This is a genomic window from Streptomyces sp. NBC_00440, from assembly GCF_036014215.1.
Lineage (GTDB): Bacteria > Actinomycetota > Actinomycetes > Streptomycetales > Streptomycetaceae > Streptomyces.
On record NZ_CP107922.1, the window covers coordinates 1 to 115343 of the forward strand.

General features: G+C 68.4%; 92 protein-coding genes, 10 pseudogenes and 1 CRISPR repeat array (1 of these 103 running past the window's edge). Of the genes and pseudogenes, 42 read left to right on the forward strand and 60 right to left on the reverse strand.

Annotated elements, in window-relative coordinates; all coding sequences use genetic code 11:
* The first annotated feature begins 493 nt into the window (after positions 1–493).
* The 3 genes from OHB13_RS37375 (at position 494) to OHB13_RS37385 (ending at position 4253) form a co-directional block, all read left to right on the forward strand.
* Positions 494–1120, forward strand: coding sequence for a hypothetical protein (locus OHB13_RS37375; RefSeq protein ID WP_328374568.1), 627 nt, complete (start codon positions 494–496; stop codon positions 1118–1120).
* 36 nt (positions 1121–1156) lie between these two features.
* Complete coding sequence (locus OHB13_RS37380) at positions 1157–3829, forward strand: DEAD/DEAH box helicase (RefSeq protein ID WP_328380498.1); 2673 nt, start codon at positions 1157–1159, stop codon at positions 3827–3829.
* Positions 3830–3992: 163 nt separating this feature from the next.
* Positions 3993–4253 carry a hypothetical protein gene (locus tag OHB13_RS37385; protein ID WP_328335988.1) on the forward strand — a complete coding sequence of 87 codons (261 nt, stop codon included), beginning with the start codon at positions 3993–3995 and terminating at the stop codon, positions 4251–4253.
* A 614-nt stretch (positions 4254–4867) separates the two neighbouring features.
* Here the strand turns inward: OHB13_RS37385 and OHB13_RS37390 are convergent.
* From OHB13_RS37390 to OHB13_RS37410, 5 genes are all read right to left on the reverse strand, one after another.
* On the reverse strand, positions 4868–6223 hold the full coding sequence (locus OHB13_RS37390; protein WP_328380499.1) for an MFS transporter: 1356 nt from the start codon (positions 6221–6223) through the stop codon (positions 4868–4870).
* Positions 6224–6324: 101 nt separating this feature from the next.
* Complete coding sequence (locus tag OHB13_RS37395) at positions 6325–7509, reverse strand: enolase C-terminal domain-like protein (RefSeq protein WP_328380500.1); 1185 nt, start codon at positions 7507–7509, stop codon at positions 6325–6327.
* Between the two features lie 91 nt (positions 7510–7600).
* The gene (locus tag OHB13_RS37400; protein WP_328380501.1) at positions 7601–9103 is read right to left on the reverse strand and encodes an aldehyde dehydrogenase family protein; all 1503 of its coding nucleotides are present in this window, start codon (positions 9101–9103) and stop codon (positions 7601–7603) included.
* A complete protein-coding gene (locus tag OHB13_RS37405) occupies positions 9100–10005 on the reverse strand; it encodes a dihydrodipicolinate synthase family protein (RefSeq protein ID WP_328380502.1) in 906 nt (301 codons plus the stop codon). The genes OHB13_RS37400 and OHB13_RS37405 overlap by 4 nt, the downstream gene beginning before the upstream one ends.
* 93 nt (positions 10006–10098) lie before the next feature.
* Positions 10099–10827, reverse strand: coding sequence for a GntR family transcriptional regulator (locus OHB13_RS37410; protein ID WP_328380503.1), 729 nt, complete (start codon positions 10825–10827; stop codon positions 10099–10101).
* A gap of 98 nt (positions 10828–10925) precedes the next feature.
* Here OHB13_RS37410 and OHB13_RS37415 point away from each other — a divergent pair.
* The 6 genes and pseudogenes from OHB13_RS37415 to OHB13_RS37440 form a co-directional block, all read left to right on the forward strand.
* Positions 10926–11271, forward strand: a pseudogene (locus OHB13_RS37415) (ATP-binding protein); the annotation flags it as partial.
* 61 nt (positions 11272–11332) lie between these two features.
* A complete protein-coding gene (locus OHB13_RS37420) occupies positions 11333–11746 on the forward strand; it encodes a hypothetical protein (RefSeq protein WP_328380504.1) in 414 nt (137 codons plus the stop codon).
* Between the two features lie 136 nt (positions 11747–11882).
* Entirely contained in the window at positions 11883–12959 is a 1077-nt protein-coding gene (locus OHB13_RS37425; RefSeq protein ID WP_405914480.1) for a helicase associated domain-containing protein, read from the forward strand.
* A gap of 289 nt (positions 12960–13248) precedes the next feature.
* Complete coding sequence (locus OHB13_RS37430; RefSeq protein WP_328380505.1) at positions 13249–13425, forward strand: hypothetical protein; 177 nt, start codon at positions 13249–13251, stop codon at positions 13423–13425.
* A gap of 79 nt (positions 13426–13504) precedes the next feature.
* A pseudogene (locus OHB13_RS37435) lies at positions 13505–14478 on the forward strand (IS5 family transposase).
* 359 nt (positions 14479–14837) lie between these two features.
* The gene (locus OHB13_RS37440) at positions 14838–15068 is read left to right on the forward strand and encodes a hypothetical protein (RefSeq protein ID WP_328380506.1); all 231 of its coding nucleotides are present in this window, start codon (positions 14838–14840) and stop codon (positions 15066–15068) included.
* 29 nt (positions 15069–15097) lie between these two features.
* Here OHB13_RS37440 and OHB13_RS37445 read toward each other — a convergent pair.
* From OHB13_RS37445 to kdsA, 8 genes and pseudogenes are all read right to left on the reverse strand, one after another.
* Positions 15098–15460: pseudogene (locus OHB13_RS37445) on the reverse strand (IS982 family transposase); the annotation flags it as partial.
* A 484-nt stretch (positions 15461–15944) separates the two neighbouring features.
* Positions 15945–17009 carry a terpene synthase family protein gene (locus tag OHB13_RS37455; RefSeq protein WP_328380507.1) on the reverse strand — a complete coding sequence of 355 codons (1065 nt, stop codon included), beginning with the start codon at positions 17007–17009 and terminating at the stop codon, positions 15945–15947.
* A 144-nt stretch (positions 17010–17153) separates the two neighbouring features.
* Positions 17154–17774, reverse strand: a complete 621-nt coding sequence (locus OHB13_RS37460; protein WP_328380508.1) for a hypothetical protein — start codon at positions 17772–17774, stop codon at positions 17154–17156.
* Positions 17775–17865: 91 nt separating this feature from the next.
* Entirely contained in the window at positions 17866–19284 is a 1419-nt protein-coding gene (locus OHB13_RS37465; RefSeq protein WP_328380509.1) for a cytochrome P450, read from the reverse strand.
* A 200-nt stretch (positions 19285–19484) separates the two neighbouring features.
* Positions 19485–20543, reverse strand: coding sequence for a galactose-1-phosphate uridylyltransferase (galT, locus tag OHB13_RS37470; protein ID WP_328380510.1), 1059 nt, complete (start codon positions 20541–20543; stop codon positions 19485–19487).
* A 1023-nt stretch (positions 20544–21566) separates the two neighbouring features.
* Positions 21567–22310, reverse strand: coding sequence for a 3-deoxy-manno-octulosonate cytidylyltransferase (gene kdsB, locus OHB13_RS37475; protein ID WP_328380511.1), 744 nt, complete (start codon positions 22308–22310; stop codon positions 21567–21569).
* Positions 22307–22936 carry an SIS domain-containing protein gene (locus OHB13_RS37480; RefSeq protein WP_328380512.1) on the reverse strand — a complete coding sequence of 210 codons (630 nt, stop codon included), beginning with the start codon at positions 22934–22936 and terminating at the stop codon, positions 22307–22309. Before OHB13_RS37480 ends, kdsB begins: the two co-directional genes overlap by 4 nt.
* Complete coding sequence (kdsA, locus tag OHB13_RS37485) at positions 22936–23742, reverse strand: 3-deoxy-8-phosphooctulonate synthase (RefSeq protein ID WP_328380782.1); 807 nt, start codon at positions 23740–23742, stop codon at positions 22936–22938. Before kdsA ends, OHB13_RS37480 begins: the two co-directional genes overlap by 1 nt.
* 747 nt (positions 23743–24489) lie before the next feature.
* Between kdsA and OHB13_RS37490 the strand changes: the two genes are divergently transcribed.
* Together OHB13_RS37490 and OHB13_RS37495 are read left to right on the forward strand one after the other, a co-directional pair.
* Complete coding sequence (locus OHB13_RS37490; RefSeq protein WP_328380784.1) at positions 24490–24717, forward strand: PTS sugar transporter; 228 nt, start codon at positions 24490–24492, stop codon at positions 24715–24717.
* Positions 24718–24812: 95 nt separating this feature from the next.
* Positions 24813–25538, forward strand: a complete 726-nt coding sequence (locus tag OHB13_RS37495) for a terpene synthase family protein (RefSeq protein ID WP_443063013.1) — start codon at positions 24813–24815, stop codon at positions 25536–25538.
* A gap of 265 nt (positions 25539–25803) precedes the next feature.
* Here OHB13_RS37495 and OHB13_RS37500 read toward each other — a convergent pair whose 3' ends face one another.
* From OHB13_RS37500 to OHB13_RS37510, 3 genes are all read right to left on the reverse strand, one after another.
* Positions 25804–26058, reverse strand: a complete 255-nt coding sequence (locus OHB13_RS37500) for a hypothetical protein (RefSeq protein WP_328380513.1) — start codon at positions 26056–26058, stop codon at positions 25804–25806.
* A gap of 50 nt (positions 26059–26108) precedes the next feature.
* Positions 26109–26621 (reverse strand): transposase, encoded by a 513-nt coding sequence (locus OHB13_RS37505; RefSeq protein WP_328380786.1) that lies wholly within the window; start codon positions 26619–26621, stop codon positions 26109–26111.
* Between the two features lie 454 nt (positions 26622–27075).
* Positions 27076–27198: a hypothetical protein gene (locus OHB13_RS37510; RefSeq protein WP_328380514.1), complete on the reverse strand. Its 123-nt coding sequence runs from the start codon at positions 27196–27198 to the stop codon at positions 27076–27078.
* 579 nt (positions 27199–27777) lie between these two features.
* Between OHB13_RS37510 and OHB13_RS37515 the strand changes: the two genes are divergently transcribed.
* A complete protein-coding gene (locus OHB13_RS37515; protein WP_328380515.1) occupies positions 27778–27936 on the forward strand; it encodes a hypothetical protein in 159 nt (52 codons plus the stop codon).
* On the opposite strand, the gene OHB13_RS37520 is transcribed toward OHB13_RS37515, so the two are convergent.
* Together OHB13_RS37520 and OHB13_RS37525 are read right to left on the reverse strand one after the other, a co-directional pair.
* Positions 27933–28367 (reverse strand): hypothetical protein, encoded by a 435-nt coding sequence (locus tag OHB13_RS37520; protein ID WP_328380516.1) that lies wholly within the window; start codon positions 28365–28367, stop codon positions 27933–27935. The genes OHB13_RS37515 and OHB13_RS37520 overlap by 4 nt on opposite strands.
* Before the next feature lie 2 nt (positions 28368–28369).
* Positions 28370–29221, reverse strand: coding sequence for a hypothetical protein (locus tag OHB13_RS37525; protein ID WP_328380517.1), 852 nt, complete (start codon positions 29219–29221; stop codon positions 28370–28372).
* A 452-nt stretch (positions 29222–29673) separates the two neighbouring features.
* Positions 29674–30372: a CRISPR direct-repeat array (repeat unit 29 nt; unit sequence GGGACCGTCCCTGCGCGTGCGGGCTGCAC).
* Between the two features lie 371 nt (positions 30373–30743).
* On the opposite strand from OHB13_RS37525, the gene OHB13_RS37530 reads away from it, so the two are divergent.
* The gene (locus tag OHB13_RS37530; RefSeq protein WP_328380518.1) at positions 30744–32174 is read left to right on the forward strand and encodes an RNA-guided endonuclease InsQ/TnpB family protein; all 1431 of its coding nucleotides are present in this window, start codon (positions 30744–30746) and stop codon (positions 32172–32174) included.
* 268 nt (positions 32175–32442) lie between these two features.
* Positions 32443–32784, forward strand: coding sequence for a hypothetical protein (locus tag OHB13_RS37535; RefSeq protein ID WP_328380519.1), 342 nt, complete (start codon positions 32443–32445; stop codon positions 32782–32784).
* Between the two features lie 65 nt (positions 32785–32849).
* Here the strand turns inward: OHB13_RS37535 and OHB13_RS37540 are convergent.
* Positions 32850–33098 (reverse strand): annotated as a pseudogene (locus OHB13_RS37540) (hypothetical protein); the annotation flags it as partial.
* A gap of 337 nt (positions 33099–33435) precedes the next feature.
* Between OHB13_RS37540 and OHB13_RS37545 the strand changes: the two are divergent.
* Entirely contained in the window at positions 33436–33711 is a 276-nt protein-coding gene (locus tag OHB13_RS37545) for a hypothetical protein (protein ID WP_328380520.1), read from the forward strand.
* Positions 33712–33846: 135 nt separating this feature from the next.
* Here the strand turns inward: OHB13_RS37545 and OHB13_RS37550 are convergent, their stop codons facing one another.
* From OHB13_RS37550 to OHB13_RS37570, 5 genes are all read right to left on the reverse strand, one after another.
* Positions 33847–34818: a DUF6207 family protein gene (locus OHB13_RS37550; RefSeq protein ID WP_328380521.1), complete on the reverse strand. Its 972-nt coding sequence runs from the start codon at positions 34816–34818 to the stop codon at positions 33847–33849.
* Between the two features lie 10 nt (positions 34819–34828).
* Positions 34829–35722, reverse strand: coding sequence for a helix-turn-helix domain-containing protein (locus OHB13_RS37555; RefSeq protein ID WP_328380522.1), 894 nt, complete (start codon positions 35720–35722; stop codon positions 34829–34831).
* Positions 35719–35946 (reverse strand): hypothetical protein, encoded by a 228-nt coding sequence (locus tag OHB13_RS37560; RefSeq protein ID WP_328380523.1) that lies wholly within the window; start codon positions 35944–35946, stop codon positions 35719–35721. The genes OHB13_RS37555 and OHB13_RS37560 overlap by 4 nt, the downstream gene beginning before the upstream one ends.
* Positions 35947–37148: 1202 nt before the next feature.
* Positions 37149–37421, reverse strand: a complete 273-nt coding sequence (locus tag OHB13_RS37565) for a hypothetical protein (RefSeq protein ID WP_328380524.1) — start codon at positions 37419–37421, stop codon at positions 37149–37151.
* A gap of 117 nt (positions 37422–37538) precedes the next feature.
* On the reverse strand, positions 37539–38318 hold the full coding sequence (locus OHB13_RS37570; RefSeq protein ID WP_328380525.1) for a helix-turn-helix transcriptional regulator: 780 nt from the start codon (positions 38316–38318) through the stop codon (positions 37539–37541).
* Positions 38319–39184: 866 nt separating this feature from the next.
* On the opposite strand from OHB13_RS37570, the gene OHB13_RS37575 reads away from it, so the two are divergent.
* Positions 39185–39490 (forward strand): hypothetical protein, encoded by a 306-nt coding sequence (locus OHB13_RS37575; RefSeq protein ID WP_328380526.1) that lies wholly within the window; start codon positions 39185–39187, stop codon positions 39488–39490.
* Here OHB13_RS37575 and OHB13_RS37580 read toward each other — a convergent pair.
* Positions 39487–40235, reverse strand: a pseudogene (locus OHB13_RS37580) (IS5 family transposase). The gene OHB13_RS37575 and the pseudogene OHB13_RS37580 sit on opposite strands and share 4 nt — an antisense overlap.
* Before the next feature lie 114 nt (positions 40236–40349).
* Here OHB13_RS37580 and OHB13_RS37585 point away from each other — a divergent pair.
* The gene (locus tag OHB13_RS37585; RefSeq protein ID WP_328380527.1) at positions 40350–40604 is read left to right on the forward strand and encodes a DUF6332 family protein; all 255 of its coding nucleotides are present in this window, start codon (positions 40350–40352) and stop codon (positions 40602–40604) included.
* A gap of 694 nt (positions 40605–41298) precedes the next feature.
* Here the strand turns inward: OHB13_RS37585 and OHB13_RS37590 are convergent.
* Entirely contained in the window at positions 41299–42012 is a 714-nt protein-coding gene (locus tag OHB13_RS37590; RefSeq protein ID WP_328380528.1) for a class I SAM-dependent methyltransferase, read from the reverse strand.
* A 374-nt stretch (positions 42013–42386) separates the two neighbouring features.
* On the opposite strand from OHB13_RS37590, the gene OHB13_RS37595 reads away from it, so the two are divergent.
* From OHB13_RS37595 to OHB13_RS37605, 3 genes are all read left to right on the forward strand, one after another.
* Positions 42387–42821, forward strand: a complete 435-nt coding sequence (locus tag OHB13_RS37595) for a hypothetical protein (protein WP_328380529.1) — start codon at positions 42387–42389, stop codon at positions 42819–42821.
* Positions 42822–42870: 49 nt separating this feature from the next.
* Entirely contained in the window at positions 42871–43860 is a 990-nt protein-coding gene (locus tag OHB13_RS37600; protein ID WP_328380530.1) for a beta-ketoacyl-ACP synthase 3, read from the forward strand.
* A 97-nt stretch (positions 43861–43957) separates the two neighbouring features.
* Positions 43958–44668 (forward strand): thioesterase II family protein, encoded by a 711-nt coding sequence (locus OHB13_RS37605; RefSeq protein WP_328380531.1) that lies wholly within the window; start codon positions 43958–43960, stop codon positions 44666–44668.
* A gap of 36 nt (positions 44669–44704) precedes the next feature.
* On the opposite strand, the gene OHB13_RS37610 is transcribed toward OHB13_RS37605, so the two are convergent.
* Both OHB13_RS37610 and OHB13_RS37615 read right to left on the reverse strand, forming a co-directional pair.
* Positions 44705–45352 (reverse strand): response regulator transcription factor, encoded by a 648-nt coding sequence (locus tag OHB13_RS37610; protein ID WP_328380532.1) that lies wholly within the window; start codon positions 45350–45352, stop codon positions 44705–44707.
* Positions 45340–46512, reverse strand: a complete 1173-nt coding sequence (locus OHB13_RS37615; RefSeq protein WP_328380533.1) for a sensor histidine kinase — start codon at positions 46510–46512, stop codon at positions 45340–45342. Before OHB13_RS37615 ends, OHB13_RS37610 begins: the two co-directional genes overlap by 13 nt.
* Positions 46513–46714: 202 nt before the next feature.
* Here OHB13_RS37615 and OHB13_RS37620 point away from each other — a divergent pair, with 202 nt between their 5' ends.
* Positions 46715–47485, forward strand: a complete 771-nt coding sequence (locus OHB13_RS37620) for an FkbM family methyltransferase (RefSeq protein ID WP_328380534.1) — start codon at positions 46715–46717, stop codon at positions 47483–47485.
* A gap of 26 nt (positions 47486–47511) precedes the next feature.
* On the opposite strand, the gene OHB13_RS37625 is transcribed toward OHB13_RS37620, so the two are convergent.
* From OHB13_RS37625 to OHB13_RS37660, 8 genes and pseudogenes are all read right to left on the reverse strand, one after another.
* Complete coding sequence (locus OHB13_RS37625) at positions 47512–49467, reverse strand: AfsR/SARP family transcriptional regulator (protein WP_328380535.1); 1956 nt, start codon at positions 49465–49467, stop codon at positions 47512–47514.
* A gap of 452 nt (positions 49468–49919) precedes the next feature.
* Positions 49920–50636, reverse strand: coding sequence for a 4'-phosphopantetheinyl transferase family protein (locus tag OHB13_RS37630; RefSeq protein WP_328380536.1), 717 nt, complete (start codon positions 50634–50636; stop codon positions 49920–49922).
* A gap of 198 nt (positions 50637–50834) precedes the next feature.
* Positions 50835–52025, reverse strand: a complete 1191-nt coding sequence (locus tag OHB13_RS37635; RefSeq protein ID WP_328380537.1) for a M20/M25/M40 family metallo-hydrolase — start codon at positions 52023–52025, stop codon at positions 50835–50837.
* An 11-nt stretch (positions 52026–52036) separates the two neighbouring features.
* Positions 52037–53380: an MFS transporter gene (locus OHB13_RS37640; RefSeq protein WP_328380538.1), complete on the reverse strand. Its 1344-nt coding sequence runs from the start codon at positions 53378–53380 to the stop codon at positions 52037–52039.
* Entirely contained in the window at positions 53377–64134 is a 10758-nt protein-coding gene (locus OHB13_RS37645) for a non-ribosomal peptide synthetase (protein ID WP_328380539.1), read from the reverse strand. The genes OHB13_RS37640 and OHB13_RS37645 overlap by 4 nt, the downstream gene beginning before the upstream one ends.
* A gap of 13 nt (positions 64135–64147) precedes the next feature.
* Positions 64148–67288, reverse strand: coding sequence for a non-ribosomal peptide synthetase (locus OHB13_RS37650; RefSeq protein ID WP_328380540.1), 3141 nt, complete (start codon positions 67286–67288; stop codon positions 64148–64150).
* Positions 67285–71919, reverse strand: a complete 4635-nt coding sequence (locus OHB13_RS37655) for a non-ribosomal peptide synthetase (protein ID WP_328380541.1) — start codon at positions 71917–71919, stop codon at positions 67285–67287. Before OHB13_RS37655 ends, OHB13_RS37650 begins: the two co-directional genes overlap by 4 nt.
* 237 nt (positions 71920–72156) lie before the next feature.
* A pseudogene (locus OHB13_RS37660) lies at positions 72157–72984 on the reverse strand (transposase).
* 54 nt (positions 72985–73038) lie between these two features.
* Here OHB13_RS37660 and OHB13_RS37665 point away from each other — a divergent pair.
* The 6 genes from OHB13_RS37665 to OHB13_RS37690 are packed head-to-tail and all read left to right on the forward strand — an operon-like array spanning position 73039 to position 80844.
* Entirely contained in the window at positions 73039–73848 is an 810-nt protein-coding gene (locus OHB13_RS37665; RefSeq protein ID WP_328380542.1) for a thioesterase II family protein, read from the forward strand.
* Positions 73841–75223, forward strand: a complete 1383-nt coding sequence (locus tag OHB13_RS37670) for a condensation domain-containing protein (protein WP_328380543.1) — start codon at positions 73841–73843, stop codon at positions 75221–75223. The genes OHB13_RS37665 and OHB13_RS37670 overlap by 8 nt, the downstream gene beginning before the upstream one ends.
* A 38-nt stretch (positions 75224–75261) precedes the next feature.
* Positions 75262–77040 (forward strand): fatty acyl-AMP ligase, encoded by a 1779-nt coding sequence (locus tag OHB13_RS37675; protein ID WP_328380544.1) that lies wholly within the window; start codon positions 75262–75264, stop codon positions 77038–77040.
* Positions 77037–78812, forward strand: coding sequence for an acyl-CoA dehydrogenase family protein (locus tag OHB13_RS37680; protein WP_328380545.1), 1776 nt, complete (start codon positions 77037–77039; stop codon positions 78810–78812). The genes OHB13_RS37675 and OHB13_RS37680 overlap by 4 nt, the downstream gene beginning before the upstream one ends.
* Positions 78809–80506 (forward strand): acyl-CoA dehydrogenase, encoded by a 1698-nt coding sequence (locus OHB13_RS37685; RefSeq protein WP_328380546.1) that lies wholly within the window; start codon positions 78809–78811, stop codon positions 80504–80506. The genes OHB13_RS37680 and OHB13_RS37685 overlap by 4 nt, the downstream gene beginning before the upstream one ends.
* 59 nt (positions 80507–80565) lie before the next feature.
* Positions 80566–80844, forward strand: coding sequence for an acyl carrier protein (locus tag OHB13_RS37690; protein ID WP_328380547.1), 279 nt, complete (start codon positions 80566–80568; stop codon positions 80842–80844).
* A gap of 61 nt (positions 80845–80905) precedes the next feature.
* On the opposite strand, the gene OHB13_RS37695 is transcribed toward OHB13_RS37690, so the two are convergent.
* The 4 genes from OHB13_RS37695 to OHB13_RS37710 all read right to left on the reverse strand — a co-directional run bounded on the left by OHB13_RS37695 (position 80906) and on the right by OHB13_RS37710 (position 84367).
* Positions 80906–81511 carry a TIGR00730 family Rossman fold protein gene (locus OHB13_RS37695; RefSeq protein ID WP_328380548.1) on the reverse strand — a complete coding sequence of 202 codons (606 nt, stop codon included), beginning with the start codon at positions 81509–81511 and terminating at the stop codon, positions 80906–80908.
* A 101-nt stretch (positions 81512–81612) separates the two neighbouring features.
* On the reverse strand, positions 81613–83130 hold the full coding sequence (locus OHB13_RS37700; RefSeq protein WP_328380549.1) for an AMP-binding protein: 1518 nt from the start codon (positions 83128–83130) through the stop codon (positions 81613–81615).
* Positions 83127–83381, reverse strand: a complete 255-nt coding sequence (locus OHB13_RS37705; RefSeq protein ID WP_328380550.1) for a phosphopantetheine-binding protein — start codon at positions 83379–83381, stop codon at positions 83127–83129. Before OHB13_RS37705 ends, OHB13_RS37700 begins: the two co-directional genes overlap by 4 nt.
* Before the next feature lie 41 nt (positions 83382–83422).
* Positions 83423–84367 carry a TauD/TfdA family dioxygenase gene (locus tag OHB13_RS37710; RefSeq protein ID WP_328380551.1) on the reverse strand — a complete coding sequence of 315 codons (945 nt, stop codon included), beginning with the start codon at positions 84365–84367 and terminating at the stop codon, positions 83423–83425.
* Positions 84368–84576: 209 nt separating this feature from the next.
* Between OHB13_RS37710 and OHB13_RS37715 the strand changes: the two genes are divergently transcribed.
* Both OHB13_RS37715 and OHB13_RS37720 read left to right on the forward strand, forming a co-directional pair.
* Positions 84577–84795 carry an MbtH family protein gene (locus OHB13_RS37715; protein ID WP_328380552.1) on the forward strand — a complete coding sequence of 73 codons (219 nt, stop codon included), beginning with the start codon at positions 84577–84579 and terminating at the stop codon, positions 84793–84795.
* A 23-nt stretch (positions 84796–84818) separates the two neighbouring features.
* On the forward strand, positions 84819–86096 hold the full coding sequence (locus OHB13_RS37720) for a cytochrome P450 (protein ID WP_328380553.1): 1278 nt from the start codon (positions 84819–84821) through the stop codon (positions 86094–86096).
* A gap of 67 nt (positions 86097–86163) precedes the next feature.
* On the opposite strand, the gene OHB13_RS37725 is transcribed toward OHB13_RS37720, so the two are convergent.
* On the reverse strand, positions 86164–86664 hold the full coding sequence (locus OHB13_RS37725) for a hypothetical protein (RefSeq protein WP_328380554.1): 501 nt from the start codon (positions 86662–86664) through the stop codon (positions 86164–86166).
* A 201-nt stretch (positions 86665–86865) separates the two neighbouring features.
* Here OHB13_RS37725 and OHB13_RS37730 point away from each other — a divergent pair, with 201 nt between their 5' ends.
* Both OHB13_RS37730 and OHB13_RS38870 read left to right on the forward strand, forming a co-directional pair.
* Entirely contained in the window at positions 86866–87675 is an 810-nt protein-coding gene (locus OHB13_RS37730) for a hypothetical protein (protein WP_328380555.1), read from the forward strand.
* Positions 87676–87720: 45 nt separating this feature from the next.
* Positions 87721–88182, forward strand: a complete 462-nt coding sequence (locus OHB13_RS38870) for a transposase (RefSeq protein ID WP_405914464.1) — start codon at positions 87721–87723, stop codon at positions 88180–88182.
* On the opposite strand, the gene OHB13_RS37735 is transcribed toward OHB13_RS38870, so the two are convergent.
* Positions 88132–89298 carry an amidohydrolase family protein gene (locus tag OHB13_RS37735; protein WP_328380556.1) on the reverse strand — a complete coding sequence of 389 codons (1167 nt, stop codon included), beginning with the start codon at positions 89296–89298 and terminating at the stop codon, positions 88132–88134. The two genes, OHB13_RS38870 and OHB13_RS37735, sit on opposite strands and share 51 nt — an antisense overlap.
* Before the next feature lie 332 nt (positions 89299–89630).
* Between OHB13_RS37735 and OHB13_RS37740 the strand changes: the two genes are divergently transcribed.
* Positions 89631–90116, forward strand: a complete 486-nt coding sequence (locus tag OHB13_RS37740; RefSeq protein ID WP_328380557.1) for a hypothetical protein — start codon at positions 89631–89633, stop codon at positions 90114–90116.
* A gap of 124 nt (positions 90117–90240) precedes the next feature.
* The gene (locus tag OHB13_RS37745; protein ID WP_328380558.1) at positions 90241–91305 is read left to right on the forward strand and encodes a DUF6545 domain-containing protein; all 1065 of its coding nucleotides are present in this window, start codon (positions 90241–90243) and stop codon (positions 91303–91305) included.
* Between the two features lie 292 nt (positions 91306–91597).
* On the opposite strand, the gene OHB13_RS37750 is transcribed toward OHB13_RS37745, so the two are convergent.
* A complete protein-coding gene (locus OHB13_RS37750; protein ID WP_328380559.1) occupies positions 91598–92239 on the reverse strand; it encodes a recombinase family protein in 642 nt (213 codons plus the stop codon).
* Positions 92240–92266: 27 nt separating this feature from the next.
* A pseudogene (locus tag OHB13_RS37755) lies at positions 92267–92398 on the reverse strand (IS256 family transposase); the annotation flags it as partial.
* Positions 92399–92715: 317 nt separating this feature from the next.
* Between OHB13_RS37755 and OHB13_RS37760 the strand changes: the two are divergent.
* Positions 92716–92967 (forward strand): transposase, encoded by a 252-nt coding sequence (locus OHB13_RS37760; protein ID WP_328380560.1) that lies wholly within the window; start codon positions 92716–92718, stop codon positions 92965–92967.
* 46 nt (positions 92968–93013) lie between these two features.
* Here the strand turns inward: OHB13_RS37760 and OHB13_RS37765 are convergent, their stop codons facing one another.
* Complete coding sequence (locus OHB13_RS37765) at positions 93014–93634, reverse strand: DUF721 domain-containing protein (RefSeq protein ID WP_328380561.1); 621 nt, start codon at positions 93632–93634, stop codon at positions 93014–93016.
* A 2354-nt stretch (positions 93635–95988) separates the two neighbouring features.
* On the opposite strand from OHB13_RS37765, the pseudogene OHB13_RS38875 reads away from it, so the two are divergent.
* Positions 95989–96168: pseudogene (locus OHB13_RS38875) on the forward strand (helix-turn-helix domain-containing protein); the annotation flags it as partial.
* A 258-nt stretch (positions 96169–96426) separates the two neighbouring features.
* Positions 96427–96630, forward strand: coding sequence for a hypothetical protein (locus OHB13_RS37770; protein ID WP_328380562.1), 204 nt, complete (start codon positions 96427–96429; stop codon positions 96628–96630).
* Between the two features lie 233 nt (positions 96631–96863).
* On the opposite strand, the gene OHB13_RS37775 is transcribed toward OHB13_RS37770, so the two are convergent.
* The 4 genes from OHB13_RS37775 to OHB13_RS37790 form a co-directional block, all read right to left on the reverse strand.
* On the reverse strand, positions 96864–97244 hold the full coding sequence (locus OHB13_RS37775) for a DUF6009 family protein (RefSeq protein ID WP_328335925.1): 381 nt from the start codon (positions 97242–97244) through the stop codon (positions 96864–96866).
* 126 nt (positions 97245–97370) lie between these two features.
* On the reverse strand, positions 97371–98921 hold the full coding sequence (locus tag OHB13_RS37780) for a DNA primase family protein (protein WP_328380563.1): 1551 nt from the start codon (positions 98919–98921) through the stop codon (positions 97371–97373).
* On the reverse strand, positions 98918–99961 hold the full coding sequence (locus OHB13_RS37785) for a bifunctional DNA primase/polymerase (protein WP_328380788.1): 1044 nt from the start codon (positions 99959–99961) through the stop codon (positions 98918–98920). Before OHB13_RS37785 ends, OHB13_RS37780 begins: the two co-directional genes overlap by 4 nt.
* 986 nt (positions 99962–100947) lie before the next feature.
* Positions 100948–101490 carry a flavoprotein gene (locus OHB13_RS37790; RefSeq protein ID WP_328380564.1) on the reverse strand — a complete coding sequence of 181 codons (543 nt, stop codon included), beginning with the start codon at positions 101488–101490 and terminating at the stop codon, positions 100948–100950.
* A 119-nt stretch (positions 101491–101609) separates the two neighbouring features.
* Here OHB13_RS37790 and OHB13_RS37795 point away from each other — a divergent pair.
* Positions 101610–102795 (forward strand): annotated as a pseudogene (locus OHB13_RS37795) (helix-turn-helix domain-containing protein).
* Between the two features lie 809 nt (positions 102796–103604).
* Positions 103605–103811, forward strand: coding sequence for a hypothetical protein (locus OHB13_RS37800; RefSeq protein ID WP_328380565.1), 207 nt, complete (start codon positions 103605–103607; stop codon positions 103809–103811).
* A 671-nt stretch (positions 103812–104482) separates the two neighbouring features.
* On the opposite strand, the gene OHB13_RS37805 is transcribed toward OHB13_RS37800, so the two are convergent.
* The 4 genes from OHB13_RS37805 to OHB13_RS37820 all read right to left on the reverse strand — a co-directional run bounded on the left by OHB13_RS37805 (position 104483) and on the right by OHB13_RS37820 (position 107968).
* Positions 104483–105325 carry an SDR family oxidoreductase gene (locus OHB13_RS37805; RefSeq protein ID WP_328380566.1) on the reverse strand — a complete coding sequence of 281 codons (843 nt, stop codon included), beginning with the start codon at positions 105323–105325 and terminating at the stop codon, positions 104483–104485.
* A gap of 54 nt (positions 105326–105379) precedes the next feature.
* Entirely contained in the window at positions 105380–105841 is a 462-nt protein-coding gene (locus OHB13_RS37810) for a GNAT family N-acetyltransferase (RefSeq protein WP_328380567.1), read from the reverse strand.
* Between the two features lie 12 nt (positions 105842–105853).
* Positions 105854–107176, reverse strand: coding sequence for a UDP-glucose dehydrogenase family protein (locus OHB13_RS37815; RefSeq protein ID WP_328380568.1), 1323 nt, complete (start codon positions 107174–107176; stop codon positions 105854–105856).
* 162 nt (positions 107177–107338) lie between these two features.
* Positions 107339–107968, reverse strand: coding sequence for an aminotransferase class III-fold pyridoxal phosphate-dependent enzyme (locus tag OHB13_RS37820; protein WP_328380569.1), 630 nt, complete (start codon positions 107966–107968; stop codon positions 107339–107341).
* Between OHB13_RS37820 and OHB13_RS37825 the strand changes: the two genes are divergently transcribed.
* On the forward strand, positions 107927–108490 hold the full coding sequence (locus tag OHB13_RS37825; RefSeq protein ID WP_328380802.1) for a hypothetical protein: 564 nt from the start codon (positions 107927–107929) through the stop codon (positions 108488–108490). The two genes, OHB13_RS37820 and OHB13_RS37825, sit on opposite strands and share 42 nt — an antisense overlap.
* Position 108491: 1 nt before the next feature.
* Here OHB13_RS37825 and OHB13_RS37830 read toward each other — a convergent pair whose 3' ends face one another.
* Positions 108492–108824 (reverse strand): hypothetical protein, encoded by a 333-nt coding sequence (locus OHB13_RS37830; protein ID WP_328380570.1) that lies wholly within the window; start codon positions 108822–108824, stop codon positions 108492–108494.
* A 238-nt stretch (positions 108825–109062) separates the two neighbouring features.
* Here OHB13_RS37830 and OHB13_RS37835 point away from each other — a divergent pair, with 238 nt between their 5' ends.
* Together OHB13_RS37835 and OHB13_RS37840 are read left to right on the forward strand one after the other, a co-directional pair.
* Positions 109063–109875, forward strand: coding sequence for a MerR family transcriptional regulator (locus OHB13_RS37835; RefSeq protein WP_328380571.1), 813 nt, complete (start codon positions 109063–109065; stop codon positions 109873–109875).
* A gap of 22 nt (positions 109876–109897) precedes the next feature.
* On the forward strand, positions 109898–110827 hold the full coding sequence (locus OHB13_RS37840; protein ID WP_328380572.1) for a hypothetical protein: 930 nt from the start codon (positions 109898–109900) through the stop codon (positions 110825–110827).
* A gap of 142 nt (positions 110828–110969) precedes the next feature.
* Here the strand turns inward: OHB13_RS37840 and OHB13_RS37845 are convergent, their stop codons facing one another.
* From OHB13_RS37845 to OHB13_RS37860, 4 genes are all read right to left on the reverse strand, one after another.
* Positions 110970–111626: an ATP-dependent DNA ligase gene (locus OHB13_RS37845; RefSeq protein WP_328380790.1), complete on the reverse strand. Its 657-nt coding sequence runs from the start codon at positions 111624–111626 to the stop codon at positions 110970–110972.
* A 73-nt stretch (positions 111627–111699) separates the two neighbouring features.
* Positions 111700–112029: a hypothetical protein gene (locus OHB13_RS37850; protein ID WP_328380573.1), complete on the reverse strand. Its 330-nt coding sequence runs from the start codon at positions 112027–112029 to the stop codon at positions 111700–111702.
* Positions 112030–112079: 50 nt separating this feature from the next.
* On the reverse strand, positions 112080–112373 hold the full coding sequence (locus OHB13_RS37855; protein ID WP_328380574.1) for a hypothetical protein: 294 nt from the start codon (positions 112371–112373) through the stop codon (positions 112080–112082).
* 970 nt (positions 112374–113343) lie between these two features.
* A complete protein-coding gene (locus OHB13_RS37860) occupies positions 113344–113805 on the reverse strand; it encodes a MarR family winged helix-turn-helix transcriptional regulator (RefSeq protein ID WP_328380575.1) in 462 nt (153 codons plus the stop codon).
* Positions 113806–113866: 61 nt separating this feature from the next.
* Between OHB13_RS37860 and OHB13_RS37865 the strand changes: the two genes are divergently transcribed.
* On the forward strand, positions 113867–114778 hold the full coding sequence (locus OHB13_RS37865) for an LLM class flavin-dependent oxidoreductase (RefSeq protein ID WP_328380576.1): 912 nt from the start codon (positions 113867–113869) through the stop codon (positions 114776–114778).
* A 294-nt stretch (positions 114779–115072) separates the two neighbouring features.
* Here the strand turns inward: OHB13_RS37865 and OHB13_RS38880 are convergent.
* Positions 115073–115303 (reverse strand): annotated as a pseudogene (locus OHB13_RS38880) (zinc ribbon domain-containing protein); the annotation flags it as partial.
* Between the two features lie 15 nt (positions 115304–115318).
* Positions 115319–115343: the end of a transposase gene (locus OHB13_RS37870; protein WP_328380577.1), read on the reverse strand. 353 nt of this gene lie beyond the right edge of the window; the window shows 25 of its 378 coding nt (coding positions 354–378); its start codon lies off the right edge, out of view; its stop codon occupies positions 115319–115321.

Here is a 115343-nt window from a genome sequence, read left to right on the forward strand (position 1 = left end):
CACATCGCTGCGCGATGTGCAAGCGAACACCCGGGCTGCGCCTGGTGTTGCGCTCACGCTCCGCGTGAGCGCCAACGAGTGGCTGCGCCACTCGTGCAACCATCCCGCTGCGCGGGATGGTTGACGGCCCGTCCGCTGCGCTCCCGAGCCTCCTTGGGCTGCGCCCAAGTGGCCAGGTTTCCGCTGCGCTCCAACCTGGCCAAGCGGGTCCGCTGCGCTCCCCCGCCCAACGGCCCCTCCGGCTTCGCCTCCAGGGCCTCAAGGCCCGCTGACGCGGGCCGGGCTGGCTGCAAGGAGGAGGGGTCGCTCGTTCGTGTGGGTTCTAGTGTATCGCTGCATCAAATTGATGCAGCATGTACCGTTGGCGAAAATATAGGACACCCAACAGTCGCCCAGAGACCCCTTAATATTCGAGAGGAACGGCCCGTCGATGACTGGTCACAGCGAATCTATCGGAACGGGCCCCGCGCTGAGCAGCGATTCTGTGCGCAGGGTGAGCCAGTATCAGACGGCGGGCACCAACGCCCGGTTGAAGCTGTTCGCGCTCCTGGAGGCGCAGGGCGTGCCCGCGGCTGAGGCGGACGACCTGCTGGCCTCCCTGGAGGCCGGAGCGGTCGCCGGGGCCGCCGGCGAGGTGGTCGAGTTGGACGGCATGGCGCCGGCCTGCCGGGGCCCGGTCTTCGAGAACGGCTGGGACGAAGGCGTAACGGCCGTGAGCGAGGCCCTGGTGGGCATCGCGGACCGTGACTGGTCCCGGCGTGCCGGCAGGTCGGCCGGGGCCGCTGAGCTGGCCGTGCATCTGGCGGGCGTGAGGCGGCGTGAGCGGTCGGACCTTGTTCGGCTGGAGAGGTTCGTCCGGGGGACTGTGCTGCCGCGCACGCATCCGAACACCACGCAGTGGCGCCGGGTGCTGGCGGCGCTGGGCGAGGCCGGCGCTCTGTGCACCGCGCGAACCGTGAACAGCGACGGGGACTACGTCGTCTGCACACTCAATGCCGGCCACTACGACCCGGACGACAAGCCTCCCTTCAAAGACGGAAAGCCCGGCGGCTGGCACAAGGCGGATGCGTCGATCTGGAATGACTCGGGCGCGGCCTGCACTCCGCACGCGGCCCTCTGAAAGACATCAGGGACAAGTATTAGGGAGGGCTTGAAAATGCTTTTGGTTCCGCTCAAGGAACACCAGGTCGACCAGAAGTTGAGTTTTCGTAACTGGGTTGGATTTCCTGCAAGATCGCCTGTTCCTCCGGAAGGGGCGCGTGCGATGGGGGTGTCTGCGACCGGGTCCGGCAAGACGATCACCACCGCTGCATGCGCTCTGGAGTACTTCCCGGGCGGGCGGATTCTGGTGATGGTGCCCACGCTGGACCTGATCGTGCAGAGTGCCCAGTCCTGGCGGCGGGTCGGGCACCGGGCGCCGATGGTCGCAGTCTGCTCGGTGGACAAGGACGAGGTCCTGGAGCAGCTCGGAGTGCGCACCACCACCAACCCGATCCAGCTCGCCCTGTGGGCCGGGACCGGGCCGGTGGTCGTGTTCGCCACCTACGCCTCCCTCGTGGACCGCGAGGACCCCGCCGACGTCACTGGTCGCCGGACTGTCCCTGGGCCGTTGGAATCGGCTCTGGCCGGCGGGGAGCGGCTGTACGGGCAGCGGATGGCTCCGTTTGACCTGGCCATTCTGGACGAGGGGCACATGACGGCCGGAGACATGGGGCGGCCGTGGGCGGCGATCCACGACAACAGTCGGATCCCTGTCGACTTCCGGCTCTACCTGACCGCCACCCCGCGGATCCTCGCCGCGCCCCGGCCGCAGCGCGGGCGGGACGGCCGGGAGGTGGTGATCGCGTCGATGGAGGATGACTCCAGCACCTACGGCACCCGGATTTTTGATCTCGGTCTGGCGGAGGCAGTGGAACGCTCGATCCTTGCGGGGTTCGAGATCGACGTGCTGGAGATCCGCGACCCGGACCCGGTCCTGGGCCTGTCCGGGGACACCCTGCGTGGCCGGCGCATGGCCCTGCTCCAAGCGGCGCTGCTGGAGCACGCGGCGCAGCAGAATCTGCACACCACCATGGTGTTCCACCAGCGGGTGGAGGAGGCGGCCGCGTTCGCCGAGCAGATGCCGCGCACGGCCGCCGAACTGTATACCGCCGAGGCCTCCGCGGCGGCGCTGGCCGGGGCGGAGGAACTGCCCGCGTCGTCGATCGATGCTGAGCTGTACGAGCTGGAGGAGGCCCGTCACGTGCCTCCGGACCGGGTATGGGCGGACTGGCTGTGCGGGGACCATCCCATCGCGCACCGGCGTGCGGTGATCCACCGGTTCGCCAACGGCATCAACGCCCAGAACCGACGCGTACACCGGGCGTTCCTCTCCTCGGTACGGGCGCTCGGGGTCGGGGTCGATATCACCGGACTGCGCGGGGTCGAGGCCGTGTGCATCGTCGGCTCGCGCAGCTCCCAGGTCGACGTCGTTCAGAACATCGGACGCGCCCTGCGCCCCAACCCGGACGGCACGACCAAGACCGCCCGGATCATCATCCCTGTCTTCCTCCAGCCCGAGGAGGACCCGAAGGACATGATCGCCTCGGCCAGCTACCAACCCCTGGTCGACATCCTCCAAGCCCTGCGCTCGCACTCGGAACGCATGGTCGACCAGCTCGCCTCCCACGCCCTGACCCGCGGCGCCGAGCGGCGGCGCATCCACGTCCGCCCCACCCCCGCGACCGGGGCGCAGAACGGAGACGGGCAAGAGGCGAGCGACGAGGCGCAGCAGGAGGTCGACCGGGTCACCTCGGTCGTGGTCAACTTTGCTTCTCCCCGGGACGCCGCCAACATCGCTGCTCTGACCCGCTGCCGCGTCATCCGGCCCGAATCCCTCGTCTGGCTGGAGGGCTACCAAGCCCTCATCCGCTGGCGTACCGAGAACGAGATCACCGGCCTGTACGCCGTGCCGTACGACACCGAGACCGCAGTCGGCGTGACGAAGGACTACCCCCTGGGCCGGTGGGTGCACCAGCAACGCCGCGCCCAGCGCACAGGCGAACTCGACCCCCACCGCAAGGAGCTCCTCGACGACGCCGGGATGGTGTGGGAACCCGGCGACGAAGCGTGGGAGAACAAACTCGCCGCGTTCCGGTCCTACCGGCGAGCCACCGGACACCTCGCACCCCGGCAGGACGCCGTCTGGGGCGAGGGCGAGGCGATGGTGCCCATCGGGCAGCACCTGGCGAACCTCCGGCGGAAGGGGCAGAAGAACGGCCTGGGCAAGGACCCGGAGCGAGCGGCGGTGCGTGCCGCGCAGCTGGCGGCGATCGACCCGGACTGGAACTGCCCCTGGCCGCTCGACTGGCAGCGGCACTACCGCGTCCTCTCCGACCTCGCCGCCGACGAGGCCGGCGGAGTACTGCCCCACATCCAACCCGGCGTGCTCTTCGAGGACGAAGACATCGGACGATGGCTGGAGCGCCAGAAGAACTCGGGCACTTGGAAAAAGCTCTCCGAGGAGCAGCAGCAGAGACTGTTGAAGCTTGGCCTACAGCCCGACCAGGCCCCGGCCCCCGCCCCGACGGCAAGCCACACGGCGAAGGGGCCGAGCAAGGCGCAGCAAGCCTTTCAACACGGCCTCGCGGCCCTCACCCAGTGGGTCGAACGCGAAGGCCCGGACCGGCCGGTCCCACGCGGCGCGGTCGTCGAGATCGAGGTCGATGGCCAGGACGAGCCGGTGCCGGTGAAGCTTGGCGTGTGGGTCTCGAACACCAAGTCGAGGCGGGACAAGCTCACTCAGGAGCAACTCGTTGCCCTACGGGAGCTCGATATCGCTTGGGCATGACTCTGGCACCGACCCATCGGTGCGCTAACCAGACAGCGCCGAGCCCGCAGTCCCCATCGGATGTGTCTGGCAATGTGGGTGTCATGATCACTGCACACCGCCCGATATATCCGACTCGACTCAACGGGGGAGCCATATGAGCTATGCAGGTCCTCCCGGTCCCATGAAGCCCTTTCAGACGGACGACGCCGACAAAGCGAGGCGCGGCGCGAGCGGCTGTGTCGTCATCATGTTCGCTTCTGTGATCGCGATTGTCGCTATGGGCGTCGCGAACTGGCTGTGGCACATTCCTTTGCTGACCCTCACGGTCGGGCTCGCGGCACTGGTCGGCAGCTACCGGCTCGGCGGCCGGCTCCGGCCGTTCATAGCGCGCCACATGCCCGACCCGTACCCCGAGGACAACAAGGACGACGACCAGGCGTGAGTCCACAGGCTGCCTGCACTTGACGGCTCCACCTGACTGAACGCCCGCGATTCCAGAGTTCGGCGGCTTGGTCGAGGAAGGCGGTGCCCGGCGTGTTGTGGTGCCGCTGAGAGGAACTGCACCCGCCGGCTCTTCCACGACCAGGACGCGCGCGAACTTTTCGTCGACCGAGAAGTGCAGGCCCGTGCCGCGGGAGAGAACCTGCTTCTGGGACGCGGCGTCCGATGGTCTGGGGTGCGTAGGCATCGGGCGGCTCGAGCAGGTTCGGGGCGATAGTCCAGCGACAAGGTCATCCGTCGGCGGGTGATTTCCCGGTTCGTCAGCATGAGCAGGCCCCCTGACCAGCGCGGTCGCCCACTTTGTGCCGGCGCGGACCTTGGTGAGGACACACCAGGTCTTGAGAAGGATGAGAACGCGCTGCTGACTCTCACTTCGGCGGGCTGGGACTTCTCAGATGGCCGCTTGCGCGATTCTCGCCCAGTGCCGTCGCGAACCCTGGTCAGTCTGTACGCAGAAGGACACCGAGATGATTTCGGCACCAGGACAGCGGAGCGAGAGTCAGCAGGACCCACCGTCTGTGAACTCCTGCGTCACCGGAGGCGGGTTGAAGGGGATCATCCGGGAGTGGTGCTCGGCTCGGGGCTCGTTAGGGTCTCGGTGCGGCGCGGGGTGACGTAGCGCAGGAGGGTGCAGGCGGCAAGTGCGACTACGCAGATGACGGCTACGACCAGTAGCCCGCCGGATGTGCTGCCGGTTTTTTCCTGGACTTGTCCCATCAGTGTCGGCGCCGCGAAGCCGCCAAGGTTGCCCACTGAGTTGATCAAGGCAATTCCCGGGGCGGCCAGGACGCCCACGAGATATTGCTGGGGGATCACGAAGAACGACGAGGCGGCGACTTTGAAGCCGACCGTGGCGACGGTCAGCATGACGACGGCGAGCACTGGGGAGGCGACGGCCGCGGCTGCCAGGCCTATGGCCGCGAGGACGAACCCTGCGACGAGAACGGTTCGCCGCAGGCCGGTCGTGTCGGAGATGCGGCCCGCGAGCAGGATCGCGAAGAATGCCGCGGCGAACGGTAGGACAGAGATCGCGCCGACCATAAAATCGCTTAGGCCGCCGATGTCGCGCACGAAGCTGGGGAGCCAGAACGTCACCGAGTACTGGGCGAGCTGGGCAGCGAAGTAGACAAAGCAGAACAGCAGCATGTGGGGGTCGCGGAGCATCGACCAGCGCGAGGGGGCCTTCTCCTGCTTGGTGGCCGCACGCTCGGCCTCTTCTTCGGCCAGTTTGGCGTGGAGGGCAGCCTTCTCTTCGATGGTCAGCCATGCCGCGTCGGTGGGACGGGACTCCAGGTGGAACCACACCACCACGCCGATCACGACGGCCACGAAGCCTTCGATGAGGAACAGCCATTGCCAGCCCCGCAGGCCCAGGATGCTGTGCATGCTCAGCAGAGCGCCGGACAACGGTCCCGCGATGACTGCGGCGATGGTGGAGGCGGAGTAGAGGGCGGCGTTGGCCCGTCCACGGGTGGCGTTGGGGAACCACTGGGTGAAGTAGAAGATGACGCCGGCGAAGAAACCTGCCTCGGCTGCGCCGAGTGCGAGGCGCAGCGCGTAGAAAATCCATTCGTTGAAGGCGAACACCATCAGGGCGGAGACCAGGCCCCAGCTGACCATGATCCTGGTCAGCCAGAACTTGGCGCCGTAGCGCTCCAGCAGGATGTTACTGGGGATCTCGAAGATTGCGTAGGTGATGAAGAACAGGCCGGCGCCCAGTCCGAAGGCGCCAGCACCGATGCCGGAGTCTGTGGCGAGGGCGTCCTTCGCAAAACCGATATTGACGCGGTCGATGTAGTTCGCGATGAACATGGCCATCACGAGGGGGACGAGTTTGCGGAAGGCCTTCGTGGTGGCTGACGTCAGGGCCGGGGAACCGGGTGTGGGCGTCGCCGTGTCGAAGTGCTTCATTGCACCTGCCTTCGGACGGAGGGAGCGTGCCGTGGCTGGCATGCCGGAGGGGCCCGGGGTTCCCTCTGAGAGGGAACCCCGGGGCGGGGTGGTGCGGGGACTCAGCCTTCCGCGGTGATGGTGTGGGCGGCGGTGGTGCGCTTGGTCACCAGTTCCTCGTCGTAGGTGACGCCGATACCCGGGCCGGTAGGGACCGGCAGGGTGCCGTCTTCTGCGATCGAGGTGTACGAGTCGGAGTAGCCGCAGGTGTAGATCTCCGGCGACGGGTCCTCCAAGTGCGGGGAGACGTTCGCGACTTCGTACAGAGAGGTGGCCTGCAGGGAGGCGGCGAGGTGCCGGTGGATCGGGCTCGGCCCGTGCACCTCGACGTTCACACCCAGCGACTCGGCGAACTTGATCGTTTTGAGACAGCCGGAGATGCCGAGGTCGAAGTGCGCGTCGACGCGGAGCAGGTCGGTGCCGCCGGCGAGCAGGAAGTCCGCCTTGGCCTCCGGTCCGGCGACGTGCTCGGTCTGCAGGATCGGGATGTCGAGGGCGTCGCGGAGCTGCTTGTGGGCGAACGCGCCGATGCCCAGCGGGCGCAGCGGGTCCTCATACCAGCGGAATGCGGCGTCCTGGCATGCTTTGCCGACGAAGATCGCGTCGGACACCGAGTCGAAGACGCAGGCAGGGTCGAGCATCAGGTCGGTGCGTTCACCGAGGTTGGCCCGCATGTGCGCGACGTTCTCTGCCTCCTCCCACTTGTTGCCCTCGTGCCAGCTGTGCATCTTGAAGGCTGTCCAGCCCAGCTCGCGCAGTGAGCCGAAGAACGCGACGACCTCCTCCTTGCTGGTCAGGCTCCCCTCGCGGTCGCCGTTGACGCTGGAGGCGTAGGCCCGGATCCGCTCGCGGCCACCGCCGAGGAGTTCGGTCAGGGAGGCGCCGTAGATCTTGCCCGCGAGGTCCCACAGCGCGTTGTCCAGCATGCACAGGCCGTAGGAGTGGGCGGGACGGGAGAGGCGCCGGCCGACCCGCAGGATCTGTTCGCGGGCGTGCCAGGGTCGGCCGACCGCGACCCGGGCGACGTCGGCGGCCTGTTGTGCCGCGCCGGTGACGGCGTGGTTGGCGTATTCGCCGACGTGTCCGTCGGCTGTGTGCACGCGGACCATCAGTACCGCGCGCCGTCCGGTGACGCCGGGCTGGTAGTACCAGGATCCGGCCCGGTCGTTGACGTTGAAAGTTCGGGTGTAGCCGGGGGTATCGACATCGAATTCGATGACCTCGACTTTGTCGATGAGCGTATTCACGATGTTCCTCTCGGTTCGTGCCGGGCTGGAGGCAGGTGCCATCGGCCGGAGTGCCCGCGTGCGCGGGCCCGGCTGGTGGAAGGGGCGGGTGTCAGGAGGGCAGGATGAGGGTGCCGTTGACCCGGCGCGGAATGGTCACGAACCCGTCGCGCAGTTCGTGGGGCAACAGGTGCTCGGGGGCTGATTGCCAGGCAATGGGGCGGAGGAAACGCCGGATCGCCGTCGTGCCCACGGAGGTGTGCAGGGTGTCGGTTGAGGGCCACGGGCCGCCGTGGTGCTGGGCCCAGGAAACGGCCACGCCGGTGGGATAGCCGTCGAAGAGCAGCCGCCCGGTCTGCCCGCGCAGGATGGCGGCGGCGAGATCGCGCACGGTGTCCGTTCCGGCGCCGCCGTGCACGGTGGCGGCGAGTGAGCCCGGCAACTGGGCGAGCACAGCATCAAGATCCGCAGGCTGGTAGCGAACCAGTACGGCGACAGGGCCGAAGATCTCGTCGAGGAGCCGGTCGTCCAGCCGGTCGGCGAGGACTGCGGCGGCCTGGACCTGGAACCCGTCGCCGTCGACCGGAGTGCCCCCGATCACGTCGTACCCGTCCAGGGCGGCCAGGGCGGCTGTGTAGCTGTCGACGATCTGCCGGTTGAGGAGCATCGCCCGCTCGCTCTGGGCGAGCTTCGCGCGCACGGTCTCGATGAGCCGGTCGCCTTCCGGGCCTGCGGGGATGAGCGCGAGGCCTGGCTTGGTACAGAACTGGCCGCCGCCGAGCGTGAACGATCCCACCAGGCCGGCACCGATCTCCTCGGTCCGCTCTGCCGCGGCTGCCGGAGTCACCACCAGCGGGTTCACGCTACCCAACTCCCCGTAGAACGGAATCGGGTCTGCCCGCTCGGCGATCCGGGCTTTCAGCGCCGCCGCGCCGGTGTGACCGCCGGTGAAGGAGACAGCGGAGATGTGCCGGTCGGCCACAAGTGCCACGCCCGCTGCGCGGCCGAAGACGACCTCGATGGTGCCTGCCGGTGCTCCGGCCGCCATGGCGGCTCCAGCGAGGATTTCCCCGCACAGCGCCGAGGTCAGCGGGTGGCTGCCGTGGGCCTTGACCACGACCGCGCACCCTGCCGCGAGGGCAGCGGCGGTGTCTCCACCGGGGACGGAGAAGGCAAGCGGGAAGTTACTCGCCCCGAACACCGCGACCGGGCCGGTGGACACCAGCATCCGGCGCAGGTCCGGGCGCGGGCCCATCGGGGTGTCACCGGCGTGGTCGATGACCGCCTCGACGTAGGAACCCTCCTCCGCGACTTCGGCGAACAGCCGCAGTTGATAGGTCGTCCGGGTCAGCTCGCCGTTCAACCGTGCCGTACCGAGCGCGGTCTCGGCGTCGGCGGTGGCGACGACATCAGCACGGCGGGCCTCCAGCGCATCAGCCATCGCGCGGAGCATCCCCGCTCGGAACCCACGGCCAGCCGCTTCCAGTGCGGTAGTCGCACAGGCAGCCCGGGAGCAGATCCCGGCGAGATCGGTCGGATCTGTTTCGCGCAGAGCCGTCGGTGCGGGCGTGCCGGTCTGCGGGTTGACGGTGTACACCGCTTCTGTGGTGGTCACAGAACAGCCCAGGTGGCGAGGATCTTACCGACGAGCTGGCGATCCCCGAGATCCAGGCGACTGGCCGGGGGACGGACTTCAGCCCGGCCGTAGCCAATCTGGTGCAGGGCCTCCTTGATGACGCTGACGTTGTGGGCGCTGTCCCGCGCCAGGCGCAGGTCCTCAAACTCACGGACGGCATCCCAGACCTGCATCGCCGCCGGGAAGTCGTGTGCCGCGAGCGCGGTCTGCATGTCCAGGGAAAGCCCAGGTGCCACGGCGGCCAGGCCGGAAGTGAAACCCGTGGCCCCTACGGCCGCGTAGGCGGGGGCGGACAGTTCGGCGAGCCCGGCAATCCAGGTGAATCGGTCCAGGCCGGCTCCGCGCGCGACGGTCGCGAAGTGGGAGGGATCGGGGATCGCGAACTTGACCGCGACGACATTGGGGCAGGCATCAGCGAGGCGGCTGAAGTCGTCGGCGGTGATCCGCGGGTTCCGCACGTAGGGCACCACCGCTGTCTCCGGCACCGCTGCAGCGATGGTGCGGTGGTAGTCGATCCAGCCTTCCCGGGAGACGTAGGGGTGCACCGGCTGATGCACCATGATCGCCGCCGCACCGTGGGAGACCGCGTAGCGCGCGGACTCGATCGCCGTCGCGGTGTCGAACCCGACGCCCGCCACGAGCAGGGCATCAGATGGCATCGTCGCAGCGGTCAGATCGACCAGGCGGCGCGTTTCGGCGAGGGAAAGCGTGTAGTACTCGCCGGTGTTGCCATTGACCGTCAGTACCCGGATTCCACCGCCCACGAGGCGTCCGACGATCCGCTCGGAGGCAGGAACGTCAATGCTGTTCTCAGGGGTGAAAGGGGTGGGCGTGATCGCGACGACGCTCGCCAGTCGGGAGCGCACTTCGCCGAGGTCCATGGTTCTCCTATGTCGCAGGCCAGGGGGTATCGCCCGCGGAACCAAACGGTTCCGCGGCTCACTGGCGTTCTGGTGGTGCGGTCGGTGGCCGGATCAGTCCGCTACGGGCTCCGCGGGGCCGGCGGTCCGGCGCAAGTGGGGCATCACCCGTTCGACGAAACCGCTGATGTGGGTGCGCAACGCCTCGGCGGCGCGCCCGGCATTCCCGTCTTCGGCTGCGGCGAGGATGTCCTGGTGCTCGTCGGCCTCCGTCCGCCAGCCACCCGAGGTACGCCAGCCGGAGACGCTGACCAGAGCTGTCTGGTCCTTCAGCCCGTCCAGCGTCGCGATCAGCAGCGGATTCCCGCAGCCGAGGTACAGCGCGCGGTGGAACTCGCGGTTCGCCAGGCTCATCCCGACTGTGTCACCCGCCTCGCCCGCCGACCTCGCTTCATGCAGTGCTCCGCTCGCGGCGGCCAGGTCGATGCCGCGCGTCACGGCACGGCGGGCGGCCTCGGGCTCCAGAAGGAGCCGCATGTCATACACCGCCGCCGCCGATGCACTGTCCAGCTCCCGCACGACAGCGCCCTTGTAGCGGCTGAGCGCGACCAGACCTGACCCCACCAGGGTCTTCAGTGCCTCTCGCACGGGGGTCTTGGACATGCCGAGCATCTGCGCGATATCAGACTCAACGAGTTGCTGCCCTGGACGCAGGCGCCCGGTCAAGATTCCGCGCCTGATCACCGACAGCGCCCGGTCGGTGCGATTCGCCAGCGGGTCAACTTCGACGTCGGCCAGCGATAGCCGGAAGGCGGTTGGCACATCGGGCGGGCTGCTTTTCATCAGGTTCCCCATCCTCATCTCTCGTATATGAGATATGAGGACTCTAGGGTTGCCCCTTAACGCAGGTCAAGAGGTTCGGGGAGTAGATGTGCGCAGCAGTGACCTGCCGTGGCTTCCTTGCCGAACTCCTGATGACCGAGTCCGACGACCGGTCCCGCCATCGCTCGGAACGGCCGGATCAAAGCGGCCGGCTTCCCGCGGGAGAAGTCCCTTCGTGCGTTCGGCTTCGATGCCAATCCGGACATCGACGTGGCCACCGCACACACCCGGGCCAGCCGTGAATGGATCAAGGAGAGTCAGCCGCTCTGCCCGATCGGCGACTCCGGCACCGGCAAGTCCCGCATGCTCATCGCACTAGGCACGGAGGCCGTGATGAAAGGCTGCCGCGTCAGCCACACACTCGCCACGAAGCTGGCGAGCGAACTGGCCGAGGCAGCCGACGAGAATCTGCCTCCGCACACACAGGGGCGTTGAACCTGCAGTCCAGGGAGCGAGAGGAATCATTGTGAACACAGTTTCGATACGAGCGCCGTGGGAGGATCTTCCGCTTGAGGCGCGGGCTGCGGTGCGGGCACAGCTCGGATCACCGGTGGTGGAGATCGTCCATCCAGAGGATGGCTTCACGCATGGGCTTGCCGTGCGGGTGAAGTGCGCCAACGGCAGCGAAGTGTCCCTCAAGGCAGCCGACATCGCGGCGCGCATGGCGTCGCACTACCAGGCTGAGGCGACTGCCGGGAAGCACTTGCCGACGGTAGTCGCGCCCCGGCTCGTGTGGTCGTTGGAGACGGGCAACTGGATCGTCAACGCCTTCGAGTCGGTCCAGGGTCGGGAACCCGACCTGCAGCCCCGGTCCGCAGACCTGAGCAGCGTCCTGGATGCGGTTGGTGTGCTGGAGCAGGAGTTGACGCGGAACCGCTAACCCCACCCTCAGACAATCAAAAGGCCCTGACCAGCACAAACACCAATCTGGCCTTTACACGCCCAGAACTACCTACAACACACTCAGCCCCACTCAGCGCGGAACACACAACCCCAGCTCAGATACCCCGACCCACCTGCCCGAGCCGCCAAATCCACCTCTCAGCGAACCAACAACACCCCAGGCCAGCAGCCCCGCCGTACACCAACAAACCCCCTCCCAGCGTCACCTCAACCCCGAGCACGAGCACTGGCGGCGCGGCGTGGAAGCCGCGGTCATCTACGCCCGCGAGCACGGCGACTTGAAGGTGCCGTTCACGTTCCGCGTGCCCGCCGTCGACGACCAGGAGGCGGAAAGCGAGGGGTGGCCGGCCTCGCTCGCAGGCTTCCCGCTCGGACAGTGGACCGCAGATGCCCGCCGGTTCTACGCCCGCGGCGACATGGACGAAGACCGCGTCACCCAGCTGGAGAAGCTCGGCATGATCTGGTCCCACCACGACGTCGCCTGGGAGGAAGGTCTCGCGGCGGCGCGTGGGTGGGCGGCCAAGGCGGGCCACCTCCTGGCCCCGCTGGACGCCACCTACCAAGGCGCCAAGGTGGGCATCTGGCTGAAGAACGCGCGGGCCGCCACCCGCAAAGCTGCCGAGATCGAGCAGCGGCGTGCCGAGGGGCTGCCGGTTCAGTCGTCGGCGGGGGCGCTGTCGGACGAGCGGCGCGAGCAACTGGAGGACATCGACGCGTCCTGGTGCCCGAGCTGGCCGGTCACGTGGCAGCGCTGCTTCCACCTGGTCCGGCTGCACCTGGACACGGGCGAGACGCTGCCCACCGAGGCGGGCAAGGTCCTGCGCCAGGGCGAAGACCTCGGGCGGTGGGTGACGTCGGTGCGGTACGGGTGGGACCAGCTCACCGGTGTGCAGCAGTGGATGTGCGAGCAAGTCCTCGGGATCACACCCGCCACCGAGGAGGAGAAGCCGAAGCGGCCCCGTACGCAGGCCGACAAGTGGACCGCCAACCTCGCCGCCGCCCGGCAGTTCTTCGAGCGCGAGGGCCACCTAAAGGTCCCGCGCAAGCACGTGGAGACCGTGCTCTCCGAGGACGGCCGGGAGCTCCAGTTCCGCCTGGGGGCATGGGTCAACAACCAGCGGAGCAGGGCCGCCGCTCTGGCCCCGGAGCGGATGGAGCAGCTGTCCGAGGTCGGGATGCGGTGGTCCTGATGACGGCCGTCATCGCAGCCGCCGCGCTCACGGCCGGCTACCGGCTCGGTCGCCTGCGCCCCTGACAGCGCGCGGGCGACTGGACGGCCAATCAGGCCCGCTGCACCGGGCCGTGGCGCCGGACCGGCTTCATTCGCCAGGCCGTCGTCGTCCTGGTCCACGCCGTCACCGCGCCACGCACCAGCCGGTGCATCATGCGCGCCCCGGACGCCGACAAGCGGGCGCCGGCACCCGTACGCGATCCGAACAGGGCCGCCAACCGCACCCGAGCAGACAAGGGAGGCACCACGTGAGCACCGAGCAGCCGGACACCGACGCGTACGGCCAGGAGCTGGCCCGCATCAGCCACCACCAGCACGAGGCCGTCGCGGCGCGGTTCACGGTCTTCCAGGCCCGGGCCGCCGTCGGGATCAGAGCTAAGCGCCTCCTCGCCGCACCGCACCGCACCGCGCCAGCTTCGAACTGAGCACACTAGGGCCTGTGTGGAGTTGTGATCTCGTGGGGTCCCGGCCTGGTGGGCGGAGTCCTTGAGGTAGAACGGTGGGGTGTCTCGACCTCAACTTTCTGATGCTGAGTGGGAGTTCATCTCTCCGTTCCTGCCGGTCGGTGAGTACGGGCCGTATCCGGAGAATCTGCGGTCGCACTTCGAGGGCGTCGTGTGGCGGTTCAGGAACGGGGCGAAATGGCGGGAGCTGCCCGAGCGATTCGGGCACTGGTCCACCGTTTACGGCCGGTTTCGGCAGTGGCGGGATGCCGGGGTGTTCGCCGCGGTGTTCCAGGGTGCGATCGCCGAGGCGGCGAAGCGGGGCCTGGTGGACTTGTCGCTGGTCAGTGTGGACTCGACCACAGCCCGGGCCCATCATGATGCCGCAGGGATGGTCATGGAGCCCGAGACCCTGGACGCGGTGGTGAAGGCCACGGCGGAAAAGGGGGCACCAGCGGGGAACAAGACGGGCAAATCGACCCGGAGCGAGCAGAACGACGGCGCGTGAGGCGTCGCCGCAGGGCCCGGCTCGCCGCCGCTGAACTGGGGCGTTCCCGCGGCGGACTGACCACCAAGACGCATCTGTCCTGCGTACCGCAATGCCTACCCCTCTCGCTCAAGATCACCGCGGGGCAGGCCGGAGACAGTCCGCAGTTCATCCCCGTCCTGGACAAGATCCGCGTCCCCGGCCCGGTCGGCCGGCCCCGCACCCGGCCCGGCGCGGTCGCCGGCGACAAGGCGTACTCGTCCCGCCAGAACCGTTCCCACCTGCGCAGAGGTGGGATCAAAGCAGTCATCCCCGAGAAGAGGGACCAGGCCGCCCACCGCAAGAACCACGGCTCACGCGGCGGACGGCCCGTCACCTTCGACAAGCAGCTCTACAAGCTCCGCAACAGCGTCGAACGCACCATCAACAAGATCAAGGACTGGCGCGGCCTCGCCGTCCGCTACGACAAAAAGCCTGAAAGCTACCAGGCCGGACTGGAATTATGCGCCGGCCTCCTCTGGATCCGACACCTCGGATCACAGCTTTGATCACAACTCCACACGGACCCTAGTAGAAGGGGGTGGGCGGTAGCCGAAGCTTCACCAAATCTGGAAGGGGTCTCTCCGCGAAGTAGTCGGCGTGGTCAGATCCCCTTGACCACATGGTCTGACCTGCACCGTTCTCCGATCACCGTACGGGCGTGAGGCCCCCTGCGAAGCGCCCCCGACGGGCGTCCTGGTGAACGTCCTGAAGACTCCTGAACAGGCCCTACACACCCACACGGACGCGAGGGCGGGAGCTTACGCCTAACAGTCCAACCAGCGTGACTCGCCCCCGCCACAGACGTTGAGAGTCGGTCCGGCCAACCACCGGACCACCACGCTTTCGATCACTGGAGGACCAGCCCATGGCAAGCACCCGCACCATCCGTCTGACGGCAGCTCTCGCATCGCTCCCCCTCGCCGCAGCCGCCATCGTCGCCAGCGCCAGTGGCGCCAGCGCGGATACCGGCCACGGAATGATCATCAAGCAGCAGTCGCAGATCGAGGGCGCCCACCAGACCACCGGGGGTCCGGGGCTCTCCGACAAGAACAACTTCAACGACAACAAGGTCGCCAGCATTCTGTTCGCCCCCTAGATGGATGAGTCCGAGGGGTGTTGTCGCGGTCAGTGATCGTAGGCGGTCAGTGACCGTTTGACGGGTTGCTCGGTTTTGTCGTTGTGCCAGACCGCGGCGGTTAACGCGAGGATGCGCACGAGGACCCGGGCGGTCCCCCCGGCCGGGGTCTTGCCGCCGTGTGGTTCCAGGTCGAGCTGGCCCTTGAGGGTTTGGTTGATCGATTCGATGACCTGCCGGAGCGGTTTGAACAGGTGCGCTCCGGCCCGCTCGGGTTCGCCCTTGCGGGCCGGACGCAGCAGCGTCAGGTGACGTTCGGTGAGATCGTGCTCGAACTCGCGGCCGTAGTAGTTCTTGTCCCCGATGATCGTTTGCCGTGGATGGCCGGCCTGGATCTCGGGTGCGGTGTCGAGGGGCCTTGACCCCGAATCCTGAACACGGGTTATGCGGCTGGTACCAGCGTAGTTGGTGCGCGGTGGAAGCCGTTCTCGAAGTCGATTGGTGATCGCTGTCCGAGGCGGGAGTGTCGGCGCCGAGTGTTGTAGCGGTGGAGCCATCGGAAGGCGTCGAGTCGCGCCTCACGCTCGCGGCATCCCCACCGAACCCGAGCCCGGCCTGTTCGTCCGCCCCGACGCCTGAGAACCATCCCCCACCCCCGACCAGCGGTCCTTCCCCAACCTCAACCACGAAACGGACAAGAGCTCACGTTCCGCACTCTCAGATCCGCAGGATCCAGTGTCTCGTGTGTCCAACATCAGGGGTCAAGGCCCGTAGACTCCGGGCGGCGCGGTTCCAGGCTCGCTCTTGCCCCATCTCCCCCTTGGCCGGGGCTGGCCTGCCGGCCGTTCCCAGGAGTGGTCTGGCCCGGGCCACGGTGGGTCTTGTTGATCGTGCAGATCACTTGGCTGATGCATAGGTCATTCGGTCACGGGTTAGGGTGGCGCTACCGCAGGGAAAGCGTGTCACGCCCCTCCCTCCGTTGTGGTAACGCGGGGTCTCGTAGGACCACTGCGAGCTGGCCGAGAAGGCGTATGCCATTTCCTCGACGTATGCGCGAACGTTCGGGTCAGCCCCGAGGGTGCTGGCCAGCATCTCGCCGCTCTTCTGGATGAAGTGCTTCTCTGTTTCTCCGATGAGGTGGCAGACCTTGTCGATGGCGTCCTGCAGCTGCATTCCTTCGGCGAGAACCAGGACGGAGAGGGCGTTGGTGTAGTCGCCTTGGCTGTGTTCGCGGTGGAAGGAGAACAGGTCGTTGACGAGGATGAAGTTGTCGTGAACGATCCTTTTCAGCTCGTAGAGCGCGGGGTGTGCGCGGAAGGCTTCCGTGAGGTCTACCTGCAGCCCGTATTCGACGAGGGTGGTGACGGCGTCACACCCGGAGGCCGTGTGCATGGCCATGTAGGTGTCGAAGTCGGGGACTCTCCCGGTTGCCCGCAGGGCGACTTCCGCACGGTATTCCTGGATGTAGCGGCGCATGTCGGCCAGGAACCTGGTCCGGAGCCCGGATCCCATACCCTCCAGGATGGGCCCGAGGACCCTGACCGCGACCTTTTTGTACGGGCCGCCCTCGCCGCCAGCAGTGGTGAGATCGCCTTCCAGGACGGCCACCAATTCACCGACGATGGTGTCGGTTTCGCGGGTCGAGCTGCCGTGCCAGCGGGGGTCTGAGAGGACATCGTCGATGAGGAAGAACGCGCTCACCCAGTAGGCGTGGTAACGCACCCTTTCGGTGTCGCCATTGGGGTTGGCGAGGCATGCCCACTGGGCGTGCCGGTCGTGGAGGTTGTTCCGGGCTTCTTCTTCGCTGCGGTACAGGTCCCACAGGTGGTTGCGGATGTAGTGCTGGTTGGCCCGTTCGATCTCGGCGTGGTCGGGATGGCGCAGGGCCGGGAGGGTCAGGGCTGTTTCGGGGATGGTGATCCGGGTTTCGCTGTCGAACACCGGTCGGGCAGGGCTGGTCATCGTTCTCTTCGTTCCGCTGAACCGGGTAGCTGTCCCGGGGTGGCCTGCGGGGCCGCCGGCACCCGTGCGACAGCAGTCCGGCGAAGCAGAGGGCGCCGTTCTTGTGCGGGGCCTGGGCCGGCGGCCCGGGGTGCGGGGGTGCTGTTACTGGTCTGTGGAGGGGGTCAGGTGCAGGACCTGGGCGGTGGAGTTTCCAGCGAAGAGTTGGTGGCCGGCGGGCAGGGGGCTGGTGGTGAATTCTTTGGCGAGTGCGTTCGAGCCGGCCGGGGTGAGGTTCATCGGGACGTTCTTCGCGGTGATTTTCGTCAGTGAGAGCTTGAGTCCGGTGAGTTTGGTGGTGAGGATGTCGATCCGCTGCTTGTGGTGGGTGACGGTGATGGTCCCGGTCCGGTCAGGTGTGATTTTCGCGGCGATGGCGGTGAACTCGGCCCGCCGGTTGCCGTGGTGGAAGGCGAACCCGCCGTCCTTGGCGGTCGCGGTGAGCCCGGAGAGGTCAGAGTTGATTTTCCCGCCCGCCAGGACCGTGCGGACACATCGGTGACCCTGGTCGCTGACCACAGTGGAAGGAGCGATGGCGTCCATGGTGATCCCGGCCCGGGACAGCGCTGACGCGGAGGCGTCGGTGAGGCAGAAGTCGAAGGTGGAGCCGCCGGCGATCGGCAGGGAGGGCAGCAGGCCTTGGGTCGGGGCGGCTGTGGCCTGGGGTGCGGTCACCGCCGCGGCCAGGAGACCGACGGTCAGGGCGCGGAGGAAGGGCGATGGCACAGAGAGCTCCTGATGCTGCAACTGATCGGGAAGGGGCGTGTGATCAACGCGCCCGCACAGATCGCGTTACGCGCCGGGTACGGAGTCACGCTCATCGGCCCTCGGGTGGCTCCGGTGAGCAGGGGTGGTGGGGGGATGTGCGGGTGCGTACGCGTAGGTGCAGGCCGTGGGGGGCCAGGGAGACGCGTGCGCGCGGTTGCACAGGCGTGGGGTCGAGCGGATCCAGCCTCCACTGCTGTGCGATCTGGGCCAGGGCCAGGGTCATTTCCGCCATGGCGAAGCGGTCCCCGATGCATTTACGGGGCCCGGCGCCGAAGGCGAGGTAGGCGCTGTCCACGGACGGCAGCACCGTCCGGTCGGCCCACCGGTGGGGGTCGAACACTTCCGGACGGGGGTAGAGGTCCGCTCTGGTGTGGACCAGGTAGGGGCTGTAGACGAGGGTTGCCCCCTCCGGTACCGCGTAGGGGCCCAGCGTGGCCGCGGTTCGGGCCTTGCGGGTCACGACCCAGACCGGCGGGTAGAGGCGCTGCGTCTCGGTCAGGAAGTGGTCGACGAAACCGAGTGCGGGGAGATCCTCGAACCGAGGCGGGCGGTGTCCCCCGGTCACGGCGATACAGGTTTCGTGCAGGCGCTGCTGGAGGATGGGATGCCGGGCGAGGAGGTAGAGCGCCCAGGACAAGGTGTCGGTGGTCGTCTCGGTGGCACCGATCAGCAGCGTGAGGACCTGGTCGTGGATCTCGGCGTCATCGAGCGCGTCACCGCCGCTTTCCTGCAGGAGGATCGAGAGAGCATCGCCCTGATCACCACCAGCGTTTCGGTAGGCGGCGACGGTCTGCTCGACAGCCGCGCGCATCAGCTCCTTCGCCCGCTCGAAACGCCGGGTGGCTGGCGTGGGAAGTCTTTCCAGAGCCCTGACCGGGTTTCGCAGGCGCCGGTCGAGGCCCTCCAGGAGATCATGCGTCACCGCGGTCAGCGTCTCCGCCGCCAGTCCCGCCGCAGGTGTGAAGAGCGTCCTGACCACCGTCCCGGTGGCCAGCTTCCTCATCTGCGCATCCACATCGATGACCAGGCCATCACTCCAGGAGCCGGCCAGCAGCCGGGCCTGCTCCGTCATGACCTGGGCGTAGCCCGGCAGTCGCCCCGGGTGGAAAACGGGCTGCAAGAGTCGGCGCTGACGCCGGTGCCGGTCGTGGACGCAGGTGGCGAGACCGTCACCGACGACCTGCCGGCCCTTGTCGAAGAACCGGCCTCCCTTGTCGAACGTCCGGTCGTTCAGCAACAGCTCCCGCACCAGTCCAGGGTCACAGACCACGAACGCCTTCACTGGGCCCAGCCCCACCTCCACCACATCACCCTGGGCAGGAAGCGACCGCAAAAACCCCAACGGGTCCCGGCGCAGCGCCGCGATATGGCCGAGGACAGGGGCACCACCCGTTGCGCGGGGCGGCAGCCTGCCAGCTCCCGCCGAGCGTGCGGGCCCCCGGGGGCCCGCTCCACGCTTCCCGAACAACCCAAGACTCCCTCGCCATCAACTCACGAAAATTCACCGCGCGGCGCGATGAGAGGGCAGCCACGCCCGGTAGCAGCCCCTTGCTACACGGCTTGATCGGAAACGCGAACGAGTCCGCTGTGGTGGTGCTGTCCCACAGTCCCTAGCCCGAGCAGCCACATGCAGAGCAGTCGGGTACCGCAGCCGCATCACTCAACGAATCAACAACTTGCAACTTCTCGAATCCGTTCCGCGGCCGCTTCCGGCAGTACATCATTGACGAATACTCCGACACCGGCTTCAGATCCGGCAAAGAATTTCAGCTTGTCCGCCTCCCGGCGAATAGTGAAGAGTTCAAGGTGGAGCGCGAAATCCCCCTCCGCGCCTTCTGCCTTGCCAGGCTCGGTAAACGGAGCCTGGTGCAGGGCAGAGATATAGGGTGTGGGTGATTCGCAGGAGTCGAAGATCCGGTCGAACCTGCGCAGAAGTTCCAGGTACATGCTGGAGAACTCTGCGCGCGCGTCACCACCAAGGCCGCGTAGGTCTCGCACCCGTTGCTTAGGATAGAGGTGCACTTCGTAGGGCCAGCGCGCGGCATAGGGCACGAAGGAAACCCAATAGTCTCCTTCCAGCACTACTCGGGTCCCTTCTTCTTGCTCGCTGGCTACGACCTCATCGAAGAGGTTGCGGCCCGTCGTCATGCGATATTCTGCGGCAGAGCGGAGCATCAGGGCAGTACTTGGGGCAACAAAGGGGTACCCGTAGATCTGCCCGTGCGGGTGATCGAGGGTCACGCCGATCTCCGCTCCCCGGTTTTCGTAGCAGAACACCTGTCGAATCATGGGGAGCTTGGATAGTTCGGCCGTCCGATCAGTCCATGCCTCGACGACGAGGGCGGCCTGCTCCACAGTGAGGTCGGCGAAGCGCGCGTGGTGGTCAGAGGTAAAACAGACGATCTCGCAGCGTCCTGAATCGCCGACCAGTGAGGGAAACCGATTCTCGAAGACGGTCACGGCGTAATCGGCGTCAGGAATCTCACTCTGCTGCCCGCCACGGGAGGAACAGAACGGGCACTCATCGGACGGCGGGTGGTAGGTGCGACCCTGGCGATGCGGAGCCACCGCGACCGCATCACCGAGCAGCCTGTCGTACCTAATCTCTGAAACCGCGGTCATCGGGCTGAGAGATCGCCGATCCACCGCAGAGCGGACGACGTCGTCATCGGTGTCGTAATAGAACAGTTCACGACCATCGGCAAGCCAGGTAGAAGTTTTTCGCACGAAAGGGCTCCTCGTCGCCAGCTGATGCAGCTCAATGGGGTCGGTCGGTCAGGTCCGCATCCCGCGCATTCGCGAGTTGGCCACAGCCTGACCAATCTGTGGCTCGACCGGGACGTCGGTCTCCACCAGGACACGCCCGAATACCAGAACCCCCTCGGGTCCCACGGCGGCCAACCAAGGCCGCCGTGGGCCGCCCGGTCGCGGGCAGCATCGCGCCGGACGCAGGGCGGCCACGGGCCGGGCTGCACGCCGGCACCGGCCCATCCTTAGGGTGATCACGCGATCTCAACGGCACCGGGCACTGGCGCGTTGCGCAGCCAAACGGGCGACAGTGATGCCACGTGCCTCTGCCGCCCGGACCCGACCGACCGGAACTCAGGGTGCTCGTCAATACTGGTCGCAACCATGCAGAGCCAGGGGTGGGTGGAACGGAGGTCTCGTAGCTGCGGGCTCCGGTGTTTCAGGAACCGCTGACTCCTGAGCCGGGGTTTCTCCTGCTGCCCCATCAAGGAACGGGAGACGGCCATGCCCACTCGGGCAGGCCTTGCTACTACCGCCTTTGCAACCGTCGCGGCCCTTGCCCGCACCGGCACGCCGTGGTCGACAACGGCGGCTGCTCGAATGCCGACGGAGCCGCACCCCCTGATGGCCCGTCCGACAACATGGCATTGGTCACGTCCATGTTCCTGTCGGCCCTGCGAGGCGCCAGCGGGGCGACGACCGGGGTGGAAGGGGTGGGGGTGTCCTGCCACGGAGGCGATACAGCAGGGGGCAGCGGAGATGAGGAACAGCTCCCCCGGTCTGGATTCACGTACCTCCGACACTCGGACCTCCACCTCGACGTGCCCGGGATCCCGAACCCGGCCCCGGCATCCTGTCCCCCAACAATCCGCCCACCCCGAAGCGAACTTGCGCTAACCCAGGCGAGCCTCCTCACACCGCTTAATGACGCCCGGTGCGCACCCACAGCGGAAGACCGACGCAGTACTCACCGGTAAGGGTCCTGCAACTCCTCCGGTGGGGTCAGCCGTCCTGTTGTGTGAGGCGTGTACGGATCTGCTCCAGGTCGGCAGCCGTGTCGATGCCAGTGCTCTCTCCCTGGACGGTAATCACGCTGATGCGATGGCCATGGTGGAGGGCGCGGAGCTGTTCGAGGCCTTCCGCCTGTTCCGAAGGGGCGGGCGGCATGTGGGTGTACTGGGTGAGGAAGCTGGCACGGTAGGCGTAGAGACCGATGTGCTGGTAGCGGGTGACGTGTGTCTTGTGGCGGTCATAGGGGATCGGGGCGCGTGAGAAGTACAGGGCGTGCCCCGCGGAGTCGAAGACGACTTTCACCACGCCCGGGTCGGTTACCTGTTGGGGGGTGCTGATCGGGCTGGCGAGGGTGGCCATGGGCATATCGGGGTTCTCGGAGAGGGTGAGGGTGAGCTGGTCGATCCAGTCGGGGTCGACCAGTGGTTCATCGCCCTGGATGTTCACCACGATTTGGGCCGTGCTGTCGGCTGTGGCTTCGGCAACCCGGTCGGTTCCGCTGATATGGGCAGGTGAGGTCATGGACACCGTGGCGCCGAATCCGGTGCAGACCGTGGCGATCCGCTCGTCATCGGTAGCGATGAGTACGTGTTCCAGGGTGCGTGCGCGTATCACGCGGCGCCAGACGTGCTCGATCATCGGGCTGCCCGCGATGTCGCACAGCACCTTGCCCGGAAGTCTTGTCGACCCGTACCGGGCTGGGATGACCCCCCATGCCCCAGCGACGGTCTTCACAGTTCCTCCCGTGTCAGACTGCCCAGGGCTCCGGCCGGGTGCACGCGGGCGAGGTCGCGCAGGGACCAGCCACGATGGGTAGCCAGGGTCATTGCCAGGGCATGCCCCATAGCAAGCGCGACGGTGCTGCTGGCGGTCGCCGAGATACCCAAGGGGCATGCCTCGGCGGCGACGGACGCGTCGAGAACCGCGTCAGCGGTCCTCGCGAGCGGGCTGTCCGGAGTCCCGGTGAGCGCGATCACCGAAACGCCGGCGCCGCGCAGGGCGTCGACCACCAGCAGAGTTTCTGCTGTCCGGCCGCTCTTGCTGACCGCGATCGCCACGTCTGCCTCGCCGACGATTCCGAGTCCGCCGTGCAGAGCGTCGCTGGCGTGCAGGAAGAGGGCCGCAGTGCCGGAGGAGGTGAAGGTTGCCGCGAGTTTGGCCGCTACCAGTCCCGAGGTCCCGACACCCGTGACTGCCACGAGTCGTGGGCACCCGGCGAGCAGGCCGAATGCTCCTGCGGGCCCGGCGCGCTCGAGACGCTCCGCCGCTGAGCGCACTTCGTGCGCCTCCTGCAGCATCCACATGCGCATCTGCGCCGTGATATCTGCCCGGCCACCGATGCCTTCGGGGGGCGGTGTCATCAGTTTCCCTTCACCAGTTCGTCCATTGCTTTGAGCTCGGCGAGCAGTGCCGGAAGGCGGTCCAGGTGGAGGCTGTTGCTGCCGTCGCTCAAGGCCCGCGGGGGGTCCTCGTGAACTTCCATGAACACCCCGGCGACACCGACTGCGACGGCGGCCCGTGCCAGATGGGCAATGAACTGCGGCTGGCCGCCCGTTGTGTCTCCTGCCGCGCCGGGCTGCTGCACACTGTGCGTCGCGTCGAACAGCACTGGCGCACCCGTCTCCCGCAGCATCACCAGCGACCGGTAGTCCACCACCAGGTCCTGATAGCCGAAGGCGAAGCCCCGCTCCGTGACCATGACCGCGTCGTTGCCGGCCGAGCGCGCTTTTTCCACCATTGGCACAGCCTGTGCGGGGGAAAGGAACTGGCCCTTCTTGATGTTCACCGGACGTCCTGCCGCGCACACCGCGAGCAGGAGGTCGGTCTGCCGGCAGAGGAACGCTGGAACTTGCAGCACGTCCGCGACTTCTGCCACCGCGTCAACGTCCTGGCGTTCGTGTACATCAGTGAGCACCGGGACCTCCACCTCGGCCCGAACGCGCCTCAGAGTCTCTAGGCCTTCCTGAAGGCCGGGGCCCCGAAAGGAGCGTACGGAGCTTCGGTTCGCCTTGTCGTAGGACGCCTTGAACACGTAGGGGACCCCAGCTCTCCGAGCGATGTCAGCGATCCGCTCGGCGTGACGCAATGCCATATCAGCATTTTCGATCACACAGGGCCCGGCGATGAGCGCGAACGGGCCGTCCTGTTCGACTACCACGTCGCCGATCCGTACCCGCGTAACCGCACCAGGGGTTGCAGGGTGCCTTCCGCCGGTCACGGCTGACGCCACCGCTGGTGAGGCGCCGCACTGTGCTGCACAAGCCTGTCACTCCAGCACCGCGGGGCTGTGGGCGAGTGACGAAGTGGAAGCCACCATCGCCCCCGCAGCCACGGCAGAGACGGCGGTGGCGGCCGGCGCGGCTGCCGCCACCGGGTAAGAGCAGCCCGGGAAGCGATGGCGACAGGGCGGCATTCAGGATTCTTCAGCACGCCAGGAGACTGACCAGGAAAAACGGTTCACCATGCTGCGAGTCACCCAAAAGACGTACCTCAGTTGATGATCCGATGGCCTTCATGCCCACCGGCTGCCCGTGCCGCTCTACGGATTGCGCGTGCAGATGGCCTGGCAGTGCCGAGTGACCGGGCGAACTCCGCGGGAGCTTGCGCCGGTGGCTCAGGCTGGCGAGCCCATCTCGCCGTGCCCCAATCGCTCCCGGCGAGCCCTCGGCACACAGGGTGATCACGTGCGTAGCGTTTGTTACTCAGTGGAGCTTGAGGCCCCACGGGATGAGGGAGGTATGGCATGCGACGTGTCACTGTTGTGCTGGGCAGCCTGGCTGTCACCGGGACGTTGACTCTGAGTCTGGTCAGCGGAGCGGCCTGGGCAGCGCAGGGAACGCTGGGCATGAATGTCGGTGCCCGTCACGTAGCGGCGCCCATCAGTGAGGTGGGGAAGCAGGTGGCGGCCGCCCGCATTCAGACTGCCAAGATCGTCGCCGGGCTCGGCGGAATCGAAAATATCGACGAGGTCCGGGGCGAACTCCTGCAGATTGACGTGGAGGTTGTTGACCCCAGCCTGGTGGACGAAGTCGCTCTCAAGGCTGCTGGTGCCCGGAGCGTTGTCAAGAATGGCGAGAAGGTGACGGTAGTACTTGGAGAGGAAGCTCCCCGGGTCGCCACGGAGATCGAGGACATGATGTAGGGGAATTCCTTCGTCCCCCTCCACGGCTGTTTTTCGCCACTTCAAAGCCGATAGAAGCTTCGACATTGACACCCGGGCTCCTGGTCCGTTCCTGGTTGGGCCGTACGGGCGACTTCGGGCATGGCCTCAGAACCTGTTGGAGAGGTTGCGGCCCGGGAGCACACGAGCGCGCTCTGCTCGACCTGTGGCTGCGTACCGCAGCAGGGCAGCCGGTAGGATGGTTGCGGCAGTTTCGCCGCGATACCGCGGTGTGGCTGTGGACATACCACGCCGAGGCTGTTCAGCGCGCGGCCGGCCAAGTCCCGCATCTGGATGACTTCGTCCTGCACCGCCGGGAATCGGTGGCGATGCAGCCGTTCCTCAGCCTGCACGGGATCGACGCGGGGATCAGCCTGCCGGACAGCGCACGCACCCTGCCCGCCTACCTCGCCCTGCGCCACGGAGTCACCGACCACTCGGGACTCATCAACGACATCTGCTCCCTGGAGAAGGAAGCCGTCCTGGGCTACGAGCACAACAGCGTCCTGCTCCTGCACCGCGAACACGGCGGCACCCTCCAGCAGGCCGTCGAAAAAGCCGGCGCCCGCCAGCGCCGCCTGACCGAGCGGATCCAGCGCGCCGAGGAAGAACTCCTCATCCAGACAGACACCGCCCGCATGACCGGCCCCGACCGCACCGCTCTCCACGAGTGCGTACGCGACTACCGCCACATGGTCCGCGCCGACTACGACTACCACCTCCAAGCCGAGCGCTACACCCGCCCCGACCTCACCAACCCCGCCGAACGCACCCTGCGCTCAAACCACTTCTCCCCCGCCTGACACCCAGGAAGAACCCCATTCGCCTACACGTTGAGTCGTCCAATCCGCTGGGTCGCATTTACGCCCCCTCGCCTCTCCGGCGTGGCACCCGCGTGAATAGCCCCTGCCGCTTCCGGCGGCTCACGAGCGCGGCGTTCCGCAACGCGATGGTGGGGAGGGCTCGTGCCATTGATGCAAGGTGCTGAGGACCAGCAGTACGGGGAAATCCCGTTGTCCCTCAGCACCCCGCCTTCACCGAAGCGGGCTTCACTCTGTCCTACTTACGTCACTCCGCGATCTTGCCGTAGTAGGAGATGGACCCCATTTCGTTGTCCTTGCTCAGCTTGAGGATCAGGTCGGCCTCGACATCCGGCGCGCTCGTCGGGATACGGAGACGCTGAGAGTGGTCCCCCTCGTCCGCCGGCGCGCTGTGCCGCAGTTGCGGGGCGCCGGAAGGCGAGGCCGTAGCGGGGAACGCCACGCACACAGGCAGGAGCAGAGCTCCGACGGCCATACAGGTCCACTTAATTGCCTTTGTCATGAATCTTTCCTACCATCTGGCGCTCGCTGCCGGGCCTCGCCCCGGGCCTGTCACTCCTTCAGAGACCGGTCAGCACCCGGTTGCCGCATGGCATCGACGCAGCCGCGTGAGCTTGACTCTGCCGGGGATCTTGGACCGTCGAGGTCAGGTGCCCAGGGTTCGCCATGACTTCGGCCGGGGCATCTCGCGCTGGTCGAGGTAGTTCTGGAAGGAGTCGGTCGGCGAGGAGCAGGTGATTCCTCGGTTGGTGGCAGTTGGCTGAGGCGCTCGATGTTGACGGCGATGGCCGTCAGGACGTGCTGGATGTGGGCCTTTCCCTGTCCTCGGTAGCAGCAGCGCCGCATGCCGTATCCGTGGGCGAACTCGTTGATGGTCCCCTCCACTCCGGAGCGGACCGCGTAACGGGTCTTCCATTCGAGCGTCTGTTGCTCGGAGCGGACGCGGAGTTGCAGGTCGCGGAGCTCTCGCGGAGGAAAGCCCACGGTGCGGGCGCTGTCGGCGGTGGTGGTGCACTGCGTGCGGGCCGGGCAGGGGCGGCACTGGCTCTTGGTGAACCTGGCCACGATCAGCGGGGCCGCGGTGGGCGAGGAGGTCGGGTAGGGGCCATGCCAGCCCGCGCTGACCTGTCCCTGGGGCAAGTGACCTGCTGCTGGTCGTAGTCGATGTGGAAATCGTCCCGGGCGAAACCCTTGCCTTGGCGATGCCCCCGAGTGGGGTTGGCCGGCAGCGGTCCGGTGACGGTGACCCGGTGGTCCCGGGCGGCTTGTTCCAGGTGGACAAGGGAGGCGTAGCCGCTGTCGACCAGGTGCTCGGCGGGCAGCAGGCCACGGCTCCGCAGACGTGTGTGGATGCCGGGCAGGACCTGGCTGTCGTGCGTGGTGGCCGCTGTGGTCGCCACGTCCGTGATCACGTTGGGGCCGTCGAGCGCGTAAGTCTCGGTCAGGTGAGCAGAGAACCCCTGGTCTCTGTCCGCCCGTGGCTCCGTGCCCGCGGCGGGATGCATGGGGTCACCGCCCGTCACCGGGACTCGGGAGAGAGGTCGTCGTCCAGGCGCAGCGGGTGGAGGTCGGCGATGCCGGATCGAGTGGCGACAGCCAGGGCGAGCACGGCGACGGTCCGCTGCCAGGTGGCGGAGAACATTCTCGCCGGCGGGTGGCCGGAGCCGCAGGTACGGCCCCCTCGTTCGAGTGACGTGATACTCCGACGGCTGTGCGTCCATCGCCGGTGCCGCTATGTTCTTTGCGGGCCCGCCGGGGGCCCGCCTCGGTTAGCGCAACTCAAGGCTGCCGAGGCGAAGGAGCCAGGCCCCACCGGAACGTGCACACCCCCTGAATCAGGGATAGAAGGCTCTCCGGCACCCGGAGGGCCTTCGCCGTGTCCACGCAGCGCAGCTCGGCGCCGGCACGGCTAGACGGAGCGGATCGAGCGCCGTCGCCGAGAGACGGTGTTTCCGACTTTCCGGGGCGCGGCTGCACGGGCGTCGGGAGTGATCGGCTCCGGCTTCACCTACGGGCTGTTCCTCACCCTGATCGTCGCCTGCAACGCCGCCGCGTTCTGCGTGACTCCCTACGTCCTCGTCCGCGGCACGATCGGGCGCCGCTGACCCATTGCGTACCCACAGGCCCCAGCGGAACGAAGTGGCCGGAAGCCCGGACCGCCCCCGGCAGCCGCTGAGAGACTCGGCATCGTTGTGGTCACCGAGTACCGACGGAGGACACGTTGAGCCAGCAGGAACAGCCCTTCAAGTTCTCCATGATCTGGGTGCAGAACCATCCCACCGACCCGCGCAGCGGTGACCTGTCGGACGAAGTCGCGGCCGGAGCCAAAGCCGTCGTCCTGCACTTCGCCCAAGCCGCGCAGGCCCCCGTACAGCGTTAGGCGCTGCCCGTGGCGACGGCCGCGCGGAATTCCTGAGTCATCAAGGCCACCGAGCCGCGCTGGACAGGGGCCGGGCCCTGCTCACCCCACACCTTGTGCAGCGCGGCGCGCATCCGATCGTTCATGGCGTCGTTGAGGACGGCCTTGTGCTCCTCGGGCACCTCGCGCACGTCCTGGACGACGACCATCGTGCCGTGGCGGGTGCCGATCATCCCGATCGTGGTGACCTTCCAGCCGAGCTGCCAGGCCGCTTTACGCATCGCGGCCCGGATCAGTTCCACCCCGCCCAACCCGACGGCCTCCTCGTCATCCAGGTTCACCTGGTACGAGCCGCCGTATCCGCCAGCGCCTTTAGGGCAGTTGCGACGCAGCAGGGGTACGAAGGCGTCGGACATGACGGTGCAGCGCGGGTCCTTCGCGTACGAGGCCATCGTCAGCTCCTTTCCGGGCCGGTGAGGTGCGGCCACAGCAGCTTGAGGTCGTGAGTGACCCGCTCGGCCAGGAGGGCGGGGTCGTTGGCCGTCCATTGGTGAGCTGCCCCGATGGCGTCGGGAACCTTCATCCTGGAGCTGCTCTTGCTGGGGAAGGGGCCGGATTCCGCGCGTGCGGTGAAGGTCACCGGGCCAGGCGGGCGGGGCAGGAACAGCAAGGGGTGATGCGGGGTGAAGTCGAAGTGGCCCAGGCGGGCGGCGGGCTCTTCGTCGAAGAGCTGCGGCTCAGTCCACAGTCCAACGGTAACGACGAGCCAGGTGTGCGGGCGGTCCGGATCGTTGCACAGCCACAGATCGAACGTGCCGACCAGGAGGTTCTCCTCCCACTTCCAGACCTTCGCCCGGGGATCGAGAGCATCGGCCCCGTCCCGGCGCAGCGGCATCAAAGTGCGCTCGAACGGGGCGATCAGATCCTCGTAGGCCATCCGCATGGCAGTGCCGGCGGCGTGGTCGACTGTGTACTCGCGGTCCGGTGCCATCTCCCACTTCAGACCGTCGGGAAGCTGGGTGGTCAAGTACTGGCGCAACGGGCCAAGAGCCTGCGGGAAGCTGTCCGTACCGAGTCGGACATGCTCGGCTGCGGGCAGGCGCACCCACCAGGCGTAGTACGGCGTTCCGTCACTGTAGGAGTCCCCGTCCACGCAGTGCTCGTACACGCAGCCCAGCGAGGCCGCGAGCTCCGTCATCGTCTCCTCGGTGCGCTCGTCCAGGTCGGGATCGGCGCCCACTAGCTGCTGAGGGTCCTGGACCTCGATGCGCCACACGACCCACTCGAAGTCATTCCAGCCCGTCACGCACACACCCCCGGCTCAACGGTGTAACCCCTGCTGTACCCGGCCAACATCCCGCTCCCCTGCTTCGCCTTGCTCCGACAGCCCAGTACACCAAGCCCCACGAAGCAGACGGCAATATTCGGCGACACCCGGCCCAGACGAGCGACACACAGCGCTGGCTGAGCCCGGCCGTGGAGGCGCCTCTCGGGCACGGAGACCGCCTTCGAGCGCCTGGGTGACCTCACGACAGATCGACGGCTACGGGCTGCCCACCGCGCCTCCGACGGTCAGTGGCCACGCCCGTTCAGCGGCACCTCCACCATCAGGCCGTGGCCCTGCCGCCGGACGCCGTCGCCGGTGCGCGCATGCGGGCTGCACGACGTTCGTCCACATCGAGGTGAGTCAGTCGAATGCCGTCTGCCCTGCGCGTGCAGGCTGCACGCAGCAGCCCTGATCTCCTGCTGGTCCTACGGGGGACCGCCCCTGCGGGTGCGGGCTGCGCTGGTGCGGCTCACGATGGGTCTCCGTCCGGCGGGGACCGTCCCTGCGCATGCGGGCTGCACGTCCGGCCTCCGCCAGCCAGCGAGAGCATCGGGACCGTCCCTGCGCGTGCGGGCTGCACCCCACCACACCGCCGCGGTACTGCGACGGCCGGGGACCGTCCCTGCGCGTGCGGGCTGCACCCCAGGGGGCTCTCGACGGTGCGCTCCGCCTGGGGACCGTCCCTGCGCGTGCGGGCTGCACAACGCCGAGAACGCTGCCGCAGGTACCACGAGGGGACCGTCCCTGCGCCTGCGGGCTGCACCGTCCCCGCCCGGCTTACGCCGCCATCGTGTTGGGACCGTCCCTGCGCGTGCGGGCTGCACTACATCAGCCGAGTCACCCAGCTCGCAGGGGAGGGACCGTCCCTGCGCGTGCGGGCTGCACCGTCAAGGTCGCCGAGGGCTCGACCATCCTCCGGGACCGTCCCTGCGCGTGCGGGCTGCACAGGTGCTGGCTGGCACTACGAGGCATGCCACGGGGACCGTCCCTGCGCGTGCGGGCTGCACCGGCCAGCTGTGGTGGCCGCGTTTCTGCTGCTGGGGACCGTCCCTGCGCGTGCGGGCTGCACCGCGAGACTTCCCGGAGCATCGAGAGGTTGGCGGGACCGTCCCTGCGCGTGCGGGCTGCACCCTCAGCGACCTGCACCGCTGTACTCAGAACATGGTCGAGTTCCGCACTTTCGCCGATTGCGACATACGCCCTAAACCTCGTGTTGGCACGCATGTTGGGACGGGTGGCTCGATCTCTCGGCCACGGTGACCTGCCCCCAGTGCGGGCGAGGACCTGTCTGTTTCCGCCTCCAACCCGGAGGATTTCCTGCCCTCGCCGTAATCGGCCGGTGCAGTCCGCAGACGTTCTACTCCCCCATCCAGGGGACGAGGCCACTTCCACACGGAACCGGCCAGACACAAAACTAGACCTAAACCGTAGAAAGTCATGTAAGCGACACAGCGTCCTTTTCTAGGCGTTGTTGTCAGTGGCGGGTGCCACGATCCCCACCATGACCACCACCGAGCAGAACACCACCACCATCGTCGTCCGCGAACCCCTCGACCCCACCCCCGCCCAGCTGTTGATCCTTCACCGCTACGCCAACGCCTCCCGCGCCTGCTTCAACTTCGCCTTCGGCCTCAAACACGACGCGCAGCAGCGGTGGAATCGGGGGCGCGACCGCCTGGTTGCCGAGGGAATGAGCCGTGAGGAGGCGAACCGGAAGGCACCCAAGGTTTTCGTGCCGCGTGGTTCGGATGTGCAGCGGATCTTCCTCGCGGTCCGGGACAAGCCGTTGTGCGGTCCGTTGCGGGAGGGCGAGACCGGGCGTCCGCGCAGGTATCCGTGGTGGAAGGGCGTGAACGCGATCGTGTGCCAGCAGGCGTTCCGGGATGCCGACCGGGCCTTCACGAACTGGAAGAGCTCGGGAAGGCGTTCGGGGGCTGCGATGGGCTATCCGCGGCCCAAGCGGAAGGGCGGGTGCCGGGATTCGTTCCGGATGAGCAGCGTGCGGCTTGTCTCGACGGATCTGCGGCACATCCGGATCGGCGGGGAGAAGGATCCGGGCGGGCAGCAGGCCTTCCTCGTGCGGCTGCACCGGCCCGCGCGCCGGCTAGCGCGGGTAGTGGCCGCCGGGGGTGTAGTGAAGATGGTGACGATCGCCCGGGATGGCCATCAGTGGTGGGCGTCGTTCAACGTCCGCATCGCCGCCCCGGCGCCGGTCCGGCCCACCCGCAGACAGCAGGACGCCGGGACCGTCGGGGTCGACCTCGGTGTGGCCGTCATCGCGGCGACCTCCGAGCCGGTGATCACCGCGAACGGTAAGACGCAGCTGTTCGACAACCCCCGGCACCTGGACAACGCAGTGCGCCAGCTGACGAAGTGGCAGCGGCGGATGGGCCGCCGCCACGTGCGCCGGCTGCCCGCGCACCGCCAGAGCGCAGGATGGCGGGAAGCCCGGGACCAGGTCGCGCGCCTGAGCGGGCTGGTGGCGCAGCGGCGCGCTTCGTCTCAGCATCTGCTGACGAAGCAGCTCGTGACTCAGTTCGCGCACGTCGCGTTGGAGGACTTGCGGGTGAAGAACATGACGCGCTCCGCGCGCGGCACCCAGGACGCGCCCGGGCGGAACGTGGCGGCCAAGGCCGGGCTGAACCGGGCCATCCTCGATGTCGGCTTTGGCGAGATCCGCCGGCAGATCGAGTACAAAGCCGAACGGCACGGCGTCCAGGTCACCGCGGTCAACCCCGCCTACACCTCACAGACCTGTCACCGGTGCGGGCACGTCGACCGCAAGAGCCGGCGCACCCGCTCCGTCTTCGAGTGCACGCGGTGCGGTCACGCCACCCACGCCGACATCGGCGCCGCCCACAACATCAAACACCGCGCACTCGACGGCACCACCAACCAGGAAAGGGGCCTGACCGGGCGGACGGGAGCCTGACAGAGCGCGGTTGAGCCGACGGGTGGTCGCACGGTTCCAGACCGCCAAGGCCCGGCTGAGCCTGCTCCGCCGGGCCATCGCGCGTCTGGGTTCCTGTTTGGCTGGCATGGTCCTCACGGGGCGACACCGGGTTATGCCAGGTTTGCGAGCAACCGTAAGTGTCCAGGACGGGGGAGCGCTTGTGAACGCTGCACACAGATGGTTCGCACGCCTTGGAGCTATGGCTCTGTTCGCCGGGGTGTCCTTGCTCGGCAGCCCAGGGCCCGCCATGGCAAGCCATAGCTACCACCATCACTTCGACGTCTACGCGTATGACGCCTCCGGGCACCTGGTCTCGCACGGATGGGGTGATCTGGATCAGGACGGCACCGGCCGCGTCACCTTGAACAACGCCGGGATCAAGGACGACAGGGCTGACGGTCACGGCGCATCGATGACCATCTGGTACGGGACCCACGGCGACGACTACTTCATCGCCAACCGGGACGGTAACGGAAGCATCGTCCGGGACGACAACTACTTCCTCTCCTACGAGACGGGATACTCCGCCCACGCCTGCCGGCTGGAAGGCCCCTTCGGCTGCGGAGCGACCAAGACAATTCAGTTCTAGTGCTGTGACCGGGATCGTTCACCGTGTTGCGCGGGCTTCTCAGTCTTCTCCTGCGAGAGGTCTGATCACTCGGCCACTGCCGCGCGCCAGGTCCATGATGTGCGGCGGGGGCGGTCGTCCAGGTCTCCCCGGCCGGTGCACCGGAGGAGGACACGAGCCGGGTCCCCGGGTGGGGCGTCGGGGAAGAGCCGGTGGAGCGGCGCCTCGCAGAGCGGCGCCGGGGGCAGCCACAGCACGCCCAGCCCCTGGGCGATGTCGTGGGTGTGCAGGAGAACTTCGGTTACACCCATCGCCGCGAAGCCTGGCGGGTCGCACTTGTCCCGCCCGGGCACCACCCGCCGGTCACAGACGGCCGTGTGGGTTGACCTCGTCGGCCGCGAGGCGCTCCTGCCACCGACGCCGTGCGTCGCCTGCGGTCTCGTGGTGATCCGGCGGGCGGAGAAGCTCCTGGCGGGGGTGACGTGTTCGCGGGCGTGCCAGACATCTCTCACGCGGATCCGTAACGGTGGTGTGGGATTGGGTCGGCCATGCGGCGGGTGTGGTCTGCCCGTTAGGGGTGGGCGTGCGGATTCTGGGCACTGCGGGCCGGCCTGCCGGCAGAAGGCGTACCGGCGCCGCACCGCGGCGCGTGCGGCCGCAGCCCCGGACCCGGTGGCCGAGTTGCCGGACCCGGTGGCCGAGTTGAAGGAGGCCATGGCCCCGTTCGTCGCCGGTCACGCGCCCGGAATCTCCCAGTCGCTCTACAAGGCCCTCTACCAGCTGCAGACCGCGAACCGGCACGGCCTCGACGGGCCCGGAGAGGAGGAACGAGCCATCGCCCGCCTCGCCTCCATGAATCCCGAGCGGCTCAGGATCCCAGAGACTCCCGTCGGACGCCGGCTGCGAGCCGCGCTCCGCTCGGCCAACAACCGGCACACGAAAGCGTAACGATGGGGGTCTTCGTGCCGGTACTCCCGGGTGCTCCGTGTCTCCCGAGACGTGCACTGCAACCAGCAGTCTGGCCTGCACAGACTTCGGGAAATCCCAGAAGACGCCGGGCGCTGCCACCTATGTCGCGTCGGTTCAGGATGGCTGGGTGGCTCTGGTGCCGGAGGTTCGGAGGGCATCAATGAGGGGTCGCCGGTCCAGGTAGTAGCGCAATCGCACCCCGGGCCGGTCCCTCTTCGGGGCGGTGAGGTCGGCGGTGGCGGTTTCCCAGCAGGCGGCGATTGCCTCCTTGAGGATCGCTGCGGATTCGTTGTCCACGGCCTCGACCTCCAGGACGCGCTCCGGCTCCCGGCCACGCTCCTCGGCCGGGTTCTCGCCGGGGTGAAGCGGGGGCCGGTTCGGCAGGGCAGCCGCCCCGACCTCGTGCTCGTGCCGGGACGGCTTGGAGACGGTTGAGGTGACAGCGAGGATGATCCCGATCTGTTCGGCGAAGTCCGGTCCGGGCAGCGGGATTTCGTAGTCAGGGTTGCGCGCGTACCCGGCGGCGACCGCGCCCGAGACGTAGTCCATGACCGCGATCATCGCCTCCGTGCGGCTTCGGCCGGCCGCGGGGATGAGATGCCGGAGGATCCGCAGGACGGTGGGGACGCTGGTGTCGCAGTCCTGGCGGTCGATACCGCTCTGTTCGAGCCAGAAGGCCGCCGCGTGGCTGTCGCCGAGTGCGCGGTGGTGGAGGTACAGGCAGTAGGAGGCGGCATCGCTGCCGCCCCCGGCGGCGTACTGCCACCAGAAGCGTGCTCCGTCCGGCGCGTCGGCGAGAAGCAGGACGCAGCCCAGGATCCAGGCGCTGCGCGGGGTGGGCACCTGCTCGGTGATGAAGTCGGCGACCTGATCAGGGGTGGCGTGGGTGACGGCAACCTCGCAGAGGGTCTGGAGGTGCCGTGCGGCCGTGTCGTCCGCCGACTCGCGGCCGCAACTGATCCATGGCGGGGTGCCGTCGGGTGCGAAGGCGGGGTAGGCGGTGTCTTCGTAGGGGACGGTGTCGGAGGGGACCTTGGGTTCCTTCAGGAGCAGGGCGCGGGCAAGGAGATGGTCGATGGCGGTCATTGCGGGGTGATCACTCCCGGTTGTCATGAAGGGGGTAGGTGGCTTCCAGAGCCCCTCGGGCGTGGTGCTCCAGGGTGTGGGTGACGGCCGGCCACAGTCCGACAACGGCGGGGACGGTGCGCCGGCACATGCCGCACAGGTAGCGCAGGACCGCGATGTCGAGCTGGTCTTCAGGCAGACGGCCGATGGCGTCGAAGAAGCCCGCCATCTCGGTGATCTCGGCGTAGCGGTCCCAGAGGTCTTCGATCTGGCTCTGGGCGACGGTGGAGAACGCCGCGGGGCGAAGGTCGGGGTGGCCTTCGGGATGGCGGTGGGCGCGCTGCATGACGCGCGAGCGCAGCAGGCACCAGGCGTGGCGGCGGACATCGGGGCTGGCGACGGCTTCGTCCCAGCCGAGCCAGAGGATGTCGAAGACCTCGGCCACCACCCAGTGGGCGCGGTGGTCGCTCTGGAGGAAGGCGCGCGTGTAGTCGGTGTAGGGCTGGCGCATCGCCTCGGTGAAGCCCTGGTGGGCCAGCGGCGGCTGTTCCTGCTGCAAGGGCTGGACCTCGTGTATGCGGGTTTCGATCCAGCCGGGCTTCTTGTCTGCCTCGCGGGCAGCGGCCGTCCACAGCCGGCGCAGGGGCCAGATGGGTATGTTCAGGGACCGGATCACGCTGTAGGTGATCTCCCAGCCCGGGTAGTAGCCCTTGCCGCGCAGGAGTTCGGAGATGCGGGTCTTGGAGTACCCGGAGCGTTGGACGAGGTCGTCGAGCGTGAGGCCGCTGGCGAGGTAGCGGTTGCGGACCGGTTCGAGCCATGCGCGGTGGGAGTCCCCCACGTCCGCACCGATCGCCGCGGGCTTGCGGCCGCGTCTGCCCGGGGGCTCGTCGTGGGGCTGCTTCGGCGCCGAGAAGGGTGTCATCGCAACGACTCCTCCTGCCCGGCCGTGCCGGCTTCCGCGACCGCGATGGTGTCGGGCCGCGTCATCTGCGTGCCGTTGAACGCGGCGACAATCTGCTGGACCAGCAGACCGAGCGAGGGAAGCAGCGCGGCCACGGCCGCGAGCTGCCCCAGCACGGTCATGACCGTGCTCCACGCGAAGACCGCCACCAGCACGGCAACGATCAACACCTGCTTACTGGACATCGCACCTTTTCCTCAACTAGACGCATCTGGAAGGCACTTCCGATGCGGTGCTGAAGCGCTCCGGAAGAGTGGACGCCAGCATGGTCCGCCGACACCCTGCGACTCAACGTGATCATGGTGTTACGGAATAATGGCCGTGAGGCCGGAGCCGCAGGAGGGGCGCACTACGCCATCCAGGCCGCGTCCGGGATCAAAACGTTGCCCAATAAGCGCTTTTCACGGCGAAAAAGTACTTCTCCTTGCGGCACCAGCGGCAAGGAGCACCATGAACGCAGACGCCTCCTGGGCGTCGGACCTTCCCGTCTGGAAGGCTGCGCAGCCCCCTCGTGCTGAAGAACGACCGGAGGGGACCGCGCCGCTCCCGCCCAGCCGCGCTGGGCGGGAGCCCTCACCACCGCGACGTCCCGCGTGCGGCCGAGCCAGAGGGCGCCAGGACGCCTTCGTCAACGATCAGCGGACACGAGGCCCCCAGAGAGCTGTGACGGCCAGCCGAGGACCTCGTGCGATACATCCCCGCAAGGGGAGCCGGAATCCACCCTCCACCGACGATGTGCTGCCGCAGAGCACCGACACGACAGATCCCCGCCGGACGGACACCTACCAGTGCGCGCCGCCGAATTTCTGTTCGGGGCAGGACGGTCAGCCACATCAGGTCGCGGATGCTGAGCGGATCGGGGCGCGATTCTACGTCGGTTGGCGCTTCCCGTTCTACGCCTTCCAGCTCGCAGTGGCTCAGCAGTAGAGGGGACAGGCATGGTGGGTCGCCGGCCGGGGTGATGACCTGCTTTTCGATGATGCTGGAGGAAGCCTGATCCAGTCGTCCGCGGCGGACGAAGGCCACGGTAGAGGGCTCGTTTAGGGCGCGTTCGATATTGTGGCTCTCGCCGGAGGGCTCAACTTCCAGCAAGGCCGAGCGGACCATGCGGAGGACTTGGGGGTGTCTGGGATGGTTCTTGGCGCCGAGACAGTAGGCGACGAACTCCAGGACGGCTGTCTTGCCGGAGCTGAAGGCTCCCGAGATGACAGAGAGATCTTAGACTCGGCCCTCTGTGGTGAAGCCGATGTCGTCGTTACGCGCTCGGTGGTCAGCAGTTCCTCCTGCACGGTGACGACCGCGTTCTGCATTCCGACGCAGAAGGTGTCGCAGGCTCCTGAAGGCTGACCCCCAGGGGTCTTCCGAGTATGCGACAGGGCCGTTAAGTTCACTCCCCGATGAGGCCGGGCAGCGTGCCTCCGCAGTACGCCACCTGCCAGCCCCGGGTGACGGGGCACTTGCCGACGCACTCCAGCGCGAGCCTGCCCGCCACGGCCTCGGCGGCCTGCAGGCTAGGCTGGAGGACGAACAGGATGAAGTCGGCTCCGCACCCGTCCTCGTCAACCCTGACGTGCACGTGCTGAAGGCGGTCGGCAGCCACCGCCCGTTGAAGGACGTACCGGTGCAGCTCGGCAGCGTCGGCTGACGGGCTGGCTGCCATGGGAGTACCCGGCTCTACGCGAGCGTGGATCATGAACATGAGTCATGTTGTCCCCCTCGCACTATAAAAGGTCTCTTTCGGGGCGGCACACCGCACCGGTGCGGTGTGCCGCCCCGCTCAACATGCCATCGAGTCCAGCCATCCCCGTGCGAGGGCCAACGCCCCAGCCTCGAAGCGGCTGCGGGCGCCGAGCCGCTTCATCAGCTCCGCGATGACCCGCCGGACAGTACGCACCGACACGGCGAGCTTGTGCGCGATGGCCTCGTCGGTGTCGCCCTCGGCCAGCAGTCGCAGGAGCACCCGCTCGCGCTCGGACAGGCCCTTCTCATCCCGCCAGGGCTTCACGTGGAACGGCGTGGACTGCCGCCACATCTGGTCGAACAGGCTCTGCAGCGCAGCGACCGCCCCGGGGCTCTCCAGCACTATCGCACCGCTGTTGGCGGACTTTAGGTCTGCCGGCAGCAGCGCGAAGCGCCGGTCGTAGATGACCATCCGCACCGGCAGGTGCGGCGTCGTGCGCGCCTCGCCGCCCTCGGCGACGAGCCACTGCGCATAGCCCTCGGTGGCCGGGTCGTTGCGCGCGGCGTCCAGATACAGATTGCGTACGGACACGCCGCGTGACAGCACATCGGCGTCGAGGAGACGTGCCATCACCAGGCTCTCGGGCAGCTGGGTGCTTCCGGTGGCGAACACGGCGACTTCTGTGGTGCACGCGTGCGCGAGCTTCTCCATGTGCTGCTGGACCCTGTCGAGGTCGTCGAACCGCAGCAGCCGCTGTTCCCCTATCGCTGTGCCGAGTTCGCCCACATGCTCGAGCAAGTCGAGCACAGCGCGCTTGCTCTCGTCCACGCGCTGCTGGTGCTCCTGGAGGCCCATCTGTTGCCGAAGCAAGAGCATATTGAGACCGAACTCCGGGTGAATAGGCCGGAACTCGCCATCCCCCTCGGATGACGGGCGGACAAGAGCAAGGCGAGCCAGCTCGTCAATCGTCGTGCTTATTTGCTCGCTCAACCACCCTAAACCTGACTTTAACTCCTCCATGTCATATTCCGGATGCTCAAGCATCGTCCGGTACAGGACTTCCGCCTCTGGCCTGATACCCAGCTGTTCTAACACTGCAACCACCACCCCCGTGAGCAGCCCACCTCGCCACCATCGTGATCGTCTTCGCCAAATGGTGCCCAAGCAAAGCGAATCGATCAAACCCAGCGACCAGTTCGCGCCATCGCGATCACGACCCGGTCTGCAATCTATCCCTGGCAGCAACCTGCGATAGCAGCGTCTTGACAGCGCGAGTCCCCCTGCGAGGACTTCACCCGGGACAAAATCGAGACTGCAATTCTGAGCAAAATCGATTTCAGGAGTCTTATGAGGTATACGAATCACGCCATCAGGGCACTTGCCATCACGCTGCTCGGCTTGACCGGCACCTTGAGCGTCACCGTCGCCACACACACGAACACATCTGCAGGAGGCATCACTTCGTCCGTCGCAACAACCCAGAGTTCCGCCGACGGCTCGCAGGACAACACCTGGGGCCCGTGACCGGCGCCAACCTGACGCACCGCACCAGGACGGCTCCCCCGCTCCGGCTGGGCGCCGCCCCAGCTCGGTAACGGTCATCCCCGTTGCCGGTGATCGCGGCGAGCGGGTGGGCAGCGGTGCCGCTCTCGATGCGCGAGCCGCGGGCGCTCTTGCCGTCCACCACTAAGACGATGTCTCAGTTGGTGCGATCGCGTGGTGACCGGGCAGGATCCATCTGCATGGCAGACCCAGAGGTTCAGCGCGTCAACGACATTGCCCTCACTGCGGTGCAGGCTCTGCTAGGGCTGATCTCGTCCGATGTGGTAGCGGTAGCGATTGCGGTCGAAGAGGAAAGAGTGCTGCTCTCCTTCTGGGTACGTCGCCATACCGCCGAGATCGATGAAGACATTGACGATGCCGTTGGCGACCTGGAGGCGCTTCTCCATCCACAGATTCCGCTGATCGAGCCGCGCGTCATGGTAGGTGTGCCGGACGGGACCACCGGACAGCCTCACGAGCGCATGATCTATTGGGCCAAGCCCTAGACCTGCACCGCTCTGCGGTAGCAGATGAGGGTGCAGGCGATGCCGACGAAGGCGAGGAAGTGCTCGGCCTTGCGCTCGTAGCGTCGGCGGAGTCGGCGGCAGCCGGCGAGCCAGGACATGGTGCGTTCGACGGGCCACCGGTGGCGCCCCAGTCGCTGTGATGACTCGATTCCCTTGCGTGCGATGCGTTGCTGGATGCCGCGCTTGCGCAACCATCGCCGCAGGTGGGAGTAGTCGTATCCCTTGTCGGCGTGGAGCTTGCCGGGTTTGCGTCGCCGCGGTCCGCGACGGGAGCGGATCGGCGGTATTCCCTGTACGAGCGGGACCAGGGCCTGGCTGTCGTGCAGGTTGGCCCCGAGATTCCGACGGACAGGGGCAGACCTGTCCTCTCGGTAATCAAATGGATCTTCGACCCATACTTGCCCCGGTCGACAGGATTCGAACCGGTCAGGTCCCCCTTCTCAGAGCTCGCATGTTCACCGAGTCGATCGCGCAGCGGGACCAGTCCAACTCGCCCCTGGAGCCGAGCTCGTCGAGCACCACGCGGTGGAGTTTGGCCCACACCCTGGCCTTCGACCACTCGGAGAAACGCCGGTGAGCCGTCGCCCCTGACGGCCCGAACGAAGCTGCGGGCAACTGCTGCCACGTACAGCCCGACGTGGCCACGAACACGATCGCGGCCAGCACCTCACGATCACCATGCCGAAGCCCCCCCCTGAAACCGCGACGGTGCCTCCGGCACCACCCGCTGAAACGACCACGCGGTTTAGTAGAAGTCATCTCATTTGGCGCATCTTCCATGGCGAGTGATGTTCGGGTGAGGGCGGATGTGGTTGGCCGAGATACAAGGCTTGCCAGTATGGATATGGGGCGTGAGTCGCGGTGGGAAAAGGACGCGATGTCCGTAGAGATCGTTTTCGCCCTCGTAACGGCCGCCCTGCTGGCTGCGACCGTATTCGTTGTCGCGCTTGCTCTCGTGCTGGTCTTCGGCATCTCTGGTACGGCGCGGGATGGCGCCCTGATGTCAGGTGCGCTGGTGGGGGCGGCATTCGGAGTATGTCGCCTGGTCCGGGTGCTGCGTCGGTTCGATGCCCATCGCCGCGAAGGACGCTGATGCTCTGGGGCCGATAGCCTGCCACGGTGGGAATCGTTGAGCGACTGGTGCCGGATGAGAACCGCACAGGGGGTGCAGAACGAGAACATCATCCGCTGCCTCAAGCGATACATAGCCAACGAGGTTCTACAGGGCGCTGACCTGCGCAGACATTACACAGATCGACCTCATGTAGGCGGCTTGACAGGAGATTAGCGTCTCCGGCTGGCGACAGGCGACTTGATCGGGCACCGGCCTCAACCGGAGCTTCGCTGCATACGTGGCGGTCCACCGACGCATCGTCATGCGGGCGTGATCAGCCCATTCACTTGATCAACGAGACTTGGAATCGCCCTGACTCTCATGCTCTACGGGCGAAATTGGTTGCCATAGCTTCTTCCCCGACGCCGGGTCAGGCGTGTACGGAGGCGCTGCGGGCAAGCACGAATAGGGAGGGCGGGGTGCGCAGCAGCACCAGCCACAGACGGCCATCCGCCCGCACCAATCCGAACACCTTGACGAATCTGTACCCTCAGGACTGTTTCAGCACGATCTGTAGCAGCAGGGGCAGGGACACCGATACGAGCGTGACCGGAATCGCGCGGAGCCCCCCGGTCTCTCAGCCGGTCGCGTGCGCTCCGAAACAGCGGGCCCCACTCGGCGCGCACAGCGCGCCGCAGGGTCGGCTCGTCCATCTCCTCGTCCTTCCAGCGCGCTACGAGGACACGGCCACATTTGCGTCGCCCAGCATGCCGAGCTCAGGCTGTGCCGCGCCCCCCTGGGGGGCCGACGGACGGAGCCGCGCGTAGTAAGCGAAGGGAGGGCCGATGCGCCGGCTGACGCGCAGACCGGCGGCGCTCGCGTGGCCAATGAGGTGGGCCGGCCGGATCTGGTGGCGGTCGAAGAACTCCCCGACGATCAGTCGGCCGCCGGGCTTGAGGACTCTGCGCAGTTCGCTCAGCGTCAGTGCCGGATCCGGGATCTCGCCGAGCGCGGTGACCAAGTAGGCGGCGTCGAACGTCCTGTCAGCGAAGGGGAGTTGGTGCGCGTCCGCCAATGTGGGCACGATGTTGGTGATCTTCTTCTCCGCCGCCCGACGCATCACGTGGTCGAGCATCGGCTGCTGAATGTCGACGATGTCCAACCGCCCCGCGGACCCCAGTTGGGGCCCGATGTGGAGGGCCTGCAGTCCCGTGCCGGGGCCGATCTCAAGGATCCGCTCCCCCGGGCAGGTCTCCAGGACGTCGTCAAGGCGGCTCAGCGTTAGGAACGGCAGCGGAAGGTCGAGCAGCCAATGCTGGGAGTAAGGATACGGGGCGGAGTCGGACAGCCACCAGGCGCCAATGGCGGCAGCGGTGGTGACTCCGGCCGCGACCCGCTTGAGGTTCCTGCTGTGCCTGATCGACGCCGGGCTCAAGTTGCTGGACACGATTCTCCTTCAACTGCATGTGTGCAGACCAGTACCGACCCGGTACGCACGCTCGGCTGGTGGCGCGGGGGATGGATGTCTCACCAACAGCGTTCCGAGTCGGCGGGTAGCGGACGGGTCACGGGGGCGACCCGTCCGCTACCTCCCCACAGTGCCCGGGAAGGCGGCCGTGATCCTCAACCCGAGCATCCGGATTGGTGGTGGTGCTAGGACCACCATGGCCGGGGCACCCGCGGCGGACGGAGGCCCTCGGCGTGAAGGGGGGTGAACCCAGTGCCACCCCCAAGACGGGTACTGGCGTTGGCGACCGGGGGCGACGCCCCGGCCAGACTCGTTTCCGTACGTTGAGGAACAGGCCGAGGAGAGTCGACGTCGTGGACATCGTGACGAGCCAGGAGTTCCCCGCCATGCCAGGTGACGATCCGATCCAACTCCGCGACACACCTTGGTCGGTGCGGCTCAGCCGAGCCTCTCAGGGACGTACGGCCCTGGAGATCTACGACTCTGAACACGTCGTGGCCATCGTCGTCCCCACCGACCTGATCACCGAGACGCTGCTCGGCGCACTCGGCGGCATGCGGGCCGATCGCCGTCACATCACGCTGGCCTGGGGCGTTCTGAAGTCAGGGCAGGACGCTCCGCCGGACGTCACCTTCCATCGGCGGCGCCGGCTGGGGAATGCGTCCAGCAAGGGTGCGGGCCTGCTGATCGGCGACCGGTTCTGGCTCAGCGTCGCGGAAGGACGCTTTGCCGCCGCCACCGCCCTGCGCTCCGACGGCGCCGTCGAGCGCCGGGCCGTACTGCGCTGAGAGTAGGCGTATAGGGGCACGATAGGTACGGCTCGGAAACTCAAGCGGCATGACGATACAACGGCCCGGCAGGGGCTCGCGGATCATGGGTATCGGGGCCTACCGGCCGAAGCGGATAGTCGGCAACGCCGAACTGGTGCAGAGCACGGGCCGTTCGGACACCTGGATACAGCGCCGCACCGGCATCGTGGAACGCCGCCGTGCCGAGCCGGACGAAACCGTGATGGACATGGCCGTCGAGGCCTCGCACAAGGCGCTCGCCGACGCCGGCGTCCCTCCTGAGCGGGTGGACATGGTGCTCCTGAGTAGCATGTCCAACGTACGGCAGAGCCCCGCCGGCGCCCCCGAAGTGGCCCACCGCCTCGGCGTCGGCTCGGCCGCCCTCGACCTCGACGCGGCCTGTGCGGGCTTCTGCTATGCGCTCGGCGTCGCCGACGGGCTCGTCCGCAGTGGCACCGCCGAGCATGTGCTGCTCATCGGCTCCGACAAGATGAGCGACATCGTCGACCCTGGCGACGCCTCGGCCGCCTTCCTCTTCGCCGACGGCGCCGGAGCCATGGTCGTGGGGCCCGACAGACGGCAGGGGATCGGCCCCACGATCTGGGGTTCGGACGGCGGACAGCGTCGCCTCATCGCGCACTCGGCGAGCTGGACCGAGTACCGGGACTCCCCCGAACGCCCCTGGCCCACCATGCGGATGGCCGGGACCGAGGTGTTCCGCTGGGCCGTCGCGAAGATCCCCGAGGTTGCGGGGCGGGCCCTGGCCGCCGCGAGGGTGGACGCCGCCGACCTGGACGCGTTTGTCCCCCACCAGGCCAACATGCGGATCACCGATGTACTCACCGACCGGCTTGCGCTGCCGCCACACGTCGCGGTCGCACGGGACATCGCGCAGTCCGGAAATACCTCGGCCGCTTCCGTACCGCTCGCCATCGACCGGCTGCGGGAGACCGGTGCCGTGGCCCCGGGCGGCCGTGCGCTGCTCGTGGGGTTCGGTGCGGGCCTGGCCTGGGCTGCCCAAGTCGTACGCCTGCCCTGACTCGTAATGGCACCGTCTGCGCAGGTACACCGCGGCGCCCATCTGGCCCGGGTCGGCGCCCAACCCACCTCCCGTACCTCACTCGAAGGCTGATTGCATGCCAACTCCATTGCTGTGCCTGCCCTTCGCCGGAGCCGGCGCCAGTTTCTACACCTCTTGGGAAGAGGTCGGCCCACCCGGCGTCGACGTCCGCCCGCTGCTGCTGCCCGGCCGGGAGCGGCGCATCCTCGACGAGCCGTACACAGACGTCCAGCAGGCGGCCGAGGGGCTCCTGCCCCAAGCCCTCGACATGCTGCCGGACGGCGGGCCCATCGCCCTATTCGGCCACTGCCTGGGCGCCCTCGTCGCCCACGAGCTGACTCGGCGACTGGTCGACGCGGCCGGGCCGCAGGTGGTGCGGCTCTTCGTCAGCGGTACGCCGGTCTTCCCGCGCACCCCCCCTGAGCGGCGCGCCACAGGGATCACCGACGACGGGCGGTTCCTGGACCGGGTCAAGGAGTTCTCTGGCTACCGACACGAGGCATTCGAGGAGCCGGAGATCCGCGACCTGCTCATGCCCGCGCTTCGTGCGGACGTCCGGATGCACGAGACGTATCGGCTGCCGGACCGTAAGCCGCTCCTGGTGCCGGTTACCGCCGTCCGCGGCCGCGACGACGCACTCGCCTCTCTCGACGACATCCGGGGCTGGGCCGAGGTCACCGAGGGAGGTTTCGAGGCGATCGAACTGCCCGGCGAACACATGTACTTGGCCACGTCGCCGGCTGCTTTGCTGGAGCTGATCGCCCTTCGGTGTGCCGACCCCGCCTAATAGGGCGATCCTGCCATCGCAAGCACCCGGGACTCGTCACTGACTGGTGCCGAGGAACCGCAAGACCGCGAGCACCCGGCGATGGTCCAAGTCCGCGCTAGGCAGATCGAGTTTGGTCAAAATGTTGTTGATGTGCTTGGCGACAGTGCTTTCGCTCACCACGAGCCGCTCTGCGATGCCCAGGTTGGAGCGGCCGCCGGCCATCAGCTCCAGAACCTCCCGCTCCCTCCCTGTCAGCCCCTTGAGGGGATCGTCGCGGCGGTGCAGCAGCAGCTGGGAGATGACCTGGGGGTCCAGCGCGGTGCCGCCGGCCGCGACCCGGTGCAGAGCCTCGATGAACTCCTCCACGTCGGCCACGCGCTGTTTGAGCAGATACCCGACACCGGCCGTGTCCTTGGCCAGTAGGTCAGCGGCGTACTGCTCCTCCACGTATTGGGACAGCAGCAGCACCGACGTCCGGGGCCACTGCTCCCGGATGACGAGCGCGGCACGGACGCCCTCCGAGCTGTGGCCGGGCGGCATCCGCACATCGGTGACGGCGATGTCGGGCCGGTGCTCCTCGACCGCGGCCAGCAGGCCCTGTTCGTCCCCAGCCTCGGCGACTACCTCGATACCCGCCATCTCCAAGACCCTGACGAGGCCGACACGTAAGAGCACCGAGTCCTCGGCGATCACCGCGCGCACGGCAACTCCACGATGATAGTCGTGGGCCCGCCCACGGGGCTGTCGATCGACAGGGTGCCGTCTACCGAGGCCACCCGCTTGATCAACCCGGTAAGCCCGGTTCCACCGGAGGGATCGACCCCGCCGATCCCGTCGTCTGTGACGGTTACGGACATGATGTCCGCCTCTCTTTCCACTCTCACGTCCACCTGAGTGGCCCGGGCGTGCTTGACGATGTTGGTAAGTGCCTCGGATACAACGTAGTACGCCACGGCTTCCACGGCCGGTGACGGCCGGGGCCTCACCGAACCGACCAGCCGCACCGGTATCGGAGCTCGGGCAGCCAAACCACTCAACGCCGCATCCAGGCCTCGGTCTTCAAGCACTGCAGGGTGCAAACCCCGCACCAAGTCCTGGAGTTCAGTGATGGCCTCTATCGCTTCCCGGTGTGAGTCGTCGATTACGCGCTGCACATCGGGCTGCAGGTCCTTGAACGTGGCCTTGGCGATGCCGAGGTTGACAGCCAGGGATACCAGGCGCTGCTGGGCGCCGTCGTGTAGGTCTCGCTCGATGCGCCGCCGTTCAAGGTCGGCCGCGTCGACCACGCCGTCTCGGCTCTCGGAGAGGCTCTCCATTCGCTGGCGCATCCGCTCGGTACGGCTCGGCCCCAGCAGCTGCGCGGCGCCGTAGGCATCCATCCGCACCAGAAGACCAGTCAGCCGCACGGTGCCGAGCAGAAGCAACAGACCGACTCCGGTGGCGAATACGGTCTTCGTGAGGTAGCCGCGGTGGTCGATGCGCCACTCCGGGGGCAGCACCCAGATCCACAACAGCGCCGTGGCGGCCGCGCAGCTCACCGCCCACAGGGCGAGTACGGCCAGCATGCCGACCGCCACAAGGGGGCCGACGACCAGGTGGTAGCCCAGCTGTCGCTGTGTCACGGGCGAGGCCAGTCGCTCACGAACCCCCCACGGTCCTGCCGCACGGGCCGTCGCCGAGGGAATCGTGAGATCTAACATCGCGCGGAAACGGTGGCGCTGGAGGGCCGTCAGTGAGGGGACGGGCACCACAGCGAGCGCCAGCCAGAACGATATGAGTTGCAGGGGAATACCAGCAGTCAGGAACGCGGTGCGCCGGCGAATGCCGTCAAGTCGACGCTGAGGACCCGCCGTAGGTTGCATGCACCCACAATAAGGGAGGCTGGCACCAGCCGGACGGTAGTGCTCCTTGCCGTCCCGTGGTGAAACCAGCACCATCCAGAAATGGGCACTAGGGGGCGTGTCCGCGGGCCCCCCAAGGGATAAGTCTAGAGACAGCGGGACCCGTTCCTGGAAACGCATCGACCGAGTGTCAGGGAAGCGAATCACTATGGTGAATCCGGCCATGATCGAAGGACTGAATCGTGACGAGACCACGCAGCTGTACGAGGAGATCTTCATTCGACGCACCTACCTTTCGGGGGGAATAGAACTAGACGCAGAGAACCTGGTCGTGTTCGATGTCGGAGCAAATATAGGAATGTTCTCACTCTTCGTCACCTCGCTTTGTCCGACGGCTTCGGTGTATGCCTTCGAACCGATGCCGCCAATCTTCGAGAAGCTCCGGCAGAACACAGGGCAGCTCGGGACCGACGTGAAGCTCTTCGATTACGGCCTGTCCGATCGGGCCCAGCGGATTCCCTTCACCTACTATCCCGGGTTCTCCACGATGTCCGTGCAGCGTGCGTACGCCGATACGGCCGCCGAACGGTCTCTGGTGCGCCAGTCGATGATCCGGGCGGGTGCCGCACCCGGAACCGGGCTCGATGTCTACTTGGACGAAATGCTCGACTACCGCCTGCGAGAGGAGTCCCACGAGTGCCGCGTGCGCCGCATGTCAGACGTTGTCGACGAGCACTCCGTCGAGCGGATCGACGTCCTGAAGATCGATGTGCAGCGGGCCGAGGCCGATGTGCTGCGCGGGATCGAGGAACGCCACTGGAAGCTGATCCGCCAGATCGCCATGGAGGTGCACGACGAGCCCGGGACACTCACGGAGGGCCGACTCGCCGAAACGTCCGCAGAGCTGAGGCAGCGGGGATTCTCCGTGGGGACCGAGCAGGAGGCGGAACTGGCCGGAACGGACCGGTACATGCTGTCCGCGACCCGCCGCTGAGAGTCGCAGCCCCGGCCGCCCAGGGCTCAGCTCGCGAGGATCTGGATGTGCGGACTGCCCGCACCCTTGTCGCTCAAGGTCAGTGCGAACGCCCGGCCCAACGGATGGAAGCGGTAGAGGAGGCGGGATTTGCGGTCGACTCCAGCCGTCTCCAGGAGACCCGCATCGACCAACTCCTCCAGGAGAGCCTCCGCCCGCCGCTCCGGAAGGTCCAGGACGCGTGCGCCCGTACCCGCCCGGAACGGTCCGTGGGACACCTCCGCGAGCCGTGCCAGCCGGGCGGGCTCGTCCAAGGCCAGCGGCGGCAGGCAGGAGGCGAAGGCGTGCGGCAGGTCCAGGTCGCCGTAGCGCAGCTCCTGGAGCCTGGTCGTCCGGGGCGCCAGCCGCCGTGCCAGGTGGGCCAGCGGCCAGGCGGGGCGGGCGGCCAGCCGCGCGCCCGCTATCCTCAGGGCCAGCGGCAGGCCCGCGCAGTACCGGGTGATCGCCTCTGCCGCGTCCGATTCGGCCGCGGTGCGGCCGGAACCCACGACCGCACCGAGCATGGCGAGCGCCTCGGCGTGTGGCAGTTCGCCGACGTGCAGCGTTTCGGCCGGCGCCACCATGGCGAGCGGTCTGCGCGCGGTCAGGATCAGGCCCGCCTCTGGCCCGGTCGGCGGCACGAGTTGCTGGATCTGCCGGTCCCCAACGGCCCCGTCGAGGACTACGAGGAGGCGGCGCCCCGCCGTGCGCAGCCGGTATCGGTACAGGAGATCGTCGACATTCGCGGTACCCGTGTCGTCCGGATCACCGAGGGCGCCCAACAGACGTACCAGGATCTGCCGCGGATCGCACGGGGTACCGTCCGGCCGGGACAGCTCGGCGTACAGCTGCCCGTCCGGAAAGTGAGCCGCGACGGAGGCGGCAGCGCTGACGGCGAGTACCGTCTTTCCGCTGCCGGGCATCCCGGTGAGCAGGACCCGCCGGGGACGGGCCGGGGCGTCGAGCGTCGTTGGACCGCCCCATACGGCCCGGTGGTGGCCGGGGCGCGGTGCTGTATACGGCCGGTGTCCCGCGTGTGGGCTGCTTGGGTTCGGCTGCTCCGACGCACCGTCCGGCAGCGACCCAGCCCCGGTCAGGCGGGTCCGGATATCGGCCAGCAGAGCGCTCCGGCCGATGACATCGACCACCGCAGGCGGCAGTGTCGTCGGGGCGGGGGGCACGGTCGCCGGCTGCGCTCCCTGCGCAGCCAGGGTCCTTGCCTCCGCAGGGAGTTCCAAGGTTCCGTCGAGTGCGGCGTGATAGGTGCGGGCGAGTTCCTGGCCGGGATCGACACCTAGTTCCTCGGCAAGGATCCGGCGTCCCTGCTGGTAGGTCTCCAGCGCGTCGGCCTGCCGGTTCGAGCGCCACAGTGCGGTCATGAACTGCGCGCGCAGTTTCTCTCGGACGGGAAACCGAGCTACCAGGCCGGCGAGTTCGGGCACCAGGTCATTGTGCTGTCTCATCGCGAGGTCGGCCTCGATTCGGTGCTCCAAGGTAGCGGCCCAGGCCTCTTCCAGGCGGGGCTGTTCCACCTCGGCAAGGAACTCTGTGCCATTGGCGAGCGCGGTTCCCCGCCAGAGGTCGAGTGCGGTACGCAGCAGTGCCGCCGCCTCCTCAAACCGTCCCTCGGTACGGGCATGGCGGCCCTGAGCGTCCAGCCGCTCGAACTCCACGATGTCGACCCATGCGTCATTGGTGCGGATGAGATAGCCGGGTGGCTGCCGGAGCAAGGCGACACTCGGGCCGAGCCTCTTGCGCAGCCGGGAAATATACGTATAAATCTGGGCGTTCATCGTGGCCGGTGGTCGCCAACCCCACAGCAAGTAGCTGAGCTGGCCGTCGGAGACGACACGGCCGCGGGCCAGCAGTAACGCCGCCAGGACGGTCTGCGCCTTCGTTCCCGACAGCGCTACGCGGTCGCCCTTCCTGGCCGCTTCGATCGGTCCCAGGATCCTGAACTCCACTGCTGCCTCCGCCTGTTGCCTGTGCAACCGGAGCCACGGAGCCCAACGTGGTCCGTCCGATCCTGTCATTCTGGGCAGCGGGGAAGGGCGCGGCCAACAGTCGGCCGCGTCAGGTGGCGGCAGTGGCAGCATCCTGCCCTCGGCGGCTTCATGGACGCGAGTGGGGGCTGGTGGGGCACATGCTCCGTCAGGATCATCAGAGGGCTTCGGAATTTGTGCCAAGTCCCCGGATTTGGGCATCAACACCGTGACCGTATTGGTGATCTTCTGGGGTTATGCGGCTGCCCAGAGGGCAAGGAAGCGGGTTGGCTGACTGTGACGGTCGTCGGCTCGGCGATCCAGTCCGCGATTCGGGTGAGGTTGCAGGCGCCGGCCCGCACCCAACCAGCGAAGCACCACCTAGACCCGCCGTCAGCGCCCGGAGAAGATCGCCAACAGAGTCATGTCGTTGGTCAGCGCTGTTGTACGGCGAGGGCTGCGGCATGGCCCTCGCCGGCGGACACGTCGTGGGCGGTCCATCCCGGTGGGCTGACGGGGCCCTCTGGTGCGCACCCGAGGTAGTCCAACGACGGGTCACGTCCCAGTCCTGTGCCCAGCCCTTTGAGATAGGCCTCTTTACGGGTCCAGACCCGGGCAAAGGCGACGGCCCGGTCCGGTCCGCTGTATGCGCGCAGTTCGGCCGCCTCGCGCGGGTGCAGGATCGGTCCGACCTCATCCGCGACCGCGGGAGAGAAGACCTTCTCAACGTCGACGCCTACCGGGGCGGCCGCGAAGGCCAGCAGGCAGATTCCGTCGCAGTGGGACAGTGAGAAGTGCACACGATTGCCGCGAACAACGGGCCGTCCGTGCGGCAGTGGGCACGAGGAGCACGGCAGGCGTTCCAGTGGTACGTCGCGAGGTTCCGTACCGAGGTAGGCGCCGAGCAGGAACCGCAGTGCAGTATGAGCGGCCTGGTAGGTGGCCCGGTCGCCGGATTTACGAAAGGCCGTAGCCCGGGCCTTCTCGCCGTCGTCGAGCACAGTGTCGGCCCACAGGTCCACGACGGGTCGAAACGCGCTGGTCTCCACGCGCCACAGTTGCGGTTGCTCCTGCGGCTGAGGCAGCTGCAGGAGCTGTTTCCGCCCGTCGGGACCGAGCTCCGCCAGCTGCAACATCCCCTTGGCAATCACCGGTGCAGCACTCCCCGAATGGCGCTCACAAAAACGTCGGTGTCCCTGTTGGCGGAGCCCCAGCGGGCCTCGCCTGCTTGGTGGCGATCACCACAAGCGAGAGGATACTGTCTTGAGGCTGACCTACCGTCGGCCCGACTTCCGGGCCCGGATGGACCGCCCGCCCTCCCGAAGCTCGACTTTCGGCCAGCTTCAGAATCAATCGTAGAAGCGCCCATACCACCCCACGACGGAATGCAGCAACGCCTGGCAGCCGATGACTAGTTGATGGCTGGGGGTCGACTCCTGCGGGGAGTGGCTGATACCTCCCGTGCTCGGCACGAACAGCATGCTGGTGGGCACGTGCGCGCTCAACACACTCGCGTCGTGCCCTGCGAAGCTCAGCAGGGAACCGCCGAAGACCCCGCCGGTCTTCAGGCACGCGTCCGCCAGGGCCACGCACGCCTCACCGTCGAAATCGGTGATCGCCTTGTGCGACAGGCGCTCAATGGTCGCCGTGCAGTCCTCCTGGGCCGCGGCGGCCCGCACCTCCGCGGCCAGTTCACCAGCGGCGCGCCGGAGAACCGACGACCTTCCGGAGCGCCATTCGACGGTAAGCCGAGCCTCCCCCGGCACCACATTGGGCGCACCCGGTAGAAACTCGATGAATCCGATGTTGAAGACCAGCTCCGGGTCGATCGCGGTGAGTCTTGATGTCAGGCCCGTCACCAGCCCGGCCGCGGCGCGTCCCGCGTCCACGCGGTCGGCCATGGGGGTGGTGCCCGCATGGTTCGGCACTCCGAAGAGTTTGATCTCGTGGCGTTCGATGCCAACGATGCCCTGAACTACCGTCAGGTCACTGCCGGCCTTCTCCATGCGGGGCCCCTGCTCCACATGGAGTTCGAAGAACGCGGCGACATCGCGGAGCCGGTCCCCCGCCACGAAGGCGGTGGACCCGGTGAGCCCTCCGGCCGACTCCGGCCGAGCGCCCTCCTCGTCCCAGAACCCCACAATCCGCACCCGGTCGGCACACGGATGGCCAGCTTCGTGCAGGGTGCGCAGAGTCTCCAGGGCGGCGATGACACCATACGAGCCGTCAAGGCGGCCGCCCGCCGGAACGCTGTCGGTGTGCGAGCCCAGTAACAGCGCCGGACCGGTCCCGGTGTGCGTGCGCCCGAAGACGTTCCCAATCTTGTCGGTCTCCGCCCGCAGACCGGCCTCGCCGATGCGTTGGACCAGCCAGGCCCGGCCCGCGGCGTCCGCCTCGGATCCCGCCACCCGGTCGACGCCGCCGTCGGGCCGTGCGCCGAAGGTCGCGAACGTGTCCAGATCACGGAGCAGCCGCGCTCCGTTGATCCGTGGCGCCGAGCCGTCCTGCAACTCGGCATTGGAATACGAGGGTTGGGTCACTGTTGGTCACCTCAGCTGTCGTCGTCAACGGTCAGGGCAATCGGGGGCGGCAGTCGTCGGGGGGCGGGGTGGCCAACTCGATCGAATCGCGCCACGGAGAAGGGCTCGTGCTCAGCCCGGCCCGCGGGCAGCAAGGCGACGGCCAGGGTCAGCAACAGCAGCGCTGCGCCCATCCACAGCCCTGTCGTGGCCGCCCCCACCGCGCCGAGGAGGTAGCCGCCGGTCAGCGAGCCCAGTGAGTTAGCACCGGAACCAAGGAACCGGGCTGTTCCCTGCACCCTGCCCTGGAACTCGTCGGGCGTGTTCTGGGTCTGGTAGACACCGGCGGCGACGTTGAGCAAACCGCAGATGCCCGAGACGGCCGCCAGAATCAGCGCCAGCACGACGGGACTCCGCAGGTAGGCGACGGGTAGCACCAACGGCGCCCACAGCGCGCACCCCACCAGAAACTTCGTCCGCATGCTGACGCGGCGGGCCAGGGGGGTGGACAGCGCCCCGAGCAGCCCACCGACGCCTCCGCAGGCGATGACGACCGAGACCGTCGCCGGGGAGTGGCCGCCCTGCTTAAGGACCACCATCACGGTCAGGATGAGCCCTTGGAACACCAGGTTCGACCCGGCGATCAGGCCGACAAGGACGCGTGCGAAGCGGGCCCGCCACAGCCAGCCCATGCCCTCGGCGATGTCGGCGAGCAGCGGCCTAGGCGGCCCCTTCCGCACCCCTTTCAACTCCCCTTTGATGCACAGAAAGCAGAGCGTCGCCAGCGCGTCGGCCACAGCCGTGCACACGAACGGTGCCCCGTTGGCCAAGGTGAGCAGGAAGCCGCCGCTGGGCTGCCCCGCCAGCCCCATGGCCTGGCGCCGCGCCTCGTTCTGCGAGAGCGCAGCGGGCAGTTGCTCGCGCGCGACGACCGTACGGACCGTGGCCCGTTCCGCCAGGTCGACGAAGATCCCGCGGCTTCCGTCCACGAACGCGGCGAGCATCAGATGGATGAGCCACACGTGCCCGGACAGCACCGCCACGGCCACGCTTGCCATCGCGAGCGTGCCGACGACGTTGCACCAGAGCATGATCCGGCGTCGGTCCAGGCGGTCCACCAGGGCGCCCGCCGGGAGCTGCACGGTGAGGTTGGGCAGAGCCGCGGCGAAGCCCACCAGGCCGGACTGGAAGGCCGACCCCGTGTGGTAGAGGACGAGCAGCGGGAATGCCGTGAGACCGACCCGCGAACCGAACTGCGAGATGCTCGCGCCCACCCACAGCCGCCGGAAATCTCGGTTCCGGCGCAGCAGTACCGGAGTATCGGGACCCGCGGTCGCCGCCGCTGCGGCGGCCGCGGAGGACATACCGCGCGTCATGAGCGGCAGGGGCCTTCCTGCTCCCGCTCGCGCGCCGCCGCCTCACCCATCGCGCGTTGCCAGAAACCCGCGAGCTGTCCGGAGTCCGTCCAGCCGTTAGCCATGAGGTGGGTGACCAGGGCCCGGCCGTGCACCGAGTTGGTGAGGATGACAGTGCCGTCGCCGCTGTTCGCCCGGATACCGAACATGGCCTGGTAGCCGGCGGCCTGGCCGCCGTGTCCGAACTCCAGGTCGATCCCGGTGTTGTCGATGATCGTCCCCCAGCCGTAGGGCCGGTCGGAGTGCGGGGTCAGCATCTCGCGCACCAGCTCCTGTGGCACCAGGCCATTTTCGCGGCCGATCGCACTGTCCCGGACTGCGATGACGAGCTTCGCGAGGTCCCCGGCCGTGACCCATAGGCCGCGGGCCGCGGACTCCGGGTACACGCGGCGCCCGCCGGGCAGCGGGGTTCCCGTCATGTCGTGCCCGTGGGCCACCGGCCTGCCAGAGGTGTCTGGATGGTCCGGAGTGATCCCGCTGTCGTCCATGCCGAGCGGGCCGAACAGCAGCTGGCGGACCACGTCGTGGTACGGCGCCCCGGTGATGTCCTCCATCGCCTGTTGCAGGACCAGGTAGTGGAAGTTGTTGAGCCGGAACCTGGCGCCGGGCGCGAACTCCCTACGGACCGGTCCGCCGTCCGCCGGCGGGCGCCCGTGCAGGAGGTCGAGCACGGTCGGCCACGGCTCGTCGGTGTCGTAACCGCCGCGCCGCGTGGGTGAAGGCTCGGCGAACCCCGCGAGGTTGGCCACCAGGTGACGAAACGTCACGGGCTCACCCCCTTGCGGCCCTTCAGGTGCTTCCGGCCCGTCTAGTCCCGGGACACGCCAGTTGACGAGGTACCGGTTCACGTCCTCGTCGAGGCCGATGCCCTTCTCGGCGAGGAGGCGCAGCACGGTGAACGTGGTGAGGTGCTTGGTAATGGACGCCGCAGCGAAGAGGCTGTCCGCCGTCACCGGTCGGCCGTCACCGGCGTCGAGCACCCCGTGGTGCTCCACGGACACCACTTCGCCCCCACGGATCACCGCAATGCTCGCACCGGGAATACCGTGCCGGGCCATCACGTCCGCCACCCCAGGCACCGTCGGCTTCTTCCGCGCCGCCGGGGCCGCATCGGTCAGCCGAGCCAGCTCGGTTACGTGCTCATCGGCGAGCCGCCGCACCGTCGCCGGTTCGTGGACGCCCTCGCGGTGGGTCCAGCGCAGGTAGCACTGCCCGCCGGAGATGACCGCTTCCACGTCCAGCAGGTATCCCTCCACCGACGGGCTGCCGCCTGCCGGATAGGCCAGCGGTACGTCCGCAACCCGCGCCTCACTGCCCCGCACGAGGGCGAACCGCACCTCCGGGTGCGGCTGTGCGCGCAGTTCTGCGGCGAGGTCGGGGTCGACGCCGCCATCCCGGAGAAGACCGTAGCCATGGAGCGGTGCGGGCAGGGCCGCGAGCTGCCGGGCCACCGAACGCACCAGCTGGGGTAGCTCGCGGCTGCGCGGCAGCCAGAGACCGATCGGCACGGTGTCGCTTAATGGGCCGACGGTCCGAGCGAGTTGAGCATCGTAGCCACGCGGGTTCGTGCGCAGGGCGACGTCCAGGGCGTCGCCGCCCGCCCAGCGGCCGAGCACCCTGCCGAGCGCGGTCAGCACGGTGGCCTGCGGATCCTCCCCGGCCAGCAGGGTCGCGGTCGGCGCGGCCGCCAGCACGGTCGTGACCGTGCTGGCGGCCCCGGGGGCGGCCCCCACGTGATCCCGGGGCAGTAGCGTGCCGGGCCTGCGGTTCAGCCAGAACGGCCCCTGGTCCAGGATGTTCGGTGATGCGGCTTCGTGCGCGAGCCGGTGCGCCCACTGGCACAACGTCGTTTTCACTGGCGGCAGTTCGGCCTTCCGGCCGCCGGCCAGCTGCCCATAAGCGGTGTTGAGGTCGTCGGTGATCACGGCCAGGGACTCCTCGTCCGCGGCCGTGCCGTGGACGACGATCCATAGCTCGGCGAGCACCTCGGTGTCCAGCAGGCGGTCCGCACCGACGTCAAGTAGGACGGCCTGGAGGACGGGTCCGGTCACCGGGTCCAGGCGGCATTCGGCCGCTGCGACTTCGGCCGCGACTACAGCCGACCGGTCCTCGGCGGCCACGTCGGCGAGCGGAACGGTCCGCAGCAGCACCGCCGTCTCGTCTTCGGCGACCGTGGCGTCCCGCCGGTTGCCCTCGGGGTCGAGGCGCAGCCGCAGCCCTTCGTGCCGGGCGACGGTCGCGGCGAGCGCCTCGGCGAGCAGGCTGGCGTCCAGTCGGCGTGCCAGGGTGAGGCGTAGCGTACGGATCGGCGGCGCCTCGTTGCCGGTCCTGCGCTGGGCGGGCAGCAGCGGCAACGTGTCGTCTTCCGCCGCTGCCCGCGGTGCCGTCGTGCCGAGCGCCTCATTCTCGTCGGCCAGCAGGGCCATCTCGCCGAGTGAGCCTGCCTGGTAGATCATCCAGACGGCGAGCGACACTCCCGCTTCCCTCGCTTCGGCCAGCATCCGTACTGCGAGGATGGAGTGGCCGCCCAGGTCGAAGAAGTTGTCCTCGACGCCGACTTCGTCTAGCCCGAGGGTCGAGGCCCAGACGGCGGCGAGCCGCTGCTCGGTCGGCGTGCGCGGCGCGGTCCGCCGGACCGCGCGCCCTGCACCCCGGTCAGGGTCCGGCAGTGCCCTGCGGTCGAGCTTGCCGTTGCTGGTCAGGGGGATCTGCTCGATGGCGGTGTAGGTGGTGGGAATCATGTACTCCGGCAGCCGTCCGGCGAGGTGGTCCCGCAGGGCGACCGGGTCCACCCCCTGCGTACCGTCTGCGGGTACGGCGTAGCCGGCCAGGTGGGCCTCGCCGTCGGCGGTGCGGTGCAGGAGCACCACGCACTCGCGGACGGCAGGGTGCTCGGCCAGGACGTGCTGGATCTCGCCGAGTTCGACCCGGTACCCGCGGATCTTCACCTGATCGTCGATCCGGCCGAGGAACTCAAGGGCCCCGTCCTCGCGGAACCGCCCGAGGTCACCGGTCCGGTATAGGCGGGCGCCCGGGGTGCCGCAGGAGTCGGGCACGAACCGCTCCGCGGTCAGGCCGGGCCTGGCGAGGTAGCCGCGGGCGAGGCCGATGCCTCCGATGAACACCTCGCCGGGCACGCCGAGCGGAACCGGCTCCAGCCATTCGTTCAGCACGTACGTCGTAGTGTTGGGCAGCGCCCGGCCCAGCGGTACGACCGTCGTCTGCTCGTCGTCGACCGGGTACGCGGTCGCGCCGATGGACGTCTCCGTGGGGCCGTACTCGTTAATGAGGCGTCCGGGGCCCAGCGCCGCTACGTAGTGGTTGGCGGTGCGCGGCTGGAGGGCCTCGCCTGCGACGAGGATCCGCCGGGCAAGCCCCGCGATCTCTTCGGCACCGAGCTGGTGGGTGAGTAGGTCGAGGTGACCGGGGGTCAACTTGATGAAGTCGTACGGGGCCGACTTGGCAAGTTCCCGGCCGATCTCCCCGGGGGCGGTGCCAGCGGGCAGCACGGTGACCGGGCGGCCCGTCATCAGCGGCACGTAGAGGTTGGTGGCGGGCAGGTCGAACGCGATCGAGGAGAACAGCGGCGCGCCGCCGCCACCGGCGGTGAGGTCCCTGGCGGCCCACCGCAGGTGATTGGCCAGACCGCGCTGGGTCACCATGACGCCCTTTGGGGTGCCGGTGGATCCAGACGTGTAGATGACGTACGCCAGTTGGTCAGGATCGCTCGTACGGGACGGCCTGGCCGGTGACTCGGCAGCGATGGTCTCGCGGTCCAGGTCGAGGTCGAGGCGCACGACGCCGTGTTCGGGCGCGGGGGCCCCGGGCGCGGCCGACCGCGACTCGCTGACCAGGACGCGGACACCGCTGTCGGCGAGCATGTGGCTCAGCCGGTCGGCTGGGTTGGCCGGGTCCAGGGGCAAGTACGCCGCGCCGGCCTTCCACACGCCAAGCAGGGCGGGCACCAGGCCGGGGCCGCGTTCAAGGTGCACGCCGACGAGGGTGTCGGGGCCGGCTCCGAGGGCGCGCAGGCGGTGCGCCACCCGGTTGGCCTGTTCGTCCAACTCTCGAAAGGTCAGCGTGCATTCACCGCTGATGACGGCGGGCGCGTCCGGCGTCCGGGCAGCGGCCTCCTCGATCACGTCGAGGACGGTACCGCCCGGCCACTCGACGGCGGTGTCGTTCCAGGTGTTCCGCAGCCGGGTGCACTCGGGTTCGGGCATGACGGCCGTGATCGCGTCGGCGTCGGGGTTCTCCGCGATGGCGGTGAACACCTGCCGGTACATGGCGGCCATGCGTTCGGCGTGAACCCGGCCAATGTTGCTGGAACGGCAACCCAGGACCAGGTGCCCCCGGATCGCGAAGACGCTCAGCTCGAACTCGTTGCCGCCGACGCCGAAGCCTCCGTCGAGGTCCACGACGTCCGAGTCGACCTGGTGGAAGTCAAGGAAGTTGAACGTGACGGACACCAACCGGTCGCCGGAGTCCGAGAGCCGCTGGATGGCGGGCAGCGGGTAAAGGCGGTGACCCCAGACCTCGGTCTCCTGCCTGAAGGTCCGGGTAACCAGTTCGCGCCAGGTCCGTGCGGACCGGTCCGCCGGGAACGGCACGCTATTGAGATGCATGCCGAGGACCCGGTCGCCACCGGACGCCTCAAGCCGGCCGTGCGTGATCAAGCCGGTGTGAAAAGAGCGCTCAGGGGTCAGACCACTCAGCACCTTCAAGTGGGCGGCTAGGATCACAGTCTTGAGCGAGGTCCCGGTCTCCGCAGCCAGCTTGCGCAGCGGCTCCTCCAGGTCGTGGAAGGGCACCCTGAGGTGGAACACCTCATCGGTCCCCGGCTGGGCCCAGCTATCCGGCAGGGCGAACGGGACGTGCTCCCTCACGACGCCCTGCCAATAGGCCTGATGTCCGGTGTCCTCCAGCGCCTCCAGCTCGGCGGCGACGACGTCGGCGTAGCGTACGGCCGGAGCCTCGTACGGGGGCAGCGGCAGGCCGTCGCGGAGGCTCCGGTAGGCGTCGAGCAGCTCCATCAGCAGTGTGTGGTAACTCCAGCCGTCGGTGATTGCGTGGCACTGGGTGAAGGTAATCCGCCATGCCCGGTCCGACTCCAGATGCACCGCCACCCGCATCAACGGCGCCTCACTCAGCACAAAAGGCCTGCCCCGCTCATCAGCAATGAACTCAAGCCCCGCCCGACGCTGCTCGTCAGCATCCAGACCACGAAGATCGTGCAACACCAACGGAACCCGCACCACCCCGTGCACCAACTGCAACGGCTGCGAAAACTCCGTCAACTCCACCGACGTCCGCAACACCTCATGACGCCCCACCACCACATCCAACGCCGCACGCAACGTCGGAAGAGAAAGCGCCCGCTCATCCGGAATCCGAAAACTCGTCACCGAGTGATAGGCATTCCGCTCCACATGATTGAGCATCTCCACAATCATCCCGGTCTGCACCTGTGTCAATGGATACGCATCCACCACCCCCTCCGGCAACAGAGCCCGATCCCCCGCACCCACCAACTCCCACGCACCCACGGCACGGGTCAGGCCCTGCCCGGTGTCCTGGCCGACCAGTCTTCCCGCGAGCTCGGCGACGGTGCCAGCCGCGAAGATGTCACCAATGCCGATGTCGTACCCGGACTCGCGCAGCACGCCCGCCATGCGGACGGCGCGCATCGAGTCGCCGCCGATGTCAAAGAAGCGGTCGTGAACGCCGATGTCGCCGACTCCGAGGATGTCCGACCACACCTGAGTGAGCTGCTTCTCGATCGGGGTGCGCGGTGCCACGTGCTCGGTGCGCGCAAACGCGCTCCGGTCCGGGGCAGGCAGCGCCTTGCGGTCGAGCTTGCCGTTGCTCGTCAGTGGGATGTGGTCGAGCACCGTGAAGGACGCGGGCACCATGTACTCGGGCAGCCGCTCCGCCAGGTGGGCGCGCAGCACTCCGGTGTCGACGGCTGCTGCGACCGCGCCGACGACGTACGCCGCGAGGGCCGCGTCCCCTTCGTTTCGGTGCAGCACCACGATGGCCTCCTGGACATCGTTGTGCTCGCCCAGGACGTACTGGATCTCCCCCAGTTCGACCCTGTAGCCGCGGATCTTCACCTGGTGGTCCATGCGGCCGAGGAACTCCAGGCAGCCGTCGGCCCGAAACTGTGCGAGGTCACCCGTGCGGTACAGGCGCGAGCCGGGCTCGCCGTACGGGTCGGGCACGAACCGCTCGGCGGACATGCCGGGCTTGCCGAGGTAGCCGCGGGCCAAGATGATCCCGCCGATGTACACCTCTCCGGGGATCCCGACCGGCACGGGCTCCATCCACTCGTCAAGTACGTACATGGAGCTGTTCGGCACCGGGGCGCCGAGAGGCATGAGGTCCAGGTCGGGTATCTCAGTCAGCGGGATGCCGGAGTTTCCGACGGAGGTCTCAGTCGGGCCGTACTCCGCGGCGAGCGGTGTGCCGTCGGGGCCGGCCAGTTCACGCCAGCGGTGTGCGAGACGGGAGCTGAAACTGTCGCCCGCACCGATCACGAGACCCGCCAGCGATGCCGCCTGTTCTCTCGACAACTGGTGCGCGAGCAGGTCGAGATGACCGGGTGTCAGCTTAATAAACGAGAACGGCCCGGCCTGGGCCAGCTCCCGGCCCAGCTCCTCTGACGGCAGGTCCTGCGGGAGCAGGTGCACGGTCTGGCCAAGCAGCAGCGGGGCGAAGAGGTCGGGCAGGCCCAGATCGAAGGAGATGGACGAGAACACGGGCGCCCCGCCGGTGCCGTGCGATCCGTAGGCCCGGGACGCCCACAGCAGGTAGTTGGCGACGCCGATGTGCGGCACCACAACGCCCTTGGGGTTGCCTGTGGAGCCGGAGGTGTACATCACGTAGGCGAGGTTGTCGCGGTCGCCGAGCGGTTCGGGGCGGGTGTGCGGCTGGGCGGCAACGGCGGCCCGGTCCTCCTCCCGGTCGAGCACGAGCAGGGTGCCGTCGTGGACGGCGGCCAGCTCGTCGGCGTACCGGGTACTGGTGACGACGGGCGGCGCACCGGTGTCCTCGAGCATGTACCGCAGCCGGGCGCCGTGCACGCTCGGGTCGAGGGGCAGGTATCCGGCGCCGGACTTCCACACGCCGAGCAGCGTCGGCACCAGGTCCGGGCCGCGGTCGAGGCGGACACCGACGAGGGTGTCGGGGCCGGCGCCGAGCGCGCGCAGTCGGTGGGCGACGCGGTTGGCCCGCTCGTCCAGTTCGGCGTAGGTGAGGGCGCCGTCGCAGTGGCTGACGGCGACGGCCAGCGGGGTCTCTGCGGCCTGCTGCTCGATGAGCCGGTGCACCGGGAGCTCGGGCGCAGTGCCGGGTGTGACACCCAGGTCCTGGAGCAGTCGTCGGCGTTCGGCCTTGGGCAGGAACGCGACAGTAGCGTCGCCGTCGGGCCCCTCGGCCATGGCCGTAAGGACCTGCCGGTACATGTCGGCCAGCCGCTCGCCGTCTTCGTGGCCGATGAGGTCGGTGCGGCTGGATAGGTTGACGTAGCCGGCACTCGCGACCACGGTCAGATCGAACTCGTTGGCCGCGCCGCCTCCACTGCCCTCCCTGTCGACGGTGTCCGAGTCGACCTGGTGGAAGTCCAGGTACTCGAAGACGACGGAGAGCAGCCGGTCGCCGGAGTCCGAGAGCCGCTGGATGGCGGGCAGCGGGTAGAGGCGGTGACCCCAGACCTCGGTCTCCTGCCTGAAGGTCCGGGTAACCAGTTCGCGCCAGGTCCGTGCGGACCGGTCCGCCGGGAACGGCACGCTATTGAGATGCATGCCGAGGACCCGGTCGCCACCGGACGCCTCAAGCCGGCCGTGCGTGATCAAGCCGGTGTGAAAAGAGCGCTCAGGGGTCAGACCACTCAGCACCTTCAAGTGGGCCGCGAGCAGAACGGATTTGAACGAGGCGCCGCATCCGGCGGCCAACCGCCGGAGCCTCTCCTCCAGGTGGTGGAAGGGAACCCGCAGACGGTAGGGCTCACCCTCGGTGTCCGGACGTCCCCATGCCGCGGGCAGGGTGAACGGGGCGCGGTCGGCGGTGGCGCGCTCCCAGAATTCCCTGTGCTCAGCGCTGTCCAGCGCCTCCAGCTCGGCGGCGACGACGTCGGCGTAGCGTACGGCCGGAGCCTCGTACGGGGGCAGCGGCAGGCCGTCGCGGAGGCTCCGGTAGGCGTCGAGCAGCTCCATCAGGAGGGAGTTGAGGCTCCAGCCGTCGGTGATTGCGTGGCACTGGGTGAAGGTAATCCGCCATGCCCGGTCCGACTCCAGATGCACCGCCACCCGCATCAACGGCGCCTCACTCAGCACAAAAGGCCTGCCCCGCTCATCAGCAATGAACTCAAGCCCCGCCCGACGCTGCTCGTCAGCATCCAGACCACGAAGATCGTGCAACACCAACGGAACCCGCACCACCCCGTGCACCAACTGCAACGGCTGCGAAAACTCCGTCAACTCCACCGACGTCCGCAACACCTCATGACGCCCCACCACCACATCCAACGCCGCACGCAACGTCGGAAGAGAAAGCGCCCGCTCATCCGGAATCCGAAAACTCGTCACCGAGTGATAGGCATTCCGCTCCACATGATTGAGCATCTCCACAATCATCCCGGTCTGCACCTGTGTCAATGGATACGCATCCACCACCCCCTCCGGCAACAGAGCCCGATCCCCCGCACCCACCAACTCCCACGCACCCACGGTGTTCAACTCACCGGCGCCGGTCTCCTGCCCCGCGAGCACCTCGGCCAGCCTGGCGACGGTGCCTGCGGCGAAGATCTCGTGGATACTCACGTCGAACCCGGCCTCGCGCAGCGCGCCCGCGAGCCGTACGGCTCGCATGGAGTCGCCGCCGATGTCGAAGAAGTTCTCCTGAACGCCGACTGTGTCGCGGCCGAGGACGGCGGCCCACACACCGGCGATGCGCTCTTCCAGCGGGGTGGCCGGGGCGGTGTGCGCGGCGACGGGCGCACGCTCGTCGCCCGTGCCGGCCGGCTCGGCCGCGCCGTCCAGAATGTCCAGCGTGCCGTCGGCGAGGTAGCGCGCGCGTAGCCCCTCGACGGGGGTCACCGGGTCGAGGTAGACGTCACCTGCGACGCCGATGGGCGCGTAGTCGCCGTGTCCGTCGAGCACGCGCACCGTGAGCCGCCGGGGCGGGGTGCCCGCGAACACGTCGAGGACCGCCCGCGCCTCGTCCGCCGTGCGGAGCACGCCGCTCCAGCCGGCGAGCCGGGCGCGTTCGGCCGCTGGCAGCAGGTCTACGCCGGTGACGAGGATATCGGGGGCGGCCGTGACCTGGTCGAGCAGGCGCGTGAACCGGGCGGCCATGCGCTCGACGGTCGCGCGGTCGTACAGCGAAGTGGCGTACGAGAAGCGTGCGTCAAGGGCGCCGCTCGTCGCCTGTTCCACGTTCAGCGTGAGATCGAACCGGGCGACCCGGTCGTCCGTCAGCGACTCGGTCTCCACTCCGGGCAGCGTGAAGGCCGCGCCGCGGTTCTCGTGCAGCACGAACGCCATCTGGAACAGCGGGGTCCGGGACAGGTCGCGCTCGGGTTCCAGCTCGTCGACCACTCGGGCGAATGGCACCGCCTGGTGGTCGAACGCCTCAAGGACGGTATCCCGCACGTGCGTCAACAGCCCGGCGAAGGTGCAGTCACTATCCCAACGGGCCCTTACGACAAGGGTATTGATGCCGTAACCGATGAGCCGCTGCAACTCGGGCCGTCCACGGCCCGACACGACGACGCCGACCGGGACGTCGGTGCTGTCGGCGTGCCGGGACAGCAGCCCCTGGAACGCGGCGAGGAGCACGGTGAAGAGAGTCGTGTCGTGCTGCTGGGCCAGCTCCCTGGCCCGGTCGGCGAGCTCGGCGGGCAGGGTGAACCCGACGGAGTCACCGGCCCAGGAGCGCACCGCGGGCCTCGGCCGGTCGGTGGGCAGCTCCAGCGGCCGTACGTCGGCGAGCCGGTCGCGCCAGTGGCCGAGCTGCTTGTCCAGCGCGGCGCCGCTCATCTCACGGCGCTGCCAGGCCGCGAAGTCAGCGTACTGGACGGCGAGTTCGGGCAGGTCCGGCGCCAAGCCGGCGAGGGCAGACCGGTAGCGGGAGCCCAGCTCCTGCGCGAAGATGCCGACCGACCAGGCGTCACAGGCGATGTGGTGGAAGGTGACGGCCAGCAGGTGATCGTCGTCGGCGAGCCGGAACAGCCTGCCCCGCACGGGCCAGGCGCGGCCCAGGTCAATGGGTCGCCCGATCTCCTCGTCGACCAGGCTGCGCAGCCGCTGTTCCCGTTCCTCGCCGTCGAGGTCCGCAAGTTCGGTGACGGGCAGCCCCGCCCGGCGTGGCGGGTCGATCACCTGCCGCACGTCCGCGCCGCCGATGAATTCGTAGCGGGTCCGCAGGATCTCGTGACGGGCAAGCACCCCTTCCCACGCGTCGGCGAGGGCGCCAGCGTCGAGGGTGCCGCGTAGCCGCAGGACCACCGGGACGAGGTATTCGGCGCTATCCGGGTCGAGTTGGCCGAGAAACCACATTTGCTGCTGCCCGAAGGATAGCGGCAGCGGTCCGTCACGGTCCACCAGCCCGATGGCGGACCTGCGGCCACCGTCCTTGCCCGCGAGTCGGCGGCGCAGCAGTTCGTCGCGCAGCGCACCCTTGTCCGGTCCGTTCGTGTACGTGCTGTCGACGCTCATCCCTGGTGCTCCCTCACTGCCGTACGGCCCTCGGCCGGTGCGGCTTCGCTGTGCCGGTGGTTGGGGCCCGGTCCGCCGCGAGGACCGCGTCGGACAGGCCGCTGATCGTCAGTCGTTCCAGGAGCACGGAGAGCGGCGAGTCGATCGCGTACTCGCGGCGCAGGTGCACCAGGAGCTGTACGAGCGACAGGGACTGGGCACCGCGCTGAAGAAGGTTGTCGTCGGGGCCGAGCCCGCGCAGGCCGAGGAACTCGGCACAGAGTGCGGCCACCCGGGCCTCCGTGGCGCTGACCGGGTGGCGCGCCGCATCCGTTTCCGCCCGGGGCGCTGGAAGTGCGCCGAGGTCGACCTTGCCGCTGATGCTCAACGGGATCCGGGGGATGGCCACGAACGCCGCCGGGATCATGTAGTCGGGCAGTTTTGCCATGAGGTGACGGCGGAGCGCGCCCGCGTCGGTCCGGCCGGCCGTCACTATGTACGCGAGGAGCCGTTTGATGCCGGGGCTCGGTTCCCGGACCACGACCACCGCGTCCCGGACCGCCGGGTGCGAGGTGAGGGCGGCGCGGATCTCACCGAGTTCAATACGGTGGCCGCTGACCTTCACTTGTGTGTCGATGCGTCCCAGGAACTCGACGCTGCCGTCGGCATTGCGGCGGGCGAGATCGCCGGTGCGGTACAGCCGGGCGCCGGGCTGGCCGTGCGGATCGGGAACGAACCGGTCGGCGGTGAGCGCGGGCCGGCGGTGGTAGCCGCGGACGACACCGCTCCCGCCGATACACAACTCCCCCGCGACGCCCGGCGGCACCGGCTCCAGCGCCTGGTCCAGGACGTGGAGGGTCTCGCCCACCAACGGGTCGCCGAGCGCCACCCTCGCGGCCCCGTGCGGTACAGGCCAGGACGCGGACCAGATGGTGGTCTCCGTGGGGCCGTACACGTTGGTGAGCGTCCCGACCCGGGGTCTCAGCTCGTCGGCCAGCCGAGCCGGCAGCTCCTCGCCGCCGACTAGCGCGGCCACGCCCGGGGCGTCGAGGCCGGCTGCCACAAGCAGCCTCCATCCAGAAGGCGTGGCCTGGACGTGCGTAACCCTGCCCGTGTCGATCAGGCGCAGCAGGGCCACCGGATCCTTGGCCTGCGCGTCGTCGGCGAGAACCACGGTGCCGCCGGTTATCAGCGGCAGGTACAGCTCAAGGCCGGAGATGTCGAAGGAGACGGAGGTGGCGGCCAGCCAGTCCCCCGTCAGTCCGGCGAACGAGTGCAGGAGGCCAGCGAGCGCCCCGTGCCCCACCATGACGCCCTTGGGCGTGCCGGTGGAGCCGGAGGTGAAGATGACGTAGGCCAGGTCGTCGGGTCCGTGCCGGGATATGGGCGGTTCGGTCCCCTGCCGTGCGAGGGCCGCGGCCTCGCCGGGGGCGTCGAGGGCGACGGCCCGCGCCGTAAACGGGCCGGGGACCTTCGGCGCGAGAGCCTCCTCGATAAGAATCAGGGGGGCGTCGGTGACCGTGAGGATATGGGCGAGGCGCTCGGCAGGCCCGCCCGGGTCGAGCGGAACGTAGGCGGCGCCGGAGCGCAGGACGCCGAGCAGCGCGGGGAGGAGGTCGGGGCTGCGACGCAACAGAACTGCGACCAAGTCTCCCTGCCCCACGCCGAGTTCACGAATCCGGTGGGCTATCCGGTTGGCCCGGCCGTCGAGGGTGCGGAAGTCCAAGGCAGTCTCCCCCGCCACCACCGCCGTCGCGTCCGGCGTTTCGGCGGCGCGGGCGGCCACCAGCTCGGGCAGCAGGGGCTGCGCGGTGCGGCCGGGGCCACTCGACGAGCCTGCGTCCAGCACGTCCCGCGCCAGGCTCGCGGGCAGCCGGTTCGCGGCCGCGTCCCCCTCGGGGTCCGCGGCCATGGCGGTCAGCACCTCGCGGTAGATCCGGGCGAGGAGGCCGGCGTGCTCCTCGTCCAGCGCCTCGTGCGCGGCGTCCAGGAGTAGTGAGTCGCCGAGGACCCGGACGGCGAGCGGGAAGTGCGCGCCGTCCTGGTCCGGCCCGGCAGCCGGGGCCGGGTCGAAGACCACGTCGGCGAAGCGTCCGGGAATACGCGCGGCGCGGCGCACGGCGGCCCACGGGTGGCGGGCGTACGGCTCGGTCTCCAGGCAGCGGCGGTGCACGGCGGCGACAAGCTGACGCCAGGTGCCGGCGGTCCTTGCGTGCGGGAAGGGGACGGTGTCGCGGTACACGCCGAGCGCGAGCGGCGCCTCGGGACGGCCGTCGTACAGGACCCCCGTGTGAAAAGCGGCATCCGGCGTCAGCGCCGCCAGTACGCTCAGGTGGGCTGCAAGCAGGACCGTACCGGCCGATGTCCCGGCCCGGTCCGCGAGAGCGCCAAGGCCGTCGGCCAGGTCTCCGAACGGAACGTGGACGCGGTGGCGATGGCCGGTGTGGTTCGGGGTGCCCCAGCCATCCGGCAGGAGCAGGGGCGCGTGGGCGTCCACGACCCGGCTCCAGTGGTCTCGCTGCCGAGGGTCGGCCATCCGGCCGCGCTCGGCGGCCGCGTGCTTCCCGTACGGCTCACCCGGGGAGGCGGAGGCGCCGTCGTAGATGCGGAACAACTCCGCCAGAAGGTCCGCCGCGCCCGGCGCGTCGAGCAGGGCCGGGCTGTAGGTGAGGACGAGCCGCAGCGCGGTGTCGCCCTCCAGTTGGGCGGTGAGTCGCAGGGCCGGTGCCGAGGATGGCAGGGGTACCTCGCGCTCCACGTTCTCGTGGGCGGTCCGGGCCGCCGCCAGGCGCGGCGCGTCGAGGCCGCGCAGGTCGTGCACGGACAGCGAGATCCGCGCCTCGGCGTGGACGAGCCGAAGGGGTTCGCGACCGCCCTCGACGGCGAAAGAGGTGCGCAGCGTGTCGTGCGCGGCGCTCAGGGCGTCCAGGGCGCGCCGCAGTCCGCCCGGATCGAAGGGCAGGTCGAACGGGCGGCGGAGCACCGCGACGCGGTGGCCGGTCGCGGGCGCCGGGGCGGCCAGCATCCGGGCAAGCGCGGCGGACTGCGCCTCGGTGAGCGGTCCGGCGTCCACGACACCGTCCGGGATGCCGTGGCGGTCCACGGGGGCGAGGTGGGCGAACCGGTCTGGGGGCGGGGGCGGTTCGGCAGACGTGCCGGTGAGGTCGATGCTCATGCCTCGCGGTCTCCTGCCGTGCGGGGAGCCGCCATCAGCTCCGCGTCGGACATCTGCGCGATCTCGGCGCGGACTGCCGCCTCCACGGCCCGCGCGAGCTGCCGCACGGTGGGCTCCTCGAAGACGGTCCGCACGGACAGGTCCAGATCGAACTCCTCCTGGAGCCGGGCGGTGAGCCGGATCGCGAGGATGGAGTGGCCGCCGAGGTGGAAGAAGTGGGCGTCGGCGCCGATCCGTTCGACGGCAAGGACCTCGCCGAACAGGGCCGCGACCCGTTCCTCGACTACGTTCGCCGGGGGCGTGTACAGGGTGTCGCCGGGCGCGGCGTCGGGGAGCGCACCGCGGTCGAGCTTGCCGTTGGCCGTGAGCGGCACGGCGGCGATGACCGTGAAGGACGAGGGCACCATGTAGTCGGGCAGCACGGCCGCGAGCCGGCCGCGCAGGGCTTCCGGGTCGAAGCCGCCAGACGCCCCGGGGGCCGTGCCCGGGTCCGTCTCCCCGGCGTCCGGGACCACGTAGGCCGCGAGCACGCGCTCGCCCGGCCGGTGTTCGGACACCACGACTACCGCGTCCCGCACGCCCGCCAGTTCGCTCAACCGGGCCTCGATCTCACCGAGTTCGACGCGGTAGCCGCGCACCTTGACCTGTCGGTCGACGCGGCCGAGGAACTCGATCGCTCCGTCCCGGCGGCGCCGGGCGAGGTCCCCGGTTCGGTAGCGGCGGCTGCCTGGCGCGCCGTCCGGATCGGGGACGAAGCGCTCGGCGGTGAGGGCGGGCCGCCCGAGATAGCCCCGGGCGACGCCGGCGCCCCCGATGTACAGCTCGCCGACGACCCCGATCGGCACGGGCCGCCCCACCCCGTCCAGGATCACGGCGCTGGTGCGGGGCAGCGGCCGCCCCAGCGGAACGGTCCCCTGGTGCCGCTCGCGCACCGCGTGCACCAGGGTGCCGATCGACGTCTCTGTGGGCCCGTACTCGTTGAGCAGCCGTCCGGGCCCAAGCAGGGCGAGCCAGCGGTCGGCGAGGCGTCCGGGGAGTTCCTCCCCCGCGACCACGACCGTCCCCGCGAGCCGTGCCGCCTGAGCGTCGGTGAGCTGGTCGCCGAGGATCCCCAGGTGCCCGGGCGTCACCTTCACGAAGGCGTACGGGCCGCCGTCGGCGAGCGCCGTCCCGAGCCCGGTGAGGTCCCCGGCAGGCAGCACGTGCACGGCACGGCCCGTGATCAGCGGAGCGAACAGATTGGTGGCTGGTAGGTCGAAGGCGACGGACGAGAAGAGCGGCGCCCCACCCTCGGCCCCTGTCAGGTCCTCCTGCGCCCATCGCAGGTGGTTGGCAAGCCCGCAGTGGGTGATCATCACGCCCTTGGGAGTGCCAGTGGAGCCGGAGGTGTAGATGACGTACGCGAGGAGCTCCGGGTCCGCTGTACGGTCCGGACGGGTCGTGGGCCGGGCCGCGAGGGCCGCCGCGTCGCGGTCGAGCTCCACCCGCTCGCCCGCGAAGTCCCTCACTCCGCCTTGGGCCATGCTGTCGGTGAGCAGGACGCCCGCACTGCTGTCCCGCAGCGCGTGGGCCAGGCGGTCCGCCGGATTCGTGGGGTCGAGCGGCAGGTATGCGGCGCCCGCCTTCCACACCCCCAGCAGGGCAAGGATCAGGTCGGGGCCGCGTTCCAGGCACACCCCGACCACGGTGTCGTCGCCTACTCCCGTCGCGGCGAGGTGGTGGCCTATGCGGTTGGCCCGCTCGTCCACCTCGCGGTAGCTGAGGCGCGTGCCGCCCGCGACGATGGCCGTCGCGTCCGGGGTGGCGGCCGCCTGCCGTTCGAACAGGTCGAGCAGCGTGGAATCATCCCAGCTGCGTGTCTCCCCGCCGCGGTGATCCGCGAGTTCGGCGCACTCCCGCTCCGACAAGATCTCCAGCTCCCCCACGCCGGTCTCCGGGCGTTCGGCAGCCGACTCCAGGAGCCGGACGAAGCCGTGGCCGAGCCGCTCGACGGTCTCGTGGTCGAAGAGTCGCGTCGCGTACTCCAGGACGCCGGCGAACGAGCCGTCTGTCTCACGGCGCAGGTACAGCGTGAGGTCGGTCTTCGCGACGCGGCGGTGGCGCAGCAGCAGGTCGCTGTCCTCCTCGCCGGGCATGCCGCCGCCGACCTCGTCGTCGTTGAAGTTGAAGGCGACCTGGTAAAGGGGGGTGCGGGACGGGTCGCGCTCCGGCCGCAGATCCTCGACCAGGGACTCGAAGGACACGTCCTGGTGGGCGAAGCCATCCAGAGTGGTCCGCCGAACCCGGTCCAGGGACTCGGTGAACGGCAGCGCCGCATCCAGACGGCAGCGCAGCACCAGCGAGTTGAGGAAGAATCCGATCATCCGGTCCGTCTCGGCGCGCGTACGGCCGGCCACCGGCACGCCCACCGCGACGTCCCACTGGCCGCTGTGCCTGGCGAGCAGGGTGGCGTAGGCGGTGAGCAGGGTCATGAATGGGGTCGCCTGGTGGCCCTGGCCCAGCGCGGTGAGGGCCTTCGCCGTGCAGGCAGGTATGCGGACGGGCACGAGGCCGCCGCGGGGGTCGCGTTCGGCGGGCCGCGGCCGGTCGGCGGGGAGATCGAGGGTAGCGACCCCGGCGAGCTCACGGCGCCAGTAGTCCAGTTGCGGGGCGAGCCGCTCCTTGTCACGCCAGGTCCGCTGCCACACCGCGTAGTCGGCGTACTGCGGCGAGGGAACGGCGGAGCTGGGCTCGCCGCCGCTCTCCACCTCGGCGCAGATGGCCCGGAATTCACGCTCCAGTAAGGTCGCCGACCAGCCGTCACAAGCGATGTGATGGATCGTTATTATGAGGGTGGCGTCCTCCGCACCCCGGCGCACAAGCAGGGCCCGCCACACCTTCCCGGACTCCAGGTCGAAGCCGATGTCGAAGGCGCGGGCGATCTCCTCGCGCCCATCGTCCGGCGGGCGCTCCACCACCCGCAGCTCGACCGGCGCGGGCGCCTCCACGAGTTGCACGGGCGCCCCGTCCCTGCTCGCGTACCGGGTGCGCAGCGGCTCGTGCCGTACCGCCAGCAGGTCGAGCGCCCTGCGCACAGTATCCTCGGCGAGTGCCGCCGGGATGCGCAGGATCAGCGGAACGACCCATTCGGGGCTGTTCGGGTACATCCGGTCCAGGAACCACAGTCGGCGCTGCCCAAACGACAGCGGCAGGGGCCCGCCGCGCTCCACCGGCGTCACCGGAGGCGTCCCCTCGGCAGCGGCGGCCAGCAGCGCGGCCTGCTCCTCGACGGTCACGGCGGCGTACAGATCGGATAGTTCCAGGGTCCGGCCTGTCTCGCGGCCCAGCCGCGCGGCCAGCTCCGCGAGTTGGAGCGAGTAGCCGCCGAGCTGGAAGAAGTCGTCGTGGGCGCCGATCGCGTCCGTCTCCAGGAGCTCGCCCCACACCTGGGCGACCAGCCGCTCCCGCGCGGTGCGCGGTGCCACGTACTCGGGCCGGTCGTGGTCGGCGAACGCCAGGCCGTCCCACTCCTGCGCGGCCACCGGGCCGAGGAAGTCAAGCGAGTCGTCGGCGCGCTGCCGCACGAGCAGTCCGGTCGGATACAGCAGGCCGTCCTCGGGACCGTGGACGTCGGGCAGGAGGAGCGTGCTCCCCGTCATCTCGCCTGTCCGGGCCGCCAGTTCGCCCGGGATACCTGGTGGCACGGGTTCGCCGAACTCGTCAATGACGACGGCGAGTTCGGGGGCGACAGGGACACCGAGACCGGGCTCCCGGGCCGCGTCAGCGCGGTGTGCGGCAACAGCGGCGCCGAGTACCGAGATCCCGTAAGTGCGCCATACCTCGGTGTCCGCAGCGAACAAATGCGCCTGCTGGGCCTGCTCCGGCTCGTCGGGGAGCCCATCCACCACTACGGCGCGCAACGGTACCGACATCCAGTGCGGTGCGCGGGCAGCACGGTCGGTGAGCGCGTCTACCGTGATGCCGGCGGCGCGCATCGCCCCGGCGAGCGCTGGCCCGTCCACCCCGGTCCCGGTGGGCAGTACGACGAGGGGCGCGCCGCAGACGAGGGCCGCCGCCACCGCCCAGAGCCGGCCGTCGAGCGCGTCGGTGGCAGGCAGCACCAGCCGATCCGCCGGCGTCACGATCCCCTCGCTCAGCAGCCAGCTGGCCTGGCGGACCGCCATGGCGTACGTGATCGCGTGGGTGCCGTCATCCTGGGTGGCGAAGAGCCACGCGACGCCGGACGGTGCGGGCCCGCCCGGCACTGGCGTCTCCAGGGGTGCGGCGCCCTGCGTCGTGGCGCTCACCCCGAGCACGGGCGCTGCCCCCGCCGGATCCCCTGTGTCGGACAGGATCAGGTCGCAGGCGGGAGCCGCCGGTTCCGTTCCGGGCCTGCCGAGCCGTACCATCGTCCCGCCCGCACGCCAAACCCCGAGCAGCGCCGCCACCAGGCCGGCGCCGGCCGCGAGGCGCAGGCCGACCCGGCTGCCGGGGCCGATCCCGCGCGCTCGCAGTTTTCCTGCCAACTGGTCGGCCTGACAGTCGAGTTGAGACGCGGTGGTCGCGGCGGAACCGTCCAAGACCGCGACCGCGTCCGGGCGACGCTGTGCGTGCAGCGCGAACAGGTCGTGCAGAAGCGGTTGCCGTGTCACAGATGCTCCCCCGCGCGTCGACGTTTTCGGACCCGGGGATGCCCGGCTCGTCCAGCAGAGTGCGGAGGCCACCTATCACTGGCCTATACGAGGGCGGCGCGCCGTGACCTGAAAAGGCGCCGTGCGCATCACGCGGGCCGTCGCGCGGGGCACGCGGTCGCGTGCGCGATATCGCTGGAATATAGCGATCCCCCCGAGCATGACCCTCGTCCTAAAACGCCATCTAAATACGCGCACCTAAGGGTTGTCCCGTAAATGATCTTTGACGTGTTCGGAGCCTGGTCGGCTGCCGTTGGAACCTGCCGCCCATCCGGCAAGGTTCAGGTTGTGCAGGCGTGCGATTCCGAGCAGGAGGGCGTGGTGAACGCCGTCGCTCTTCAATCGGCAGTCGCGCAGGATCTTCCAGGTCTTCATGCCAACGAAGACATGCTCGACACGGGCCCGGACCTGTTGGAGCGAACGGTTGTGTGCCTTCTCCCAGTCGGACAGTTCCTCACCAGCCCGGCGGTGGTGCGGCATCACGAGCCCTGTGCCAGGATAGCCGCCGGCGATCGTCATGGCCTTTCCGACGGCGACCTACTCCCACGCCTTGCAGTCGTTGCGGTTGCCCGGCAGGGGCTGGCCGACTGCGACAACGAGGCAGGTGTCGGCGTCGATGACGACCTGGTGGTTGGTGGAGCACCGGTAGTTCTTGGACTGTTCGGCGATCGCCTGGTCACGGGCGGGGACGAGCGTTCCGTCCCAGATGAGCATGGCACCCTTCGCGAACTGCCACATAAGCTGCAGGGCGACGAGCGGGCCGAGCTGGTCGGTGATCCAGTCCACTGCGGACTTGGAAATGCCGAACGCCGTGACGATTTGACGCGTCGTTGCGTTTGTTCGCCAGTACGCCGCGACCAGCAGCACTCGGTCCTCCAGAACCAGGCCCCACGGCGGCCGCCCCTTGCGCACCGGATCCGCGCCCTCGCGGCGCAGCGCGGTCACCCACTTCCCGAAACACCGCGGGCTCAGCCCGGTGAACGGGGCCATCCAAGACGGCTCAGACGCCGTGACAACACCAGCCACACCAAGATCATCTCATCCGTGAACAGCAGCTACGGGACGACCCTTAGGAACACCATGACTCAAGCGGACAGTGTCTGGTTTCACCGGAGCGGCGCCGTCCAGGATCCGCGGGTCCGGCTCGTGTGCTTTCCCCACGCGGGCGGTGCCCCGACTTTCTTCCACAACTGGCACCGCCGACTCCCGCCGGAATTCCAGATACTGGGGGTCTGCTATCCGGCGCGGCAGCACCGGTTGTCCGAACCGCCGGTGGACTCCATGGACGTCCTGGCCGAACAGCTCACAGCAACGCTCGTCCCGTATGCCCAGGGCGACGTGCCGCTGGCCTTCTTCGGACACAGCATGGGTGCCGGCGTGGCCTACGAGGTCGCCCGCCGTCTCTCGGCCGGGTACGGCCACGGCCCGGTGCGGTTGTTCACGTCTGCGTTCCGCGCCCCGCACCGCAGGTGGGCCGTACCGCCTCCGGCAGACGACGCACTGCTCCTGGAGGAGCTCCGGCTGCTCGGCAGCGCCACGATGGCGGTGCTGGACAACGCCGCTCTCGCCAAAGTGGTCCTGCCGTCGCTGCGCGCGGACCTGCGGCTGGTGTGTGGGTACGAGCGGCCCGGAGCCGAGCCCCTGGGCTGTCCCGTGGTGGCCTATGCGGGCGCCGACGACAAGGAGGAGTCGGGCCTGGAGGCGATGCGGGACTGGCGCGAGTTAACGACGGCGGGTTTCGCCGCTCGGGTCTTTCCCGGCAGCCACTTCTATCTGGAGCACAGCGAGGCCGAGTTGCTCGCCGACGTCTCGGGTCACCTCACCGGGGACCTGCGGCTGCGGGACGCCCTGGCCACCTCGACGGCCCTACGGGGCGGGGCCCGTGTCTGACTTCCGTCCGCTCTCGTCCAGCCAACAGGCCCAGCTGTTCCTGCACCGGCTGGCACCACACAGCTCCGCGTACAACACCGGCATCGCGGTCCGGGTCCGCTCTGCCGTCGACCTGCCCGCGCTCGCAGACGCGGTGGCCGCGCTGGGCCGTCGGCACGAGATGCTGCGTTCCCTCTTCACCGAGGTCGTCGGCCAGCCAGTGCGGCTCCTCGACGACGCCCTCGCGCCCCCGCTCGTGCACCGGACCATGCCCGGCACCACGGAGGACGAACTGGCCAGCGCCGTCTCACGGGCCCTCAAGGAGCCCTTCCGCCTCGCCGAGGAGGGCGCGTTCCGGATCGTCCTGTTCAGCCGGGTCCAGCAGGACGCGGTCCTCCTCATTGCCGGACACCACATCGCCACCGACGCCCTGTCCGACGCGCTGCTCCTGCGCGACCTCCTGAAGCTGTATGCGGAACGGACCGGCGGGGCGCCTGCCGACCTGCCCACCCTGCGCAGCGGGCACGACGAACTCCTTCTGCGGGAAGGAAAATTGCTGACCTCGGCGCGCGGGCGCCGGCTCGCCGAGCAGTGGCGGCGCGTCTGCGAGGGCTCCCTCGCGGCCGAGCTGCCGACTGACCGGCAGCGCGGCCCCCAGCAGTCGTTCTCCGGCTCGACCTGGCGGACCACCGTGGCGCGCCCGGCGGCCGAACGGCTGGTCCGGGCCGCCCGGGACGCCGGTGTCACCCCCTTCGCGGTACTGCTCGGCGCCTTCCAGGCAGTGGTGCACCGCACCACCCGGCAGCGGGACTTCCTCATCGGGTGCCCGGTGACGACCCGGCTGCGGCCAGCCACGCGCGAGCTCGTCGGCAACTTCGTCAACACCGTAGTGCTGCGCGCCCGCATCGCGCCGACGACGACACTCGCCGAGGGCGCGGCCGAGGTCCATCGGCAGATCCGCGCGGCTCTGCAAGGCCTGGAGTACCCGTTCGCGCAGGTGGCCCGGGACGTCGGCCGGTCGCCAGGGGCCAGGGGCCACCGGGTCTACGGCATCACCTTCAACCTCCTGACGACGGCGAGTGTCGATGCCGCTCTGAGGCCGCTGATCGACGGGTCGCCCACGGACGCCGTCCCATACGCGGGGCTGACGTTGACCCCGTTCCCACTGCCGCAGCAGGAAGGACAGGTGGACCTCGGCGTCGACGTCCTCCAGGGCGGAGAGGGCCTGACCGTGGACTTCCGGTACGACGACGCCCTGTTCGGCGCCGACACCATCGCCCGCACCGCCGACCACTTCCTGCGCGCCGTCGACCTCGCGACCACCGCCGCCAGCACGCCGATCACCCGCGCCCGCCTGTGGGACGCGCCGACGCCACGCGGCGCCTACCACACATGAGTGAACCGACACCGACCGACCGAGAGGGGAGCCCGGCCATGGCCGACAGCCTGCTGGGACACATCACGGCGCATGCCCGCACTCAGCCGTCCAAGGACGCTCTGATCTTCGTACGCGGCCGCAGGGAGGACCGGACCGAGCAGCGGCTGACCTACGGAGAACTGGACCGCACGGCGCGCCGCATCGGCCGCTGGCTGAGCGAGCGGTGCGCTCCTGGCGACCGCGTCGTGCTGCTGCTGCCGTCGGGCCTGGACTTCGTCACTGCGCTGTTCGGCTGTCACCACGCGGGTCTGGTCGCGGTGCCCGCGCCGCCGCCGGGCATCGCCGACCGCAAGGGCGCCCGCACCGCGGGCATCATCGAGGACTCGGGCGCCCGCCTGGTGTTCACCGACACCGCGCATCTAGCCGCCGTACAGGAGCTGTTGGACGAGTCAAAGGCGGGCCTCCTCCCCTGCCACGCTGTCGACGGGATCGACCTGGCCCCGTACGAGACGGCCGACGACGCCCCCGACCCGGAGCTCTCCGACAACACCGTCGCTGTCCTCCAGTACACGTCGGGGTCCACGAGCGACCCCAAGGGCGTGATGCTCACCCATGGCGCCCTTATGAACAATCTGCGGAACATCGAGGGCTGGCTGGGCATCTCCCGGACAACTCGAGTCTGCAGCTGGCTGCCGCTGTACCACGACATGGGTCTGATCGGCATGCTCTTCGAGCTGCTGTACCTGGGCGGCGAGGTGGTCCTGTTCGCGTCGACCGACTTCATCCGGCGCCCACACACCTGGTTCGAGGTAGTCCAGGAGTACCAGTGCCAGGTGATCACGGCGCCAAACTTCGCCTATGAATTGATGACCCGTCAGCTATCGGACACGCAAGTCGCCGCAGCTGACCTCTCGTCGGTGCGCTGGGCGCTGAATGGCGCCGAGCCCCTGGACGCGGCCACCATGGAACGCTTCCAGCTGCGGTTCGCCCCGGCTGGCTTCCGGGCTGAGGCACTCATCCCCTGCTACGGGCTCGCCGAGGCGACCCTGTTCGTCGCGGGCACCCCGGTGGGGCGCGGCCCCCTGGCCACCCCCGTCGACCCAGCCGCCCTGGAGCAGCACCGCTTCGAGTCGGTCGCCCCGGGCGCGGGCGCCCACCGCTTGGTCAGCAGCGGGCACGCACTCGGCCTGGACGTACGCATCGTCGATCCCGACACCCTGGCGGAGCAGGCGGCCGGGGCCATCGGCGAGATCTGGGTGCGCGGCGGGAGCGTCACCCCCGGCTACTGGAACCGGCCCGAGGAGAACGCCCGCTCCTTCGATGCGTCCACCGCCTCCGGCGCCGGGGGCTTCCTGCGCACCGGCGACCTGGGGGTGCTGCACGACGGTGAGCTCTATGTGACGGGCCGCAGCAAGGACGTCCTCGTGGTGCGCGGCCGGAACCTCTACGCGCACGACCTCGAACGCCACGTCGGCGCGCTGCACTCCGGGTTCCAGGGGCTCAAGGGCAGCGTGTGCGCGCTGCCCTTCGACGAGGAGCAGATCGTCGTGATGCACGAGTACCGTCCCTCCCCCGGTGTCAAGGCCGACCTGCCCGCCCTCGTACGCGCGGTCCGCGCGGAACTGACCGAGCGCTTCGGCGTCCGCGTACCGAACGTCGTGCTGCTGCGCCCGGGGCAGGTCCAACGCACCACCAGCGGCAAGGTGCGCCGTTCCCTGATGCTGGACCTGTTCGTCGCGGGCGAGCTGAAGACCGTGCACGAGGACCTGGCACCGGAGGTCGTGCGGCGACGGGCCGCCGTGTCGGCCAGCGCCGCGGGGAACACGACGGCATGAGGCAGCCCCTGCTGGAGGCGCCGGGCCCGGCGCGTGCGGCCGCCGTCCTGGAACGTCTGCTCGGCGACCCGGCCGACCCGGACCGCACGTTCTCGCACGCCCGCAGTGCGGCGCTCGACGACACCGAGACCTTCCCGCTGGAGATCTGCCGCGAACTCGACGCCCTCGGCCTGCCCCGGCACTACGTCCCGGCAGCCTTCGGCGGCGCCCTGCGCGGCTACGACGAGGCGCTGGACCTGATGCGGGTGGTCGCCCGACGCGACCTCACCGTGGCCATCGCGCACGGCAAGACCTTCCTGGGCGCGGTCTGTGTCTGGGTCGCGGGCGACCCCGCCCAGGCCCGTCGCCTGGGCGAACTCGTCGCCGACGGCGCGGTGGTGTCGTGGGCGCTGACCGAACGCGACCACGGCAGCGACCTCCTGGCGTGCGAGGTGATGGCCGAGCCGCTGCCGGACGCAGCCGGGGGCTACCGCCTGACCGGCGAGAAATGGCTGATCAACAACGCGTCCCGAGGCCGGCTCCTGTGCGTCCTGGCACGGACCTCGCCCGAGGCCGGCAGCCGCGGCTTCAGCGTGCTCCTGGTCGACAAGCACCAGCTGCCGCCCGGCCGCCACCACTCGCTGCCCGGGCCGCCCCTGCACGGTATCCGCGGCGCCGACATCAGCGGGATCGCCTTCGACGGCGCCGAGGTGCCGGCGTCCGCGCTGGTGGGGAAGGCGGGCGAGGGGGTCGAGACGGTACTCAAGAGTCTGCAGCTCACCCGGACCCTCTGTTCGTCCCTGTCGCTCGGCGCGGCCGACCAGGCACTCGGCATGGCCGTCCAGTACACCGCCGAACGGCAAAACTACGGGCGGCCGCTGATCGATCTCCCGCAGACCCGTCAGCTGGTCACCGACTCCTACGCCGAGCTGCTGCTCGCCGAGGCGACGGCGCTGGTGACGACGCGGTCCATCCACACGCTCCCAGGTGAGCTGGCCGTCCTGTCGGCGGCGGCGAAATCCTTCGTCCCGACGCTCGTCGACGGGTCGATCCGGCGGCTGGCCAAGGTCATGGGGTCCCGGGCACTGCTGGCCGGGGACACCCACCGGCACGGGCGGTTCCAGAAGGTCCAGCGCGATCACCGGGTCGTCGGCATCTTCGACGGCAGTACGGTCGTGAACCTCCAGGCCCTGATCGCCCACTTCCCCGCGCTGGCCCGCGGTTACCGACGCCGCGCCGTGGACGCCCCTGGTCTCGCCGCGGCCTGCGATCCGGCGGCCGGGCTGCCCGCATTCGACCGGACGCGCCTGGAGCTGCTGTCCCGCCGGGGCTGCAGCCCCGTGCAGGCGGTGCCGGCCGCGGTCGAGGAACTGCGCGCCCTGGCAGGCGACGGCACCGTCCCGGCCTCGCTAGTGGAGCTGGCGGCACGCTGGCAGACCTTCATAGAAGAGCTCGTGGACCGGCTCTCCGAACAGCGGCCCACCGCCTCCGCCACTCCGGCCCGGGCATTCGCGCTGGCCGAGCGGTACTCGGCCTGCGTCGCCGCCAGCGCCGCACTCCACCTCTGGCTGCGCGGCCGCCACTTGGCCCCGCAGGGGACGGCAGCCCTGTGGGACTCCGGCCTGTGGCTGGAGTCGGCCCTGTCCGGCCTGCTGCACCGGCTCGCCCCCCAGCTCCAGGGCCCCTGCCCGGACGAAGTGGCTGAGCGCTTGGTCTCCGTACTGCTAGCCGGATCGCGGGGCGGGACACTGCCGTCACTGATGCCGTCGTCGCCCAGGGAGGCCACCCGATGACCGTTTCGGTCGAGTCGCTCGATGCCCTGCTGGGCGATCCAGCCGACCCCGGCAATCCCCTCGGCGACGCCGCCTTCCTCGCAGCCGACGAACTCGGCGACGCGTCCCACGCCGGGCGAGCGGCCCTGGTGGCCGCCGGGCTCGGCGCGGCCTTCGTGCCCCGGGAGTTCGGCGGCGACCTACGCGAGCTGGACGGCCTCGGTCGGCTGCTGCGGCCGCTGTTCGCGCGGGACGCCGCCCTCGCCCTGGGGCTCGGCGGGATCAATCTGATCGCGTCCGCACCTGTGTGGACGGCCGGCTCAGGCGCCCAGCGCAAGCAGCTGGCGGACGTGCTGCTGCGCGGCGGCCAGTGCGCCGGTGCCTACACCGAGCTGGACACCGGCCACGACCTGGTGCGTTCCCGGGTCCGGGCCGCCGCCGCGAGTGCGGACCCCGCCGACGGCTTCCTGCTCTCCGGCCGGAAAGAGGTGATCAACAACGTGTCTCGGGCGCACACGGTCACCGTCCTTGCCCGCACGGGCGACGCCTCGGGAAGCCGCGAGCACTCCCTGTTCCTCCTGGACATGGACGCGGTACGACGGGACCGGCTCGCGTTCCTGCCCCGCTTCCGCACCTCCGGATTGCGGGCGATGTACCTGAGCGGCGTCGACTTCCGCGACACCCCGGTGCCGGCGGACGCGATGATCGGGGGGCCCGGCACCGCCCTGGAGACCGTGCTACGCGCCTTCCAGGTCACCAAGAGCATCCTCACCTCGGCCATGATCGGCTGCCTCGACAATCAACTCCGCCTCGTCACCGACTTCGTACGGGGGCGGCGTCTGTACGGGTCATCGATCGACGAGCTCCCTCTGGTGCGGGCACAGTTGGCGCATTCCTTCACGGACCTGCTGATCTCGGACTGTCTCGCCACGACCACCTGCCGAGCCTTGCACCTGCTGCCCCGGCAGACCTCCGTGTACGCCGCGGCCACCAAATACCTGGTGCCGGAGCTGGTCCAAGACGCCTCGGAGACCCTGTCCGTCGTCCTCGGCGCCCGGTCGTTCCTGCGCGACGGGCCGCACGGAGCCTTCCAGAAGCACGCCCGTGACATGCCGGTGGCGTCCCTGGCGCACATGGGCAGCACGCCGTGCCAGGCCCTGCTGATCCCCCAACTGCCGCGGCTCGCCCGGCGCGGCTGGTCCGCCGCCGCGCCGGCGCCCGCCGAGGTGTTCCGGTTCGGCACCGGGCTGCCGGACGCCGACTTCAGCCGCCTGGAGCTGACCGCAGCCGCCGACGACCGCCTCATCGGCACGCTCCTGGCGACCGAGGGGCTCGACGGCGATCCGGAGCTCGGACCGCTGTGCCGGGCGCTGCGCGGCGAGTTGGCGGCGCTACGCGACGACTGCTCCGCGCTGCCTCCCCGCGACCGTTCCCCGCTGACCGGCCCGGCCGGCTTCCGACTGGCCGAGCGCTACGCACTGCTGCTGGCCGCGGGCGCCTGCGTGGGCGTCTGGCTGCACAACCGCGACCGGGACCCGTTCCTCACCGACAGCCTCTGGCTGGTCGCCGCACTGCGCCGGCTCGCCGGCCGGCTCGGAGTCCCGCACGAGGCCGGCCCCGAGGCCGAGGCCGCCGCCGACCGGCTGTTCCAAGAGCTGCTGTCCCGGCACGAGGAGCCGCGCACCTTCGACCTCGAAGGGCGGCGGCTGCGATGACCACGCCACCACCGTCCTACCGGACCGTTCACTTCTACGCGAGGAAAAGGAATCCCCACATGACCTCTCCGGCCCCCCTGAAGACCACTCAGGGCATCCAGGCCTGGCTGCGCGAGCGCGTGGCGGGTTACGTCGACATGCCGGTCGCCGAGATCCGCCTCGACGTCCGGCTCGTCGAGTACGGCATGGACTCGCTCGCCGCGCTCATGTTCTCGGGGGAGATCGAGGACGAGTACGGCATAGAGGTCCCCGCGACCATGGCCTGGGACCACCCGACGATAACGGCGATCACCGAACTGCTGAGCCGGCGCCTGGACGAGCAGACCATCGCCGACTGACCTGCCCGGACATCAGTGAAGGCCGCACTTTCCGTGCGGCCTTCACTGATGTCCGGGCAGGTCAGTCGGCGAGTGCGGCCACCGCGCTCCGCTCGCAGCCGAGCAGGTCCAGGGCCGTGTGCACGTCGTCCGTCTCACCGATCAACGCCCGCTCGTGCGGGGCCAGGAAGCCCTCCACCACCAGGTGATCCAGGAGGCGGACCAGCGGATCGTAGAACCCGCCCCGGTTCACCAGGACGAGCGGCTTGCGGTGGAACCCCAGCTGGTTCCAGGTGGCCACCTCCATCAGCTCGTCCAGGGTGCCGATGCCTCCCGGCAGCACCGCGAACGCGTCGGACAGCTGGTACATCAGCGCCTTGCGGTCGTGCATGGTGCGGACGACGAAGATCTCGCCCTGCGCGGCGGAGGCCTTCTCCCGCTCGCGCAGTTCGTGCGGGACCACGCCCGTGACGGCTCCGTCCCCGCTCAGGACACCCTTGGCGACCGCGTGCATGACGCCGGCGCCGCCGGCTCCGTAAACGAGTCCGGTGCCGCGGGCGGCCATCGCGGCGCCAAACTCGTGGGCGAAGTAGAGGTGTTCGTCGGCCACGCCGGGGCGCGACCCGCAGAACACCGCGATTCGGCGGGTGATCGCACCGGGCTCGGTACGCGGGGGGATGCTGGACACGATTCCTTCTCCAGACATGGATGGCCGGGCCCCGTCGCCGGGACCGCTTCGATGAGGGGCACGCCGTTCATGGAGAGTGCTAGGCCCGGGCGGTCGCCCGATCACCGGTCCGTTGCGGCGAGCAGGGAGATCAGGGCAGCCTGGTCGAGCTTTCCGTTGTCGGTCGTGGGGAAGGCGTCCACCAGCCGGATGGAGGCGGGCACCATGTAGTGCGGGAGGGCGCCCGCGAGCACCTTGCGGATGACCTCGGGCTCCGGCGCGGGGCCGTCGTCCCGCGCCGTACAGAAGAGCACGAGCCTTTCGTACGAGCCGTCGGCGCCCGGGACCGGGACCACCCGGGCTGCCCGGATACCGGGCAGCCCGGCGGCCACGGCCTCGACCTCAGCGGGTTCGACCCGGTGACCGAAGATCTTAACCTGCCGGTCGGCTCGGCCATGGAAGTGCAGGACTCCGTTCTCGTCGCGCACCCCCAAGTCTCCAGTGCAGTAGACGCGTTCAGGGCGACCGTCGAGTTCGACGGTCGTGAAAGCGGCTCCGCCGGTCCCGGGGTCGCCGAGGTAGCCGAGGGCCAGGCCGTCGCCGGATACGCAGATCTCGCCGGGAGCGCCGTCCGGCATGGGGGCAGCGTCCTGGAACAGGTGGATGGAGGTGCCCGGGACCGGCACCCCGACCGGCACCCCGCCCGGCAGCGCACAGTCCTCGGCCACAAGCGTGCGGGTCGTGACGAAGACGCAGCTCTCCACCGGCCCGTAACCATTGACGAGCGTGATACCGGGCTGCCTTTCGAGGAACTCCCGCACGTGCGGCGGCGACAGGCGTTCGCCGCCGGTCATCACCTGACGCATCCCATCGAAGCAGCCCGGGTCCTCCTCGACGAACAGGTTGAACATCGAAGCGGTGAGCCACATCGTGTCCACCCCGGCCCCGGCGACGAGGGTCCGCAGGTCGTCGGGGAACAGCACGTCGTCCCGGACGACAACTCCGGTGCCCCCGGTGGTGAGCGATCCCCACAGCTCCATGGCGAACGCGTCCCACGGCACCGGCGCGGCCAGCGGCATGACCCGCCCCGGACCGAAGTTCGCGAACGTGCCGGGCCGGAACAGCCGCGTCGTCGCTCGGTGCGGGGACAGAACGCCCTTGGGCGCCCCGGTGGTCCCCGAGGTGAAGAACACCATCGCCGCGGCAGAGTCCGGGATCGCGGCGCGGGTGCGGCCGCCCGGGCCGGGCAGGGCGGCGCCCCACTCCGGCGGGGTCCAGGGCACCGCGTCCACACCCTCCGCGTCCCGGTCGCCGTCGGTGACGGCCACCTTCGCACCGAGAGTGCGGATCGCGTCGCGAATCCGGTCTGGCGGCCAGCGCCGGTCCAACGCGGCGTACGCGGCCCCGCACTTGAGCACGGCCAGCAGGGCTGCGATCATCCGCGCCGACCTCTGCAGCAGTACGGGAACCAGGTCCCCGGGCCCGACGCCCAGGTCGGCCAATTGGACGGCGTACGCTTCGGCGACCGCGTCGAGCTCGCGGTAGCAGACGCGTACGTCACCGTCGATCAGCGCGATCGCTTCCGGACGGGCCGCCCCCCGTGCCGCGACCGCCTCGTGGATGAGCCCGTGATCGCTCATGGCCCGGCCCCCTCGGCCCGGGCCGCCGCGGTGACCGTGGCGAGGTCGGCCAGCGAAGCGGCGGCGAAGACCGCCTTCGCGGGCACCCGGACGCCGAACTCCTGTTGGATGCGGCGGGTGATCCGGACGCCGGTCATGCTGGTCCCGCCGAGGTCGAAGAAGTTGTCACCGGCCCCGACTCGATCGGTGTCGAGGACTTCACAGTGGATGCGGAGCAACACCTCCAGGGTCTGCTCCTCCAGGGTCTGCATCTCATCTCCTGCTGCAGTCGGTGCCGTCTCCGGGGGGGGGCTCAGCCGCACATCGCCACGAGGATGCGGCGATCGCCCGTGTACGAACGTCGGCCATGGCCGACGAGCACGTTGTCGATGAGCAGCAGGTCGCCCTGGCGCCAGTCGACGTCCACCGCACCTGCTAGGCCCCGGTCACGGATCTGGGTGACGTACTCCGGTGGAATCGGGGAGCCGTCGGCGAAGGTCACGTTCTGCGGCAGCTCGTCGGCCGGCAGCACCTTCGCCAGGGCGGCCGCGGTCTCGTCGCCGAGGCCGGCCGGGTGCCATTGGTCAGCCTGGTTGAACCAGACCTCGTCACCGGTCAGTGGGTGCCGCATGGTGGAGGGACGCTCCTGGATGATGCGCAGCGTGCCGTCCCGCAGCCAGGTCCAGCCGGCCTCGGTCTCCTTCAGGAAGCCCTCGACGGATTCACGGTCCTCGCTCTCGAAGGTCTGCTGCCAGCTCTTGCCGAGCCCCCGTCCGCCGTGCAGGTTCTGGGTGTAGCGCACGCCGCCCGCGAACGCCTCGCGCACCTCGTCGTCCAGGGACGCCAGCCACAGCGTGCCGTCCACGACCGGGGTGGCGCCGCCGGTCGCGGGCGCCACCGCGCAGGTGAACAGGAGCCTGGTGGGCCACGCGTGCGCGTAGGACAGCTCGTTGTGCATCGATATGACGTACTCGGCGGGGTATTCCGTGGATGTGTAGATATTGTTACCGACCTTGGTGCGCGGCGAGTTGCCGTGCACGTAGGCGAGCCGGTTCGGCAGCAACCGGTCGGTGACCTGGTCTAGTTCGGCCTCACGGACGTCGAACCCCCGGAAGACGAGGGCCTTCTCCTTGGCCAGCAGCCCCTCCAGGTCGTCCAGGGTGCTCAAGTAGGCTACGAGTCCGTCGGCTCCCGCCGTCGTGTCCGCCTCCTCGGGGGTGATCTCCAGCGGCCTCCAGGCTGCCTGTTCATGCCCCATCGGGTGTGCCTCCTCCGGCGTTCAGACGCTGCTCTTTCTCGCAGCGCGGGCGCGCACTAGCGCCATCGGCAAGCTAAAGGGGGCCGCTATATTCCGCCGATATCGGAAACCGGAGAACGCGAGGTGATCCTTTATAGAGAAGGTATAGCGGAGCGCTCGATCGTCGGTTTGCGCTTTCCTGTCCGACCGCCCCATATCAGGAGCTCTCCATGGCTGACGAATTGACCGACGGGCCCGTCTACCGCGTTGTCCTGAATGACGAGGACCAGCATTCGATCTGGTGGGCGGACCGGGACCTGCCGGCCGGCTGGCGCGATGAGGGCAGCCGGGGTTCCCGGGAGCAGTGTCTCGCGCACATCGACCAAGTCTGGACCGACATGCGGCCGTTGAGCCTGCGCCGCCGCATGGAGCAGAGGGCCTCGGCGTGACGCTGGCGCGCGGTCGAGCGGGAATGAGCGACGCGGTGGACGTGGCCACCCATTCAGGGACCGCGTCTCCGACGTCCGGGGACCGCGCCGACTGCGACGCGATCCTGAAGGACCTCTACAGCCCGGCGGGCCGCCTCGACCCATACTCCAGGTACGCCCAGCTGCGCAAGACCGCCCCCGTGCACCTGACCGCCTCCGGCTCGGTGATCCTCACCGGCTACGACGACTGTGCGGCCGTGCTGCGCAATCCGGTCATGCGCACCCCGGACAGCGACCCGCAGGCCTCGACGGCGCCGCCCGGCTGGCAGGTGCGCCCCGCGTCGCGCACCATCGGCGAGTCGATGCTCGTCCGCAATCCGCCGGAGCACACGCGGCTGCGCCGCCTGGTGTCGGGGGCCTTCTCCCCGCGCCGGGTGATGGAGCTGGCACCGGACGTCCAGGGCCTGGTCGACACCTGTCTCGACCGGGTGGCAGACGCGGGCGCGGACGGCGGCACGGTGAACCTGCGAGACCTCCTCGCCTTCCCCCTGCCGTCCGCGGTAATCGCCGCCATGCTGGGCATCCCCGAGTCGGACTGGGACTGGCTGATCGAGCCGATGGCCGACATCGTGCCCGCGCTCGACCTGAGCGTCCCGGAGGTGGCGCTGGACCGTGCCGACGACGCGGCGCGCCTCCTGCTGCCCTATTTCGGGGAACTGGCCGCGGCCCGCCGCGAGCGCCCCCATGAGGACCTGATCACGGCGTTGGTCACGGCCCGCGACGGGGACCAGCGGCTCACCGAGGAGGAGCTCGTTCCCACCATCATCCTGATCTACGCGGCCGGCTTCACCACCACGGTCGGACTGATCACCAACGGTGTGCTCCCCCTGCTGCGTAGCCCGGAACAACTGGCCCTGCTCCGGAGCGACCCGACCCATACGCCGGCCGCGGTGTCGGAGGCGCTGCGCTACGACACGCCCGTACAGGCAGTGTCCCGGGCGCCCGCCGAGGACGTGGTGATCGGCGGCGTCGCCGTCCCCGCCGGCACGAAGATCAATCCGTTCCTGGCCGCCGCCAACCGCGACCCGCTGCACTTCCCCGACCCCGACCGGTTCGACATCACCCGCACCGGCGGCAAGGGCATCGGCTTCGGTGGCGGTGTCCACTACTGCCTGGGTTCGGCGCTGGCCCGGCTGGAGGGCGAAGTCGTCTTCCGCTCCCTGGTCGAGCGCTTCCCGAAGCTGGCCCTCGCGGGCGAACCGGAGCTCAGCCCCGAGTTCAACTTCCGCTCCTACGCGCGAGTTCCCGTGACGGTCCGCTGACCCCCCCCCCCCAGGGCGCACGCGCACAGGAGGTCCGGTACCCCCCTGGTGCCGGACCGCCGCATGCTCAGCGCGTCCGCGGGAATCCGCGCCAAGCGAGCACGGCGCAGACCGCGGCGAGCGGGAGTTCCGCCCCCCCGGCCATGGCGAGCGCGGACGCCAGGTCCTCCCCGGGCAGGGCCGTCATCGTGTCGAACCACGCGTCCACCAGAAGCAGCACGGAGGCGGCCATCGCCGTCAGCGACGCCCGCGCGTCCCTCCGGCGCAACAGCAGCCCTGTGGACACGAGACTTATCGCCTCCAGTGCATCGAGCCCGGTCCACGCCCAGGCCCAGTTCGCGGCGTGGGACGAGGCGGGCAGCATGGTGTGCAGGTAGACCACCCACGGGATCATCGCCAGGCCGAGGCCGAGCAGTACCGCACCGGCCAGGCGTGGGGTCGGGATCCAGAACGTCCACCGGGCGGCCTGGGTACCCGGGGCAGCCCCCGGGGACAGCGGCCAGCCGACCGCGTCGTGGACGCCGCCCGGACGGTCGGCCGTCGTCACGGGCCGCTGGGTACGCCCCATGGCAACCGACTCCCTCGTTCGCGCAGCTGCGGCGCAGTCCGCTTTCTGCTCACTCCTCGGCACGTATTCGAGGATGGATTCGGGCGCGGTCTCAAACATCACCGCAGCTATCCGACTTCGTGGTGGTACTAGCTTCACCATGGCCCGGGCCTGGGCCACTTGCTTCCGTTCGGCAGGGGCCGGGTGGATATCCTCGTGTCCATGTCCGCCGACGAACCCTCCCCCTACGTCCCCAAGTGGCTGACTCGCGGCCGGACTTGGCACACGGTGTCCGTGCTCACCATTCTGGTGCTGCTTGCTCCGCTCGCCATGTGGGGCTGGTCTCGGCTGCATCCAACGACGCGTACGGACGAAGTGCTGCTGCGGCATCCGGTCACGGCGCTGCGGATCGACGGGTTGGGCGGGTCGGTCCTGGTGAGATCGGGCCCGGCGGACAAGGTGTCCTTGCGCACCACACGATCGTGGACCGGGCGCGCGCCGCACGTAGAGCACTTCTGGGAGGGCGACACTCTGCACCTACGGGTGACGAAGCCCGCGCAAGGGCTCCTGGAAGGCCTCGCCCCCGCCGTCGTAGTCGAGCTGCGCGTCCCGGCGGACGTCCGAATCACCGCCCGGCTCACCTCCGGGCTCGCCGATCTGCAGGACCTGAGCGGCCCCATGGACCTGACCAGCGAAACCGCCACACTCACGGTGCGCAATTCGCGTGGCCCTCTGCGGGCCGTCACCGGCAAGGGTGCGATCCGCGCGAGCAGCCTGACCTCGCCGACCGTCAGCATTTCGGTCGGTGGGGGGTCGGCGAGCGTGCAGTTCAGCCAGGCACCGCAGAGCATTTCCGCGGTCCTCGGCAGAGGAGCCATGAAACTCACGGTCCCGTCCGGCAGCCGCTACCGCACCACGGTCGACGCCCCGAATGCCGACGTCCGCATTGCTCCGGGCCTCGTTAACCCGAGCGCCGCTGCCAGCCTGGACGTCCGGGCCGGCAGCGGCGCGGGCGCGATGTTCGGCTACTGAGAGCCCCGGCACGGCGAGGGTGCGGTCGAGGGGGACATCAGCCAGGTGTTGCCCCTGCAGGAGATCCAGACCCGGGCCCGCCACGAGCAGGGCACCTCCGAATGGCAGGAGCCCTACGCGGTCCCCGCTGGCTGGGAAGCCACGGTATGTGAAACGGACCAGGCCCACGACCTGCACCACTGCCGCTACCACGGGATGGCGAGGACACACGTCCAGCACGTCCTCACAGCCGCGGGAACCAACACCATCCGCCTCAGCCAGTGCTTCCCGCCTGGCAACGCACCACCACCTACGGCACGAACGGCACGGCATGCGCAAGTCGTGGCACGGATCAGGCAGGAAGCCCTGGCGCAGCGGCTTGCCCGCACCACGCCTGGCATGCCCTCGATCTGGACCCGACGGCGGCGGCGACGACAAGGTGCACGCTGGCCAGCCAGCCGGCCAGCATTGCGTTCATCATCGGTACACGGGTTGACCTGCTCGGAAGACCGCCTCAACCTTCTGTAGGGCGGTGATGTCATGCACCGGGTCTCCGCTGACGGCCAGCATGTCCGCGTCGTATCCCGCTGCGATCCGGCCCTTCCTGTGTCCCAGGCCGCAGGCGTCGGCCGCGAGGGAGGTAACGGAGGCCAGGGCGGCACCATTCGGAGCGACCCGCGAGGCGAAGTAGGCGACGTCACTGGGGAGGATGCCGTGTGGCTTGTGGGGGTTGATCCCCGCGTCCGTGCAGCACACCACGCGCACTCCGCGCGCATGCATGGCTGCCTGGTTCTGCCAGTAGGGCTCGATGGTGGCCAGTACCTCAGCGGGCATACCTGAGCGTGGCCTCACCACGGTGCAGCCGACGAACACGCCAGCGGCGGCGATGGCGTCCACGATCTGCTCGTCGGGCTGGACCCCATCGCGAGTCATGAAAGTGCAGTGTTCCACACCGTCTGCACCAGCCGCGACAGCCGCAGCGATTCCGTCGGTTCCGTGGGCGTGCGCCGTGATGGGCAGGCCCAGTTCGTGTGCAGTCCGGACAGCTGTCCGGAGCTCGGCATGGGTGTACTGAGCGGCTCCGGGGTCAGAGCCGACGGTCGACATGCCGCCCGTCGCCATGATCTTGATCAGGTCCACACCGTGGCGAGCCCGGTCAGCCACGGCTTCAGCGACTTCCTCTGGCCCGTCCGCCTCGCCGCCGAGGTAGAAGCAGTGGCCACCAGTGCGGGTTATGGGAGGGCCTGACGCAACGATGTGCGGAAGTTCCCGGCACTCCTGCCGAAGCTGTAGAGCCAGGTACCCTCGGTCGCCGAGATCGCGCACAGTAGTGACACCTGCGTGGAGGGCCTGCTGGGCATGCGTCCGCATGCGGGCGAGGACCGTCGCATCGTTGTCGCCCAGCATCTGGGTCTCGGTTTTGCCCTCTGGATCGAAGGCGAGGTGCGTGTGGGCATCAACCAGGCCGGGCAGCAGCGTGGCATCACCCAGATCAGTCAGGGAGACACCGTCAGGGGGTAAGGCGCCCGTCCGATCGACATCGGTAATCTTCCCATCCTCCACCAGGACCATGACTGGCCCCTCCCACAAGGTGCTGCCGTCGAACACGCGGTTGACGCGAATGGCTGAGCGGAGATCGTTCATGCGCAGCCACGGTAGATGGTCAAGCTTGTGACCGCGACCGCCCCCTTCGTGGCAAAGACCCGACGAGTCGGACTAGCACATGCATACGATGGGTAAGCTCCTTCACCGCACAGCGGGATGGTGCAGTCGGGCGGGAATAGCACTGCCGGGGGTGATCACGCATTGAAGAAGCGGTGGGCAAGTGAGCGCACAGAGGTGAAGCCCTCCAGGGGTACCGCTTGCATCCAAAGCTTCATGGGGCCGAAAAGACTAATTAGCGCAACGCACATGAGCGGGGCGTACAGATCGGAGCCAGGATGCGACGATGCCCAAAGCGGCTAACGGAGTGGCAAATGACACGAGCCTCTATACGCAGCACTGCGAGACAACTTATAGAAAAATTGCCCGAGCTACCACAGCCGTGGCGTATCGAGACGCTATGTCAGGCGCTTGAGCGAACACGCGGCCGCCAACTGCGCCTGCATCCAATCAGTCGTTCATCTTTTCCTTCAGGCCTATGGCATGACGATGGCACGGCTGACCATATTTTCTACCGCGCATCGGCAAAAGGCTATTATCGTGACCACATAATTCTTCACGAGATCTGCCATATGCTCGAGGTTGAGAATGAAGAAGCCCCTGATGAAGACGCGCATGAAATCTTAGGATGGACTGTCAAAGCTCCAGCATACAGCAACGAAACGGAAGCACTAGCGGAGACCTTCTCATCTATGGTGCTCACGCTCGTCGAGCGTAAGCGGCGCCACAGCAAGAGCACCGCCATTGAACGACGTGTCGGTGACCTTTTTGGCGTGGCTGGAGGGGTGAACCATGCATAACGTTCCCAATTGGGTGGAGTCATTACGGGCTTTCACCCTGATAATCGTTTGGGCAGTTCTCCTCTTACGTTTCCCCGCTATACGACATAAGAAGCAGCGCCCACTGTGGGTGGTACTAGCGGTCATGGCGCTCGGAACGGTATCGATACAAGAGCCGATCGCAAACTGGATCGACGCCACGACCGGAATAGCGAAGGCAAGCGAGTTAGTGGTCTCCTTGCTGGCGACCTGCGACTTCGCATGTGTGTGGTGGCTCGCGGTGTCGTTGCAACAATCCGAGGGCCCCACGCCCGCATGGGTACGCCGGGCACCCGTAACCTTCGCAGCCATCATGACCATACTCGCAGTGGCCTTTTTCTCTCTCGCCCCTGCTACTGATCGTTTCGGAACCCGAGCCAACGGCTGGTGGATACCGTACGCAGCCTCCTGGCTCACTTTCGGTACGATTACCGCAGCAGGTGCTGGCATCGTATTTTGGCGACAGAGGACCGCCGTGCTCAGCCCTGTCCTGCGAGCAAGCCTGATGGCCATTGCCTTTGGCACTACCGCGGAAATACCATACCAAGCATTCCGCGGTATCGAGTATTTCGGTCCACCGATACCCGTGCTACGCTTGATCTGTTTCTGGCTCTCCGACTCACGGTTCATTCTCGTCGCCTTGGGCTGTTCCCTCGCCGCAATCGAGCCACTGATTAGGTCTGCCATTTCCTGGTACTGTAGGCAGCTTCTCTATCGACTCTGGGTCCTTCTGCGGCAGGCAACTCCGGAACTTATGATCACTCCAAGCCGGTCACAGATCGAGGATATCTTCAACCTCCGCAACTCGTGGGAGCAACTGCATCAACGAGTAGTCGATATTCGAGATAGCACAACCTACCTGTCTGCTAGTTGGGCGTCACCTGAACTGCTCGATCAGGCGTCTGTACATGCCACCAAGGACGACTGCGATGACCGGGAGCGCACGGTTGCCACCGCCTGTTGGTTGGAAGTGACCCGCCGACAGGCCCTAGCTCATTCCCCCAAGCTGTATCGTGACCTCGGTGAACTCCTGCTGGTCGAGGTGCAGGTTAACGATGCCGTCACGCTCCCGGAAGTTCGCCAGCTGTATCGACTCTATAGGGCCCTTAAGTCACGCACAGTCCGAGAATTCGCCGACAGTATGCAACCAGCCTCAACAACGCCTGCTTGAGGGCCCTATTCTCGCATAGCTACGGCGAACGGACATGTAGCGCTGAACAACTAAACGGGGTTGCGGTCGCGTTGCTGGAGGGCGGCGAAGTCGGCGTGCACCGTTTCGACGCCTCCGGGTACGCCTGAGTCTTTTCGTGCTCGGCGAGCGCCCGGTAGGCCCGGTAGATGTTGGAGAGGCCGGGGCTCTGTCCTTTGCGGGCGGCCGGTGGGGATGAACAGGTCGGGCTGGATGTCCTCGACGGTCTCGGCGTTGGCGCGGCGGCGGAGCACAGTGTGCAGCATGTCGTCGGTTATGACCAGAGGCCGGCCGCCGTGGTTGCCTTGCGGGCGCGGTGTCGAGTCCTTCGAGGGTGGCTTCGCGGATGTTCTCGCGTTCGGTCTCGGCCATCGTGGCGAAGAATCCGAACAGGAGGCGTCCCGAGCCGCTGGGATCGTACATCCCCTGGAGGGGGCCAGCGGGCATTTCCAGGACCAGGTCGTGGTCGGTGAGGCGCTGTCAGCTCGGCGGCGTCGTGTCCGAGGCGCTTCATCTCGTAGACGTTGAAGATCACTCGGCAGTGCGGGGCGTGAGCCTTGATCTCCCAGGTGGTGGTGAGGGCTGCCTCGAAATGGGGGCGGACCCGAACCCGGGCGCTGATCTTCTCCGAGAAGATCTTGTTCCGGGAGATGTGCTTGGCGGCGAGCGGGTCGAGCTGTGTCCGGAGTTCGTGGGTGAGGGTCGAGCAGCGCGCGTATCCGATGCCGATGTCCGCGCTGGGGGTGTCCGGGGCGACGGGCGCAGGCGCCGGGGTGCCGGGGTGCCGGGCCGCCCCGGCTGTAGGGGACCGCGGTCGGCGGGGGTGGGCACACGCAGGAGTTTCGCGAGCCGGGGCACCTTGGTGAAGCGGCCGGTGTGGTAGGTCCCGACGACTGCACCGGAGGGGCCAGTCCAACGAACGGTGTAACTGAGGTTGTTGGAGTTACTGACTGGTTGCGGAGAGGCGGCCGTCGAAGGTAATGCCGAAGCCGCTCAGCGTGGTCTTCCAGCGCATGGTCCAGCGGGCCTGGCCCTTGCCGGTGGGGTCCAAGGACATGATGACCATGTAGACGCATGCGGCATGACGTCGAGGCCCTTGTTGGTGATCAGGGAGATGGTCTGGCGGGATACGTCGGCGCCGTAGTCAGCTGCAGGCCCTCGGTCTGAGCACGGCCCACGAGCTCGTCGATCAGCCTGTCGTCCACAGACTTCGCCGACGCTGTCTCAGACGGCTCGATGGACTCGGCCTCGGTCAGTTGTCGCTGGTCATCGATGCATCTTCCATGATCGGGAGTTACGCCGACCGATTTACAGTTCATGCAACAGTGATGTGGGTGAGAGGCCGGCTAGACGGGTTGTGCTGTGACAAGGACTTCGCGGGCTGGTACCCGGGTGACGGACACCCTGGGCTCTCGCCAGCCCAAACTGGCCACCGTCTGTGTTCTGCAGTTCCTGCTGGGCATATCGGACCGACAGGCAGCGGAGGCAGTCCGCTGCCGCATCGATTTCATGTACGTCACGGCCTTGGAGCTGGACGATACCGGCTTCCACCACAGCATGCTCGCCGTCTTCCGCGGGCATCTCGCCGAAGACGGCAGGGCCGACCGCCTCCTCGACCTGGCACTGGTCCGCCTCAAGGTGTAGCGGTCAAGCCGCCACCCAAGCATGATCGTGGTCTACAGCTGGCGTATTAGGCAAGTGCTGTTCTGCTACTACCCCCTTCGATCGATGCCGCGCGAGTTGCCAGGTACGCCTCCCGAGCGCGTCGGTAGCCCGCCGATGAGTTCTCCTGCGTGATGATCGGTGCCTTAGGCTCCGTGGCTTCGATGTCGAGTGCAGGAGGAACAGTGACGGTACGGTCGGAGCTGATGCGCACGATGTCGAGTACGACGTCGGAGTCGAGGGCTTCTCTGAAGCGCTGCAACAACGTCGGCCTTTCCAGCCGCAGCTGCGTGAGCCATGCCGGGGAGTCCGCCTCCACGACAAGCTCCTGATGGCCCGTACGGAAGCCTACGACTCGTACGTGGGACGCGAGTTGTTTTCCGGCGATGGTGGGCCAGAGGCGCGCCGCGTTCCCGCCGGCGATCGGTGCTGTCCAGGCTCGGTCGTCGATGAGGCATTCGAGGATGGAGCCGAAGCCCGTCGGCTCTCGCCCGTCTACGGAGTGCCGCAAATGCCGGAGCTGGCTCTGTGGGGTGCGGGATTCCGTGACGCCGCCGTTTCGACGTGCGGCTTCCTGCGCGGCGCGCAAGGTCACACGGGCAAGGTCTACTCGGGGGTGCTCCGGTGGAGTGTCCATCTCTGTGGTCATCTCGGTCTCCTATCTGTGGGTCAGGGACATGAGAGAACTGCGACGAGAGAGCTGCAGTGTGCGCTGAACCAGTTCGCGGCCGTACATCGCCTCTGCGACGTGGCATCCGAATGCATCGACGGCACAAGTGACGAGGGCGGTTTCGCCCTGCATGTACTCGGATTTCGCAGTTTCACGCATGCCCTTTAGTTCCTCTTCGGTGAGGTTCTGTGGTCCTCCGAGAGGAGGCAGCGCCGCCACCTTCTGCTGGGGCTCAGTTTTCGGTCTGAAGGCGTGGGCTACCATGCGGCGGACAACCATGCTCTGAGGGGCCTGCCAGCCGCAGTTGTAGTGCTCGGCGCGTGCGCGTTCCTGACGGATGCGAGTACGACGGGCGGTCTCGACTGCGTCACGCCAGCGCGCAACGACGGTAGAGCGCTTAGTAGGCGTGTCGAGGGTCGTCACGGCATGGCGGAGCAGGACGGCCAGGAACCCAGTGGCTCGCCGTATATGGGTGGTTTCTCCTCGAAGATGCAACCAGGCGCGTACTTCTTGGGTGGTCCACCCAGCGTCGGCGACCTCGCGGGTAACCCAGGCAATGCGGGGGATCGAACTGCTTCGGAGCCAGTCAACCTGCTGAGTCAGCTCACGCGCCAGCTGGTATCGGCGTCCTACGGTGTTGAGCGGGCGGCAGCCCCTGGGCCTGCTCGGGGTGAGGGTCGGGCTGGTCCCACGAGCGAGCTGTGTCTCAGGGGGGGAAGGAGTAACACCCGCAGTGGAAGAACTATTTGAACCTCCCCCCATTGGGGTGCAACGAGTCTTGCGGGAGAGGCACTTGTTGGAGGAGTTGCCGGAGCGACTGCGGGGAGAACGCCGCATGATGTTTCGGGCCATCTTGGCGAGCTGCTTCATCAGCCTTCGCCCCTCCTCGGCTATGCCTTGCAGGGCCCGGATGTACCGGTCGCAAGGTCGCGTGACGAGATGGAGGGCGGCGTCGAAGGATGCCGGAATGGTCCAGACGAACTCGCTGGCGCGGCCGCCTTCCCCGGCTAATCGTGTGCCTTTGACGCGATAAGCGAGTAGGCCGGTTTCGCGTAGAATCCCCAGGTGGTACTGGACGGTCCGTTTGGACACCTTCAGCACGCGGACGAGGTAGTCAACTCCAGGACGGCAGGGCGAAAGGCGAGCAAGTTCCCTCGCGACGCGCAGTGTGGTCTCCCCGACCAGTTGGGGCCCATGCCGACGCCTAGGCTGGTAGGAGTCGCAGTGGTACGCCCAGCAGACGGCTTGCATCCAGGAGTAGCCATCAGGAGCGATACGGCTGGCGGTCGTAGAAATCCATTGGTGAGTGGCAGGCACGGGTTGCGGGAGATCGACCGCAAAAGCGCGTAGGGCCTTGGTAGTGGGCAAGAGGATCCGTTTCCGGGTAGCGCGAAGTAGACCCGCGGCAAAGAGCACTGCTATGGGCCTGATTCAGCCGCCTAAGACGGCATGGGTTGGGGCTTTCAGATGCGGACCAGGGTGCTGCGCTGCCTCAAAGGCAGGCCCGTCGGGGGGGGTGGGTAACTTCCCCGGGGCGGTACGTTTGGCGGGCCGCGACTCCGCCTTCTATCTGGCCCGGGCCCCCGCTCTTGCGGGGTACGACAGGGTGTCCTGGTGGGGCCTCACGTTTGGGACGCGTGCTGGCCAGGTTTGCCGACAGTCACGTGGGACAGCGCAAGGCTTGAGTCCCCTAGCTTCCTCGTCGGCAACCAGGTTCGCCAGTCGGTTGACGTGCGCCCAGCTGAAGAGCGTGCGCAGCCGGATCGCAAGCTGCGACATTCCGGCAAGGAGCATGTTCATCACGAGAAGATCGGCACGGGCGTGATCGGTCAAGGAGGCAGGGCCGGTGGCTTCCGGGTGGCCCCTGACCGTGCCGGTGATCTTGTCATTCGTCATTTGGCACCGGCCCTTGTTGAGGTGAAATCGACTTCCGCGACGCACGCGTCCTTTGACGTTAGACAGCCGATAGGCAGCAAGCCCGAAGTCGACGTGGGTGAGGTCGGGTGCGGCTGCCGTCAACTGCAGGGACACTCGCGTCATCAGCAAGTGCAGCGGGGCCCTCTTAGGGGTATACAGCGGTCTGTGCGGCCAACACGGCTCAGGCCTACAACGCGCCATTGGCGCGTTGCCGCCTTCGATAGGAAGATCCAACATGGGATCCTTGACCCGTAGGGGGTGACATGGAGCAACGGCATGAGCCCGCGTCGCTTGCGGGTGGGCCGGGCAGTCACTTCGCACCATGAGGGTCACTTGAAGAAAGTTATATCCTCCCGGAGACCCGATCAAGTACCTCATATATATTGGCTGAACTCGATCGAGCGCAGGAGTAGACCATGCCCGCACGCGTCTTCGACGGCCGCCGGTTTCGTGCCGCGCGCCGGGCAGCTGACCTCACGCAGGCGGCTATCGCCCAGGACGTAGGTGTCCTGGAACCTGCGGTCACACGCTGGGAAAGCGGAGACACTACGCCGCCCCCCGAGAGGTTGCCCCGCCTAGCTCAGCTTGTAGGTCAGCCCCTTGACGGGCTGTTCCCCCGGCTAGGTTCGCCAGACCTCGTAGACTTGCGTGCTGACGCCGGATATAGCCAAAAAGACACGAGCTCGATCACCAAGACCCTCAGCCCCAGTCCCGTACGCAAGGCCGAGGGCGGCAAGCGCCGGCTGTCAAAGTCACTAGTTCCACTGCTCGCTGAGGCCTACGGAACAAGCACGGCAGAGTTACTGGCCGCCCAGGAACGGAGCTTCGGAACCCAGGTTCCAGAGCCACCGCGGTTGGACGACAACGTCGGTGACCAAGCCCAGATGCAGATCGATGTGTTGAGCGGCCTCGAGAATGCGGGGATACGAAAGGTGGCACTGCGCGCCGCCGGCCTCTCAGCAGCAAGCTTGGAGACGGTACTCAGCGTTCTGGACGAGGTTCGCCAGGAACAGGGGCTGCCCGCCGTCATTGGGCAGGACGATCTTGGCCGGAAATGAGTCGAGCCGACAGCACTCCCAGAGCCTAGTTCTATTGATCACGAGGGTTGTTGATCGTCAGGGAACAGTTGGCTGCCCTCGAAATGCATTGCGGTTCCGTCGCTGCGCTCAAGGCGGGGGCCTGTCCAGTTGACGTTGAATGGGACATGCTTCGGGCCATGAGAGCTCAGATGCGCCACAACCTCGCTGTGTCACCCGAAAGCTGAAATCAGGGCGCGCTCCCGCAGTTGCTCTCAGCTGGTGGTTGCTATCGCGGCGGGGCCACGCTGGGAGCGTGGGGTTTTGTCGCCGACTCGGCGGGGCTCGATTGTGGCGGGGTCGACGGCTTCTCCGGGGGCGCCTTCGTGGTAGGGGCCGTCGGGGTTGGTGTCGCGGTCGTGCGGGAGGAGGAAGAAGACCCTGCGGAGGTGGAGGCCGCTGTCGGGGTCGGATTCTGCGTGGGTGTCGAGTTCGGTGTAGCCGATCATGCGGCCGTCGCGTTCGTAGCGGGGCTTGCCCCGGCGGCGGGGCGTCTTATCGAGGGCCTGGCGTACGTAGTCGAGGTCATCGGGGTCCTCCAGCCACACCACGGCGTTCTCGTGGCGGAGGTCGCTCTCGTTCAGCAGCGAGCTCATGGCTGCAGCCCCTTTTCATTGTGGCCAGCCTCTTGGGGGCCGGGATGGGTGTGGTGAGCACGATCCCGGGTGGCGGCACCGGCTCCATGGTAAGCGGCGGCAAGGGGGGCGCCCAGGGCGCGAGAGTCAGTCATGGTCGCTGTGGGGTTCGTCATCTGTGAGCAGCCCGAGGCCGGGGTAGTACTTTTTGCCGCTGGATTTCATCATGTCGGCGGGAGACGCGAGAGAGAGTTCTTGGCGGACCCGGGTGGCGAAGGCACGGGCGGTTGCGGGTCGGATCCCTTCCCCAGCGCTGCACCAGCTGCTGTAGGTCGTGTAGAGCAGGCCTTGCTCTACACGGAGGTCGCCTGTCGCGCGATCGGGGTGGTCGGTGGTGCAGCACTCGGTGAGGAAGCGGCCGATGTGGTCTTCGGTGGTGGCGTAGGCGGCGGTTGCGGTACGGACGGTTGCGGGTCCGGCCAGCGGGTCTCGGGTGTCGAGGTAGCGCTTGGCGCCTTCGATGAGCCACTGCAGAATGCCAGGGCCTTCGCTCTGGACGAGCTCCTTGGCAAGGTTGTCGATCTTGCGGGAGGCAGGCACGACGCGTTCGAAAGGGATCAGTCGGATCCGTCGCCAGAAGGCGTGGCCGCCGGTGCCGACTTCGGGGCGGTGGTTGCCGAGTAGCCAGAGCTTGTGGGTGGGGTTGAAGCTGAAGAAGTCCTGGCGCATGCGGCGGGCCATGATGCGGTCGCCGCCAGTGAGAAGCTTGACCCTGGATTCGTCGAACTTGTCGTTCGGCTTGAGTTCGGAGCAGACGACGATGCGCCGGCCGTGAAGCTCGGTGAGCTCGGTGGAGTGCTCGGAGAACTTGCCCTTCTCCATGAGGAAGCCGGGCGGGGCCGCCTGGGCGTAGTCGCCGAGGATCTGCGTCATGACGTCCAGCAGGACGGACTTGCCGTTGGCGCCGGTGCCGTAGAGGAACGGCAGGACCTGGGCTCCGACGTCCCCCGTGACAGAGTAGCCAAGGAGCAGGTGGAGGAAGTTGATGGTCTCCTCGCCTTTGGCGTCCTCACCGAAGGTGTCGTGGAGGAACCGGTGCCAGCGGGGGGTGGGCATCATTTCAGGAGCGACGCTGGTGGCACGGGAGTGCATGTCCGCTTCGGGATCCGGCTTGTGGAGGTTCCCGGTGTGCAGATCAACTACCCCCGCAGGAGTGCACAACGCGTAGGGGTCCCCGTCCAGAACATCAGGATCCAAAGCCAGTGCCGGGGACGCCTTGGCCTGAGTGAGCATCGCCTTGATGCCGGGGGTCGACATTGAACGCCGCCGGTGGGAAGCAAGGTCACGGTCACTGAACTGGCCGCTGGGGTCCGTGGACGGCATTTGCTCAGCGAGGTCACCCGCTGCCCAGACAGCAGCCTTTTCCCCGCCAGTCCGTTTCCACCGGTACTGATCCCAGTGGTACCAGCCAAGTCCCTCGACATGACGAAACTGGTCACCGAACATCACCGCGAACAGCTTCGCGTTACCGCGGTCGGTGAGCAGCCCTGGGAGCTGACCCGCCGGGAGGGGCGGCCCTTGCACCGCTGAGGCGATCTGCTGTGCGGGCAGGCTGGGCAAGTCCGCCTGAAATTCGAGAGCGAGCATCTGCTGCGCCGCGGCAGTGGCGTTGAAGCGTGGGATGTCGGCGCTGCTCATGGGCGTCCCTTTAGGTGAAGCGGCCGGGCTGCGCCGGCGGACAGGGCAGAGGCGATGACGGTGAGGCTGTGTCGGCTGCGGTTCGGACGTGCGGCGTCGGCCGCGGTGGTGAGCAGGTCTCTGGCTAGGTCCTCGGTCAGGTGACCGGCGGCGATGAGACCACCGGCGGTGTATGCGGCGCGGTTCAGTTTTTCGGTGAACGCTGTTCCTTCTGGGGCTGCCGCGCATGCTTCGACCTCGGCAAGGAGCGGCTCCAGGAGCCGGTTGGCGCGTTGCCCGGTTGGTCGGGTTGCTCCGGGGCGGGGCATCGGGACATGCGCGGGCTGCTTGTTCACTGAGTGGCCGGTGCGCTGGAGCTCTGTTGCCAGCCAGTCGGGGAGAGCTGCCGGGAGCCGTGCTGGGCCGACTGGCGTGTACGTCCCGGCGGGCGTGCGTGTTCCGGGGGTGACGATGTAGCCGCCGGTGGAGCGGACGTCGACCTGCCAGGCGAGGGCGACTTTGGGGCTGGATCCGACCGAGGAGCGGTAGCGGGGTCCCTCTGACGGTGTGCGGTACCAGACGTGCAGGCCACCGGACGGAGTCCGTACGCGCAAGGTGGTGGCATCGTCTGCCGGATTGTTCTGTCCGCGAAGCGCTGCCAGCAGAGCGAGGGTGTCGAACCCAGAACCAAGACCTGTCAGGTTGACACTCTCATGGATGGGAATGCCGGGGAGGAGCCGGTCGCGGTGGGGGACTTCAGCGCTGTGTGCGTCGATGTCGAGGACGACGAGGCCGGCCGGGCCGCAAGAAACGCCGACGCCGAGTGTGGGGTGCTTGCCCCACCAAGTCTTGAGAAGGTCCGGTTTCGTGGTCGCGGCGTGAAAGCTGTGACACCAGAGTCCAGCGGGGATGCAGGGGCAGTCCGATGGGCTGTGGGGCTCGTCTCGGCACGTCGGGCAGTTCCCCGCGGGGGTTTTACGGCCAGGGGCCAGGGGGTGGACGGGCCAGCCGTTAGCTGCACACCAGTAAGCGCTGTCGTAGGGACTGGTGGTTCCCGCCAGCTGGGGGCCACTGGTCTCATGCTGACGCGCCACGCTGATCGTCCTTGTCGGGGGGCTAACTCCTCATTCGGTCCCTGCGACAAAAGACCAGTTCACAGGCCTGCTACTGCAAGATGAGGGACCGAAGGGACTGAGATTTCCAATCAGTCCAGAGCGTACAACAGCTGCTTCGGCGCTGGTGGAGTCGTTTGCCAAGTTGAGTCCCTTCAGTCCCTGTGGCCCTCATGGGAGTTGGGCCGCGCAGGGGCCTGACAGGTTTTGCTGGTGGCATCAGGGGCCGGGCGTGTCGGGGCTCGGGGAGTGTTGCAGGAGGTAGGGACCGAAAGACTCACCGCACTTTGGTCCCTCTTCAGTCCCTGCCATAAAAGCGCAGGTCAGAAGGTCTTAGCACGAAAATCAGGGACTGAAGGGACCGAAAACCCCAGTTATGAACGGCTCATGAGGATGTACCTCTGTTACGTGCGTGCGCATACGCACGCACCCGTGATGAACAGAACTGGAAGATTTGGTCCCTTCAGTCCCTTCAGTCCCGCCACTGAATAGGAACAAGGGCTCTGAGCTGCAGCTTTACCGAGGGACTGAAGCAGAGGCCCAAGTATGGCCGGGGACTCAGTTGCGAGGCTGCCTGCTGCGAGCCGTTGTGCAGGTCGAAGTCCGCGTCTGCCAGCCCAGGCAGGCCGATATTCCTGGGTTAGGCGGCGTAGGTGAACCGGCCCCGACGAGGCGGTACCAGGGCAGCCTGCTGCTGTGGCGTCAGGCGCCACACTCAGTTCATCAGGAATGTCCGTAGCCACGGCCGGATCGCTAAGCGGCAGGTCGGAATTCGCCCTGTATCGCTGCCGCCCACTCAACGAGCAGCTGCTACATGGTCCTCGCCGGCTCGTCAACGCAGGCCTGCATGTCCACGCAGGCGCGCGGATGGCCCGGTCCAGGTCTGCGAGAGAGCGCGGCGCGACAGGGGGAGGGGCCGGAGGAGGCCATGCATGTCATGGCCCCGAACTGACAATCGTTTCTACCGCGTCGAGTGCAACTGCCCACGGGAAAGGACGCTTCTCGCCGGGCTCGTTCGGTACGAAGCCGCCCTTCCCATACAGCACCGTCACCCCCGCCCCAGCGAGCGTCTCCACCGAGGTAGCGAATGCCGGATGCTGCACGTAAGCCGCGTTTACGCACGGCATCGTGACCAGTGGAATCCCCCTCCCGATGCTTTCCGCTGCGACTCCTACGACGAATTTGCTGCTCAGCCCGAGCGCCCACTCGTTGATCGTGTTGAACGTGGCTGGTGCTACCAGGATGACGTCTGCCTTCGGCCACACGTCGGGCTCACCGGGTAGCTTGTATTCGGAGCGCACTGGGTGGCCGCTCAGCGCTGTCAGGCCGTCCAGGCTGTTGTCGAGCCAGCGGGCTGCGCTCGGCGTCAACCCCAGGCACACGTCCCAGCTGCGGGCCTGAGCATCCTCCATGACACGGGCGACATCGAACACCGGTGGGGCTGCGGAGCCGAACAGGTACAGGGTCCGTGAGGTCATGTCGCTCAGTGGATCACAAGCAATCGCCCCCGAACCGGATGGGTTCGGGGGCGACGCAGAGTCCAGCACGCGGACGCGCGGGTACCGTTCCAGATGACGAGTCAGGAACGGAGACCAGTATGCCCACACTGGACGACGACCACACGGGTGCCCGCATCAGGGAGCAGAGGAAACTCGCTAGGCTCACCCAGCGCGAGCTGGCCGACCGAATCCCCTACTCCTACAGCCTCCTCAACCAGGTCGAGTGCGGCGCGCGCCCCGCCAGCACAGACTTCGTCGCAGCGGTCTCGCGCGCTCTGAGGATCGACGTCACCGCCCTGACAGGACAGCCCTACGTGACCGAACTCCAGCAGGACCGACTGGCCGAACTGGTCATGCCCATCCGGGAATCACTTGACCTCTACGACCTCGGCGCTGACCCGGACATGGCCGTCCGCTCGAATAGCGAGCTCATCACTGCGGCCAACGCCCTCTGCGAGATGGTCCGGGCGACTCACCTGCGCAATGCGGCACGAGGTCTGCCCGGTGTAATCAGCGAACTGACCACTGCAGCGCACCGGGCGCCGACCACCGAACTGTGGCAAGCTCTCGCCTCGGTTTACCGGACCGCCCACGACGTGTCCGTGAAGCTCGGATACTACGACTTGTCCGCCGTGGCCCTCGACCGCATGGACTGGGCCGCCCAGAGGGCATCAGACCCCTGCCTGGCCGCCGTGCGCCAGTACATGCGCGCGCTCGTCTACTTCCGCGAGGGCGAATACCGCATCGGCCAGCGCCTTATCGCCGCAGGACACACCGCAGTCAGCCAAGCCAAGTCGACACGCGAGTCCCTTGCGGTCACTGGCCAACTTCACCTCGGGGCATCCGTCATCGCAGCGCGAGCGGAAGACTCGGATGCCGTCGAGCGGCACATCGGCGAAGCCACCGCGCTCGCGCAGCGCGTCGGCGACGCATCGAACATTCACTGGCTGTCCTTCGGGCCGACGAACGTCGCCATGCACAAGATGTCGGCAGCAGTCGAAATGCGCGAGTACGACGACGCCCTCACCCAAGCCCGGCAGATCAGCCTCCCCTCAGGGCTGGCGACCTCCCGGCGGTCTCACTTCCTCATCGACAAGGCCCGCATCGAGATGGAGACCGGTCACGCAGAGGCCGCACTGAGCTTCGCTGATCACAGCCCGCAAGGCAGCACCCGAACAGACCAGGTACCACCCGGGCGCCCGCGAAACCATCAGCGGCCTCGTCCATATCTCCCGCCGTACCCCTGACACGCTGTCCCACCTGGCCGCCTGGGTCGGCCTGTAGACCACGCTCACCGTGCTCACAGATCTGTGAGCACTACCGCTTCCCCTGGCGGTCACGCTGGTCAGAGACCTGATCCACGGCGACTCGGGGTGTGCGCGATGACAGACGACACAGGCAGGGACAACCGGCAACCGGACTGCACCTATTGCCCCGAGCCGGGTGCGGACGTCTGTGTACGCATAGCGCCCTCCGCCAGGGGCCCGGCCCGCAGCGTGTACGCACATAGGCAGTGCGCGGCAGACCACGGCCTGCGTCCGCTCTACGTCCTCACAGGCGTTGCTGCCCCGACAGGGCAGGTTTCGTGAACGCCGCACCCGGCCCTGTGGACGTGCCCGGTAGCTACGCCTGTCGGGCCCAGGCGGCCTACACCCTGTACTTGGAGCACGTGATCTGCTGCCGGGACTGCACGCCGGACGCCTTGTGTGACCGCGGCCTCCCGCTTCGAAGCTCCTGCCACGCTGCACGAACCGCTGCGACTCGCACACGCCAGAAGGAATGACGATGACCGCGTGATCGTCTGAAGGGCTGTCACGAAGTAGATGACCCGTACGCCGTCGACCTCGTCAATGCCGTAGCGGCAACAGTTTTCACGGCAGCGCGCACATGGCCCGATCTGCGCCGGGGCACAGTCCAGCAGCTGCGTTCTTCGGGGTGCGGGGATGCTCATCCTGGCGGTGTCTTTCCGCTTGTGGTGATCCAGTGTTCGTGAGACCGGAACATCAATAAGGCGTCGAGCATCTGTTTATCCGCCTACATCAGAGTTGTCGAATCTTGCCGGACGGTCCGGGCGAGCAGGGAGGATTCATACCATGGGCAACAAGATTGCGGCCTTGACTGTTACGGCTCTGCTTGCCGGTGGTGCGCTCGCCGCCACGTCCGCACCCTCCATTGGCTCGGACCACGCCTGGTCCACCTCGGATGTCGCGACGGCCGTGCCGGGGAACCAGTATCAGGACATTGCCCCGCAGGCAGTCTCCCCGGACAACTGGCACACCGAGTCCACCCCCGAAGACTGAGTCGAGTGTCTCGCTCCTGGGCCAGCTCCGGCTCTTGGTCTCCGTTCGGAATGGCCAAAGTGACCGCTCCGCGAATTTCAGGTTCAGGAACAGGCAGGGGAAGGAGCAGATCGGTTGCAGCGGGGGCGTCGGTGAAGTACGGCTCCCCGGGCAGGCGCGCGTAGCCAACGTGGACCTGGCCGTCGGCCGTCAGCTCTTCATGCCGGGGTGCCGCAGCCGATCGGCGGCACCCACATGGCGGCCGCGGGGGCGGCCGTTCACCGGCTGCTTCGACGCGGGCAGGAGACGAGCCCGAGGACGGTGTCCGGGTCGGGCTGCGCCAGGCGCACCGCCTGGCCCCCGGGCGATGCTCTCCAGCTCTCGCCTGCGCGATGGCCCGCGCTGCGTGCATGCACCAGCGCTGGAGCCGCGTCCGGGTCCAGCGATGAGGTCGGGCGCCGACCGCCGGGTAGACGATCCGTCGGCGGGTGGTCGTCCCGGTCAACATGCGTGGCGCTGATCGAGCATTCGGGACCGGCCCGCGCTGCAGTCGCCTAGCGACCGCAAGCGCCTCCCGTGCCCCCTGGTGGTCACTTCCTGCCCCGACGGGGGATGGCGCGGGGGTGGCCGGCCGCCCGGAATTTACTATCGCCAGTCATCACATGAGGTCTGGGGTCCCACAGGCGCCACACTCACCGGCAATCGTCAACTGGTTCGCCGCAGAACTCCCTGGCGCCGCGCAGCGTGGCGCGCAGTTGTCGCTGGGTCACCTGGCTGTCGAGGCGTACGTCGAGGGCTCCGGGAACGGAACTGTCGGCGCGCAGCCCCTTGGGCAGCCGGGTGGCGTCGAGGCCGTCACGCTTGGCGATGAGGACGCCGAGTTCGTGGCGGCTCAGGGCGTCGGGCCCTGCGAGATGGTGGATGCCTGCTGCGCCGCCCGACGCCAGTTCCAGCAGCGCGGCCGCGAGGTCCGAGACATGGACGGGGCAGCGGATGTCGTCGGTGAACAGGGCGCCTTCGGTCGTGCCGGCGGTGAGTTGGTGAGCCAGGCGCTCGTGCACGGAATGCCCGTGGCCGATGATCAGCGATGTGCGGGCGACGACCGCTTTCGGATGCACCGCGAGAATTCCGGTCTCTGCGGCGGCTTTGGCTGCACCGTACGGGCTGATGGGATCTGGGAGGCAGGACTCGTCGTAGTGGACTCGGCCGACCCCGGAGAACACCGCGTCGGTGGACACGTGGACCATACGGGTTCCGCGCTTCGCCGCGACGATCGCGAGCTGGAGTGGCCCTTCTGCCGTAATCGCCCAGTCGGCCCGGCCGCTCGATGCGTTGATGACGACGTGCGGGTCCGTCTCGGCCATGACGGCGTCCAGGCGTCCGGCGTCCCGCAGATCGAGGGGGCGCCACGTATCTGCGGAGGCAGTGCCCGGCTCGGTCATGTACGTGGCGACTGTCCTGTGCCCGGCTGTTCTCGCTTGCCGCACCAGCTCAGAGCCCAGAAAGCCGCTGCCGCCGACGATCAGAATTGTCATTGTGTAACCGTAGCCCCGCAGGCCCGGCGGTCAGCCAGCCCGGCGGAACGGCCGCTATGTATGCGGCTGCCAGACGTAGCGGACGTCCGGCTCGCGCTCGTCGTTGCGCTGCCCGTCAGTCCGCTCGACCTCCTCGAAACCATGTCGCTGGTAGAAGCGCTGGGCCGGCGCGTTGACCTGGAACGTCCACAGCGACAGGCCGTCCGGCTGCTGCCACTTGGCCAGGAGCATGAACCGGTCGCCGAGGCCCCGTCCGCGCCATTGCGGTTCGAGGTAGAGCTGCTTCAGCTCCTCACCGTTGAGCACCAGGAGCCCCACCACGCTGTCCCCTGTGACGGCCACCCAGGTCTCGTACTGCGGCACGAGAACGCCGGAGAACCAGTCCTGCACCTCAGCTTCGTCGTGCGCACAGCGCACGGTCGGCAGGCCGGCGGCGTAGGAGCGCAACCACACACCGGCCGCGGCGCGTGCGTCGGCGTGGCCGGCGCGGCGGAGAAGAACATTGCCGTTGTTCATCGCGGCCCGGCCCTACTTCCCGGGGCGTCCGAGCTGGTGCACGGTCCAGCCCGCCGCGCGCCACGGCTCGGGATCGAGGGTGGTGCGGCAGTCGACGAGCAGGGGGGTGGCCGGGCGGTTCCCGAGAGCCTGGGGGTCTGCCTGCCGGTACTCGGGCCACTCGGTGGCCAGGACGATGACGTCGGCGCCGTCGAGGGAGGTGGGCAGGTCGTCCGTGTAGTCGAACTCGGGGCTGCGGACCATAGCGGTGGCCACCGCCTGAGGGTCGTGAATGGTGACGGTGGCGCCAGCCTGCTGGAGTGCCTGGGCAAGGGAGAGAGCCGGGGATTCACGGACGTCGTTCGTGCCAGGCTTGAACGCTGCGCCCCACACAGTGACCCGGGTGCCCCTGATGGGGCGTTCGCCCAGGGCGCGGGTGATGAGGCCCAGGGCAACGTAAGTGCGGTTCTCGTTGATCTCCTCGGCGGCGCGCAGCAGGGTGGCGGCCTGGCTGGCGCCGAGCTGCCCCGCGGAGGCGGTGAAGGCTCTGATGTCCTTGGGGAGGCAGCCGCCGCCGTAGCCGATGCCGGGCCTCATGCCGGCGCTGCCGATCCGGGGATCGATGCCCAGGATGTCCACGATCTGGGAGACGTCGCCGCCCGCGGCCTCGCACATGTCAGCGACGGCGTTGATGTACGAGATTTTGAGACCGAGGAAGGTGTTCGCGGCGCCCTTGGCCAGCTCGGCGGTCTGCGGGTCGGTGACGAAGATCGGGACACCGGCGTCGAGGATGGGGGCGTAGACCGCGCGGATCGCCTTCTCGGCCTCTGCGGTGGTGAGTCCGGCGATGAGTCGGTCGGGGCAAAGAGTGTCTTCGACCGCGTGCCCTTCGCGCAGGAACTCCGGATTCCAGCAGACGTCGACCTGCTCGCCGGCGGGGGCCAGGCGCTGGACGAGGGCAGTGACCTGGCTGGTGGTGCCCACGCTGACGGTCGACTTCCCGACGATCGTGCACGCCCGGTCGAGGTGGGGGGCAAGCGTGCGGATCGCGCCGAAGACCTGTGCGGTGTCGTAGGAGCGGCCGTCAGCATCGATGGGGGTGCCGACACCGATGAAGTGCAGCTCAGCGAAGTCCGCAGCCTCGCGGATGTCTGTGGTGAAGCGCAGACGTCCGCTCTGGGTGTGGTGGGCAAGGAGTTCCGGCAGGCCGATCTCGTAAATGGGGCACTCGCCGGCGCTGAGTCGATCGACCCGGGCCTGGTCAACGTCAACGCCGATGACCTCATGGCCCAGCTCCGCCATCGCCGCAGCATGCGGGATCCCGAGGTGACCGCAGCCGATTACAGAAACGCGCATTTCAGGCCGTCCTTGTCTTCTGGGGCACACCGGACTCGGCGTGCCCCAGACGCTATCGGTTGTCGAGCAGAACCCAAGTCGGTTCGCCCGGTGGATTGTTGAGGTGTTCGAGTAGCTGGTGCAGAGAGGTTCGGGGCACCAGCCTGAGGTGCGGCCAGTGGTTCAGCCGACGGCATCCAGCGCATTGGACAGGGCGTTGACCAGGAACGCGATGTCGTCGTCCGTAGATATCAGCGGAGGCGCGACGACCAGCCCTTCGCTCTGGGGCGCTCCGGCTCCGGTGAACGGGTAGAAAAACACCCCGCGTTCCTCGATCGCCTTCATCACGTGCCAGAGCTTTCCAGGGACGACTTCCACTCCGTAGAGGAAGCCCAGCCCGCGTACGTCCTTGACCGGCCCGACGCCGTTCAAGGACCTCATGGCCTCCCCCAGGCGTTCCCCACGCGCCGTGAAGGCGGGCATGTCGATCGCGTCCAGTTCATCGAGGACGCCCAGGCACGCGGCTGCCATCAGCGGGTGTGCGGCCATAGTGCCCATCGCGGGCAGCGGGTCGGCGTCCGCGTGCCGGATCCACGGAGCGATCTCGGGTGACACCAGCACCGCGCCCACGGCCGTGTACCCGGCCCCCAGTCCCTTGGACAGGATCACCATGTCGGGCTCGCAGCCTTCCCAGTGACGGCTGGCGAGGGACGCCCCTTCCGCCCGGAGGCGAGGAGTGCCCGATTCGGGGTGCCACTCGTTGATCCGCGCATGAACCCCGTGAGCGTCTCCTCCTCGCTGTCTTCGGAGCAATTCGTGCTGGATGCCGCGCGGGCAACCGGCATCCGGGCCGCAGCGTGGCTGCGAGCGCTGGCTGTCGAGAAAGGGAACTGGCCGGAGTGGATGCGGGGCCAGCCCAACCCGCTCCTGGACCTGGCCGACGCGGTCGAGCAGGCGCTTAGCCGCCTGGACCCGTACGACAGCGACGAGCGCGACCCGGCCACCGGAGAGTTCACCGATGGGTACGGTGGCGTGCCACCGGAGCTGCGTGACCAGCTGGAGGTAGGCGTGGTCGGGGCCCTCTTCGACGGCGCGTTCGGTGGGAACCAACCGACCCCGGCACAGACGGCCGCGGTGATCACTGTGGCGAGTGCCGTACGGATGGCTGCTGATCTTCATGGCTGGGGGGACTACACCACGGACCTCCCGGTTCTCTGCGCGGCGATCGATCACGCGGTAGCAGTGGCGACCGCCGGCACTCAGGGCGTGAAGGGCGGCGGGCCACAGGCCGATCGGCGTGAAACAGCGGTTGCCGCGTGGCCGCGGTGCGAGTGATTCACTGTCCGCCGAAGCCGCGCACCTCGTCGGCGGTCAGGTCTTCTCGCACGCGCCGGATTCTCACCGGATGCCGGTACCTGGCGGAGTCAATTGCAGAGTCCCCCTCGAACTCAACGACGGTCGCTGGGCGCACGCAGCGGTGCTCCAGCACCGCCTGTGTCCCCCAGCCCGCAGAAAACCTCACGGCGCTCCACGGGTGATCAGGCCCCGCCGCTGCGAGGGCAACGCCTAGCTCCCGGCGCAGCGCGGCAGGCAAGGGGGTGCTGCGGGCGACCAGCCGCAGTTTGCCGTGCTGGTCATAGCGGCCCAGCAGCACGCTGGTCGGCGACATCGCGTCGGATCGTTGCGGAGCTCGACCTTGAACTGATGCAAGCCCGAGAGGAACTTGAGCAGTCCGGGAACGTCACCCGCCTCCCCGCACCGCGTCGACCGGAAACTCGTCGGTGACAAGCTGTTCCCTCCTCTGGTGACTCTCCGCGCCAGAGGCGAGAGCGGCGCAGGACAACGGGTGGACGCGTGATCCTGTGCTTGACTCTCCCACCGTGTCAGGGCCTGCACTGGAAGGCGTCATGTTCACCATCGGAGACTTCGCCAGGCATGGCCGCGTGTCGGTCCGCATGCTGCGCCATTACGACGCCGTCGGGCTACTGCGCCCGGCCCACGTCGACCCGTCCAGCGGCTACCGCTATTACCAGGCCACCCAGTTCGCCCGGCTCAACCGCGTCATCGCCCTCAAGGACCTGGGGTTCACCCTGGACCAGGTCCGGGCGATCCTCGACGAGGACGTCAGCACCGAGGAGCTCCGCGGCATGCTGCGGCTGCGCCGGGCAGAGCTGGAATCTGCCGCCGCCGAGGCGGCGGCACGAATGGCCCGGGTCGAGACAAGGCTCCGGACGATCGAAAGCGAGGGCACCATGCCTCCCGACGACATTGTCGTCACCTCCCTTCCCCCGATCCGGGTAGCCGAGCTGACCGGCATCGCAGCGAGCTTCGAACCACAAGATATTGGGCCGGTCGTCGGCCCACTCTTCGACGAACTGTGCTGCCGACTCGATGACGCGGGCACCACCCCGGTCGGCCCCGGCCTTGCCCGCTATGAGGAAGCACCCGGCGAGGACCCGATCACTGTGCGGGCCGGGATACCGGTGGCCGGAGAGGCAGGTGGCCTCCCGATAGTTGAGGTGCCCGGCATTCCGCTGGCGGCCACGATCATCCACCACGGGCCGATGGACGGCGTCCTGCCCACCGCGCACGCGCTCGCCCACTGGATCGCCGCTCACGGTTACCGCCCCATCGGGCTTGCCCGCGAGGTCTCCCTGGACTGCCCCGACGACACCACCGCATGGGTGACAGAGCTTCAGCAGCCCATCATCGCCGTCTGACCAGGCCGAAGAGAGGACAACAATGACGCACTACATCGGCTCCGGCCCGTACTGCTACGCCAACTCCCTGGCCATGGTGCTTGGCGAGACGGTCCCTCCCCCGGCGGTGATCGAAGTGCTGACCGGTTCGCCGTTCGGCTTCGAGCTGATCGGCGGCACCCTGCCGCTGTTCGACCCCTACGGCTGGGACCCGGACCTGGGCCTGGACGCGGCCCTCGTCCTGCTCGGCGCCCAATGCGAGCGGACTTCCGGCGGTACAGCCGAGGAGGCTGAGGAACGACTGCGCGATATGTCCGCCCGGGGGCCCGTCCTAGTCGGCCCCGTCGACATGGGACTGCTGCTCCACCAACCGGGCACACCCAGTACCGACGGCGGCGACCACTTCGTGGTCGTGCTGGAGATCGATGGCGGCACGGTGGTTTTCCACGACCCACACGGCCACCCTTACGCAACGCTGCCGGTCGCGGACTTCCTCGCTGCGTGGGAGGCGAAGGCGATCGGCTACATCGACGCCCCCTACGTGATGCGCGCAGGCTTCGTCCGGGAGCGACAGGTCACATCAAAGGAGGCGCTGCGACGGTCTCTGCCCGATGCGCAGCGGTGGCTGGCGGGCCGCGGCGACCGGCCCGTCCCAGCGGGAACGCTCGGCGGGGCCGCCGGCGTGGAAGCCTTGGCCGCCCAGGCAGACGGCGGACTCGACGCGGGAACGCGCGGGTTCATGGCGCACTTCGCCGTTCGGGTGGGCGCGCGCCGCCTCACCGACGCCGCACACTGCCTGGAGTTGCTGGGGCTCTCCGGTGCGGCGGCGGTCGCGGCCGGGCAATCCCGGCTGGTCGGCAGCCTTCAGCATCCGCTGGTCACGGGCGAGGACCAGGCTCTGGCCGACCTCCTGCGCCAGCTTGCCCCGACCTATGAGCGGCTGCGTACCGCACTCACGTCCGAGACTCGCTGACGATGGTGAGAGCAGGGCGCCGTCCCTGCTTTGGGACACGGCGCCCGGTCCGGGTTTCGGTACCCCTCTGGCTGGGCCGGTGGAGGTGGGCCACCACCGGGGATCAGTCGCGTCCCGCAACGGAGCATTGGTTCCGGCGAGGCTATTTCTGGCCTACGACACATAAACTCCGGAGCTCGCAAGGACGCTCCGGAGCAACACGACAACTTTGATTCCGACAGGCGACTGGCCTAATGAACGGCCGGGACGTGCCAGGTGGAGGGCGCGAACGTGGAGTTGGGGTGGCGCCTTCCACTCCGACCGCGGCCCAGGCGGGACTCAGCCACTCGCGCGCCAGCTGGGGATCTGTGGTGGCGGGACACAGTGTCCACGGCGGCCCGAGCGCCCGATGCGCGAACAGGTCTTTCAGAAGTGCCCTGCGTTCCCGCAGAGAACGCTGGAGAAGCACTTCGTCGCCGATCTGCAGCACGTCGAAGACGACAACGTGAGCCGGATTGTGCCGGGCTGCTTCTGCCGCTGCACGTCCCCGGCGCCGGGCCCGGGACTGCAGCAATCCGAAGTCCAGTCGGCCGCCCTCCTGGACGACCAGCTCGGCGTCAAGTACCACGGTGCCGCGCTCAGCGAGCAGAGCGACCTCCCGTGTGATCTCGGGGAAGGCGGCACCCAGATCCGAACCCCTGCGGGCCTGGAGATACGGCGCACCGGACCGGGCGAACACGATCACCCGGAAGCCGTCCCACTTGGCATCGAGCTGAAGATCACGACCGTCGGGCATCGTCTCGACGGGGCGGGCCAGCATCGGCTGGAACGGAGGGGTCAGGTCCACACGGTCATGTCTACGCGGAGCTCGGACGCGCTGCGAGCGGGATGGGTCAGACCACCCGGGCGCAGCTGAGGGGGATGATGCCCCCGCGGCCGCCGGCGGCAGGGACAATGTAGTAGTCGGTGAACGTGCCGCCGCAGGCGTGCAGGGTGGTGTTCCCGCGCTCGATCAGACACGACGTGTAGCGCTTCCCGTGGGCCAGGCGCCGTACGACCGGACCGCTCTGACCCCGCGTCACCGGCACGTCGTGACCGGTGACTTCGATGGTGGCACACCGCTGAGCGCGGGCCGGTACGGCAGAAACGTTGGGCGCGGAGAAGGCAAGGACAGCGCAGGCCAAGGTGGCAGCGGTCGTGACCGCACTGATCATTTTGTTCATGGGCGGTCAACCCTCACCGGATCCCGCAGGTCACGGCGCATCCCGGATGATCACCTGGACGTGGTCGGAAGGTCACTCGGTCCGGTGGTGATCACGCGCGGCGCCAGCAGCGCCGGCGCCCCGTACGCCACGGTGGGCGGGTGATTTCCCGCCGTCCCCTCCTTCTTGTCCTGGCCGCGCTGCTCGCGACATCCGGGTGCGTCTCCGTACCGGCCGCCCCACACCCAGCCGGACAGGACCGCCCACCGGCGGCCGCGGAGGCGCCGCTGACTGCCCGGGTACAGCCGGACGTACACCAGCCACAGGGCCGCTCCACCCTCGCCCGCGTCGAGGCCGCAACCCACAAGCCGGCGGATGCCAGGGATGCGAAGGCCAAGAAGAAGCGCCCCCACCGGCATGTTCACGGGGCTCACCGGGTGCCGTCAGCTGGCCACGTTCACCGCCATCGAACTACGGCGTACGTACCCGCTGCGCCCCGCATCCACCGCTTGTGGCCTGCACCCGCTCCCAAGAAGGCCTACCGCCGTTATCGCCGCAGCGCACCACACCGGCGGCCGCAGACACGCCACCAGTCCCCGCCCCGCTACAACATGCGCCCGCTGTGCCGGAAAGCCGCCGGGGTGACGAGTGCCGAGGTGGCAGCCCTGTGCCGTGGGGCCTACGGCTCGTGAGGCCGCAGCCGCGAGGCTGCCCCGGCCGCACGGGAGCGCCCGGGTGCTGCTCCAGCGATCGTTCGTACGCTGGATGTCTCGGGGCCTGGCGTGGAGGTTTGCGATGCCTCGTCCCATCTGGACCGGAGCGGTGAGTTTTGGGCTAGGGACCGTCCCTGCGCGTGCGGGCCGCACCACGGTGCGCCCGATGAATACCGAGTCGATCCAGGGACCGTCCCTGAGCGTGCGGGCCGACCCTCAGTGGCACCGCTGTACTCAGAACATGGTCGAACTCCGCACTTTGACCGACTGCGACATAAGCCCTAAAACCTCGCGTTGGCAGGCATGTTGGGACGGGTGGCTCGATCTCTCGGCCACGGTGACCTGCCTGCCTGATTCCGCCTCCACCTCGGAGGATTTCCTGCCCTCGCCGCAATCGGCCGCAGACTGCGCGACCTCGCCGACAAGCAGCCCACCACGGGGCGACCCGCTCTGCCCGATCAGCAGCGAATCACCACCAAGTCGCACGAGGCGGTGGTCAGAGCCCTGCGGGACGCCAACCGCAAACTGCACGAGGAGAACGAACGGCTCCGCAACGAACTCGCCGTGGCCCTCGGACAGCTCCGAGACCTCCGCCGAGGCATTCCGATTGAATGATGGCCTTTCAGGGCCCGTTCGGAGTTCTGATCAGCACCTGCAGCGCCTTCACCAGGCGCGCCGCGTCCTTCTCGCCAAGGGGGGCAAGGAACTCGCGTTCCGCCGCCTCGCGGGCGTCCTCCGCATCGGCCCGCGCCCGTCTGCCCCGCTCCGTCAACTCAACGACGTTGCGGCGGCGGTCCTCCTCACTGCGGCGCCGCTCCACCAACCCTTTGCCCTCCAGCGCGTCGACGAGCGCGACCATCGTCGTGCGGTCCACGCCCAGCCGCCGCGCGGCCTCTAGTTGCGACAGCGGTCGGCCCGCCGCCAGCACCGCGAGCACCACCAACTCCCGCGCGTCCAGCCCGAACGGGGCCAGTGCGGGCCCGGCGTGCTTGGCCAGTTGCAGCTGCGCGTGCTTGAGCAGGTATCCCAGCCGCGTGCCGAGCAGCTCCTCGACCGCGGCCCCGTCGTCGTCATTCTCCGCCATCCCAAAATCTTAACCATCACCTGATAGTCAGTAGTCCTGACGATCACCTATATTGATGGTCATGCCCATTGATGCACACCACCGCGCGCTCCGCTTCGGCGTCAAGACGACGCCCATGCACCTGGCCTACGACGACATCCTCCGCGTCTGGGAGGAGGCCGACGAACTGCCCGAACTCGACGACGCCTGGCTGTGGGACCACCTGATGCCGCTGGCTGGGCCCCCCGGCGGCGCTGTCCTGGAGGGCTGGACGCTGCTGGCCGCACTGGCCGCACGCACCACCCGACTCCGCCTCGGCCTGCTCGTCACCAGCAACATGCTGCGCGCCCCCGCCCACCTCGGAAAGATCGCCACCACCGTGGACGTGATCTCCAAAGGGCGCCTGATCATGGGCCTGGGCGTCGGCGGAACCCGACAGCCCGACGGCCCCAACCCGGCCGTCGCCGAGTACGCCGCCTACGGCCTCCCGCTCCCGAGCCCCGGCGAGGGACTGGCCCGCCTCACCGAGACGATCACCATTCTGCGCCGCATGTGGACCGAGGAGGTCTTCGATCACGACGGCCTCTTCACCACCCTGCGCGGCACCCGCAACGGCCCCGGCCCGGTCCGACCCGGCGGCCCGCTGCTGCTGCTCGGCGGCTGGGGCGACCGCACCCTGCGCATCATCGCCGAGCACGCCGACATCTGGAACGTCCCCGGCCCGCCCCACAACGGCACGGACTGGATCGCCGAGCGCACCCGCGTCCTGGACGCGCACTGCGCGGCGATCGGCCGCGACCCCGCCGAGATCACCCGCTCCGCGCAGATCATCGTCGACTATGCCGACCCCGCAACCACCCGCGCCCACGTCCGCGCACTCGCCGCTGCCGGCATCCGGCACGTCGTACTCGCGCTGCCCCGCCCCTATCCGGACAAGGCCGCCCGCTGGCTTGTCGACGAGATTGTCACCCCTGTCCGTGAGAAGGGCGCCTGACCGGCCTTTGCAAGCGACACTGACAACCTCCGTGCCTGACACTGCAAGCCATGCGAATGCCCAGGTCAGTACACCTATCGACCTTGAGAGATCCAGATAACGGCCTGCTCATCAGTCAGAAATTCCACCGGCATGCGACGGACGGTAATCAGCCCCGGCCAGCGGCCGAGGATCTTCCTCCGAACCCCCGCAGCAGACCGATCACCTGTGCTAGACGACGAAGATCAAACCCTTAACGCCAACGGTTGTGCCGCTGGTCCCCAACGCCGGGGCCGCACTGCCTCTCGCCGTCTCTCAGCGACAAGTTGTTTCTCGGATCGGCCGACGCTCTGACTCGTGATCGGTGGTGGTGTCGAGTGCACGGTGTTTGATGTTGTGGGCGGCGCCGATGTCGGCGTGGGTGGCATGTCCGCACCGTGTGCACTGGAAGACGGAGCGGGTGCGCCGGCTCTTGCGGTCGACGTGCCCGCACCGGTTGCAGGTCTGAGAGGTATAGGCGGGGTTGACCGCGGTGACCGTGACGCCGTGCCATTTGGCCCTTTACTCGATCTGCCGGCGGATCTCG

What these genes read in the sequence shown, in the direction of transcription:
- OHB13_RS37380 (WP_328380498.1), top strand. Translation starts at nt 1,157, where the DNA reads ATGCTTTTGGTTCCGCTCAAGGAACACCAGGTCGACCAGAAGTTGAGT.
- OHB13_RS37385 (WP_328335988.1), top strand. Translation starts at nt 3,993, where the DNA reads ATGAAGCCCTTTCAGACGGACGACGCCGACAAAGCGAGGCGCGGCGCG.
- OHB13_RS37390 (WP_328380499.1), bottom strand. Translation starts at nt 6,223, where the DNA reads ATGAAGCACTTCGACACGGCGACGCCCACACCCGGTTCCCCGGCCCTG.
- OHB13_RS37405 (WP_328380502.1), bottom strand. Translation starts at nt 10,005, where the DNA reads ATGGACCTCGGCGAAGTGCGCTCCCGACTGGCGAGCGTCGTCGCGATC.
- OHB13_RS37410 (WP_328380503.1), bottom strand. Translation starts at nt 10,827, where the DNA reads ATGAAAAGCAGCCCGCCCGATGTGCCAACCGCCTTCCGGCTATCGCTG.
- OHB13_RS37440 (WP_328380506.1), top strand. Translation starts at nt 14,838, where the DNA reads ATGGCAAGCACCCGCACCATCCGTCTGACGGCAGCTCTCGCATCGCTC.
- OHB13_RS37455 (WP_328380507.1), bottom strand. Translation starts at nt 17,009, where the DNA reads ATGACCAGCCCTGCCCGACCGGTGTTCGACAGCGAAACCCGGATCACC.
- OHB13_RS37480 (WP_328380512.1), bottom strand. Translation starts at nt 22,936, where the DNA reads ATGACACCGCCCCCCGAAGGCATCGGTGGCCGGGCAGATATCACGGCG.
- OHB13_RS37500 (WP_328380513.1), bottom strand. Translation starts at nt 26,058, where the DNA reads ATGACAAAGGCAATTAAGTGGACCTGTATGGCCGTCGGAGCTCTGCTC.
- OHB13_RS37510 (WP_328380514.1), bottom strand. Translation starts at nt 27,198, where the DNA reads ATGTTCTCCGCCACCTGGCAGCGGACCGTCGCCGTGCTCGCCCTGGCT.
- OHB13_RS37520 (WP_328380516.1), bottom strand. Translation starts at nt 28,367, where the DNA reads ATGGCCTCGTACGCGAAGGACCCGCGCTGCACCGTCATGTCCGACGCC.
- OHB13_RS37530 (WP_328380518.1), top strand. Translation starts at nt 30,744, where the DNA reads ATGACCACCACCGAGCAGAACACCACCACCATCGTCGTCCGCGAACCC.
- OHB13_RS37535 (WP_328380519.1), top strand. Translation starts at nt 32,443, where the DNA reads ATGGCAAGCCATAGCTACCACCATCACTTCGACGTCTACGCGTATGAC.
- OHB13_RS37550 (WP_328380521.1), bottom strand. Translation starts at nt 34,818, where the DNA reads ATGACCGCCATCGACCATCTCCTTGCCCGCGCCCTGCTCCTGAAGGAA.
- OHB13_RS37555 (WP_328380522.1), bottom strand. Translation starts at nt 35,722, where the DNA reads ATGACACCCTTCTCGGCGCCGAAGCAGCCCCACGACGAGCCCCCGGGC.
- OHB13_RS37560 (WP_328380523.1), bottom strand. Translation starts at nt 35,946, where the DNA reads ATGTCCAGTAAGCAGGTGTTGATCGTTGCCGTGCTGGTGGCGGTCTTC.
- OHB13_RS37565 (WP_328380524.1), bottom strand. Translation starts at nt 37,421, where the DNA reads ATGGCAGCCAGCCCGTCAGCCGACGCTGCCGAGCTGCACCGGTACGTC.
- OHB13_RS37570 (WP_328380525.1), bottom strand. Translation starts at nt 38,318, where the DNA reads ATGCTCTTGCTTCGGCAACAGATGGGCCTCCAGGAGCACCAGCAGCGC.
- OHB13_RS37575 (WP_328380526.1), top strand. Translation starts at nt 39,185, where the DNA reads ATGGCAGACCCAGAGGTTCAGCGCGTCAACGACATTGCCCTCACTGCG.
- OHB13_RS37585 (WP_328380527.1), top strand. Translation starts at nt 40,350, where the DNA reads ATGGATATGGGGCGTGAGTCGCGGTGGGAAAAGGACGCGATGTCCGTA.
- OHB13_RS37600 (WP_328380530.1), top strand. Translation starts at nt 42,871, where the DNA reads ATGACGATACAACGGCCCGGCAGGGGCTCGCGGATCATGGGTATCGGG.
- OHB13_RS37605 (WP_328380531.1), top strand. Translation starts at nt 43,958, where the DNA reads ATGCCAACTCCATTGCTGTGCCTGCCCTTCGCCGGAGCCGGCGCCAGT.
- OHB13_RS37615 (WP_328380533.1), bottom strand. Translation starts at nt 46,512, where the DNA reads ATGCAACCTACGGCGGGTCCTCAGCGTCGACTTGACGGCATTCGCCGG.
- OHB13_RS37620 (WP_328380534.1), top strand. Translation starts at nt 46,715, where the DNA reads ATGATCGAAGGACTGAATCGTGACGAGACCACGCAGCTGTACGAGGAG.
- OHB13_RS37640 (WP_328380538.1), bottom strand. Translation starts at nt 53,380, where the DNA reads ATGACGCGCGGTATGTCCTCCGCGGCCGCCGCAGCGGCGGCGACCGCG.
- OHB13_RS37645 (WP_328380539.1), bottom strand. Translation starts at nt 64,134, where the DNA reads ATGAGCGTCGACAGCACGTACACGAACGGACCGGACAAGGGTGCGCTG.
- OHB13_RS37650 (WP_328380540.1), bottom strand. Translation starts at nt 67,288, where the DNA reads ATGAGCATCGACCTCACCGGCACGTCTGCCGAACCGCCCCCGCCCCCA.
- OHB13_RS37665 (WP_328380542.1), top strand. Translation starts at nt 73,039, where the DNA reads ATGACTCAAGCGGACAGTGTCTGGTTTCACCGGAGCGGCGCCGTCCAG.
- OHB13_RS37675 (WP_328380544.1), top strand. Translation starts at nt 75,262, where the DNA reads ATGGCCGACAGCCTGCTGGGACACATCACGGCGCATGCCCGCACTCAG.
- OHB13_RS37680 (WP_328380545.1), top strand. Translation starts at nt 77,037, where the DNA reads ATGAGGCAGCCCCTGCTGGAGGCGCCGGGCCCGGCGCGTGCGGCCGCC.
- OHB13_RS37685 (WP_328380546.1), top strand. Translation starts at nt 78,809, where the DNA reads ATGACCGTTTCGGTCGAGTCGCTCGATGCCCTGCTGGGCGATCCAGCC.
- OHB13_RS37690 (WP_328380547.1), top strand. Translation starts at nt 80,566, where the DNA reads ATGACCTCTCCGGCCCCCCTGAAGACCACTCAGGGCATCCAGGCCTGG.
- OHB13_RS37700 (WP_328380549.1), bottom strand. Translation starts at nt 83,130, where the DNA reads ATGAGCGATCACGGGCTCATCCACGAGGCGGTCGCGGCACGGGGGGCG.
- OHB13_RS37705 (WP_328380550.1), bottom strand. Translation starts at nt 83,381, where the DNA reads ATGCAGACCCTGGAGGAGCAGACCCTGGAGGTGTTGCTCCGCATCCAC.
- OHB13_RS37710 (WP_328380551.1), bottom strand. Translation starts at nt 84,367, where the DNA reads ATGGGGCATGAACAGGCAGCCTGGAGGCCGCTGGAGATCACCCCCGAG.
- OHB13_RS37715 (WP_328380552.1), top strand. Translation starts at nt 84,577, where the DNA reads ATGGCTGACGAATTGACCGACGGGCCCGTCTACCGCGTTGTCCTGAAT.
- OHB13_RS37720 (WP_328380553.1), top strand. Translation starts at nt 84,819, where the DNA reads ATGAGCGACGCGGTGGACGTGGCCACCCATTCAGGGACCGCGTCTCCG.
- OHB13_RS37725 (WP_328380554.1), bottom strand. Translation starts at nt 86,664, where the DNA reads ATGGGGCGTACCCAGCGGCCCGTGACGACGGCCGACCGTCCGGGCGGC.
- OHB13_RS37730 (WP_328380555.1), top strand. Translation starts at nt 86,866, where the DNA reads ATGTCCGCCGACGAACCCTCCCCCTACGTCCCCAAGTGGCTGACTCGC.
- OHB13_RS37735 (WP_328380556.1), bottom strand. Translation starts at nt 89,298, where the DNA reads ATGAACGATCTCCGCTCAGCCATTCGCGTCAACCGCGTGTTCGACGGC.
- OHB13_RS37740 (WP_328380557.1), top strand. Translation starts at nt 89,631, where the DNA reads ATGACACGAGCCTCTATACGCAGCACTGCGAGACAACTTATAGAAAAA.
- OHB13_RS37745 (WP_328380558.1), top strand. Translation starts at nt 90,241, where the DNA reads ATGGCGCTCGGAACGGTATCGATACAAGAGCCGATCGCAAACTGGATC.
- OHB13_RS37765 (WP_328380561.1), bottom strand. Translation starts at nt 93,634, where the DNA reads ATGACCACAGAGATGGACACTCCACCGGAGCACCCCCGAGTAGACCTT.
- OHB13_RS37775 (WP_328335925.1), bottom strand. Translation starts at nt 97,244, where the DNA reads ATGAGCTCGCTGCTGAACGAGAGCGACCTCCGCCACGAGAACGCCGTG.
- OHB13_RS37780 (WP_328380563.1), bottom strand. Translation starts at nt 98,921, where the DNA reads ATGAGCAGCGCCGACATCCCACGCTTCAACGCCACTGCCGCGGCGCAG.
- OHB13_RS37790 (WP_328380564.1), bottom strand. Translation starts at nt 101,490, where the DNA reads ATGACCTCACGGACCCTGTACCTGTTCGGCTCCGCAGCCCCACCGGTG.
- OHB13_RS37800 (WP_328380565.1), top strand. Translation starts at nt 103,605, where the DNA reads ATGGGCAACAAGATTGCGGCCTTGACTGTTACGGCTCTGCTTGCCGGT.
- OHB13_RS37805 (WP_328380566.1), bottom strand. Translation starts at nt 105,325, where the DNA reads ATGACAATTCTGATCGTCGGCGGCAGCGGCTTTCTGGGCTCTGAGCTG.
- OHB13_RS37810 (WP_328380567.1), bottom strand. Translation starts at nt 105,841, where the DNA reads ATGAACAACGGCAATGTTCTTCTCCGCCGCGCCGGCCACGCCGACGCA.
- OHB13_RS37815 (WP_328380568.1), bottom strand. Translation starts at nt 107,176, where the DNA reads ATGCGCGTTTCTGTAATCGGCTGCGGTCACCTCGGGATCCCGCATGCT.
- OHB13_RS37825 (WP_328380802.1), top strand. Translation starts at nt 107,927, where the DNA reads ATGAACCCCGTGAGCGTCTCCTCCTCGCTGTCTTCGGAGCAATTCGTG.
- OHB13_RS37830 (WP_328380570.1), bottom strand. Translation starts at nt 108,824, where the DNA reads ATGTCGCCGACCAGCGTGCTGCTGGGCCGCTATGACCAGCACGGCAAA.
- OHB13_RS37835 (WP_328380571.1), top strand. Translation starts at nt 109,063, where the DNA reads ATGTTCACCATCGGAGACTTCGCCAGGCATGGCCGCGTGTCGGTCCGC.
- OHB13_RS37840 (WP_328380572.1), top strand. Translation starts at nt 109,898, where the DNA reads ATGACGCACTACATCGGCTCCGGCCCGTACTGCTACGCCAACTCCCTG.
- OHB13_RS37845 (WP_328380790.1), bottom strand. Translation starts at nt 111,626, where the DNA reads ATGCTGGCCCGCCCCGTCGAGACGATGCCCGACGGTCGTGATCTTCAG.
- OHB13_RS37850 (WP_328380573.1), bottom strand. Translation starts at nt 112,029, where the DNA reads ATGAACAAAATGATCAGTGCGGTCACGACCGCTGCCACCTTGGCCTGC.
- OHB13_RS37860 (WP_328380575.1), bottom strand. Translation starts at nt 113,805, where the DNA reads ATGGCGGAGAATGACGACGACGGGGCCGCGGTCGAGGAGCTGCTCGGC.
- OHB13_RS37865 (WP_328380576.1), top strand. Translation starts at nt 113,867, where the DNA reads ATGCCCATTGATGCACACCACCGCGCGCTCCGCTTCGGCGTCAAGACG.